The 115343-nt window shown below is 42.8% G+C and carries 99 protein-coding genes, 11 tRNA genes and 1 rRNA gene (1 of these 111 running past the window's edge); 43 read left to right on the top strand and 68 right to left on the bottom strand.

What is annotated here, in order from left to right:
- The 5 genes from WC445_03670 to WC445_03650 form a co-directional block, all read right to left on the bottom strand.
- Nucleotides 1–368, bottom strand: the 5' portion of a protein-coding gene (locus WC445_03670) for an ABC transporter ATP-binding protein (protein MFA5129033.1). 313 nt of this gene lie to the left of the window's left edge; only the first 368 of its 681 coding nucleotides appear in the window; it begins with the start codon at nucleotides 366–368; its stop codon lies beyond the left edge, outside the window.
- Between the two features lie 19 nt (nucleotides 369–387).
- On the bottom strand, nucleotides 388–2328 hold the full coding sequence (locus tag WC445_03665) for an efflux RND transporter periplasmic adaptor subunit (protein ID MFA5129032.1): 1941 nt from the start codon (nucleotides 2326–2328) through the stop codon (nucleotides 388–390).
- A gap of 9 nt (nucleotides 2329–2337) precedes the next feature.
- Nucleotides 2338–2823, bottom strand: a complete 486-nt coding sequence (locus WC445_03660; protein ID MFA5129031.1) for a hypothetical protein — start codon at nucleotides 2821–2823, stop codon at nucleotides 2338–2340.
- 4 nt (nucleotides 2824–2827) lie between these two features.
- On the bottom strand, nucleotides 2828–3244 hold the full coding sequence (locus WC445_03655) for a hypothetical protein (GenBank protein ID MFA5129030.1): 417 nt from the start codon (nucleotides 3242–3244) through the stop codon (nucleotides 2828–2830).
- A 71-nt stretch (nucleotides 3245–3315) separates the two neighbouring features.
- Nucleotides 3316–3882 (bottom strand): sigma-70 family RNA polymerase sigma factor, encoded by a 567-nt coding sequence (locus WC445_03650; GenBank protein ID MFA5129029.1) that lies wholly within the window; start codon nucleotides 3880–3882, stop codon nucleotides 3316–3318.
- A gap of 102 nt (nucleotides 3883–3984) precedes the next feature.
- Here WC445_03650 and ftsH point away from each other — a divergent pair, with 102 nt between their 5' ends.
- The 3 genes from ftsH to WC445_03635 are packed head-to-tail and all read left to right on the top strand — an operon-like array spanning nucleotide 3985 to nucleotide 8577.
- A complete protein-coding gene (gene ftsH / locus WC445_03645; protein ID MFA5129028.1) occupies nucleotides 3985–5796 on the top strand; it encodes an ATP-dependent zinc metalloprotease FtsH in 1812 nt (603 codons plus the stop codon).
- Between the two features lie 33 nt (nucleotides 5797–5829).
- Nucleotides 5830–6834 (top strand): hypothetical protein, encoded by a 1005-nt coding sequence (locus WC445_03640; GenBank protein MFA5129027.1) that lies wholly within the window; start codon nucleotides 5830–5832, stop codon nucleotides 6832–6834.
- 15 nt (nucleotides 6835–6849) lie between these two features.
- Complete coding sequence (locus tag WC445_03635; GenBank protein MFA5129026.1) at nucleotides 6850–8577, top strand: GspE/PulE family protein; 1728 nt, start codon at nucleotides 6850–6852, stop codon at nucleotides 8575–8577.
- 150 nt (nucleotides 8578–8727) lie between these two features.
- On the opposite strand, the gene tsaE is transcribed toward WC445_03635, so the two are convergent.
- Both tsaE and tsaD read right to left on the bottom strand, forming a co-directional pair.
- Nucleotides 8728–9177: a tRNA (adenosine(37)-N6)-threonylcarbamoyltransferase complex ATPase subunit type 1 TsaE gene (tsaE, locus tag WC445_03630; protein MFA5129025.1), complete on the bottom strand. Its 450-nt coding sequence runs from the start codon at nucleotides 9175–9177 to the stop codon at nucleotides 8728–8730.
- Entirely contained in the window at nucleotides 9174–10202 is a 1029-nt protein-coding gene (gene tsaD / locus WC445_03625) for a tRNA (adenosine(37)-N6)-threonylcarbamoyltransferase complex transferase subunit TsaD (GenBank protein ID MFA5129024.1), read from the bottom strand. Before tsaD ends, tsaE begins: the two co-directional genes overlap by 4 nt.
- Before the next feature lie 109 nt (nucleotides 10203–10311).
- Here tsaD and WC445_03620 point away from each other — a divergent pair, with 109 nt between their 5' ends.
- Nucleotides 10312–10752: a hypothetical protein gene (locus WC445_03620; protein MFA5129023.1), complete on the top strand. Its 441-nt coding sequence runs from the start codon at nucleotides 10312–10314 to the stop codon at nucleotides 10750–10752.
- A gap of 78 nt (nucleotides 10753–10830) precedes the next feature.
- Here WC445_03620 and WC445_03615 read toward each other — a convergent pair whose 3' ends face one another.
- Both WC445_03615 and WC445_03610 read right to left on the bottom strand, forming a co-directional pair.
- Nucleotides 10831–11442: a hypothetical protein gene (locus WC445_03615; GenBank protein ID MFA5129022.1), complete on the bottom strand. Its 612-nt coding sequence runs from the start codon at nucleotides 11440–11442 to the stop codon at nucleotides 10831–10833.
- 60 nt (nucleotides 11443–11502) lie between these two features.
- A tRNA-Glu gene (locus tag WC445_03610) sits at nucleotides 11503–11580 on the bottom strand.
- A gap of 84 nt (nucleotides 11581–11664) precedes the next feature.
- Here WC445_03610 and WC445_03605 point away from each other — a divergent pair.
- From WC445_03605 to WC445_03595, 3 genes are read left to right on the top strand one after another with little or no spacing between them, the layout of a single operon-like run.
- The gene (locus WC445_03605; GenBank protein ID MFA5129021.1) at nucleotides 11665–12102 is read left to right on the top strand and encodes an Hsp20/alpha crystallin family protein; all 438 of its coding nucleotides are present in this window, start codon (nucleotides 11665–11667) and stop codon (nucleotides 12100–12102) included.
- Between the two features lie 4 nt (nucleotides 12103–12106).
- A complete protein-coding gene (locus WC445_03600; GenBank protein ID MFA5129020.1) occupies nucleotides 12107–12346 on the top strand; it encodes a DUF3006 domain-containing protein in 240 nt (79 codons plus the stop codon).
- On the top strand, nucleotides 12327–14312 hold the full coding sequence (locus WC445_03595) for a VanW family protein (protein MFA5129019.1): 1986 nt from the start codon (nucleotides 12327–12329) through the stop codon (nucleotides 14310–14312). The genes WC445_03600 and WC445_03595 overlap by 20 nt, the downstream gene beginning before the upstream one ends.
- Before the next feature lie 302 nt (nucleotides 14313–14614).
- Here WC445_03595 and WC445_03590 read toward each other — a convergent pair whose 3' ends face one another.
- Entirely contained in the window at nucleotides 14615–16636 is a 2022-nt protein-coding gene (locus WC445_03590; GenBank protein ID MFA5129018.1) for a sodium-translocating pyrophosphatase, read from the bottom strand.
- A gap of 374 nt (nucleotides 16637–17010) precedes the next feature.
- The gene (locus WC445_03585) at nucleotides 17011–17658 is read right to left on the bottom strand and encodes a hypothetical protein (protein MFA5129017.1); all 648 of its coding nucleotides are present in this window, start codon (nucleotides 17656–17658) and stop codon (nucleotides 17011–17013) included.
- A gap of 312 nt (nucleotides 17659–17970) precedes the next feature.
- Here WC445_03585 and WC445_03580 point away from each other — a divergent pair, with 312 nt between their 5' ends.
- Nucleotides 17971–19359 (top strand): M23 family metallopeptidase, encoded by a 1389-nt coding sequence (locus tag WC445_03580; protein ID MFA5129016.1) that lies wholly within the window; start codon nucleotides 17971–17973, stop codon nucleotides 19357–19359.
- Between the two features lie 49 nt (nucleotides 19360–19408).
- On the opposite strand, the gene WC445_03575 is transcribed toward WC445_03580, so the two are convergent.
- The 7 genes from WC445_03575 to rpsO all read right to left on the bottom strand — a co-directional run bounded on the left by WC445_03575 (nucleotide 19409) and on the right by rpsO (nucleotide 26688).
- Nucleotides 19409–21007 carry a YifB family Mg chelatase-like AAA ATPase gene (locus WC445_03575; GenBank protein ID MFA5129015.1) on the bottom strand — a complete coding sequence of 533 codons (1599 nt, stop codon included), beginning with the start codon at nucleotides 21005–21007 and terminating at the stop codon, nucleotides 19409–19411.
- An 11-nt stretch (nucleotides 21008–21018) separates the two neighbouring features.
- The gene (locus WC445_03570; GenBank protein ID MFA5129014.1) at nucleotides 21019–21489 is read right to left on the bottom strand and encodes a signal peptidase II; all 471 of its coding nucleotides are present in this window, start codon (nucleotides 21487–21489) and stop codon (nucleotides 21019–21021) included.
- Nucleotides 21490–21500: 11 nt separating this feature from the next.
- Entirely contained in the window at nucleotides 21501–21884 is a 384-nt protein-coding gene (locus WC445_03565; protein ID MFA5129013.1) for a TraR/DksA C4-type zinc finger protein, read from the bottom strand.
- 547 nt (nucleotides 21885–22431) lie between these two features.
- Complete coding sequence (locus tag WC445_03560) at nucleotides 22432–23538, bottom strand: hypothetical protein (protein ID MFA5129012.1); 1107 nt, start codon at nucleotides 23536–23538, stop codon at nucleotides 22432–22434.
- A 26-nt stretch (nucleotides 23539–23564) separates the two neighbouring features.
- On the bottom strand, nucleotides 23565–25742 hold the full coding sequence (gene pnp / locus WC445_03555; GenBank protein MFA5129011.1) for a polyribonucleotide nucleotidyltransferase: 2178 nt from the start codon (nucleotides 25740–25742) through the stop codon (nucleotides 23565–23567).
- A gap of 106 nt (nucleotides 25743–25848) precedes the next feature.
- The gene (locus WC445_03550) at nucleotides 25849–26370 is read right to left on the bottom strand and encodes an NYN domain-containing protein (GenBank protein ID MFA5129010.1); all 522 of its coding nucleotides are present in this window, start codon (nucleotides 26368–26370) and stop codon (nucleotides 25849–25851) included.
- Nucleotides 26371–26427: 57 nt separating this feature from the next.
- Complete coding sequence (gene rpsO, locus WC445_03545; protein ID MFA5129009.1) at nucleotides 26428–26688, bottom strand: 30S ribosomal protein S15; 261 nt, start codon at nucleotides 26686–26688, stop codon at nucleotides 26428–26430.
- Nucleotides 26689–26825: 137 nt separating this feature from the next.
- Between rpsO and xerA the strand changes: the two genes are divergently transcribed.
- The 5 genes from xerA (at nucleotide 26826) to WC445_03520 (ending at nucleotide 29366) form a co-directional block, all read left to right on the top strand.
- Nucleotides 26826–27743, top strand: a complete 918-nt coding sequence (gene xerA / locus WC445_03540; GenBank protein MFA5129008.1) for a site-specific tyrosine recombinase/integron integrase — start codon at nucleotides 26826–26828, stop codon at nucleotides 27741–27743.
- A gap of 165 nt (nucleotides 27744–27908) precedes the next feature.
- A tRNA-Arg gene (locus WC445_03535) sits at nucleotides 27909–27980 on the top strand.
- 5 nt (nucleotides 27981–27985) lie between these two features.
- Nucleotides 27986–28056 (top strand) — tRNA-His (locus WC445_03530).
- 98 nt (nucleotides 28057–28154) lie between these two features.
- Entirely contained in the window at nucleotides 28155–28394 is a 240-nt protein-coding gene (locus tag WC445_03525) for a thioredoxin family protein (GenBank protein ID MFA5129007.1), read from the top strand.
- 6 nt (nucleotides 28395–28400) lie between these two features.
- Nucleotides 28401–29366, top strand: a complete 966-nt coding sequence (locus WC445_03520) for a permease (protein MFA5129006.1) — start codon at nucleotides 28401–28403, stop codon at nucleotides 29364–29366.
- A gap of 123 nt (nucleotides 29367–29489) precedes the next feature.
- Here the strand turns inward: WC445_03520 and WC445_03515 are convergent, their stop codons facing one another.
- The 3 genes from WC445_03515 to WC445_03505 all read right to left on the bottom strand — a co-directional run bounded on the left by WC445_03515 (nucleotide 29490) and on the right by WC445_03505 (nucleotide 30433).
- Nucleotides 29490–29768: a DUF134 domain-containing protein gene (locus tag WC445_03515; GenBank protein MFA5129005.1), complete on the bottom strand. Its 279-nt coding sequence runs from the start codon at nucleotides 29766–29768 to the stop codon at nucleotides 29490–29492.
- A 5-nt stretch (nucleotides 29769–29773) separates the two neighbouring features.
- Nucleotides 29774–30073 (bottom strand): cupin domain-containing protein, encoded by a 300-nt coding sequence (locus WC445_03510; GenBank protein ID MFA5129004.1) that lies wholly within the window; start codon nucleotides 30071–30073, stop codon nucleotides 29774–29776.
- A gap of 120 nt (nucleotides 30074–30193) precedes the next feature.
- A complete protein-coding gene (locus WC445_03505) occupies nucleotides 30194–30433 on the bottom strand; it encodes a DUF5320 domain-containing protein (protein ID MFA5129003.1) in 240 nt (79 codons plus the stop codon).
- A 158-nt stretch (nucleotides 30434–30591) separates the two neighbouring features.
- Here WC445_03505 and WC445_03500 point away from each other — a divergent pair, with 158 nt between their 5' ends.
- Nucleotides 30592–31758 carry a YibE/F family protein gene (locus WC445_03500; GenBank protein MFA5129002.1) on the top strand — a complete coding sequence of 389 codons (1167 nt, stop codon included), beginning with the start codon at nucleotides 30592–30594 and terminating at the stop codon, nucleotides 31756–31758.
- On the opposite strand, the gene WC445_03495 is transcribed toward WC445_03500, so the two are convergent.
- Nucleotides 31755–31904: a hypothetical protein gene (locus WC445_03495; GenBank protein ID MFA5129001.1), complete on the bottom strand. Its 150-nt coding sequence runs from the start codon at nucleotides 31902–31904 to the stop codon at nucleotides 31755–31757. The genes WC445_03500 and WC445_03495 overlap by 4 nt on opposite strands.
- 234 nt (nucleotides 31905–32138) lie before the next feature.
- On the opposite strand from WC445_03495, the gene WC445_03490 reads away from it, so the two are divergent.
- Nucleotides 32139–32357, top strand: coding sequence for a hypothetical protein (locus WC445_03490; protein MFA5129000.1), 219 nt, complete (start codon nucleotides 32139–32141; stop codon nucleotides 32355–32357).
- Nucleotides 32358–32472: 115 nt separating this feature from the next.
- Entirely contained in the window at nucleotides 32473–32889 is a 417-nt protein-coding gene (locus WC445_03485) for a bacteriohemerythrin (protein MFA5128999.1), read from the top strand.
- Between the two features lie 308 nt (nucleotides 32890–33197).
- Here the strand turns inward: WC445_03485 and WC445_03480 are convergent, their stop codons facing one another.
- Complete coding sequence (locus tag WC445_03480) at nucleotides 33198–33968, bottom strand: slipin family protein (protein ID MFA5128998.1); 771 nt, start codon at nucleotides 33966–33968, stop codon at nucleotides 33198–33200.
- A 734-nt stretch (nucleotides 33969–34702) separates the two neighbouring features.
- On the opposite strand from WC445_03480, the gene WC445_03475 reads away from it, so the two are divergent.
- Entirely contained in the window at nucleotides 34703–35509 is an 807-nt protein-coding gene (locus WC445_03475) for a hypothetical protein (GenBank protein MFA5128997.1), read from the top strand.
- A 132-nt stretch (nucleotides 35510–35641) separates the two neighbouring features.
- On the opposite strand, the gene WC445_03470 is transcribed toward WC445_03475, so the two are convergent.
- Complete coding sequence (locus WC445_03470) at nucleotides 35642–36421, bottom strand: cyclic nucleotide-binding domain-containing protein (protein MFA5128996.1); 780 nt, start codon at nucleotides 36419–36421, stop codon at nucleotides 35642–35644.
- Nucleotides 36422–36631: 210 nt separating this feature from the next.
- Between WC445_03470 and uvrB the strand changes: the two genes are divergently transcribed.
- The gene (gene uvrB / locus WC445_03465; protein MFA5128995.1) at nucleotides 36632–38674 is read left to right on the top strand and encodes an excinuclease ABC subunit UvrB; all 2043 of its coding nucleotides are present in this window, start codon (nucleotides 36632–36634) and stop codon (nucleotides 38672–38674) included.
- 117 nt (nucleotides 38675–38791) lie between these two features.
- Here uvrB and WC445_03460 read toward each other — a convergent pair whose 3' ends face one another.
- Nucleotides 38792–38932: a hypothetical protein gene (locus WC445_03460; protein ID MFA5128994.1), complete on the bottom strand. Its 141-nt coding sequence runs from the start codon at nucleotides 38930–38932 to the stop codon at nucleotides 38792–38794.
- 49 nt (nucleotides 38933–38981) lie between these two features.
- Here WC445_03460 and uvrA point away from each other — a divergent pair, with 49 nt between their 5' ends.
- Complete coding sequence (gene uvrA / locus WC445_03455) at nucleotides 38982–41570, top strand: excinuclease ABC subunit UvrA (GenBank protein MFA5128993.1); 2589 nt, start codon at nucleotides 38982–38984, stop codon at nucleotides 41568–41570.
- Between the two features lie 65 nt (nucleotides 41571–41635).
- Here uvrA and WC445_03450 read toward each other — a convergent pair whose 3' ends face one another.
- Nucleotides 41636–41905, bottom strand: coding sequence for a hypothetical protein (locus tag WC445_03450; GenBank protein MFA5128992.1), 270 nt, complete (start codon nucleotides 41903–41905; stop codon nucleotides 41636–41638).
- A 51-nt stretch (nucleotides 41906–41956) separates the two neighbouring features.
- Here WC445_03450 and WC445_03445 point away from each other — a divergent pair, with 51 nt between their 5' ends.
- From WC445_03445 to recA, 8 genes are all read left to right on the top strand, one after another.
- On the top strand, nucleotides 41957–43276 hold the full coding sequence (locus WC445_03445) for an excinuclease ABC subunit UvrC (protein ID MFA5128991.1): 1320 nt from the start codon (nucleotides 41957–41959) through the stop codon (nucleotides 43274–43276).
- A gap of 91 nt (nucleotides 43277–43367) precedes the next feature.
- Nucleotides 43368–44393, top strand: coding sequence for an SIS domain-containing protein (locus WC445_03440; GenBank protein MFA5128990.1), 1026 nt, complete (start codon nucleotides 43368–43370; stop codon nucleotides 44391–44393).
- Nucleotides 44394–44423: 30 nt separating this feature from the next.
- Complete coding sequence (locus WC445_03435; protein ID MFA5128989.1) at nucleotides 44424–46019, top strand: hypothetical protein; 1596 nt, start codon at nucleotides 44424–44426, stop codon at nucleotides 46017–46019.
- Between the two features lie 48 nt (nucleotides 46020–46067).
- Nucleotides 46068–46787, top strand: a complete 720-nt coding sequence (locus tag WC445_03430) for a glycosyltransferase (GenBank protein MFA5128988.1) — start codon at nucleotides 46068–46070, stop codon at nucleotides 46785–46787.
- The gene (locus tag WC445_03425; protein ID MFA5128987.1) at nucleotides 46774–48387 is read left to right on the top strand and encodes a hypothetical protein; all 1614 of its coding nucleotides are present in this window, start codon (nucleotides 46774–46776) and stop codon (nucleotides 48385–48387) included. The genes WC445_03430 and WC445_03425 overlap by 14 nt, the downstream gene beginning before the upstream one ends.
- Before the next feature lie 451 nt (nucleotides 48388–48838).
- Nucleotides 48839–51055 (top strand): DNA translocase FtsK 4TM domain-containing protein, encoded by a 2217-nt coding sequence (locus WC445_03420; protein MFA5128986.1) that lies wholly within the window; start codon nucleotides 48839–48841, stop codon nucleotides 51053–51055.
- Nucleotides 51048–51707, top strand: a complete 660-nt coding sequence (locus tag WC445_03415) for a helix-turn-helix domain-containing protein (GenBank protein MFA5128985.1) — start codon at nucleotides 51048–51050, stop codon at nucleotides 51705–51707. Before WC445_03420 ends, WC445_03415 begins: the two co-directional genes overlap by 8 nt.
- Nucleotides 51708–51724: 17 nt before the next feature.
- Nucleotides 51725–52768, top strand: a complete 1044-nt coding sequence (gene recA / locus WC445_03410) for a recombinase RecA (GenBank protein MFA5128984.1) — start codon at nucleotides 51725–51727, stop codon at nucleotides 52766–52768.
- A gap of 55 nt (nucleotides 52769–52823) precedes the next feature.
- Here the strand turns inward: recA and efp are convergent, their stop codons facing one another.
- From efp to rpsF, 5 genes are all read right to left on the bottom strand, one after another.
- Nucleotides 52824–53390, bottom strand: a complete 567-nt coding sequence (gene efp / locus WC445_03405) for an elongation factor P (protein MFA5128983.1) — start codon at nucleotides 53388–53390, stop codon at nucleotides 52824–52826.
- Nucleotides 53391–53415: 25 nt separating this feature from the next.
- On the bottom strand, nucleotides 53416–54477 hold the full coding sequence (gene epmA, locus WC445_03400) for an EF-P lysine aminoacylase EpmA (protein MFA5128982.1): 1062 nt from the start codon (nucleotides 54475–54477) through the stop codon (nucleotides 53416–53418).
- Nucleotides 54478–54550: 73 nt separating this feature from the next.
- Entirely contained in the window at nucleotides 54551–54790 is a 240-nt protein-coding gene (gene rpsR / locus WC445_03395; GenBank protein ID MFA5128981.1) for a 30S ribosomal protein S18, read from the bottom strand.
- Nucleotides 54791–54809: 19 nt separating this feature from the next.
- Nucleotides 54810–55250 (bottom strand): single-stranded DNA-binding protein, encoded by a 441-nt coding sequence (locus tag WC445_03390; GenBank protein ID MFA5128980.1) that lies wholly within the window; start codon nucleotides 55248–55250, stop codon nucleotides 54810–54812.
- Between the two features lie 23 nt (nucleotides 55251–55273).
- Nucleotides 55274–55714, bottom strand: coding sequence for a 30S ribosomal protein S6 (gene rpsF / locus WC445_03385; GenBank protein MFA5128979.1), 441 nt, complete (start codon nucleotides 55712–55714; stop codon nucleotides 55274–55276).
- Nucleotides 55715–56006: 292 nt separating this feature from the next.
- On the opposite strand from rpsF, the gene WC445_03380 reads away from it, so the two are divergent.
- Nucleotides 56007–57233, top strand: coding sequence for a methyltransferase domain-containing protein (locus tag WC445_03380; GenBank protein ID MFA5128978.1), 1227 nt, complete (start codon nucleotides 56007–56009; stop codon nucleotides 57231–57233).
- A 43-nt stretch (nucleotides 57234–57276) separates the two neighbouring features.
- On the opposite strand, the gene ychF is transcribed toward WC445_03380, so the two are convergent.
- From ychF to WC445_03320, 12 genes are all read right to left on the bottom strand, one after another.
- Nucleotides 57277–58371: a redox-regulated ATPase YchF gene (gene ychF / locus WC445_03375; protein ID MFA5128977.1), complete on the bottom strand. Its 1095-nt coding sequence runs from the start codon at nucleotides 58369–58371 to the stop codon at nucleotides 57277–57279.
- A gap of 55 nt (nucleotides 58372–58426) precedes the next feature.
- A tRNA-Ala gene (locus WC445_03370) sits at nucleotides 58427–58500 on the bottom strand.
- Between the two features lie 173 nt (nucleotides 58501–58673).
- A complete protein-coding gene (locus WC445_03365) occupies nucleotides 58674–61025 on the bottom strand; it encodes a tetratricopeptide repeat protein (GenBank protein MFA5128976.1) in 2352 nt (783 codons plus the stop codon).
- A 1981-nt stretch (nucleotides 61026–63006) separates the two neighbouring features.
- Complete coding sequence (locus WC445_03360; GenBank protein MFA5128975.1) at nucleotides 63007–63669, bottom strand: matrixin family metalloprotease; 663 nt, start codon at nucleotides 63667–63669, stop codon at nucleotides 63007–63009.
- Between the two features lie 256 nt (nucleotides 63670–63925).
- Nucleotides 63926–64528, bottom strand: coding sequence for a hypothetical protein (locus tag WC445_03355; GenBank protein MFA5128974.1), 603 nt, complete (start codon nucleotides 64526–64528; stop codon nucleotides 63926–63928).
- A 206-nt stretch (nucleotides 64529–64734) separates the two neighbouring features.
- Complete coding sequence (locus WC445_03350; protein ID MFA5128973.1) at nucleotides 64735–67206, bottom strand: hypothetical protein; 2472 nt, start codon at nucleotides 67204–67206, stop codon at nucleotides 64735–64737.
- A gap of 224 nt (nucleotides 67207–67430) precedes the next feature.
- Nucleotides 67431–76886, bottom strand: a complete 9456-nt coding sequence (locus WC445_03345; GenBank protein ID MFA5128972.1) for a hypothetical protein — start codon at nucleotides 76884–76886, stop codon at nucleotides 67431–67433.
- A gap of 62 nt (nucleotides 76887–76948) precedes the next feature.
- A complete protein-coding gene (locus tag WC445_03340) occupies nucleotides 76949–79576 on the bottom strand; it encodes an Ig-like domain-containing protein (protein MFA5128971.1) in 2628 nt (875 codons plus the stop codon).
- A gap of 19 nt (nucleotides 79577–79595) precedes the next feature.
- Nucleotides 79596–81860, bottom strand: a complete 2265-nt coding sequence (locus WC445_03335; GenBank protein ID MFA5128970.1) for a fibronectin type III domain-containing protein — start codon at nucleotides 81858–81860, stop codon at nucleotides 79596–79598.
- A 165-nt stretch (nucleotides 81861–82025) separates the two neighbouring features.
- Nucleotides 82026–83030 (bottom strand): hypothetical protein, encoded by a 1005-nt coding sequence (locus WC445_03330; protein ID MFA5128969.1) that lies wholly within the window; start codon nucleotides 83028–83030, stop codon nucleotides 82026–82028.
- 69 nt (nucleotides 83031–83099) lie between these two features.
- Nucleotides 83100–84185 (bottom strand): hypothetical protein, encoded by a 1086-nt coding sequence (locus WC445_03325; GenBank protein MFA5128968.1) that lies wholly within the window; start codon nucleotides 84183–84185, stop codon nucleotides 83100–83102.
- Between the two features lie 56 nt (nucleotides 84186–84241).
- Entirely contained in the window at nucleotides 84242–84919 is a 678-nt protein-coding gene (locus WC445_03320) for a hypothetical protein (GenBank protein ID MFA5128967.1), read from the bottom strand.
- A 526-nt stretch (nucleotides 84920–85445) separates the two neighbouring features.
- Here WC445_03320 and WC445_03315 point away from each other — a divergent pair.
- Nucleotides 85446–85622 carry a hypothetical protein gene (locus WC445_03315; protein MFA5128966.1) on the top strand — a complete coding sequence of 59 codons (177 nt, stop codon included), beginning with the start codon at nucleotides 85446–85448 and terminating at the stop codon, nucleotides 85620–85622.
- A gap of 233 nt (nucleotides 85623–85855) precedes the next feature.
- On the opposite strand, the gene WC445_03310 is transcribed toward WC445_03315, so the two are convergent.
- The 3 genes from WC445_03310 to WC445_03300 form a co-directional block, all read right to left on the bottom strand.
- On the bottom strand, nucleotides 85856–86029 hold the full coding sequence (locus WC445_03310; GenBank protein ID MFA5128965.1) for a hypothetical protein: 174 nt from the start codon (nucleotides 86027–86029) through the stop codon (nucleotides 85856–85858).
- A gap of 132 nt (nucleotides 86030–86161) precedes the next feature.
- Nucleotides 86162–86232 (bottom strand) — tRNA-Ala (locus WC445_03305).
- Nucleotides 86233–86394: 162 nt separating this feature from the next.
- Nucleotides 86395–86466, bottom strand: a tRNA-Arg gene (locus tag WC445_03300).
- A gap of 217 nt (nucleotides 86467–86683) precedes the next feature.
- On the opposite strand from WC445_03300, the gene WC445_03295 reads away from it, so the two are divergent.
- The gene (locus WC445_03295; GenBank protein ID MFA5128964.1) at nucleotides 86684–87730 is read left to right on the top strand and encodes a DNA recombination protein RmuC; all 1047 of its coding nucleotides are present in this window, start codon (nucleotides 86684–86686) and stop codon (nucleotides 87728–87730) included.
- A gap of 466 nt (nucleotides 87731–88196) precedes the next feature.
- Here the strand turns inward: WC445_03295 and WC445_03290 are convergent, their stop codons facing one another.
- The 19 genes from WC445_03290 to WC445_03200 all read right to left on the bottom strand — a co-directional run bounded on the left by WC445_03290 (nucleotide 88197) and on the right by WC445_03200 (nucleotide 102862).
- Nucleotides 88197–88538, bottom strand: coding sequence for an EamA family transporter (locus WC445_03290; GenBank protein ID MFA5128963.1), 342 nt, complete (start codon nucleotides 88536–88538; stop codon nucleotides 88197–88199).
- 52 nt (nucleotides 88539–88590) lie between these two features.
- The gene (holA, locus tag WC445_03285) at nucleotides 88591–89583 is read right to left on the bottom strand and encodes a DNA polymerase III subunit delta (GenBank protein ID MFA5128962.1); all 993 of its coding nucleotides are present in this window, start codon (nucleotides 89581–89583) and stop codon (nucleotides 88591–88593) included.
- A gap of 3 nt (nucleotides 89584–89586) precedes the next feature.
- Complete coding sequence (gene polA / locus WC445_03280) at nucleotides 89587–91371, bottom strand: DNA polymerase I (protein MFA5128961.1); 1785 nt, start codon at nucleotides 91369–91371, stop codon at nucleotides 89587–89589.
- 28 nt (nucleotides 91372–91399) lie between these two features.
- Nucleotides 91400–92314, bottom strand: a complete 915-nt coding sequence (locus tag WC445_03275) for a 5'-3' exonuclease H3TH domain-containing protein (protein MFA5128960.1) — start codon at nucleotides 92312–92314, stop codon at nucleotides 91400–91402.
- 29 nt (nucleotides 92315–92343) lie between these two features.
- Nucleotides 92344–92418: transfer RNA gene (locus tag WC445_03270), tRNA-Cys, on the bottom strand.
- 117 nt (nucleotides 92419–92535) lie between these two features.
- Nucleotides 92536–93024 (bottom strand): hypothetical protein, encoded by a 489-nt coding sequence (locus WC445_03265; GenBank protein MFA5128959.1) that lies wholly within the window; start codon nucleotides 93022–93024, stop codon nucleotides 92536–92538.
- Between the two features lie 130 nt (nucleotides 93025–93154).
- The gene (locus WC445_03260) at nucleotides 93155–93604 is read right to left on the bottom strand and encodes a CBS domain-containing protein (protein ID MFA5128958.1); all 450 of its coding nucleotides are present in this window, start codon (nucleotides 93602–93604) and stop codon (nucleotides 93155–93157) included.
- Nucleotides 93605–93607: 3 nt separating this feature from the next.
- Entirely contained in the window at nucleotides 93608–94351 is a 744-nt protein-coding gene (locus tag WC445_03255; GenBank protein MFA5128957.1) for a ZIP family metal transporter, read from the bottom strand.
- A gap of 25 nt (nucleotides 94352–94376) precedes the next feature.
- A tRNA-Gly gene (locus tag WC445_03250) sits at nucleotides 94377–94447 on the bottom strand.
- A gap of 5 nt (nucleotides 94448–94452) precedes the next feature.
- The gene (locus tag WC445_03245) at nucleotides 94453–95031 is read right to left on the bottom strand and encodes a hypothetical protein (GenBank protein MFA5128956.1); all 579 of its coding nucleotides are present in this window, start codon (nucleotides 95029–95031) and stop codon (nucleotides 94453–94455) included.
- A 12-nt stretch (nucleotides 95032–95043) separates the two neighbouring features.
- Nucleotides 95044–95114: transfer RNA gene (locus WC445_03240), tRNA-Pro, on the bottom strand.
- Nucleotides 95115–95130: 16 nt separating this feature from the next.
- A tRNA-Phe gene (locus WC445_03235) sits at nucleotides 95131–95202 on the bottom strand.
- Nucleotides 95203–95255: 53 nt separating this feature from the next.
- Nucleotides 95256–95332, bottom strand: a tRNA-Ile gene (locus WC445_03230).
- A 209-nt stretch (nucleotides 95333–95541) separates the two neighbouring features.
- Nucleotides 95542–97131: ribosomal RNA gene (locus WC445_03225) — 16S ribosomal RNA — on the bottom strand.
- A 581-nt stretch (nucleotides 97132–97712) separates the two neighbouring features.
- On the bottom strand, nucleotides 97713–98513 hold the full coding sequence (locus WC445_03220) for a hypothetical protein (GenBank protein ID MFA5128955.1): 801 nt from the start codon (nucleotides 98511–98513) through the stop codon (nucleotides 97713–97715).
- A 187-nt stretch (nucleotides 98514–98700) separates the two neighbouring features.
- Nucleotides 98701–99363, bottom strand: coding sequence for a tRNA (guanosine(37)-N1)-methyltransferase TrmD (trmD, locus tag WC445_03215; protein MFA5128954.1), 663 nt, complete (start codon nucleotides 99361–99363; stop codon nucleotides 98701–98703).
- A gap of 171 nt (nucleotides 99364–99534) precedes the next feature.
- Nucleotides 99535–99909 carry a KH domain-containing protein gene (locus WC445_03210; protein MFA5128953.1) on the bottom strand — a complete coding sequence of 125 codons (375 nt, stop codon included), beginning with the start codon at nucleotides 99907–99909 and terminating at the stop codon, nucleotides 99535–99537.
- A 57-nt stretch (nucleotides 99910–99966) separates the two neighbouring features.
- Entirely contained in the window at nucleotides 99967–100515 is a 549-nt protein-coding gene (gene rpsP / locus WC445_03205) for a 30S ribosomal protein S16 (GenBank protein MFA5128952.1), read from the bottom strand.
- A 115-nt stretch (nucleotides 100516–100630) separates the two neighbouring features.
- Nucleotides 100631–102862, bottom strand: coding sequence for an AAA family ATPase (locus WC445_03200; protein ID MFA5128951.1), 2232 nt, complete (start codon nucleotides 102860–102862; stop codon nucleotides 100631–100633).
- An 81-nt stretch (nucleotides 102863–102943) separates the two neighbouring features.
- Between WC445_03200 and WC445_03195 the strand changes: the two genes are divergently transcribed.
- The 13 genes from WC445_03195 (at nucleotide 102944) to dnaN (ending at nucleotide 112040) form a co-directional block, all read left to right on the top strand.
- A complete protein-coding gene (locus WC445_03195) occupies nucleotides 102944–103288 on the top strand; it encodes a ribosome-binding factor A (GenBank protein ID MFA5128950.1) in 345 nt (114 codons plus the stop codon).
- A gap of 83 nt (nucleotides 103289–103371) precedes the next feature.
- Nucleotides 103372–104337 (top strand): bifunctional oligoribonuclease/PAP phosphatase NrnA, encoded by a 966-nt coding sequence (locus tag WC445_03190; protein ID MFA5128949.1) that lies wholly within the window; start codon nucleotides 103372–103374, stop codon nucleotides 104335–104337.
- Nucleotides 104338–104353: 16 nt separating this feature from the next.
- Entirely contained in the window at nucleotides 104354–104644 is a 291-nt protein-coding gene (locus WC445_03185; GenBank protein ID MFA5128948.1) for a hypothetical protein, read from the top strand.
- Nucleotides 104645–104667: 23 nt separating this feature from the next.
- A complete protein-coding gene (gene clpP / locus WC445_03180) occupies nucleotides 104668–105276 on the top strand; it encodes an ATP-dependent Clp endopeptidase proteolytic subunit ClpP (GenBank protein ID MFA5128947.1) in 609 nt (202 codons plus the stop codon).
- Between the two features lie 203 nt (nucleotides 105277–105479).
- Nucleotides 105480–105914, top strand: coding sequence for a hypothetical protein (locus tag WC445_03175; GenBank protein ID MFA5128946.1), 435 nt, complete (start codon nucleotides 105480–105482; stop codon nucleotides 105912–105914).
- 271 nt (nucleotides 105915–106185) lie between these two features.
- Nucleotides 106186–106407 (top strand): hypothetical protein, encoded by a 222-nt coding sequence (locus WC445_03170; GenBank protein ID MFA5128945.1) that lies wholly within the window; start codon nucleotides 106186–106188, stop codon nucleotides 106405–106407.
- Nucleotides 106408–106564: 157 nt separating this feature from the next.
- Complete coding sequence (tig, locus tag WC445_03165; GenBank protein MFA5128944.1) at nucleotides 106565–107845, top strand: trigger factor; 1281 nt, start codon at nucleotides 106565–106567, stop codon at nucleotides 107843–107845.
- Nucleotides 107845–108345 carry a metallophosphoesterase family protein gene (locus WC445_03160; protein MFA5128943.1) on the top strand — a complete coding sequence of 167 codons (501 nt, stop codon included), beginning with the start codon at nucleotides 107845–107847 and terminating at the stop codon, nucleotides 108343–108345. The genes tig and WC445_03160 overlap by 1 nt, the downstream gene beginning before the upstream one ends.
- Nucleotides 108346–108369: 24 nt before the next feature.
- Nucleotides 108370–108510 (top strand): 50S ribosomal protein L34, encoded by a 141-nt coding sequence (rpmH, locus tag WC445_03155; protein ID MFA5128942.1) that lies wholly within the window; start codon nucleotides 108370–108372, stop codon nucleotides 108508–108510.
- A 14-nt stretch (nucleotides 108511–108524) separates the two neighbouring features.
- Nucleotides 108525–108869, top strand: a complete 345-nt coding sequence (gene rnpA / locus WC445_03150; protein MFA5128941.1) for a ribonuclease P protein component — start codon at nucleotides 108525–108527, stop codon at nucleotides 108867–108869.
- The gene (yidD, locus tag WC445_03145; GenBank protein MFA5128940.1) at nucleotides 108866–109120 is read left to right on the top strand and encodes a membrane protein insertion efficiency factor YidD; all 255 of its coding nucleotides are present in this window, start codon (nucleotides 108866–108868) and stop codon (nucleotides 109118–109120) included. The genes rnpA and yidD overlap by 4 nt, the downstream gene beginning before the upstream one ends.
- Before the next feature lie 159 nt (nucleotides 109121–109279).
- Entirely contained in the window at nucleotides 109280–110641 is a 1362-nt protein-coding gene (dnaA, locus tag WC445_03140; protein MFA5128939.1) for a chromosomal replication initiator protein DnaA, read from the top strand.
- 250 nt (nucleotides 110642–110891) lie between these two features.
- Nucleotides 110892–112040 (top strand): DNA polymerase III subunit beta, encoded by a 1149-nt coding sequence (gene dnaN / locus WC445_03135; protein MFA5128938.1) that lies wholly within the window; start codon nucleotides 110892–110894, stop codon nucleotides 112038–112040.
- 78 nt (nucleotides 112041–112118) lie between these two features.
- Here the strand turns inward: dnaN and WC445_03130 are convergent, their stop codons facing one another.
- The 3 genes from WC445_03130 to WC445_03120 form a co-directional block, all read right to left on the bottom strand.
- Nucleotides 112119–112598, bottom strand: a complete 480-nt coding sequence (locus tag WC445_03130; protein MFA5128937.1) for a VIT1/CCC1 transporter family protein — start codon at nucleotides 112596–112598, stop codon at nucleotides 112119–112121.
- An 83-nt stretch (nucleotides 112599–112681) separates the two neighbouring features.
- A complete protein-coding gene (locus WC445_03125; protein MFA5128936.1) occupies nucleotides 112682–113524 on the bottom strand; it encodes a haloacid dehalogenase-like hydrolase in 843 nt (280 codons plus the stop codon).
- Between the two features lie 707 nt (nucleotides 113525–114231).
- Nucleotides 114232–115260: a C45 family peptidase gene (locus WC445_03120; protein MFA5128935.1), complete on the bottom strand. Its 1029-nt coding sequence runs from the start codon at nucleotides 115258–115260 to the stop codon at nucleotides 114232–114234.
- Nucleotides 115261–115343 lie beyond the last annotated feature (83 nt).

The following is a 115343-nucleotide window of genomic DNA, read 5'->3' as shown; positions in this document are numbered from 1 at the left end:
CTTGCCCGCGATTCCCTTTCTTCTTTTGGAACGCCGGCATAAACAAGCGGCAACATTACATTTCTTAAAACAGTGGAGCGCGGAAGAAGATTGAATGATTGAAAAACAAAACCAATTTTATTTTTTCTGATGTCGGCCAACTCGTCGTCAGACAACGCCGCGACACTTTTTTTATCTAAAAAATATTCGCCGGAAGTCGGAATATCTAACGCCCCCAAAATGTTCATCAGGGTTGATTTTCCTGAACCAGACGGACCCATAATCGCGACAAATTCTCCGTCAGCGATAGCGAACGATAAATCTTTCAGGACAGTGACTGCTCCCGTGCCGGTTAAATATGTTTTTGTTATTTTTTTGCATTCAATCATAACGCGTGTCAGTACCCGATTACCTTCCTCCCATCGCCGGCGCCCCTCCTCCCATATCAAGAAAGGTGCTGCCTCCTGTTTTAATTTGAGTTCCGGACGAACCAGACGACGTACTTGATGTTGACGAGGTGACCGTTCTCAAAATAATTTGGTCTCCTGCGCTAAGTCCACTTATAATTTCTGTGTATGCGTCGTTAGCTAGACCAACTTCAACTACTTGTCGACGTGGAGAATTTTTAAGAATAATGCCGCCAACGCTGCTGTAAATTTCATCTACGATAATTTCATCTGGCATTTCCACATAAGATATTCCCCCCGAAGACTTAACAGCTGCATTTGGAACTAATATGGCGTCTTGTCGAAGATCAGTGACAATTGAAGCGGAAACGCTCATTCCCGGTTTTACTCTTTCATCTTGCGTGTCAAAAATAATTTTTATATTGTAACTAACAACTCCCTGCGTAACGGTTCCGAGCGCGTCCATTTCCGCAACTTCACCGGTTAAAGTTAAATCGCTTACGGCATCAAAAGTTAAGGTCACTTTCTGGCCAATCTTAACTTTCGCGGCATCCACTTCGTTTAGGGAAATTTCCGCTATACGCTGTTTGGTAATAAGCGTCGCGATTGCGGTTCCTGAAGAAACCGAATCGCCGATTTCAACATTGACCTCAGCAACAACACCACTAAACGGAGCCTTTACTACGTAATCAGCTAATTGAGCGCGAGCTTCAGCGAGCGCTTCTCTGCGTTGCCGCACCGAGAGTTCTGCTGAGCGCAAATCTAATGCATCTGGTCCGGTCTTTAAATTTTTTAGGGATGCCTCTCTTTCTTTAATAGTCGCTTCTGCCGCGGCAATATCCAAGGGATTAGTTTTCCCCATTTCCTCAATTTCACGGATCGCGTCTTCCACTGCTTCAAAATTATTATCAATCGTTCTTTGAATTGAAGTTAAACTAGAGGTGTTTCCGTTAGTTTGACTAAGGTAGCCGGAAATATTTTTTTGGTAAGACTCCACTTCTGGAAATATTTCCCACTTCATTTCTGTCCTAAAATCAACCCAACTCGCGAGATAGCTAATTTCACTTTTTATCGCTTCGGCAACGGCCTTGGTAGTATCCAAAGTTTTACGGAACAATTCTTCTATCGCTTCCCGTTCTGAGTCTTGGTCAATATTTTTATAAATTTCATAACTTTCCTCGTATTTTTCGCGAGCTTTTTTATAATTACTCTCGGCCTTATTTTTAAAAACCCAAAGACTATCTCTCGCGTCTACGTTTGTCGTGGAAAAAAGCGCGCTGGTGTTGTCTTGCCTGCCCCCCACTGTCGCCTGGTGGTCACTAATTTCATAACCATAAAGCGCGGCATTAAGGCCAGCGATTACGTTTGGTAAATCCAAAAAAACGTCTGAAATTATATCAAGAGCATCTTCGTAACCTTCATCAATATTTTTTTCTGCGTCAGCTTTCTCTTCTTCAGCTTTTTTATATTCCGCTTCTTGCGATAATTTTAATTTCTCCAAATTATTTTTTGCTGAAGCAAGCGCATTTTCAGCCTGTAAAATAGAGTAATCGCTTTCCGGTTCTTTTAATCTTTCAAGGGAAAGCTCCGCGCTTTCCAAGCTGTCCTGAGCATCGCGGATATCTCGATAAGCATCTTGAGCGTTAAGCTTAACAATGATTTCTCCAGATTTTACTTCTTGGCCCTTTTTTATTGACACAGAAATAACCTCCCCCGAAGTTTTTGGTTTGATATCAACTTGATTAGACGCGGAAATCTGCCCCGTGCCAGAAACAGAGGAAATAAGGGTTCCTTTTTCCGCAGCGGCCAAAACATATTTGGTTTCTGCCGTATCATCCTTCAGGGTCTGGGCTCCGAAATATCCGCCAGTTGCCAAAACAATGGCGACTAAACTATAAACGCCTTTTCTTTTTAAAACATGCTCGGAAATTTTTTTAATCATATTTTTTATTTAAAATTTTCTCGGAGCCAACCCCGGAAGAGGCATTGGTGGTGAAGGCATTACTCTAATTAACTTAGCTTCTATTTGACCAGTTTCGTTTGATTCGCCAATCGTAATAATATTCTCGTCAAGTTTTAAGTCTGAAACTTTAATTGTGTCCTGCAAACGCTTGATAATCGTATCATTATTTGTGACAATAATTTTTTCTACATCTCCTCGCCCCCGGACGACCAATGTTTCTCCTTCAATTTTAATTATTTGTCCGACCGTTCCGTTGGATTCTAAAAAATCTTTATCGTTAAACCCTCCCCAAAAACCTCCCCGCGGTCCGCCAAAATTTTGATGATAATTGTCACTCCATCGGCAAGAAAAATCTGCCTTTTTAATTCCTACGGCCATACCCACTTTAAACACAAAAAGCAATACAACAAGCGCCGCTAGACCTAGAATTATTCCCTGAAAAATTTTTGACTGAAAAATTTTATTGATATCCATATTTTTAAGCCTTTCTTAATTTTGAATTATAAAAAATTTTTAAATCGCGAACCAGTATCTTTAACGATTCCAAAAATACCGCTACAACCGCCAAAAATGAAACAAGTCCCATCACAGGAAGCGTTTCGAGCAGAGACTGGGCAAAATTTTGCCAATATACCAAAACGATTTTCGTATCGGAAAAAATCAGAGAAAAAAATGCAAAAAATCCCGATTCAATAAAACCCGATCGCACATAAGCAAAAACCGGAATAAAAGCAATGGCCGATCCGATAAGGCTGATAGAAAAAATTATAATTCTTCTCCGAAGATTCAAAAGTTTATTTTCCTTTTCTATCCGACACATTATTCTATCAAAAAGCCCGGCCGGCGGTTCGACCAAATTAAATTTTTCTGAAATTTTTCCTAAATTTTTATCCATATTTATCCCTATTATTGTTATACGAAAAAAGGATGCATTTTGGTGCATCCCTTCCTATTAAAATAATATTTTTACAAAATTTCGGTAAGAGCGTCGCGAAGAGCGGCCAGCGCCCGGCGATGACGGCTTTTGGCGGTATGAAGCGGAACGCCGGTTAATTCAGAAATTTTTTTGAAAGTCAGACAACTATAATATTTTAAATAAAGAACTGTCTGATGATTTTCCGACAAATTTTTCATTGCGGCTCGGAGCAGATGAGCCGTATCGGCCTGCTCAGTTGTCTCGCTAGGAAGCGGTGCTGGATCAGTAAGTGTCTCGGCAATCATGTTTCCGCCGTCATCATTATCAAACGCCGAAAACGGCACGGCTTTTTTCTTCCTTAAATAATCCACTGCAGCGTTTTTTGCAATGCTAAAAATCCAGGTTTTAAAATTCTTTTTTATATCAAATTTTTTTAAATTTTTCCATGCCCTAACAAAAACTTCCTGAGTAATATCTTCGGCGCTAATATCATCGCCCACCAAATAACGAACAAAACTATAAACTGGTTTTAAATATTTTTTAACCAAAATTTCGAGCGACTCTTTATCACCTTTTAAATATTGTCTTATTAATTTTTCGTCAGAATTATTTTCCATATTCTCTAATAAGAGTAACTCAAAAATACCCTTATGTCAAGGCGACTCTTAGATCAATTGTTAATTATCAATTCTTATGTTATAATCATTATAAATAAATATATGAAAAACCTTGCCAAAAATTTTATCATCGCCGTCATTGTATTCCTTGTCATCACGGGAATTTTTAGCACTCTGACTTTGTCCGCGAAAAAAGTGGAAAATATTGACCTGCAAAAATTTGTGGAACAAATTAACGCCGGCGATATCCAAAAAATTTCTATCGAAGGAGACAAATTAAACATTACCCTAACCAGCGGTAATCTTGAAACTCTGCGCAAAGAAACAAATGAAACCTTGGGCGAAGTTTTTAAAAATTACAACGCTGATCCGGAAAAAATAAAAAGTATCAGCATTGAAGTTAAAGAAGAATCGGGCTGGAGTTATTGGCTGAACGCCCTTCTCCCCTTTCTCCTCCCACTGATTGTCGTCATAGCTTTAATTTATTATATGATGCGCCAAGTTCAGGGGGCGAACACCAAAGCCATGAGCTTTGGCCAATCCGGCGCGAGAGAAGCTCCAAAAAATTCCAAAAATCGCGTGACTTTTAAAGATGTGGCTGGTGTCAAAGAAGCCAAGGAAGAACTTTGGGAAGTAGTTGAATTTTTAAAAAATTCAAAAAAATTCATGCAGCTTGGAGCGAAAATTCCCAAAGGAGTTTTATTGATGGGTTCGCCAGGCACGGGAAAAACTTTACTCGCCAAGGCCGTGGCTGGAGAAGCCAATGTTCCGTTTTTTAGCATCTCCGGTTCTGAATTTGTGGAAATGTTTGTCGGCGTGGGCGCGGCGAGAGTTCGCGATCTTTTCCAAAAAGCGAAAAAAAGCGCGCCATGCATAATTTTTATTGACGAACTCGACGCCGTCGGCCGACAACGCGGCACGGGATTGGGCGGAAGCCACGACGAACGCGAACAAACTCTAAACCAAATACTGGTAGAGATGGACGGCTTTGAAGCAAACTCCGGAGTCATTATTTTAGCCGCCACAAATCGTCCCGATGTTTTGGATCCAGCGCTTTTGCGCCCTGGCAGATTTGACCGACGGGTAATTTTAGATGAACCAGATATCAACGACCGTGAAGCAATTTTGAAAATTCATACTAAAGGAAAACCCATCGCCACGGATGTTAATTTAAGAAAAATTGCCGAGCGGACGCCTGGTTTTTCCGGCGCCGACCTCGCAAACCTCTTAAACGAAGCAGCGATTCTTTCCGCCCGACGGAACAAAACTCAAATTGGCATGGATGAAATCAGAGAAAGCGTAGAAAAAGTTATGCTTGGACCAGAAAGAAAAAGCCATCTTTTATCAGATAAAGAAAGAAATATTACTGCCTACCATGAAGCAGGCCACGCCCTCGTGGCCCACGAATTACCACATGCCGATCCGGTCCATAAAGTGTCTATCATTTCTCGCGGCCGCGCCGCTGGCTATACTTTAAAACTTCCGACAGAAGATAAACACTTGCACAGCCGCTCTGAGTTTATTGATGACCTTGCCGTAATGCTCGCTGGCCACACCGTGGAAAAAGAAATTTTTGGTGAAGTCACGACCGGTGCTTCGTCCGACTTGCGCCAAGCTACGCGGCTCGCCCGCCGTCTCATTACCGAATTTGGCATGAGTGAAAAACTTGGAGCCAGAACTTTTGGTGAAAAGGAAGAAATGATTTTCCTTGGTCGGGAAATCCACGAACAGCGCGATTATAGTGAAAAGGTTGCCGAAACGATTGATCAAGAAATCAACCATTTAATTTCCGAAGCCGCAAAAACAGCTCTGGAAATAATCAGAAAAAAGAAAAATAAACTTGAAGAAATTGTGAAAATTTTGCTTGAAAAGGAAACTATTGAAAAAGAAGCGTTTGAAGCAATATTTAAATAACGAACACAAGACAATTGTGTTCAAGGGGGAAATATGTTTAAAAAACCAACGCAAGTTTACCGGCCTATCTTCAAAAAGGCCTGGGAAATTACAAAACAAAATCGGTTCCTGTGGATTTTCGGACTTTTTGCGGCATTAGCCGGGAACGGTGGAATTTACGAAATTTTAATCAAGGGTTTCGGGCGTATTGTCTCAGAAGGCGAAGCAACTCTCATGACGTCAAAATGGCTTTGGCTCACCGAATTTTTATCCTTCCCCCGCCTTGAAGACATTTATGTCCGTTCGCCTCTTTTCGTGAGTTTGCTCTGGGTTCTCTTCTTTGTAATCTTGGCTGCTTTGGCGTTTTTAATCTGGGTTATCGTAACTTCGCGCGGCGCGCTCATCTCTTCGGTGAGAAAAATCGCGAGCCGCAAAAAAACCGGTTTACGCGAAGGTTGGGCAGAAGGAAAAAAATATTTCTGGCCCGTTCTTGGTCTTAACCTTCTCTCCAAGGCCATCACCTTTGGCCTGCTTGTTCTGATCACTATTCCTGCCATGTTATTCCTTACCGGCCAGGGCGGAAATGTTGGATTAAACTTATTTCTTTATATTTTAGCTTTTGTTGTTTTCACCTCTCTGGCGCTCTTCATCTCTTTTATGGCTGTTTACGCGACCTGCTTTGTAATTATGGAAAATAAACCGTTTGTTGAATCAATCAGATTAAGTTGGAAAATGTTTGTAAGGAACTGGCTAATCTCCATTGAAATGGCTATTTTACTTTTCTTAATCACGATCGCCGCGGGAATCGGTTTAATACTCTTCACTCTCCTATACATGATTCCTGTCGCTCTGTTGCTTTTTGCTTTTTCTTATTTGGAACTCTCAATCGGCTTTTGGTTGATTGGTTTTCTTGCCACCTTGGGTTGGTTCGTCGCCTTGTTCTTTGCCGGAGCCATTCTTTCTACTTTCCAGTTTTCATCCTGGACATTGCTTTTTATGGAAATAAACAAGAAAAAAATCTGGAGCAAATTACTAAGATTTGTAGGCATCAGAAAATAAAAATATAATTTTACCATGGCAAACCCATCAATTGATGACCTTCTAAAGCAATACTCTGGCGCCGGTTCCCCCGCGCCCCAGGCTGCTTCGGAAGAAACACAGGAAAAATTTGAAGAGAAAATGACCGAAATCGCTCTGAAAGAAAAAGAAAAAATCGCCCAAGCCAAGGCGGCTGAATTAAATTTTCCCTACATCAATTTGAAGGGTTTTCCTATTAGTCCGGAAACCCTTACTTCTGTCCCTAAGGAAATAGCGGAAAAACTAAAAATTATTTGTTTTTTAAATACGGGCACGGAAATCCGAATCGGCGCAGTTGATCCGAACCAAGAACAAATTAAAGAAATTTTACTTTCGCTTGAAGATAAATTCCATAGTCACGGCGAAATCTATCTGATTTCGAAACATAGTTTTAATTTAGCTTTTAAACTTTACACGGCTTTGCCCACAATTAAAAAAATTGTGAGCGGAGTGGAAATTTCCGAAGCGGATTTACAAAAATTTTCCGCGGAAATAAAAAATTTCAAAGACCTTCACGAAAAAATCCAGAAAGCCAATATAACAGACATTGTCACCATGGTCATTGCCGCTTCAATCACGGCTCGTTCTTCTGATATCCATATTGAAGCTGAAGAAAAAGATATAAAAATTCGTTTTCGCGTTGACGGCGTTTTGGCAGATGCCGCCGCCCTGCCCAAAGAGCAGTGGTCAAAAGTCATTTCTCGCATCAAACTTCTTTCCGGATTAAAGATTAATGTCACGGACATTCCCCAAGACGGCCGCTTCACGATTTTTGTTAAAGACGGAAAAATTGATGTCCGCGTTTCCTGCCTCCCGACATCCTACGGCGAATCAGTTGTCATGCGCTTGCTAATGCCCTCCGCTGCCGGACTTGGTTTTGACGGCCTTGGCCTTTGGGAACCGGCCTTTTCACAACTTAAAGCCCAGACCGAACGGCCGAATGGCATGATTATCACAACCGGTCCGACTGGCTCTGGTAAAACCACTACTCTTTACGCTATTTTAAATAAACTAAACGAGCCGGGCGTAAAAATTATTACCTTGGAAGATCCAGTAGAATATAAATTGGCCGGCATTAATCAAAGCCAAGTTGATTATTCCCGCGACTATACTTTTGCCAAAGGTTTAAAATCAATTTTGCGCCAAGACCCGGACGTAGTCATGGTCGGTGAAATCCGTGATATTGAAACTGCGGACATTGCTATTCAGGCGGCGCTCACCGGGCACTTGGTAATTTCCACCATTCATACAAATAGCGCCTCAGGGGCGATTCCAAGATTTATGTCCATGGGCGTTAAACCATTTTTGCTTGCCCCGGCTCTAAACGCCGTGATTGGCCAGCGCTTGGTTAGAAAGATTTGCGAAAATTGCAAAGTGGAAGATAAATTAGACGCGGAAACTTTGGGGCGCGTAAAAAAAATTCTTGAAGCCCTGCCAACGGAAGTTAAGGAAAAATATAAAGTTGATTTGGAAAATTTAAAATTCTCGCGCGGCGTCGGCTGTCCGGAATGCAATAACCTCGGCTACAAAGGCCGCATCGGAATTTACGAAATTATGATTATGAGCGCGGAAATTGAAAAAATAATTTTATCCGGAGAAATTTCCGAATACCAAATGCAAGATATCGCGACCAAAGCCGGCATGGTGACCATGGTTCAAGATGGTTTATTAAAAGCCCTAGCCGGAGTCACCTCCGTTTCCGAAATTTTCGAAGCAGCGGAGTAAATAAAACGTCATAAAACAACAAAGACAGCCAAGATGGCTGTTCTTTTTATATTCTTCGAGCAAGCAAAGTGTGCCGAGAAATTCAGGACTTCGCCCCAACGATAATTTTTTAAAATAAAAAACCCGCGAGAGGTTCTCAATCACTAATCACTAATTACTAATTACTTCAACTTTTCTCTTCTCCTCCCCCCCTCCCAACTTCATTTTTATTTTTATCACTTTTCTCCCACGGATCAACGCCGCAACTTTGTCCGCCCACTCAATCACGGCCACGGTATCCGCCCGGCCGAGCCAATCTAAAATTCCAATGTCCACTAATTCAACGGCGTCACTCAACCGATACGCGTCCACATGACACAAGTGTTTAATTTTATGCCCTAAGCCTGTCGAAGGGCGAACATTATAAATCTTCATCAACAAAAACGTCGGACTCTGCACTCGCTCTTTTATTCCGAGCCCACTCGCCATGCCTTTCGCAAAAACAGTTTTCCCTGCGCCAAGCTCACCAATTAACGCAACCACTTCTCCTCCGCGCAATTTTTGGGCAAACCGTTCCGCGAAGGCCAAGGTTTCTTTTTCATTTTTAAAAACTTTTTTCATAATTCCCAATTTGGATCAACTTTTAATTTCTGCCACGGCGTAAAATCTTTTTTCGCGGCATGAAAATACCCGGCTGCCGCGACCATAGCCGCGTTGTCAGTACAATATTCAAAGTCTGGAATATTCCAATCTACGCTCGGCATTTCTTTTTCTATCTCGGACACAAATCGCTCACGCAATCTCTTATTCGCCGAAACGCCCCCAGCGAGCATTACTGTTTTTACTTCATATTTTTTTGCCGCCCGAATTAGTTTTGCCACAAGTACATCAACAATCGCTTCCTGAACTTCATGCGCCATCGCCGGAACAATTCCCTCCAGCTCATCTTTATTTTTAAAATCTCGCGCAGCATAAAGCACGGCCGTTTTCAAGCCGGAAAAAGAAAAATCAAAATCTTTTGTGTCTATCATCGGCCTGGGAAATTTCACTTTTAACTTTTCACTTTTAACTTTTAACTTTTTCGCCTCTGCGGCAATCGCCGGTCCACCCGGATACCCCAACCCCAAAATTTTTGCCGTCTTATCAAAACATTCTCCTGCCGCGTCATCACGCGTCTCACCAATCATAACGTATTTTCCGTGTCCACGCATCAAAATCAATTCTGTGTGTCCCCCACTCACCACAAGACATAACGCCGGAAATTTTATTTTTTTATTGGTAAGCCAGTTCGCGTAAATATGTGCTTCCACGTGATTTAGAGCCACAAGCGGTTTTTCCCAAAACCAGGATAAAATTTTTGCTGTTTCATTTCCCACCAAAAGCGACGTAATCAATCCCGGACCAGCCGCCACGGCAATCGCGTCAATTTTTCCCGCCCCATCCGGGCCCAACGCCTCTTTCACCACCGGCAAAATCGCTTCCACATGGATTCTCGCCGCCACCTCTGGCACCACTCCGCCGTATTTGGCGTGAATTTTTATCTGCGAAGAAACAACATTACTTTTAACTTCAAAATTTCGGCCGTCGCTTTCCACGACCGCCGCGCTTGTCTCGTCACATGATGTTTCTATTCCTAATATCTTCATATACTTCTATTTAACGGAAAATCTTGACAAAAAGCAAGTTCTATATTAAATTTATTAGTTGGCTCCCAACCACCGACGCTAACGCAAAAGCGCCAAGGAGGAAAAGCTCATGACCGAACCCGTACAAGCCCCCAGTCTCAAGGATCTGGCCATCACCGTCGTTCGTCAAATTCTGAAGGTCTACGATCTCTTGGACCAAGACGAAGTCGAGGAGGGCGTAGACTACGACTATCGCCTCAATGTAATTGAGGATGATCAGATGCTGACGCTGAACATCGATGCCGACGACCAGCTCGGTCGTATCCTGGCCGGACGAGGAAAGATGACTCTCCGGGCCATACAGAAGTTCCTCATCAGTGCCCTGCATTTCCGACTCGACCACGGCAAAGACCAGAAGCTCGAACGCTTCGTCCGCCTCTCTGTCAACGGCCAATTTCCGAAACCCGAGAACGGCGACGAAGAACGACCTGTCGAGAAGAAGGTCATCACGATCATCGCCCCGCCGGAAGTGAAAGTTCGCACCCTGAATCCCGACGGTACCAGCCGGTAGCTTTCGCCGTCCACTAGCTTGGGAGCCCAACACCCTCGACCCTGCGTCATCCAAACGCGCGGCCGAGGTCTTTTTTTATTATCTAAAATTAATATTTTCCAATATTTCTAAAAAGAGTCCGTTATTATTTTTATATATCGCTTCAGAGTAAGGAGTAAAACTATTTGTGTAGGCTAAACTAATTTCAATAATACCTTCCCTTATAATAGTTAACGCGTGCCATACGGCAGCATCTTCCGTAACTTTATATATAAAATATTTGTTACCATTGATATCTACAACATGTCCATTTTCTTTAGCATATTCTTTCTCAAACTCCGAGAGACCGGAATCTGTTTTATAAAATGAGACAAGTTCTTCTATGTCTTCAAATTTTTTATCATTCTTTAATAATTTAATCTCTGCCACCATATAAGCGCTCTGGGCGTTCCTATCAAATTCTGCGGTGGACTCGATGTGTACCCCGGCTATTAAATTTTCACTGGTCGCTATATTAGTTATATCAATTCCTAGATTATAGAATCCATCTTTCGGATACTTAAACTTAATATTTGTATTTTGAAGTTGAGCTTCTGTGTCAAAGTTTGTTTTTGGTAGTTCAACTTCTTTGTTTTTGTAAATTATAATAAAAAATCCCGCTAAGCTTATTGCGAGGATAGATATTGCTATGCAAATACGTTTATACTTCATATATTGGTATTTTACTCTAAAAAAATAAACCCGCCAAACGGGTTCTACGTGATGTTGTCATGGTAGCCCCACCGGGATTCGAACCCGGGTTACCACATTGAAAGCGTGGTGTCCTAGACCAGACTAGACGATAGGGCCAAGTTATTTACCATAATAACAAAGAATAAAAATTTTGACAACTATTTCAAAATCTTATATAATAAGATAACTTATTTTAAGCTTATGCTCAAAGACCTCTTTCCACTAAAAAACCAAAAACCCGAAGAGGAAAATTTTTTCCCCGTTCAGAAAGAATCGGGCGAGGAACATCATACTTGGCTCTCAAAAGACTATGAAGGCCAGCTTTCGGTTGATGTTTATCATAATGATAAAGAAATTGTTGTTCGTTCAACCGTGGCCGGCGTCAAGCCGGATGATCTGAACATTATGGTTGACAATGACCTTTTAACTATTCGCGGAAAACGGGAGGCCGAAGCCAGTATTAACCCTTCCGATTATTTGTATCGCGAATGCTACTGGGGAGGATTTTCCAGAACCATTGTTTTACCCGAAGATGTTAAGGCGGACAAAATAAAAGCGACTTTGAAAAATGGCCTTTTGACGATCGTTTTACCCAAAGCAGTTTCCGATGCTCAAATTAAAGTTAAAGAGGAGTTTTAATTTTATGAAATTTATAAAAGCGGCGATTGACAGGTTTGAAGGAGATTCAGCTGTAATAAAAACTGAAGACGGCCAGGAACTTCTTTGGCCAAAACTTGATTTACCAGAAGACGCGAAAGAAGGAGCGGCCCTCCGCCTCTCAATTTCCACAAACCAATCTGATGAAGAAGAAAGAACTAAGTTGGCAAAAACTCTCTTGAATGAAATTTTGCAAAATAAAAAAGATGGACAAAAAGAAAACTAAACTTTCACTAGATATCGTTTCGTCAAAACCGGCCGAAGAATCTCCGAAAAAATTTGTCGTTAAAAAATGGCTTAAAATTTTTATCGCCATTTTTTTGTTGGTAATTGTTTTACCAACCGGAACCGTGTTTGCTTACGAAAAAATTTTTTCTAACAAAATTTACCCTGGCATAATGGTTGGCAATGTAAATTTAGGGGGAAAAACCAAGGATGAAGCAAAAATCGTTCTTGCGGAGGCGACAAAAAAATTTAATGAAGAAGGGGTTATTTTTATTTATCAAAATAAAAAAGCCTCTCTCGTTCCCATCGTAACGGCAGCTAACGACCCCGATCTTTCCCGAACAATTTTTTCTTTAAAAAATAATGAAACTATTGATGAGGCTTTTGACCTCGGCCGTGGCGGAAATTTTTGGAAGAACTTAGGAAGCCAATTTAAAATTTTATTGCTTGGCCAAAAAATTCCTCTAAAATACCAAGCTGATGAAAAAGAAATTGTAGAAGTTCTGCGGGAAAGTTTTGGTTATTTAGAAAAACAACCAAAAGACGCAAAAATACAATTTGTCCCAAACGGCAATGAAATACGAGTTGAAGTCAGTGACGAAGAAGATGGCTGGACTTTTGATTATCTGCCAGCCATCAACGCTGCCTTCTCTAAAGTTTCCCAACTTAATGATACTTCAACAACCCTGAGACTAACCGCGGAAAAAGCGAAAATTAAAAAAAGCGAAACCGCGTCTGCTGCTGAACGAGCCAAAAAATTGGCGATGCTTTGTTTTTTGGCCTTAGGCGAAACGGAAAAAACCTGGATTATCAAACAAGATGAAATCAGAGATTATCTTGAATTTCAAATCATTCAAAATAATGTAACGGCCGGACTGAATAGAGAAAAAATGGAAGAGTATTTAAAAAAAATAGCGGAAGAAATTGATACTGCCCCGCAGAATGCAAAATTTACCATAGAAAACGGCGTGGTTAAAGAATTCCAACTCCATCAAGGCGGAAAAAAATTAAATATTGAGGCCAGTTACAATCTTATAAATAATTACTTAATAAATTTTGATGAAACTAAAATCCCGACTGCTTGTTCAAAAAATCCCGCACCGGATAAAAAAGAAATTATTCAAATGATTGTAACAATTACTGCGCCGCAAATTCCGATCGGCACTATTAACAATTTGGGGATTCAAGAATTAGTTGGAACAGGCACGTCTGATTTCTCAGGTAGTCCGGTAAATCGCCGCCACAATATTAAAATTGGCGCGGCAAAACTAAACGGTGTTTTAATCGCCCCGGGCGAAGAGTTTTCTTTAAACAAAGCTTTGGGAAGCATTGATGGCTCGACCGGCTATCTTCCTGAACTTGTTATTAAGGGAAATAAAACTATTCCTGAATACGGTGGTGGTCTTTGCCAGATTGGAACAACCGCTTTTCGCGTAGCGCTTGACGCTGGCGTACCTATCACCGAACGCCGTCCGCATTCTTACCGCGTTACCTATTATGAACCGGCGGGAATGGATGCAACAATTTACAGCCCAAGCCCTGATTTAAAATTTATTAATGATACACCCGCCTATCTTCTGCTCCAAACAAAAATCGATGGCAACGATTTGACTTTTGAACTTTGGGGGACGCCTGACGGCCGAAAAGTGGAAATAACAAAACCCAAAATCTATAACTTCGTAAGCCCTGGTCCTACTAAAATAGTTGAAACTACAGACCTTGCTCCAGGGGTAAAAAAATGCACTGAGCGGGCGCATACTGGAGCGGACGCGGAATTCGACCGCACTATTACTTTTAAAGATGGCGAAATAAAAACTGAAACATGGACAAGCCATTACGTTCCTTGGAGCGCGGTATGCCTTGTGGGAAAAGCCCCAACTCCAAATGCCATCCCGGAAATACCAACAACAGTCCCAACTAGCCCAGACGGAATCCCTGATCCCGCCTTGAATCCTCTTACTTTTTAAACAAAAAACCACTGGGAATCTGCAGACAAGAGAGTTATTTCCGCGCTTTGCTGAGCCAGAGCCAAGCGAACGCAGAATTAACCCCCGTGCTTGTCGTGTCTGCAGGTTTCCGGTGGTTTTTATTCCGAACAAGTTATCATAACATATACAAAAATCTTGTCAAGGGGATAAATAAAATTATTGCATATTTTTTCTAAATAAAAACCGCCCGCAAAAAAGTGCGGAGATTTTGAGAAAAATAAACATTAACCAAAGAAAACTCCGCTCGCCTAAATGGCGAGCGGAGCCTTTGTTTCTAGCTCTTAAATTAACAATCCAATAATTAAAAGAGCAACAATGTTCAAAACTTTAATCATCGGGTTAATCGCCGGACCGGCCGTATCTTTGTAGGGATCACCAACAGTATCGCCTGTCACCGCCGCCTGATGGGCAAAAGATCCTTTACCACCATAATTTCCTTCTTCAATAAACTTCTTTGAATTATCCCAAGCCGCGCCACCTGAAGTCATAGAAATTCCAACAAACAAACCTGTAACAATGCTGCCCACCAATAATCCGCCAAGCGCTTTTGGTCCAAGAAGCAGTCCCACCGCAATCGGCGCGACAACCGGCAAGAGCGCAGGGACAATCATCTGGCGGATCGCGGACTTGGTAACAATGTCCACACAAGCCGCGTAATCAGCCTTGGCTGTGCCTTCCATCAAACCGGGGATTTCTTTCCATTGTCGGCGAACCTCGTCAACCACTTTTCCACCGGCTTTGCCAACAGCGCGCATGGCCATTGAACCAAATAAATATGGGAGCAAGCCGCCAATAAACAAACCTGCAATGATTTTTGGATCTGATAAATCAAAAATATTATCCTTAAATCCAAGCGCCGTGATTTCATGGACATAAGATGCAAAAAGCACAAGCGCCGCGAGTCCGGCCGAGGCAATAGCGTAAGCTTTTGTCACGGCCTTGGTTGTGTTGCCGACCGCGTCTAGTGGATCAGTCACGTCGCGAACTTCTTTTGGAAGTCCAGCCATTTCCGCAATGCCGCCAGCATTATCTGTAATTGGACCAAACGCGTCAATCGCCACAATAATTCCGGTCATAGATAACATTGTCATAACCGCAATCGCCACGCCGTAAATTCCCGCAAGCCAGAAAGAAACCAAAATTCCCGCGACAATCAAAAGCACTGGCATAGCCGTTGATTCCATAGACATCGCTAGACCGGTGATAATGTTTGTCCCATGTCCGGTAGTTGAGGCCTTGGCGATTTCCCGCACCGGCCGATATTTTTTTGAAGTGTAATATTCGGTAATCGCCATCATGCCAAAAGTTATGACAATTCCGACGAGCGCCACAACATATAATTTCCAAACTTCAAAAGATCCGTTGCCTTTCATGAGCCAGGTGGTAATCGGATAAAACGCCGCGGCCGCGAGCACCGCGCTCGCCACTAATCCTTTGTAAAGCGCGGCCATTATCCCCTGTTTTTTTCCGAGACGGACAAAAAATGTTCCGATAATTGAACAAATAATAGAAACTCCACCGAGGAGCAACGGATAAATCAAAGCGTTAGAAAAATTCGGCAAAAGAAGCACGCCGAGTAACATCGCGGCGATCGCCGAAACCGCATAAGTCTCAAACAAGTCTGCCGCCATGCCCGCGCAATCGCCAACATTGTCACCGACATTGTCGGCAATTACCGCCGGATTTCTTGGATCATCTTCCGGAATCCCGGCCTCAACTTTTCCAACAAGGTCCGCGCCGACATCAGCGCCCTTGGTATAAATTCCTCCGCCCAAACGAGCGAAGACAGAAATCAACGAACCACCAAAACCTAAACCAACCAAAGCTTTAGTCGCGGAAACTGGATCTTGTTTAAAAACAAAAACCAAAAGCATAAAAAATCCGGTCACGGATAAAAGTGCTAAACCAACAACCATTAAACCCGTCACTGTGCCTCCGCGGAAAGCGACATTCAAGGCATTTTTCAAACCGCTCTTTGCCGCTTCGGTTGTCCGGACATTGGCCCGCACGGAAATGTACATGCCAATATAGCCGGCTAAAGCCGAAGCTGCCGCGCCAACCAAAAACCCGAGCGAAGCGTAAATTCCCAAGAAGAGGAGCAGAATAAATAAGACGACCGCGACAACCGCCACGGTTTTGTACTGCCGGTTCAAATACGCCTTGGCCCCCTCTTGAATGGCCTTGGCAATTGATTGCATTTTTTCGTCTCCGGCCGGAAGTTTTAAAATCCATCGCATGAGCAGAAACCCAAAAACGATGGCCAAAATTGCCGCGCCCAAAGAGAAAAGCAGAAAATACAACATAGTTTGATTTTCATGAGAAACTAAAATTTTATTCCCCGAGCGAAATCGAAGGGTTAAAATTTTAGTTTTACCCAGTTATGCCTTCGACAAGCTCAGGCAATAACTGCTCACAAGTTAATTATTATTTGTTAAATTTACATTAAAATCATTAAATTGTAAAGAGATCCCGTGTCTCCTTTTATTCCCTTCCTTTCCAAGGAGGGGCTGGGGTGGTTCCGACAAAATTTCACCACCCCTGACCCCTCCTCAAAGAGGAGGGGGAAATTTTTATATAAAAAAGACCCCCACAAAGTTGTTACACCTTGTAGGAGTCCAGCAGTCCGTTCCACCCAACTTTCTCGGCCGAGGCCGAAAGGGTCAGGATGAAGAACAAACTACGCGGCGTCCTTGCGGACGGCGAGGAACGTCCAGCCACACCAATCGTTCGCGTCGCTGCGCACTCTGAGAGTAAGCTCCTCGCCACACCTGTCATGGCAGACGAAACAGCGACGATCCGTCCAACCCACGAACGAGGGGCCGAGGGCCACGATGGAGAACCACGTCCAGGGCCAGGAGAGACTAGCGCTGAAAGCCAGAAGTTCCTCAATCTTCGCGGGACGGAGGCCGCGGCGGTCGAGTTCAACAAGAGCGTCGTCCGTAGAGACCACATTGCGCAAGGGGACGAGGACGAGCTCGCGCTCTACTTTGCCCTCGCCCGAAACCGGGAAGGTCAGCTCGTTGATGTCGTCGCCGGAATTATTGTAGCGACCGGCGGCGATCATCTGCTCGAGGGTGAGGCCGTAGTCCACCGTTACCTTGAAGATCCCGAGGGTCTCGTCCTTCCCTTCGAGAAGCGCCTGCAGCTGCTCGGCCGTCATGAGCTCGGCCTTGGCGGCCTTGGTCAGAGCCAAGTACATGTCAAGCGGCGTTTCCGTTTCCTTCTCGGAAAGTCCGAAAACGGCCCGCGCCTTCCATACCGGAATCTGGCCGCGCTTGATCTGCTCTCCCAGTTCGTGCAGTTGAGCCAACGTCACCTTCGCCATCGTCTCTTTCCTCCCTCACCCGCCGGTAGTTCGAACAAAGCACGGACACCATTGCCCGCACCAAGTCCGATTCGCCGGAAGGCAAGACCAGCCGGGGAATTCCCAGCCTTGTTTTGATTCTTTACTGTTCGAGCGAGGATTTTAGTCCGAGTCGAGAACCGCTTCTCGACTCCGCTTCGCTCCGCTCGAAGAATAATAGTGCCAAAATAAGGCAAGGAATAACTTTTTTTACTAACGATTTATAATAACACGCTTTAACCTATTTGTCAACCACCTCTGGCCAAGGGATTGACAGTTCCTCCCCTTTCTGGTATGATTACAATTGAATTACATATGGCACAAAATGCTTTATTCTTGCTGAAAAAAGCCGGCATCAAGCTCTTGGTTGGCCTGTTGAACGGATTAGTACATCTTAAAAATCTCATTGTTCTCATCTTAACCTGGACAGTCATAAAACCAATCTCATGGTTTAGCAAAACTGTCCTTTTTTCATTTGCGGTAAAAATCTATAAAATTGCTTTTTTTATAAAAATCCGCGGGTGGGATAAAATTTATGCGCCAATCAAGGTAAAAATTATTTATCCCCTTACCCGCCGTTACGTCACCCATACGGTCATCGCCCTGATTGCGCTTCTTTCTGCGGTATCGAGCTTAAGCGCCAAAGCGGCCTCGCTTGAAAATGTTGAACAAATCGGTAAAAAAAGTATTCTCTATACCTTATCCTACAGCGGGGATTCTGAATTTAATGATTTTGTCCAAGAAACAGCTGACGTGGGCGGCATTAAAACAACAAGTTATCTTGAAGATGTCAGCATTTCCCTCCCTACTGCAACTTTAAACAGCGAAGATTTTTCCGGCGATTTACCAATCATTGCCAGAGAAAATGATAGCGCGCTTTTAAATCCCAACATTTCTTCAATCGCCGATTCCGGCAGCCGGACAAAAATTATTGACTATCAGGTTTTGGGCGGCGACACCATCGGCAGCATCGCCGAAAAGTTTAGCATCAGCGTAAATACTATTCTTTGGGCAAATAGCCTCACTGAAAGAAGCACAATTCGCCCGGGCGATAAGCTTGTTATTTTGCCGACGAGTGGCGTATTACATAAAGTAAAAAGTGGCGATACAGTGGATAAAATTGCCAAATACTACAGCGCTGACGCAGAAAAAATATTAGAATCAAACGCCCTACCAGACACAAGTGATATTAAAATTGGAGAATACATCATGGTGCCAGATGGGAAAGTTCCGACTCCGGCACCGGCGCCAGCTCCGCGTACTACTGTAGCCAGCAGAAATACCGTAACTATTCCTTCTCAAACTACACCAGTCCCAACAAGCGGAAAAATGCTCTGGCCGATCGGCTGTAGCCGTATCTCTCAGTATTTTGGATGGAGACATACTGGTGTGGATATTGCTTGTCCGGCTGGCACTCCAATTCTCGCCGCCGACGATGGCGTGGTTTCTCGCGTCCAATACATAAATACCGGCTATGGGCATAATGTTATGATTGATCACGGAGATGGTGTTGTAACCTTGTATGGACACATGACTACAATCTATGTTAAGAATGGCGAAACCGTTAAAAGAGGCCAAGAGATTGGTTTGGAAGGCTCAACCGGCCGCTCCACTGGCCCTCATCTCCATTTCGAAGTCAGAATCAATGGTAAAATTTATAATCCTTTGAACTATATAAAATAATAAATAAAACCATCGGCATTCCCGCCGATGTTTTTTATTTATCTAATATTTATTCCGCCGATTTAGCGCGATATTGCAATGCTTCAGCCACGTGTGGCAGCAAAATTTTTTCTTCGCCGGACAAGTCGGCGATCGTCCGAGAAATTTTTAACAAACGATAATAGGCGCGAGCGGACAAACGCATCTGTGTCACGGCATTTTTTAAAAACTCCTGGCTTGGTTCATCAATTTGGCAAAAATCTTTTATTAACTTCGAGGATAATTCCGCATTCGTCAAAATTTTACAACCCTTGTATCTTTTCCGCTGCAAATCCCGCGCCCGTTCCGCGCGTTTTTTAATCTCCGCAGAACTTTCCGCTACTCTTTCTTCAGCCAATTTTTCAAACTTTACCCGAGGCACTTCAATATGCAAATCAATTCTGTCTAACAGTGGCCCGGAAATTTTTTTCTGATAACGTAAAATTGTCGACGGTGAACAAACGCATAATTTCTCTGGATCGGTATTGTAACCGCAGGGGCAAGGATTTCGCGCGGCAACCAAAATAAATTTTGCGGGAAATTGTAAGCTTCCCGCGGCGCGGGAAATCGTGACAACGCCGTCTTCAAGTGGCTGGCGCAAGCTTTCAAGAACAGCGCGGTTAAATTCAGGAAGTTCATCCAAAAATAAAACACCCCGATGAGATAAACTTACTTCTCCTGGCCGCGGCCAAGCCCCGCCGCCTACGAGCGATACATTAGAGGCTGTATGGTGCGGGCTTCGAAACGGCCGGCGAGTTATAAGCGGCAAATCCGGTGGCAAAACTCCGGCCACGGAATAAATTCTTGTAACTTCAAGCGCTTCATCCATAGTAAGCGCGGGCAAAATTGATGGCAATGTTTTTGAAAGTAAAGTTTTTCCTGATCCCGGGGGACCTGACATTAGGAGGTTGTGGCCGCCGGCGGCAACAATTTCTAAAGCGCGTTTCGCATATTCTTGCCCGCGGACATAAGCCATGTCAAAATTTTCTTCATCGCTTATAGTAGCATCTTTAAAATCAAAAGATTCTTCGCGGGAAAACGGCGTAATTAAATTTTTTCCCGCTAAGTGGCCGACCAACTGAAAAATATTTTTTACTGGAATAATTTCTAAATTTTCAATCAAACTTGCTTCCCGGGCGTTGGCTTCGGGGACATATAAAATTTTTATCCCGCGAGCCCTGGCAGCGGAAGCAATGGCTAAAATTCCATTCACCGGCCGCAAAATTCCATCAAGCGCCAGCTCGCCGACAAAAAGAGCGTCAGGACAAAAAAGGTTCGTTGAAATCTTTCTTTCCGGAAAAATTTCCAAATTTTTTATTTTATCTTCTTCTTTTTTCGGTAATACTAAAAATTTTGAAGCTAAAAGAACGGCGATAGCAACGGGTAAATCATAAGCTGGCCCTTCTTTTTTTAAATCGGCTGGGGCGAGATTTACCGTGACTCGCGTCCGAGGAAAGGGCAATTCGCTATTTTTAATGGCAGCGCGCACTCGTTCGCGCGATTCCTGAACCGCCGCATCTGGCAAACCCACAATCGTAAAATGGCTGAGCCCCGGAGAAATATCGGCTTCAACCTCCACAAGCTCTGCGTCCAGTCCGACTATCGCCGCGGAAAAAATTTTTGAAGACATAAATAAATTTTTCAACCATTAAACGCCTTTTCTCTTTTTAAGATAAACTCTGAAATAAAAATTAGACCAACACCGCTAATAATATAAACATCTGATAAATTAAAAAATGAGTAATCAAAAAAATTTATAAAATCCACCACAAAACCAAAATACAAGCGATCAAACAAATTACTCATTGCGCCGGCAATAATTAGACTTAAGGAAAAAATTAAAAAAATATTTTTCAAAATATAGTTTTTAACCAAAAGAAAAATAAGTACCGCTAAAATTATACTGATCAGGCCATACATCGCCCACTCTGGCAGAGTAATATTAAAAATCAAATTAAAATTTTTATAAAGATGTAAGCCGACGAATTTTTTTGACCACAAAAAAATCCCTCCTTCGGAAATTTTAAAGGCCAGCCACTTTGTCAGTCTATCAACCAAAAACAAAATACTTATCAAAAAATTGATAAGCATTGTTTTGCGAAAATATGACATTCTGAAAAAACTTATTTACTAAATTTTGATTTACATTCCATGCAGGCAGAAGATGCCGGACGGGCTTCCAAACGTTTTGGATCTATTGCTTTGCCACAATAACGGCAAATTCCGTAAGTTCCATCTTCAATGCGCTTTAAGGCGCCATTTACATCACGCAAAGCCGACTCCAGTGTTCTTTCCAAAGTTAAGTTATCGCTGTAAACGGCAACTTCGGCGGCGTTTTCATCTTCCGCGTCGCCAATCGTTGGAAAATTGGCATCATAGTCGGATGTATTGTGTGGATTTTTTTTGGTAAACTGAGATAGCTCCTTTTCCAGACGAATTTTTTCCGTCAAAAGTTGCTCTTCAATTTTCTTTAAAAAATCTTTATCAAGGTTGTTTTTTACTGCCATAAATTTAGAGATTATTGATACTGATTTTTAAATAATATCTCCTTTTGATTAAGTATATATGAAATAATATTTTTTTCAAGGTTTACCTCTCCAAGCAAATTTAACTTTAAAAGGGCGCAACTGCGCCCTTAATAATATAATTAATAATTGGCCGTTGCGCCCTTGTGCCCCCTTGACACACCCTTTATCCGCCGATGGCGGCAAAAGAGATTCCGGTCTTGGGGGAAGGAACGCTTTTTGCTGACTTCAAAGCGAGAAGCTCCTCTACCATTCTTGTGGTAAATTCCGGAGGGGAACTCACCAAAAAAGTAATTTTTGTTTTTGTTTTATAGTCAGGCTCTGCCAGCTGAGAACCTATGACGAAGAGTAGAGAAGAGAGAAACGTGGCCGACTTTCAGCCAGATGTCTCTGGTTTCAATGTTCTATAAATATTATACCACGAAATTATCACTTTTGTCAATCCTCAAACTTTGGCTTATTTAAAAGGAAAACACTTTTTCTTCTCAAAACAAACCTTTACTTATCCCCAGAAGATTGACCATCTTGTTCACAAGTTATCCACATTTACCCCTAAAATTACTCCTCCAAAATCCGCCGTTAACCATTTTAACCAATCTGAAATCAACTCTATTAAATTTTTACCATAATAATCCGGCTGACTACCTAAAATGGTCAAAAAATCTTCCATCATTTTGTCTGAATTACTAAAAATCATTTTCTGGCGTTCCACCCCCACTAAAAATTCCTGACTTAAATCAGGGACAGAAAGATAACGTGCCGAAAAACTGCCAATTTGCTTATTCTGGAACGAAAAAATATCGGGGTTGGCCAATAATTCTTTAACTTTTGTACCGTCGGATAAAATCCTCTCCTTAATTTCCGGAAAAAGTACTGCCAAATCATCTTTTATAATCCCTTCCATATTTTTTTTCAAATACTCATTATCCAAAACGGCCAAAAAATTAAAATCTGCCAAATTTCGTGGCGGCTCTGTCCCAAGCTTAGGGGTCACTATCAATTTATTACTTACCCAAATGTCGGAAGACCACGGCAAAACCTTAAAATTATTAACTTTAAAATTTCCCCCAAAATAAATCTGAGCCGCAGAATGCCGACGCGCGCTGTTTAAGGCAATCAATTTCATCTTGTTGTCAGCCAGAGATTTTTTTTCTTGGCTTAGGGTTGACATTGCTTCTTCAAGACCAAATCTTGAATTGGAAATAATTACTCTTCCGCCATTTTCAAAAATATAATGATAATTTAACTCTTCCAGCTTAATTCTAACCGCGTTAAAATCTGATTCATTAATTTTGCCGAAGAAAATAAAATCCACGAAGTCGGGCAGAATTGCAAAACCGACCTTACTCGCCTTTGGCCCGATCGATTCTTCTAAAAATTTCGTCTGGCTCGCTGCTTCATCGGAAAGCATGGATCTCGTAATTGCCCAAAGCCAAGCATCGTCTTCTCCCCTGTTAAAATCACTCTGCCAATATGCGACCGCCTCCGCTGGTACAATCTCCAAAAACGACTCATCACTTTTTAAAAAGTTAAAATAAAGCCAAAACGATAAACCAACAAAACCCGCGATAATCAAAAACCCTGCCACAATGAGCAAGGTTTTTGTTTTCAGATTTTTGAAGAATTCGAAAAACATTATATTATCTCCTACTATCTATTAGATTATCTTCTCGGCCGATCACTCCGCGGCCGTCCAGCATCTCTGTCGGGCCCGCCGCCTCTTTCACCATTTTCCTGTAACCTCTTAATGGAAAGATCAACGCGACCCTGTTCATCAACTTTTATAACTTTAACGCGAACAACGTCGCCGATTTTTACAATGTCGGTTACCTTGTCTACGCGATACGGTGCAAGTTCCGAAATATGGACTAGCCCGTCTTTATGTGGAAAAATCTCCACGAAAGCACCGAAATCCAAAATGCGCGTAACCGGACCTTGATAAATTTCCCCAACCTCAGCTTCCTGGGTTAAACTCTTAACCCAAGCGACGGCTTTATCAAGGGACGGCGGTTGGGATGAACAGATTACCACTGTTCCGTCGTTCGCAATATCAATAGACACGCCAGTCGCGTCAATAATTTCATTAATAATCTTCCCGCCTGGGCCGATAACATCGCGAATTCTATCTGGATTAATCTTGAAAGAAATAATTCTTGGGGCGTAAGGTGAAAGTTCCGTGCGCGGCGCGGCAATCGCGCCTTCCATCACGTCCAAAATTTCCATTCTCGCCTCGCGACCTTGCGTCAAAGTTTTTTCTACCATTTCCATTGTTAACCCCAAAGTTTTCGTATCCATCTGAATCGCCGTAATCCCAGTCCTTGTTCCCGCGATTTTGAAGTCCATGCCACCTTTGCTATCTTCTAAATCTTGAAGATCTGTCAAAACTTTATAATTTCCTTTTTCGTCGGAAGCCAAGCCCATAGCAATGCCCGCCACAGGAGATTTAATCGGGACGCCCGCATCCATCAAGGCCAATGTTGAAGCGCAAGTTGAAGCCATTGATGAAGAACCGTTTGAACTCAAAACTTCAGAAACAACGCGAATAGTATATGGAAAAACTTCGGTCTTCGGCAAAACCGGAAGAAGAGCGCGTTCTGCGAGAGCACCATGACCAATTTCCCTCCGGCCCGGTCCACGCATTGGCGAAGCCTCACCAACTGAAAATGGCGGAAAATTATAATGATGCATAAATCTTTTTTTACCGGAAACTTCCATGCCGTCCAAGGTCTGCTCTTCAGCCGGCGAACCCAAAGTTACCGCGGATAAAACATGCGTATCACCGCGCGTAAAATATCCTGAGCCATGCGTGCGCGGTAAAAGCGCTACTTCCGCTCCGAGCGGCCGGATATCAAGCAATGACCGGCAATCAACTCTTGTTTCCTTATCCAAAATCACCCGGCTAATTTCTTCTTCTACAATTCCATAGAAAAATCCCATCGCGTCTTTCCGGCGGTCCTTACCAATCCCCTCTGCTTTCAAGAATTCTTCAAGATCTTTTTCCAGCTTATCCAGAACTTCCTGTCGTGAAGACTTACTCTCCTTTTTACTATTAAAAAGACAAATCTCTAATTTCTCCTTCAAAAATTCTTTAACCTTATTCTTCAATCCTTCTTTTTCCGAAGCCGCTTCCGGATCTTCCTCAACAATAGACATTTTTGTCTTGCCAATTTCCTCGCGGATATTTTCAATTAATTCAATAATTTTTTTCAAATGTTTCTGCCCAAATTTTATTCCTTCCAAAACATCAGCTTCCAAAACCTCATCAGCTCCAGCCTCAAGCATACAAACTTTTTCCTCTGTGCCCGCCACCACAATATCCATCGTGCTTTTGCTTCGCGCTTCATAGGTCGGGTTTAAAACCCATTCGCCGTTAACCTGGCCGACACGAACGGCGGCGATCGGTCCGTTCCACGGGATATCCGAAATAGAAAGAGCAACCGAAGCGCCGACTAACGCCGGAATATCCGGATCATTTTCCTGGTCCCAAGACAAAGTTGAAGCCACAACTTGAATATCATTTCTCATTCGGTCATCAAAAAACGGCCTGATCGCACGATCAATCAGCCGCGCTGTTAAAATAGCTTCATCGGTCGGTCGGCCTTCGCGTTTTATAAAACGAGACCCTTTTATTTTTCCGGCCGCGTAAAGTTTTTCTTCATATTCTACCATCAAAGGAAAAAAACTTATTCCTTCCCTTTGGGTTTCCGAAATTACGGCTGTAGCTAAAACTAATGTATCACCATAACGCACCGTACAAGAACCGTTGGCTTGTCCGGCGAATTTTCCGGTTTCAATGATTAAATTTTTCCCTCCCCATTCTAACTCAAATTTTTTCACCATACTTTTTGTCTGACCGCCAAACTTTAGACTTCTGGTTAACCCAGAAGAAGCCTACTTGTCTGGCGATCAAAAAATTAATTTTAAATTGTTATTTATTACTTATATCTTATAATACTGTTCTTTTTGTCCGACCACTAATTAAGTAGCGCCTTTTATCATGACTTAAATCGTGAAAATTGTCAACCGTTTCTATGAGTTTTGTGGAAGTTGTTTCCCGGAAAGCGATTGATTCCACTCGGCATCCTTTATTCATCTTTAAATATTGCACTAGCGGAATAAAATCTCCGTCACCAGAAACCAAAACAATCACATCAAGCCTCTCAGCCAAAGCAATGGAATCGATACAAATTCCCACGTCCCAGTCGGCCTTTTTCGCGCCGTCATAAACCATCAATTCTTTTTCGCGAGTTTCAAGCCCAAGTTTTTCCAGCGCTTCAAAGAAAACTTTTTCCTCGCCAGTTTTAGTTTTAACAACATAAGCGATGGCGCGAATCAACTTTCTGTTGCCCACCGCTGTTTCCAAAATATTACCAAAATTTACTTTTGCGTTGTAAAGATTTTTCGCCGAATAATACATATTCTGCACGTCGATAAAAACTCCGACGCGTTGTTCTTTATAAGTTACCATAATTTTCCTCCTTATTTTTAAGCCAAAAACCCCTCGCAAGGGAGGGGCTTTAAAATTTTATAATTTTAATTTTTCCATTAACTCGGCATGACCCTTTTTATCCTCTCTTTCCAAATATTTTAATAGTCTGCGCCGTTCACCGACTTTTTTCAGCAAACCGCGGCGAGAAGAGAAGTCTTTTTTGTGTTCCTTCAAGTGCTCCACCAATTCTTTGATCTCTGATGTCAAAATGGCGACCTGCACTTGCGGCGAACCAGTGTCAGTTTCGTGAATCCGAAATTTCTCAATAATTTTGTCTTTTGCTTTTTTGTCTAACATTTTTGTCACGGGTTGCCGAGTCCACCCTCCCTGGCCCAGCGAACCGTCATTAATAATTTACTTAATCATATTACCACAGCCTTTTTAATTTGGCAAGGCTGCGCTATAATAAAATTGTACGACACTAAAAACTCCTTATGGCCAACCTCGACACTCTAATCACCCAATTTCTAGAATATCTGGAAATAGAGAAAAACCGTTCAAACAAAACTGTACGGAATTATGATTTTTATTTAAAAAGATTTAATGAATGGATTGGTAACGCTTCCCCGGCTGGCATCACTCAAGAAAAAATCCGCCAATATCGCCTTTGGCTTAATCGTTTTGCCGACGAGCACGGCCGCACTCTGAAAAAAAATACTCAAAACTATCATCTGATCGCCCTTCGCGCCTTTCTAAAATACCTGGCCAAGCGCGACATCAAAACACTATCCGCGGAAAAAATTGAATTAGGAAAAATGCCCGAACGGGTGGTGGATTTTTTGGAAGGAAGTGATTTGGAACGAATTCTTGAAGCGCCGACGCTCGGTGAGGCACCGGAAATTATTAAAAAAAGAGACAAGGCAATTTTGGAAATGCTTTTCTCTACCGGACTTCGCGTTTCCGAATTGGCAAATTTAAAAAAAGAACAAGTTAATTTAAAAAAAGAAGAATTTACTGTCCGTGGTAAAGGCGATAAACCGCGCGTGGTCTTTATATCTAACCAAGCAAAATTCTGGGTCAAACAATATCTAGACGCGCGCCAGGACGTTTCTCCATTTTTATTTGTTTCGCACGACCGGGCGCATGAAAGCGAAGGCGCGCTCACTCCCCGGAGTGTGGAACGGCTTGTAAAAAAATATTCTAAAATTGCGGGCATCACCAAAAAAGTTACGCCGCACACCATGCGCCATTCTTATGCTACAGATTTGCTAATGAATGGCGCCGATATTCGCTCGGTCCAGGCCATGCTCGGCCATTCTTCAATTACTACCACCCAGATTTACACCCATATCACCAATCAGCAGCTCCGTGACGTACATAAAAGTTTCCATGGCCGCCGCCGCGGTAAATAAATCAATTTCATTCCCTGAGCGAAGCGTAGCGAAGTTGAAGGGCCTTCGACAGGCTCAGGCCATGACATACGGCCGACAATTGACAATCTGAAAATTGTTTGTTATATTAAAAAATAATTTACTCAAAAACTTTTAACTTTTCACTTTAAACTTTTGACTTATTACGCGCCCGTAGTTCAATGGATAGAACACCAGCCTTCTAAGCTGGATATCTAGGTTCGATTCCTAGCGGGCGCAATTTGGTGGCTATAGTTTAACGGTAGAACAGCGGGTTGTGGTCCCGCTAGCCTGGGTTCAACTCCCAGTAGCCACCCTGCTAAAGCATCTCCTCAACCGGAGGTGTTTTGGTTTAACTAAAAAATTAAAAGTGATACAATATTAATTAATGCTTAAAAAAATAATTTTAACAATATGACTATTCAAGTTTTGGGCTCGGGTTGCCCGACCTGTAAAAAATTATATGATCTGACCAAACAAGCCGCAGCCGAAGTCGGCTTCAAGGGCGATGTAAAATACACAACCGACATCCAAAAAATGCTCGAGATGGGCATAATGCAAAGCCCGGCTGTAGCCATTGATGGCAAACCTGTTCTTTCCGGTCGCGTGCCGAGTCTAGATGAACTCAAAAAAATTATTAAAGAAAAAATCTAATCTTCTATGGATATTTTCAGTCCAGTCCAAAAATTGGCTGACTGGTTAAGCTACTCTGTTTTTCGATTGCAACCAGACACTATTTTGGGCGGAGCGGTCAGTTATTTTATTTACGATAGTATCAAAATAGGTCTCTTACTGTTTTTTATTATCTTTTTTGTTTCTTTCATCCGTTCCTACTTGCCGCCGGAAAAAATAAAAAAAATTCTCACCAATAAGTTTGAATTTTTAGGAAATATCCTGGCAGCCTTGATCGGCATCGTCACGCCCTTCTGTTCTTGCTCGGCCGTTCCCCTCTTCATTGGCTTTGTGGAAAGCGGAGTGCCGCTCGGCGTGACATTTTCCTATCTTGTTTCCGCACCAATGGTGAACGAAGTGGCGGCCGTTTTACTTTTAGGAATGTTCGGCTGGAAAATAGCCGCCATTTATATTATTTCCGGGGTCACAATAGCCGTTTTGACTGGCTTTGTGATGGGGAAAATGAATTTGCATCACTTAGTTGAAGATTATGTCTGGAAAATCAAAGTCGGCGATACGGCCGAAAAAAATAAAAAGGATTTCAAAAAAAGATTAGCCGAATCATACACCTACACAATGAATTTAATTAAGGGCGTTTATCCCTACGTTTTAATTGGCGTAGGCCTTGGGGCGTTTATCCACGGCTACGCCCCGGAAAATCTTTTGAGCCGTATTGTCGGGAAGGGAAACTTGTTCGCCGTGCCTTTAGCTGTTTTAATCGGCGTGCCGCTTTATTCCAATGCCGCCGGAGTTATCCCGATTGTCAGATCATTAATTGAAAAAGGTCTGCCGCTCGGAACCGCCCTGGCTTTTATGATGTCCGTGACGGCGCTCTCATTGCCAGAAATGATTATTCTGAAAAAAGTTTTAAAACCAAAACTTTTGGCTATTTATATAATTATTTTAACTGTAGGAATTATTTTCACTGGTTTTCTATTCAATTGGATAATGTAATTTCTGGGATATAGACATTCTCGCCCAATCCCAAAAAAATTCCAACAGCCTCCACTACGTGACCCCATAAAAACATCTCGTCATCTTGACGAGGTGTTTTTTTATAAATATTTATAAAAAATATCAACTTTTTATAATTTTTATCGCCTTGCCATTTATTAAAGCATCGGCGATTTTTTTATAAGCCGAATATAATATCCGCTGATATGTGCTCTGAGAAGTGCGCATTTTTTTCGCGGCTTCCAGTTGATCCATATCGTTAATGTGTCTCAGCCGATAAGCCTCCATCTCTTCGGCAGTCAATTCCACAATTTCAAGTTCCTTCATCGGCACGCCTCGAGGTTTGAAGTAGTCAACCCGTGGGTTGAATGAAATTTTTCGGCAAAGCCTTGGTCTGGACATATTTTTTATTTATTTAGCAAAGAAACAACGTAAATATATTTTAAGATTTTATTAGATTTATTTTTTAGATTGTGTTTCTTATCTTTAGGAATAAAAATAAGATTATTTTCTTTAACCATCCGTTTTTGATTTTCTAAAATTACTAATGCTTCGCCCTGAAGAATAATAATTACCTCTTCGCGATTATCTGTTATGTGTTCACCGACCTCTTCACCTTTCTTTAAGATAACTAATCCTGATTTTATTTTTTCTGATCTTGGAGGTTTTATCAACGATCCCCCTTGTGTTAACGATTTAACCATCATATTTTAAATTTTAATTTTTTAAATTAATATTGATTATTTCTATCTTTTATGATAATTTTTTATTTGAAGAAGGCTACCCGAGCCCTTCCGTCGAAGAAGAGCTCGGCTCCCAGCCTTCTTTTATTTTTGGGATTTTATGGCTTCCTTTTCAGACTTAATAATTTCTAATTCCTCCAGGAGCATCTTTTCTTCCTCTTCTAGGGCGGCCAATTCATTTTTAGGAGAAATAAATCTCCTGCGACCCATACCATATCCGCCACGACAACCCCAACCCATTCTTGTACCGGCTCCGCAAGGGCCCATTCCCCTGCCAGTGCCAGCTCCTTGGCCCGTAGGACCAGTTCCGTTCATTTTTGGCATATATGTTTTTATTAAAAATTTTATTAGTGGCGATTCGACCTTTTTTATATCGCCTATTATGAATATACACCCAAAACTATAACTTGTCAAGTCTTGTAAAAACCCCATCGCGTGTTATAATTATTACTGATATTAACTATGAAAATTTTAATTTTAAGATGGCCAAAATAACAAAAATTATTATTTTGATAATGGTGGCTACTTTTATCGCGACCCCCAATTTTGTTTTTGCCCAAGAAGATTCTGAGCAAAATAATTACCAGGAAGAAATATTTGAAGCCAAAGTTTTAGAAATTTTAGAACAAAAAGAAACCATAAGGGAAGACGGATCAAAATCCATTTTACAAAAACTAAAGCTCAAAGGCCTGGAAGGAAAATGGAAAGATCAAGAAATTATTTTTGACGGTACCGAGGTAGATGTCATTGCCAAAAATTTATATAAGAAGGGAAATAAAGTTTTGGTTTCTCATAGCCAAGATGGCGACGGCAATGATTATTATTATGTTACCGACTTTGTCCGAAGAGAAAATCTTTATTTTCTCGCTGTAATTTTTGTTTTAATTATTTTAATCACTGGAAAGTGGCGCGGCTTCAGGGCTCTCCTTGGACTTATTTTCAGTTTTTTTATTATTTTAAAAATTATTATTCCCCAAATTTTAAATGGGCATAACGCTTTATTCATCAGCCTGACCTCTGCGCTATTAATAATTTTTGTTTCCACTTATTTGGTTTACGGATTAAATAAAAAATCAACCATAGCTATTTTAGGCACCTTTGCGGGCATCGCCATTGTCGGATTTTTTTCAATACTTTTTACTAATCTGACTAAACTTGCTGGTTTTGCCGAGGAAGAGACGATTTATTTAGTTGGTCTGACGGGCGGAAATATAAACCTGCAAGGATTGCTGCTCGCCGGTTTTATCGTCGGCGCATTGGGCGTTCTGGATGACATAACCGTAAGCCAAGTTTCCACGGTTCAGGAAATCCATGGTACTGATCCAAGTTTAACAAGGTTGGCAATTTACAAAAAAGCAATGCGGGTTGGAGTTGATCACATTGCTTCCATGGTTAATACTTTATTTTTGGCCTACGCGGGTGCCGCCCTCCCTCTCCTTTTACTTTTCTCATTCAAACAGCCGCCATTTTTAACTTTTAGCCAAATAATCAACCACGAAATTATCGCCACGGAAATTGTAAGAACATTGGTCGGGAGCATCGGTCTGGCCTTGGCTGTGCCCATCACTACTTTTTTAGCCGCTTATTTTTATAAAAATAAAAATCTTAACGGGACGGGCATGGAGAATATAAAATCTGAGCAAATCTAAAACCACTGGCTACCGCGAGATAAACTTGGAATAAAAATACTTTCCTCAAAATTTCCAATAATAGTTTCAACCGCCTCCGCTACGCGGTATCCCAAAAACATCTCGTCAAAATGACGGGGTGTTTTTATTTTTTGAAATATTGCCAAAAATTTTTAAAATGATAAACTTTAATCAGCAAGAAAACCCGCCAAGGGCGGACAAGAAGGAGGACTTGCCATGGCCGCCAAGAAATACAAAGTGACAAAAGAACAACTGCTCCGACCGTTGCGCGACCACTTCACTGAAGCCGACCGACGTCCGATCAGACGGCGAGACCGGGAAGATGGCCGGCGCTTCCGCGAGCACCTCAAAAATCTCGGAAAGAAGGAGAAAACGTCGCCATGAGCACGCATCGCAAGAAGCCCAAGAAGCGCACTGCGCGAACACCTCTGGCCGGCGACCTCTTACACCCCGAAACCCTAAAGGATCTCCTGGCGCAGCAAGCTGAAGAGCGACGTCTCGCCGAAGAAGCGGAAGACACATACTACGATGCCTTCAGTGCGGAAGTCGAAGCCCACCCCATCGGCCACCCCGGCCACACTCCGCACGGCTGCACCTGATGTACCGATCCACCCACACCACTCCCCCGGACTTCGGTTCGCGCGGGAGTTTTTTTATCTTGACCGAAAATATTTTTTATTATAATATAAATATACTTAAAATTATTTTTCAAATATGCCATTTACCTGGAACGAAAATTACAGCGTTGGCGTAAAAATTTTTGACGACCAACATCGGCGCTACATAGATATCGCAAACCAGATTGACGCTCTATCCATGCAAGACGGGGTCAACCAAGAAAAAATATTAATGAGCCTAATTGAGTTTAGCAACTACGCCGCTCTTCACTTTTCTTCCGAAGAAACTTATTTTGAAGAATACAAATTTCCAGGAAGCGAACTTCACGTCGCCGAACACAACCGCTACCGCGAAAAGATAAAAGAATTTTTAGCCAGAGCGCAAAGTCCGAACGCGGATGTGAAAAAAATCGCCCATGAACTTGCTGACTTTGCCGTAGATTGGCTCTTGCGGCACGTTATTTCCATGGATAAACACTACACTGATTTCTTCAACGCCCGGGGAATAAAATAATTTTCCCAAAAACAAAAACGCCCCGAATTTTCCAGGACGTTTTTTTGATAAAAAAGTGACGGGGGGCAGGTTGTCTAGAACTGCACACCCCGTCGTGGAAGGCTCACGGAACCGCCGTCCTTCCCTCGTGGATTTAGCCGCTCGCCGGCTTAGGTCCGCAACCGCCCTGGTCTTACGTATTAAGCCAAGGACACAATCGCTCCACCGCTTTAGTCTTAACATATTAAATTATTTTTGTCAAGAATTTATACTAAATTAAAAGGACAGCCCTTACCAAGAAGGACTGTCCTTTTTTATCTCCAAAAAATTTACGCCTGCTCTTTTTCTTTATCCTTTTTCCCTATTCTTTCAAACGCCCGCAAAATTTCGAGCGGAATGGCAAAAACAATTGTATTTGATTGATCAGAGCTCACGTCATTAATCGTGCTCAAAGTGCGAAGATGTAACGCACCGTCGGAGGAAGCCAAAGTATTCGCCGCCTTGGCTAAATTTTCCGCGGCAATCACTTCACCTTCGGCTTTAATAATTACTGATCTTTTTTCTCTTTCCGCTTCGGCCTGTTTGCCAATCACCCGTTTCATTTCTTCCGGCAAAGTCACATCTTTTAATTCCACTGAATGAACCTCAATTCCCCAGGCATCAGTTGCCTTGTCAACAATTTCTCTGATTTTTTCCGCAATGGCTTCACGACCTGAAAGCAATTCATCAAGATTTACTTCGCCAACAACATTTCTCATCGTCGTCTGGGCAAGTTGCGAAGTGGCATAACCAAAATCTTCCACTTCAATAATCACTTGATTCGCGTCGCGGACTTTGTAATAAATCACGGCGTTGACGCGCACGGAAATGTTATCTTTAGTAATCGCCTCCTGGTCCGGAACATCGACCGCCTTAATTCTCATATCAACTTTTCTGGCAGTCTGAAAAACAGGAACTACCAAACGCCAACCCGGCGCCATAATTCCGGTGTATCTGCCCATCGTAAATTTTACGCCTCGCTGGTATTGGTTCACCTGCCTGATTGAAGCTAATATAATCGCTGCCACGATTATACCGATCGTAATTAAAACATTGTCCATAGTTTAAATTTATTAATTAATGTGTATTTAATTATACAAAATTTATCATTAAAAATCAAGGAGTTTGACTACTTTGAATAATTATATTAAAGTAAAGTCATCTATATAATTAATTAGAAAAATCATATGGGACAAAATAGCGCGGCGAAAGCCAGAACTAAACACGCTCTCAAAAATACCAAAAAGGGCAAACAATTGCGCAAACACACAAAAAGACTAAAGGGCTGTTCTTGCTGCCGTTAAATAAATTTTGAGATATTTAAAAAGAGGCCTAACAGCCTTTTTTGTTTTGAAACCATTGACAAAAAAATAAAGGAGTGATATTCTCGGAGGTTCTTATAAAAATACTTCTTTCCGTGAAGCAAAGCAAATAAATTGTTTTTCTTCATGGAAGGAGGTGGTGGCACGGAAATGAATATACAAAGCGCCAAAGGTAGACTGGCGCGCCAAACATAAATTCGTCTACCCAGGGGCGGGATTCGTTTGCGATTTTTGATCGAATGCCCGCAAAACGGTGTGATCGGAGTTGTCGATCCAATTGAAAGGCTAAACTGGCAACTCCACCTCTCCAGCCAAAAGAAAGCGAGGTGGCGGATGTACGTCTGGCAGAGTCGGGCGTTCCAGCTCAAGGATGATTCAGCGCCTCGCAGGCGGCGCGGATAAATAGCCTGTACAATTCTGAGGGGCTTCTAACAGGGGCCCCTCTTTTTTATTTTTATAAAACCACTTTTAATATGTTTGAAATTTATTTTTATTCTGTTAAGATAAAATCAACAAGGAGGGTACAAATGAAGACGAAGATGATGCTCGCGGTTCTTTCCACGGTTCTCTTCGGCTGCCGGGAAAATTTCATCGAACTATGCGCCGGTGAGTACAATCTCGTTTCGGCGGTCGTGATTGAAAGCAGTTGTTTCGATGACGACGGCGCGTCGCTGGTGCCGGTCGGCGACGATACGAATCTGGACGCCTACAAACTCCGCGTCCACGTCGTGAATGAGCGCGGCATGAACTTGCTCCGAAACGTGGAATGGCGCGTTTCCGATCCGACGCTCGTGAATCTCTCTGTTGTCGAAGCAGATCCAGACTTCCACCGAGAAACTTCAGCGCTCATCGAAACCCTGGCAGACATTCTTGATCGCGACGGTGAGCACGAGCCGGAAGCGACAGTCGTTGTCTGCGCCACGAATGATTGTGCGGACTATCTCGGCGGCGATGGATGCGCTCCATGCGTTCCCGAGGTTTGTTCTGCACCGCACACAGTCCGGGCCATCATAAACGCCGAAGGCGACTGGAGATTGAGCGGGGCAACTTTTCCTTTCCCGGTGCCAATTCGGGTGAGACAAACCGGGCGAAAGCTTGAAGCTGCCTTCTACGAGCCGGAAATCAATGGTCGGCAAATCAATTTCTCGTCGGGCAACACAAGCTACGTCGGCCACTTCGAAGATGAGACGCATGTCACGGGCGAAGCGATTGTCTCCCCGAGCGGTGACAACCTCGGAACCTGGACCGCAGTGAAGTGCCCGCCGACCGGCTGCGATTAACCAGGCACGAGCAGCTTCCTCTGTCATCTTCAACATTCTGCCAAAGCTTCCAAGCCGCGGCAGATTTTTTTATAAAAATTTTTATTTATAAAATAAAAAGCCGGCTGCGCTGACGCACAACCGGCTAACCCCCTACTTGCGTAGAAACGTGAGAGGACGAACCCGATTCCAACATCGGGTGATGATGGCGTTGAGTTGGCCGAAATCTCCGTTGTTCCGCAGCGTCCTCTGCGTTTCCTCCGGCAACCCCGCCAGCATCGCGCCGACGCGCCGATCGGCTTCTTCCAGATCCGGGCGAAGAAGCCTCAAAAGACGCTCTGTTACGCTCGCCTTTTTATCTCGGGGCGCATCATCGGCTTCCTTTTCGTATTCCCCCACCGCCCGCTGAAGAATCGCGTTATCGCGGCGCGCCGCCTCAAGTTGAGCGCGGTACCTCATTACCTCATCACCGACTCGCTGAACCTCCTGCTCGTACTGCTTGATGGCCACATCTACGAACTCGGGATGAGAAAGAAGCTTCTGGTAGAACTCGCCGCCAATTTTGATCAGGACGCTGGGCTCAAGAGCCTGCGCCGAAGTGGTGTGTGGAACCTGGAGATGGAAAGCCCTCATACCAAGGAATCGCCGCTTACCCAATTCGTTGATGCGAGCATCTCCCCGATATTGGCTAACCCTCCCTACACCGATGAGCCAACACTCTTCCGGCACCTCTCCGGCGTGAAAAACCCACTCGCCGGCAAGAAAAGTCTTGGCCCAGCCGCGCTCCTCCGCCATGTGCAGCAACTTGTCAAGAAATTCGTCATAATTCCCTGGGAACTCGAATCGGCCGGTGGCCCCGGTCAGGGTGTCTTCACCCATCGGCTGATTGTCCGAACAACCCTCTGCCGTGTTGCCCACGCTTTCTTCGCTCACGACAACTCCTCCTTTCCCTCCCTTTCTTATCTTATTCGTGATTGTCTATTTTAGTTTAAAAATATCAACTTGTCAAGTGACCGTTGACAGCAAGTCTAGCCTGTGCTATTATACCTTTACAATAAGAACGAAAAAGCTTTCGCTTCTTTACAGAAATACCCCCCGCTCCTCCCCTAGTGAGGAGGACTTTCGGGGAATTTTTTTGCGTATATGGACAAATTTAAATTAAAATCTAAATTCAAACCGACTGGCGATCAGCCAAAAGCAATCGACGAGCTGGTTTCTGGTTTGAAAAAAACTTATAAACATCAAACACTCCTCGGCGTCACCGGGTCAGGCAAAACTTTTACCGTAGCTAATGTAATCGCAAAAATTAATAAACCCACTCTCGTTATCGCCCACAATAAAACTCTGGCCGCCCAACTCTGTAATGAGTTTCGCGAATTTTTTCCGGACAATGCCGTGGAATATTTTGTTTCTTATTACGATTACTATCAGCCAGAAGCGTATCTTCCGCGCACTGATACTTACATTGAAAAAGAGGCAATGATTAATGATGAAATTGATCGCCTCCGCCACGCCGCGACCCAGGCGCTTTTAACCCGCCGCGACGTAATCATCGTCGCTTCGGTTTCTTGTATTTATGGTTTGGGCGCCCCTGAAACCTATGAAAAAATTGTTTTGCATTTGGCTAAAGATCAAACTATCACTCGCGCTGATTTATTGAACCAGTTAATCACCATGCAATTTACCCGGACTAACTCCGATTTAAAACGCGGAGAATTTCGTTTGCGCGGCGAGACTCTGGAAGTGATGCCCGTGAACCAAGAAATTATTTATCGTATGGAATCAAACGCGCAAAAAATCGTGAAAATTTTTGCGATTGACCCGGTGACAAGAAAAATAAAAGATGAGCCATCCGACGTTTGGATTTTTCCGGCAAAACATTTTGTCACTCTTGGCCCAGAACGAAAACGGGCGTTTAAAACTATAAAAGAAGAATTAAAAGGCCGCTTGGATTATTTCAATAAAAATGGAAAACTGCTTGAAGCCGAACGCCTGGAGCGCCGGACAAATTACGATTTGGAGATGATAAAAGAAGTAGGCTACTGCCATGGCATTGAAAATTATTCAAGACATTTATCTGGCCGCGCCGCGGGTGAACCGCCGGAAACTCTGCTTGATTATTTTGGAAAAAATAAAGATTGGCTAATGGTAATTGATGAATCGCATGTCACCGTGCCGCAAATTTCCGGAATGTATGAAGGCGATGCTTCGCGAAAAAGAGCGTTAATTGATTTTGGTTTTCGCCTACCTTCTGCCGCCGATAATCGGCCGCTGAAATTTTCTGAATTTGAAGCGCGGATGCCACAGACAATCTATACTTCGGCCACGCCGGCTGATTACGAATTAACTCGGAGCGGACAAATCGTTGAACAAATTATCAGACCAACCGGTCTTATTGACCCTGAAATTATTGTTAAACCCATTACGCCAAAAAATTCTAGTGAAAAATCTCAGGTTGATGATTTAATGGAACGAATCGCCGACCGCGTAAAACGAAACGAACGCGTTCTTGTCACAACTCTTACTAAAAAAATGGCGGAAGATTTAAGCGAATATCTGGCGGAGAAAAAATTTAAAGTTAACTACATCCACAGCGAAGTGGAAACATTGGACCGGATAAAAATCCTAACTGAATTTCGCCGGGGAAAATTTGATATTTTAGTTGGTGTCAATTTATTGCGCGAAGGATTGGATTTGCCGGAAGTGACGCTCGTCGCGATTTTGGACGCGGACAAAGAAGGATTTTTGCGAAGCGAAACTTCACTTATTCAAACAATCGGCCGGGCGGCGAGAAATGTCCGCGGCCAAGTTTTACTTTATGCCGACCAGATGACCGGCTCCATGGAACGGGCGATCAAAGAAACCGAACGCCGGCGCAAAACGCAAATGGAATATAACAAAAAACACGGCATCACGCCGAAGACTATTCAAAAGGTTATTAAAGATATTATCGGCCAGGCGACAAAAAAACAAGATGCTAAAGAACGAAGAATTTTGGAATTGGATTTACTTGGAGAAAAGGGAAAAAATATTGAGGAGATAATTAAAGAAAAAGAAAAACAAATGAAAGAAGCGGCTAAAGATTTACAGTTTGAATTAGCGGCAATTTTACGCGATGAAATCCGGGAATTAAAAAAATCCCCGAAACATGCCGAAGCACATCCCGGGGACCAAACGAAGGAATGATTCTCTTAAGGGCTGCCGGAATTTTCGCCGGTTCACATTTCTGTAGCGACGCTTTGCCGCTAAACCGACGATCTCCGTCCCGTGTCAGGGGCACCCCGACGTTCACCTCCAGCGGGATCACCGCGTCACGCCGTCTTCTTGACCTGCGCCGTCACCTCGCCCGCCATCTGCGAGCCGAACCGCGAGAACCCCTTGCCCATCTCCGTCTTTCCACCTCCTTCTTTCCTCGGACGGTGGTTCGCCGAAACAGCAAACCAAAACCGTACAATAAAATTATTCCAAATAAATTAAAAAATGTCAACGATATATGCAAGATAAAATAATTATAAAAGGAGCTAGGGAACATAATTTAAAAAATGTTTCTCTGGAAATCCCAAGAAATAAATTAACGGTTTTTACCGGACTTTCTGGTTCGGGAAAATCTAGTCTGGCTTTTGATACCATTTTTGCCGAAGGCCAACGCCGTTATGTTGAGTCCCTCTCGGCTTACGCTCGACAATTTTTAGGACAAATGGATAAACCCGATGTTGATGAAATTGAAGGATTATCCCCGGCTATTTCCATTGACCAAAAAGCCCATAGCGCTAATCCCCGTTCCACGGTTGCCACCATCACGGAAATTTACGATTATCTTCGCGTGCTCTTTGCCCGCGTCGGCAAACCATATTGTCCGGTCTGCGGGAAAGAAATTAAAAAAATGACCGTTGAAGAAATGGTTGATTTGATTTTGAAAAAAACTTCAGAAATTCACAGGGAAAATAAACCTTCTGCGGCAAAATCAAGTGATTGCATTGCCATTCTCGCGCCAGTCGTCCGTGGAAGAAAGGGTGAATATTACCAATTACTATATAACTTATACAACGACGGATTTTCCGAAGTCCGCGTCAACGGAAAATTTAGAGAACTTAGAAACAAAATCGTCCTTGCCCGATACAAACAACATAATATTGATTTGCTCGTGGATAAAATTACTCTCGGTTGGCCATTAGAAAATAATAAAGGCCTACGCGCGCGCTTGGCCGAAGCTATGGAAACAGCTTTAAAACACGGCGAAGGCGTCGCGACGGTAATTTTGGATAATGGTGAAGAAGTAGTAATGTCATCAAAGTATTCTTGCCCGGACGATGGTTTTTCTTTTCCGGAAATTGAACCTCGTCTCTTCTCGTTTAATAGCCCTTATGGCGCTTGCCCCATTTGCCACGGCCTTGGCACTGAATCTTTGTTTTCTGAAAAACCTTGCCCCGATTGCGGCGGAGACAGGCTTAGAAAAGAAAGTTTGCATGTTTTTGTTGGCAAAAAAAATATTGTGGAAGTGACAACAATGTCTATTGAAGAGGCGCGTAGTTTTTTTACTGCTCTAACCGGTAAAGAAAAAACAAAATTATTTGTACAAAAATTAAATGACACTGAACTTGAAATCGCGGAAACCGTTTTAAAAGAAATTACGAACCGGCTGGAATTTATGTTAAATGTTGGTTTGGGATATTTAACGCTTGGCCGCACGGCCGGCACACTTTCCGGCGGTGAAGCCCAGCGTATCCGACTTGCCTCGCAAGTTGGTTCACGCTTAGTTGGCGCGCTTTATATTTTGGATGAACCAACAATTGGTTTACACCCAAAAGATAATGAAAAATTATTGGCGACGCTCGCGAACTTACGAGATATCGGCAATACGGTTATTGTCGTGGAACACGATCCGGAAACAATTTGGATGGCTGATTATTTGGTTGATCTCGGGCCCGGCGCCGGCGTGCACGGCGGAGAAATTGTCGCGGCCGGTCCCATGCCCGACGTCTTGCAAGATAAAAAATCTTTGACCGCGGCGTATTTACGCGGAGATAAAGTTATTAAAATTCCGGAGAAACGCCGCCATGTTGATGAAAAAAATAAATATTTTTCTTCAGGGCAGATAAAAATTGTCGGCGCCACGGAAAATAATTTAAAAAATATTGATGTCAGAATCCCGCTCAAGCGTTTTGTCTGTGTCACCGGCGTTTCCGGCTCGGGTAAAAGCACTTTGGTAAATGACATTCTTTACAAAGGACTTTCCAATAAACTTAATCACACCAACTGGCAGATTGGAAAACACGCTCGAATTGAAGGATTGGATTATTTGGATAAAGTTATCGTGATTGATCAATCTCCTATTGGCCGCACGCCGCGTTCTAACCCAGTAACTTATACTGGTGCATGGACGCACATTCGCGAACTTTTTGCCGCCATGCCAGAATCTCGCGCCCGTGGCTACCAGCCAGGGCGATTCAGTTTTAACGTGCCGGGGGGACGTTGCGAAAATTGCGAAGGCGCCGGATTGATTAAAATTGAAATGCATTTCCTGCCGGCGGTTTATGTCACTTGCCCAGTTTGCAAAGGAACTCGTTTTGACCGGGAAACATTAGCCATAAAATATAAAGAAAAAAATATTCATGACATCTTGCAAATGACCATAGAAGAAGCGGAAGGATTTTTTCGAAATATTCCTCCGGTTTATGATCGTCTGAAAATCTTACGCGAAGTTGGCTTACAATATCTGACCCTCGGACAAGCCGCAACGACTTTATCAGGCGGCGAAGCGCAAAGAATAAAACTTGGCGCGGAATTAGCTCGCCGTTCCACCGGCCGGACGATTTATATTCTGGATGAGCCGACTGTCGGTTTACACTACGCTGATGTGGAAAAATTATTGGAAGTTCTACATCGCTTGGTTAGTTTGGGAAATACCGTGATTGTCATTGAACATAATTTAGATTTTATTAAAACAGCTGACTGGATTATTGATCTTGGACCAGATGGGGGAGACGCGGGCGGACAATTGATCGCATCCGGCACGCCGGAAGAATTGGCAAAAAATCCAAAGTCATACACCGGACAATATTTGAAAAAAGTTTTGAAATAAAAAAAGACCACACTAGTGTGGTCTTGTGCGCGGACACGTTCTACGAACATTCTACGACAGGATCGCTACGAAGGAAAGTGATACACCTTCCATCCCGAGCTGATCACAATGCCGAACCTTTCGCACTGGTCCTTCAACTCCCTAGTGATACCGGCGACCGGCGCGATTCTCTGAAACTGGTCGATCGCCGACTTCAGCAGGCGAGCTTCTTTCGTCTCGTCTCCGACAATCACCAATGTATCCTGGGCAGTAGAAACGGAAATACCTCTCCCAACCTCGACGAGGGAAAGAACATACCCCCACGGCTTTCTCTCCTTTATGTATACAACTTTCATTTGTCTCCTCCTCTAAAATCAATCTTGAAACAAAAAAATAAAAATGTCAATATGTCAGAATTAAAAAACAAAATAAAAAAATTCCCCAAAACCCCAGGCGCGTATTTAATGAAAAATGCCGCGGGGAAAATTATTTATGTCGGCAAGGCCACTTCTCTCCGCGATCGCGTCAAAAGTTATTTTGATCGGCCGCACGATGTTAGAATTGAAAAATTGGTTCAAGAAATAGCGGATATTGATTATAAAAAAACTCCCACTGTAATTGAAGCATTGATTTTGGAAGCCAATCTTATTAAAAAATATTTGCCAAAATATAATGTAAAGGAAAAAGACGACAGATCGTTTTTATACGTAGCTTTTACCAAAGAAAAATTTCCGAGAATATTTTTATTGCGCGGTTTGGAATTGGAGAGAATGACGCCCAAAGAAAAAAAACAAATCTCTAAACTTTTTGGTCCGTACACCAGCGCCTCTTCTCTTCGCGCCGCGTTAGATATCTTACGCCGCCGCATTTTCCCTTTCCGCGATTGCGTCGTTATGCCAAAACTGTCCTGTTTGCATTACCATTTAAAACAATGCCCGGCACCCTGCGCTGATCTTATTTCATCTAAAGATTATCGCCGCCTTATCCGCAATTTGATTTTATTTTTTGAAGGAAAAAAAGAAAAAATCATTAAAAATTTAAAAAAAGAAATGGCCGCCGCGAGCCGGCATGAAGGCTTTGAAATAGCTGCGCGACTTCGCAATCAAGTTTTTTCTTTGGAGCATATTCAGGACGTGGCCGTCATCAAAGAAGAATCAAAATTTAAAAACCGAGAATCTGGCATTAATGTTTTCGGCCGAGTTGAAGGTTATGATATTTCCAACATCAGCGGTACTGCGGCGACGGGAAGTATGGTTGTTTTTGAAGATGGCAAGCCAAACAAAAATGCATACCGCAGGTTCAAGATTAAGACGGTTAGTGGAGCAAATGATGTAGCGATGATAAGAGAAGTTTTGTCGCGCAGATTACGGAGAATCAAGAATTATGAATCAAAAATTAAGGAACCCAAAAACCATAATTCATACTTCATACTTCATAATTCAAAAATTTGGCCTTTGCCAAATTTAATTCTGGTTGACGGCGGCTGGGGACAAATTAATGCCGTCCGGGAAATTCTTGATGAACATAAATTAAAAATTCCTGTTCTTGGCATTGCCAAAGGTTTTGACCGAAAGCAAGACCGGCTGATTGCCAATAAAGACAACCCCGAGCTTGTCCGCGTCGCCGAACTGCACAAAGATATTTTGCTCCGAGTCCGCGACGAAGCCCACCGTTTTGCTATTGGCTATCACAGACTTCTGCGCCGAAAAAAAATGTTCAATAAATAAATTAAGCGCGTTTTAGCCCGGCTTATGTCCGGGCTTTTTTATTTATATTAAAAATGTTAGAATAAAGAAATAAAATAATGACCTTATAAACATGATTATTCCTCAACAAATCAAAAAATTAGACAAATCAAATTTGCTCGGGTCAATCGAACTTTTAGGCAAGCAATGTGAGGCGGCTTGGCGAGAGGTTAAAAAAATGAAAATTCCAGTCGCCTATCGTGGCGTGGAAAATATTGTCATCTCGGGCATGGGCGGTTCAGCGCTTGGCGGTCACTTGATTCAATCTCTTTTCGCCGACAAATTGAAAAAGCCGCTGGAAATCGTCCGCGGCTACAAACTCCCGGCCTACGTTGGTCCAACAACTTTGGTCATCCTTTCAAGTTACTCCGGAAATACTGAAGAAACATTATCTTGCGCCGCTGAAGCAAAAAAAAGGAAAGCGAAAATTGTAGGTATTGCCGCCGGCGGAAAACTAGCTACTTTTTTACGCGCTAATAAATATCCTGCTTATATTTTTGAAACGACTTACAACCCCTCAAACCAACCTCGTATGGGCTTGGGATATTCAATCTTCGGACAGATTGGACTTCTTAAAAAATGTGGCGTTTTAAACGTTGATAATAAAGAGATCGAAAAAACTTTAAACGTTCTCCAAAATAAAGAAAACTCGACCGCAACTTTCGCGGCAAAATTGAAAAACAAAGCTCCGATTCTTGTCGCTTCAGAATTTCTCTCTGGCAATGCCCATATAATGGCAAATCAAATAAATGAAAATGCAAAATGTTTTGCCGCCTATTTCGAACTTCCTGAATTAAATCATCATTTAATGGAAGGATTAAAAAATCCGGCGACTAACCAGAAAAATCTTGTTTTTCTTCTTATAAATTCAAATCTTTATCTGCCGCGCGACCAAAAAAGATACAAAATATTAAAAACCGTACTCGCAAAAAATAAAATTAATTTTATTGAATACGCTCCAAAATCAAAAACTAAAATACTGCAATCTTTTGAAGCCTTGGTTTTTGGAAGTTATCTTAGTTTTCATCTCGCAATAAATTATAATTTAGATCCCTCCCCTGTTCCCTGGGTTGATTTCTTTAAAAAACAACTTGGCTAATCAAAACTTCTAAAGGAGGAAACCTATCCGATGAAAAAAATAGAATTATTAAAATATTTTTTACTTTTCATCGTCGCGTTTTCTCTTTTTTCATACTTTCAAATTTCCCCGACCTTTCCCGACCCAGATTCTTTTTACCACGCCAAGATGGCTGTCTTAACCCGCGACCAAGGAATTGTTAGAGACTTCCCATGGTTGCAATTTACTGTTTTAAAAAATAATTTCGCCGACCACCATTTTTTATATCATGTCGCTCTCATTCCTTTTGTCACCTTTCTCGACCCGCTGGTCGGAATAAAGCTTTTTACCGCGCTTTCCGCCGCGCTTTTGATTTTAGTTTTCTATTGGTTTCTGAAAAAATTTCAAATCAAAGGCGCGTTTTTGTATTCTTTAGTTCTCCTAGTTTCAAGCCCTCTTGTTTTTAGAATAAATCTAGCCAAAGCCGCGTCCTTTTCACTTATAATCTTACTTCTTGGTCTTTATTTTATTTTCCGCCGAAAACTTTGGCCGCTTTTTCTTTTATCATTTATATATGTGTGGACTTACGGCGGATGGCCGCTCATTTTAGTTTTAACTTTATTCTATATCTTTGCCGAAGCTGTCATAAACGCCACTGATAATTTCACGGGAATAAAATTATTTATAAAAAATTTCTTTAAAAATATTTTTTCCAAAGAAAATGTTAAACTTTTTTTAGCATGTTTTGGTGGCCTTGCGGCTGGAATTGTCATCAATCCGTTTTTCCCTAAAAATTTATTTTTTTACTGGCAACAAATAATTAAAATCGCTGTCATAAATTATCAGGATAAAATCGGCGTGGGGGCAGAATGGTATCCTTATGGCTTGGGCGACTTAATTGCCAACTCTTCTTTTGTTTTTATTTTACTAATTCTTTCTTTCACTGTAATTTTTATAAATTTTCTTAAAAAATTTTCCACTAAAGAAAGACTTGCCGCCCAAGATCCAAAAACAAAAACTCAAATTTTTTCCTTAACTCTTCTTGCACTCTTTTTTTTGGCCTTAACTTTGCGCTCTCGTCGCAATGTTGAATATTTCATCCCCTTTGCTGCGCTTGCTTCCGCTTTTGTTTTAAACGAGCCTCTGTCTTTAATAAAAAAATATCTGCCCGCGATTAATGTTTGGCGGCAAAAAAGAAAAATTTTTTTTAGCCTCATCCTTGTTTACGTCTTAATTATGATCCCGTTTACTTCCGTACGAAATATCTGGTCCATAAAACAACTCTATCTTTCCGGTGGCTCTATCTATAAATACCGCGGCGTGGCCGAATGGTTAAAAAATAATACGTCGGAAAGGGCCATTATTTTTCATAATGATTGGGATGATTTTCCCGCCCTTTTTTATTATAATACTCATAACTACTATATTGCAGGACTTGATCCAACTTTTATGTATGATTATAATAAAGACCTGCATAAGGTTTGGGTTGATATTACAACCGGCCGGAGGGCAAATATTTCTGAAATTGTTAAAAATGATTTTCACTCTGAATATGTTTTTGTGGATAAAGACCATATTGCTTTAGAAAATAATTTGAAAAGTGATGGACATTTTCAAATGGTTTATAAGGATGATGAAGGGAAAATTTATAAGTTAATAAACGACTGACAACATACAACCAGACAAATTGTAAATTATTTGTCGTAAGTTAAATTTATGAAAATATTGGTAGCGCTCCCGGTTTATAATGAGGAATCAATTTTAAAGGAGAATGCTCTTAAGCTTTATGATTTTTTGAAAAAAAATATCACAGACAATTGGCAAATTGTCATCGCCGATAATAATTCCAGTGATCGCACCGGAGAGATTGGTAAAAATTTGGAAAAAAATTTTGTAGAAATAAAATATTTGCATCTCCCGCAAAAAGGAAAGGGATGGGCCATTCGCACGGCCTGGGAAAGGGAGAAGGCTGATGTTTATGCTTTTATGGATGCAGATTTGGCAACTAATCTTTCCGCCCTCCCCGCCCTCATCGCCGCGGTCAGCCGGGAAAATTATGACCTCGCTGCCGGTGCGCGTTTTCTCCCAGAATCTAAAGTAAAACGCTCCTTAATTAGAAAAATTGTTTCTAGAATTTATCGAATTATTTTATACCTTACACTAAAACTTAAAACAAAAGATGCTCCCTGCGGTTTTAAGGCCGTAAATCATATAGTTATTAAAAATATTCTTCCACAAATAAAAAATAATGAATGGTTTTTTGATACTGAAATGATTGTCCTTGCGGAAAAACAAAATTATCGCGTAAAAGAAATCCCCGTCATCTGGACCGAACACAAAAAAATCGGACGCAAGAGCCGAGTGAATTTTATAAAAGTTTCCCTTGGATATTTAAAAGAAATTTGGCGATTAAAAAAATCCCATGCCGGAAATTAATTCAAAGGAATGGAAATTTATCGGGCTTGTGAGCTTACTGCTCGTAATCGTCACTTCTCTTCCGATCTTATTCGGATTTTTTTCTACTCCAGAAGATAGTCTTTTTCTCGGCTTTCAACTTATTGATCATGCTGACACGCCAGTTTATTATTCTTGGATTGAACAAGTAAAAAGTGGTCACATTATTTTTAAAAATTTATTTACTTCCGAGTCGGAAGGACGTTTTATCTTTGATCCTTTCTGGCTCGGTGTCGGGCTTTTCGCTAAAATATTTTCTCTCTCAAGTTTCGCTGTTTATCAACTCTCTAGAATTTTTTTAATCCCTGTTTTTTTAGCCGTCGCCTACATTTTTATTTCCCATTTTTTTAAGGAAGAAAAAAAAAGAAAACCCTGTTTTCTTTTTTTAATTTTTGCTTCGGGATTAGGCTGGCTTGTCTGGTTAATTTCCAAAATTTTTTCCATAACCCCGTCGGCCTGGCCCATGGATCTTTGGGTTCCCGAGGCCTTCACTTTTTCAACACTCTACAACTCTCCTCATTTTATCGCCTCACTCACTCTCTTTATCGCGGTTTTGTTTTTAACTCTTCTTGCAATTGAAAAAAATAAAAAAAATTACAGCCTCTTAGCTGGCCTCACAGCTCTTTTCCTTTTCCAATTTCATCCTTACAACGCGCCTGCTCTCGCTGGCATTTTGGGAGTATATTTTATATTTTTATGTTTGAAAAATAAAAAAATTAAATGGGATGTTTTGAAACATTATTTTATTTTACTAACAATTTCTCTCCCTGCGATTATTTATCATATCTGGACTTTAAAAAATTTCTGGACCCGCCAACAATTTGCTCTCCAAAACATTTGCCTTATTCCCAATCTCAGCGTAACATTTTTAAGCTATGGCTTTCTTTTTCTTTCGGCTTGTTTCGGAACCTTTATTTTATTAAAAAAAGAAAAAAATGATAAATCTTTTTTCCTTCTCGCCTGGTTTTTCGCTCAAATAATCTTAATTTACGCGCCGGTTAATTTCGCGCGTCGCATGACCACCGGTTTACAAATAGTGATGGCTCTCCTGGCTATGAATGGATTTTTTTACCTTTTTGACACAAATACCATCTTTAAAAAATTGTTTGATAGAAAAAAAATTTTGTTATGGTTTATTTTTATTGTTTTTAGTCTTTCTAATTATTTCTTAATCATTGACGACTTAGTCTACTATTCAGCTCCTCCTCAGATCTATGCACCTTACTTATCAAAGAATAAAAATGAAGCGATGATCTGGCTTAAAAATAATACTGCCGAAGAAAGTGTTATCCTAACTTCCCCGCCAAACGGCAATCTCATTCCTGCTATTTCCTTGCGCTCGGTTTATGTTGGCCAGTGGGGTTTAACTGCCGCGCAAACAATAAAGACTGAGTGGCTAAAATATTATTTTTCCCGCTTTAATAGCCAAACAAGGGCCACTTTCTTAAAAATAAATAAAATCGATTACCTCTTTTTCGGCCCCGAAGAAAAAAACGCAGCTAATTTTAATCCCGACGAAGATAAATATCTAGAAAATGTTTATCAAAACAATGAAGTGATAATTTATAAAGTAAAAAATTGATAATCTTTATAAAACCTGAAATAAACTAAAAAACCGCCTTTAATGGCGGTTTTGTCAATAACTCTTGACAAAATTCTAATTTTATGATATACTTCAATGTTAGTGCTAAAAAAGCCCTAACCTTAAACAAAAATAGCCAAGAAAGAAATGGGGGTCGGGAAGGATTGGAATAGTAAAAATCGGGTGCACACTCAATTTTTCACTTTAACCAATCCCGGGTCCGGCGTCCTGTCGAATGACGGGACCAAGCCGAGCTCACTGCCTCCAGTTCTTTCTCTGCTATTCTGCCCCGTGCTTTCACTCTAAAGCGCGGGGTTTTTGTCATTCTAAGAAAAAAACCCCTCTTTGTCAAGAGGATTTACTCTCATACCAATAGTTGCTGGTGTGGGGATTTACTTTTCCTCTAAATAATACTATAATTTAAGAATAAATTATCATTTATTTGGGAGGTATGCCTAAAATAAAATATACAAAAGAGGAAAAAAATGAGGGGCGGAAAAACGGCAGAAGAAATAATGGAAAAATTAATCCGGATACTAAAAAGGGTATCGTAATTATCTTTCTTTTTGCCTTGGCTGGCATCAGTATTCTTAGTCTTTTTAATTTAGCCGGCGCGGCGGGAATACGGATAGAAAGCGCCCTTTCTTCATTTTTCGGTTTAGGCCGCTTTGTTATCCCGATTATTCTTCTGGGGTTGGGCTATATTATTTTGAATGGAGAAAAATATGAACTCGGCATTTCAAATTATGTCGGTCTTTTCTTTTTGGTTCTCTCTATAGAAAGTCTTCTCCATCTTGGATTTTCTTATGATGATCCATTTTCTTTCGCCGGCCTCCGAAGCGGCGGCGGATATTTAGGGCTAATTCTTTCTTACCCCCTTTTAATTTCCTTGGGTCAGGTGGCAACCATTCTGATTATTTTTGCCGTTTTTATTTCTTCTATTCTCTTAACTTTCAATACCTCGCTCCACACAATCGCGGAAAAAGGAAATTTTTGGAGAAAAATTTATCAAAAAATCAAACTCTTGTTTTTGGGCATGAAGTTTAGCGGAAAACCGCAAGAAGAAACTGCGGAAAATATTGAACCAGGACAAGAACCGGCTGAGGCTTCAGTCACAGCCGCCCCTTCTTTTGAAACAAAAAATTTGCCCGCCGGAGCGGAGACACAACCTACTCCTGAAATGATTCCTCTTGTCGTTAAGACTGAACGGAAAAAAATCGACTTGCCCATTGATCTTTTAGATGACCAATCTGAAAAGCCGACAAGCGGTGATATTAAAACCCAGATGAACATTATCCAAAAAACTTTAGAAAATTTTGGTATTATTGTGGAAATGGGAGACATTTCGGTTGGACCGACGGTAACACAATATACTTTAAAACCGGCTGACGGCGTGAAGCTCACAAAAATCACAAGTCTTCATAATGATCTCTCCTTGGCTCTGGCCGCTCACCCTATTAGAATTGAGGCCCCAATTCCGGGGAAATCCCTTGTCGGAATTGAAGTCCCAAACCAAAAAGTTGCCGCCGTAAATTTAAAAGAAATTTTGCGGGCACCGGAATTTAAACAAAGAAAAACAAATCTCACGGTCGCGCTTGGAAAAGATGTTTCCGGAAAAGTGTGGGTTTCAGATTTGGGGAAAATGCCCCACTTACTAGTGGCCGGCTCAACCGGTTCGGGCAAAAGCGTCTGTTTAAACACTGTGATTGTGAGCTTACTTTATCAAAATAGCCCAGACGATTTGCGTTTAATTATGGTTGACCCAAAACGCGTTGAATTTACGGTTTACAACGGCATCCCCCATCTTTTAACGCCGGTTATTACAGATACAGTCAAAACCGTGAACGCCTTAAAATGGGTGATTGGAGAAATGGATCGCCGGTTTGAATTATTATCTAAACATGGGAAGCGCGACATCGGCGCTTTCAACCGTGAAAGCGGAGAAAAAATGCCATACCTTGTTTTGATTATTGATGAGTTGGCAGATTTGATGGCGGTGGCTGCGGCAGAAGTAGAAGCGGCGATTATCCGCTTGGCACAAATGGCCCGCGCCGTTGGCATTCATTTAATTTTGGCGACACAGCGACCATCAGTTAATATTATTACTGGTTTAATCAAAGCCAATATCACAACCCGCATCGCTTTTGCCGTGGCCTCAAACACTGATTCGCGAACAATTTTGGATACTTCTGGCGCGGAAAAACTTTTAGGCCGCGGCGATATGCTTTACACTTGTCCGGATCTCGGAAAGCCAAAACGGCTGCAGGGCGCGCTTGTTCGAGATCACGAAATTAAAAAAGTTATTGATTATCTAAAAAATCAGGATGAACCAGAATATCTTGAAGAAGTTACCCAAAAACCCGCTTTTGGCATTTCTGTTCCTGGTCTTGATTTGGGAAATGATTCTGATGATGAATTACTTTCTGATGCGAAAGAAGTTATTGTTCAGGCTGGAAAAGCTTCGGCCTCTCTTCTTCAACGACGACTGAAAGTTGGTTATGCCCGAGCCGCACGTCTGCTTGATCTTATGGAAGAACAAGGAATAATTGGGCCAGCAGATGGCGCTAAACCGCGCGATATCTTGATTGCCGGCGCAGTAGCCGCTCCCAAAGAAATTGAAAATGACAATCTTATAGAGGAGGAAGAAAACTCTGAAGAAAATGTATAAATTTTCCGTTACTCAAATAAAAAATAAAACTGTTGGCGAAATTCTTTCTGAAGCCCGCCGGGAACAAAATCTTTCTCTCGAGGAGGTGGCAGATGTTACCCGCTTAAGACTAACCCACCTTACCGCCCTCGAGGCTGGAGATTATGAAAATCTGCCCGGCGGAGTTTATTCTGAAAAAATTTTGGAAAATTACGCCAATTTTTTGAATTTGGATCTTACCGGGCTAAAAAAAATTTTTGAAAAAGAAAATTTAACTAGTAAGCGAATAAAAAAAGCCGCTTTTCTTCAAAAAATTTCTTCAAAAAATTTTATTGTCACCCCTCGTTTAATTGAAATTTCCGTCGCCGCTGTTTTTGTCATTTTGCTTCTTACCTACCTTGGTTTTGAAATAAACAATATTTTTTCTCCACCAAATCTTTCTTTGCTTAGTCCGGAAAATAACTTAACCACCGAAGCTCCCACTATTACGGTATCGGGCTATACGGAAAAAGAAGTAAATGTTAAAATAAATGACCAGGCCATCCAAACCGACGCCGCGGGCAATTTCAACGAAACAATTAGTCTTAAAACTGGTTTAAATATTATTAAGGTTTCCGCGGCCAAAAAACGCAGTCGAGAAAATATAATTTATAGACAAGTTATTTTAAAATAATTTAAATCATAAAAAATATGACTAAAGAGAATAAAGAAAAAGTCTCAGAAAAATTTAAAGCGGCCCAGGAGGCAATCGACCAAATTAAAGAACGATTCGGCGATGGCTCAATTATGAAACTGGGAGAGGCGAAGAGAATGGAAGTTGAGTCTGTCCCCTCTGGCTGTTTATCTTTAGATTTGGCGTTGGGTATTGGCGGGATGCCGCGCGGAAGAATTATTGAAATTTTCGGTCCAGAGGCGAGTGGAAAAACGACCCTAGCTCAACATGTCGTGGCGGAAATTCAAAAAGCCGGAGGTATTGCTGCTTTTGTCGACGCCGAGCACGCTCTTGATCCAGAGTACGCTTCAAAAATCGGCGTCAATATTGAAGAACTCTTAATTTCCCAGCCTGACACAGGCGAGCAGGCTTTAGAAATTGTGGAAACCCTAGTCCGTTCTGGCGGTGTTGATGTAATCGTTGTAGATTCGGTCGCCGCGCTCGTGCCAAAAGCGGAAATTGAAGGCGAGATGGGCGATCAACATATGGGGCTTCAGGCGAGATTAATGTCGCAGGCCTTACGTAAACTGACCGGCGTTATTTCTAAAACTAAGACCGCCCTTATCTTCATTAACCAAATCAGACATAAAATCGGCATTGTTTTTGGAAACCCCGAAACCACAACCGGCGGAATGGCCCTTAAATTTTATTCTTCGGTCCGCATTGAAGTGCGCCGCGCCGCGCAAATAAAACAAGGCGATCAAATTATCGGCAACCGAGTCAAAGCAAAAATTGTAAAAAACAAGGTCGCGCCTCCCTTTAGATTTTGCGAGTTTGATATTATGTATAATGAAGGAATTTCTCTTTCCGGAGATTTACTCGATACCTCCGTGGTTTATAAAGTAATAAATAAAAGCGGGAATTCCTACAACTATGGCGAAACAAAACTCGGCGTCGGCCGAGAAACGGCGAAAAGATTTCTAAAAGAAAATCCAAAATTAATGGCCGAAATACGAAAAAAGGTTATAAGTGCGTCAGAAGCCGCCGCGGAAAACGACGAAAATGGCCCCGTCGCTGAATAAAACATAAAAAATAAAACCCGCCTCATCGGCGGGTTTTTTAATTACGCTAAAATTTTTACTCCGTCGCTCTCTCGGCGTACTCACCAGTTTCTGTGTTGATAATAACCGTGTCGCCCTCTTTAATAAAAAGAGGCACACGAATTTTTAAACCAGTTTCAAGGGACACTTCTTTTGTCACCCTGCCGGAAGCCGTATCGCCTTTTACGCCCGGCTCAGCCTCGGTAACTTTATAAGAAACTTTTTTTGGAAACTCCACGGTAATGGGTGTCCCATCGGAGAAAAGTAAAACAACTTCTAATCCTTCTTTCAAATATTTTTCAAAACCAGCCAAAACCTCAACTCCCAATTCAAACTGCTCGTAAGTGTTGTTATCCATAAAGGCGAATTTTTCGCCGCTCGCATAAAGATACTGAACTTTTCTTTTTTCCAAATCAACCAAATCAATTTTTTCTCCCACCTTAAAAGTGTTTTCCAAAACTTTTCCTGTTTTTAAGTTTTTTAATTTTGTGCGCACAAATGCGGAGCCCTTGCCCGGCATAATGTGTTGAAATTCAGTCACAAGATGTGGATCATTTTTCCATGAAATTACCACACCTCTTTTAATGTCTTGTGTTGAAGCCATAAATTTAGGATTATAATCTTAAATTTTATAAATTTTGTTTGGCTGGAAAAAAAATAACTTCATCAAGACTTTTAGCGTCCGCGAAGAGCATCGCAATCCTGTCTACCCCCATGGCAATACCCCCAGACGGCGGAATTTCACGAAGGGCTTTCAAAAAATCCTCATCAATATCATAAATTTCTTTTCCCAGCGCCTTTCTCAAATTTCTTTCCCCGACAAGCCGCCTTCTTTGTTCGTCCGGATCAACTAATTCTGAAAAGGCGTTTCCTAGCTCCAAACCACCAATATAAACTTCAAACCTTTCAGCATAGCGTGGATCGATTTTTTTCTGACGCGAAAGCGCCGCCATCTGGGCTGGCCAATCATAAAGGATTGTTGGTTTTCCTTGGCCCAGATAAGGCTCAATCTCGTTTAAAAATATTTTAAAGAAAATATCGTCAAAACTATCGTTTTTTGAAATAACATAACCCTTCTTTACGGCCGCGCGCTCTATTTGATCTCTTTCTAGCACTTTATCTAAATCAATCTCGGCATATTTAGAAAATACTTCCCTGACAGTCAGTCTCGGCCACGGCGGCGTTAAATCAATTATTTTCCCCTGGTATTTTATTTTTAAACTTTTATTTTTTTTGGGGATAGTTACGCGTTTTTTATTTTTCAGATTAGCGCCAACAAACATTATCATTTTCTCTACATCGTCCATAATATCCTTATAGTCTGCGTGCGTCCTGTACCATTCCAAGATAGTGAACTCGGGATTATGTAAATCGTCCATGGCCTCTCCCCCGCGAAAACTTTTACAGATCTGAAAAATTTTCGGAAATCCGGCCGCTAAAATTTTCTTCATCGCGTACTCAGGAGAAGTTATAAGATATGTCTCGCGCCTTCCGCCTAAAATCGAAAGGGTTACCTTAACGGGGTCAAGAGATGGTTCCATCCCCGGAAGTTTTACAAGACTTGGCGTTTCTACTTCTAAAAAATTTTCCCTAGAAAAAAAATCCCTAATCAATAAAATAATTTTTGCCCTCAAAAAAAACTTTTTTTGTCTCTCTTTCTCTTTTTTTAAAATCGTCCAATTAGGCGTCATAAATTGATACTTCCTCTTATCATTACAAAATCCACTCTGGTTTCAAAGAGTGGATTTTATCACTTCGCCATATTTACTTGTTCGTGAAAGGTAAAATCCCCAGGATTCTTGCCCGTTTTATCGCCAACGCCAACTTGCGTTGATGCTTGGAACAAACGCCGCTTTTTCGACGCGGAACAATTTTACCGTAAGACGATATAAACTTTCTAAGAGTTGGCTCGTCTTTAAAATCAATCTCCTTAACATTATTAGCGCAGAAATGGCAGGTCTTTCGTCCGGCGATTGTTGTGCTTGCACTTTGTTGTCTCATCATAGTTTAATTAAAGATCTGTTTAAAAAGGAATATTTTCAACTTTAATTTCTTCTTCTTGCGGCTCTTCGGCTGGACCCTGTTCTTCCATGGACTGACTTACTGCTGGCGCTGATCCCTGGCCACCAGACGAGCCGCCACGGTCTAGCATAATCATGTTCTCCGCGACAATTTCTGTTTTATATCTTTTTACTCCGTCTTGCCCTTGCCAATCTCTTGTCTGAAGCCGCCCTTCAATATAAATTTTTTTACCTTTATTCAAATACTGGCCGCAAATTTCTGCCAATTTTCCCCAAGCGACGATATTGTGGTATTCCACCGCTTCTTGTTTTTGTCCTTGAGCATTTGTCCAAACACGGTTCGTCGCCACGGAAAAAGACGCCACATTTTGTCCCGAGGGAGTTGTTTTTACTTCCGGATCGCGGGTCAGATTTCCAATGATCATTGCTTTATTTAAATTCATACTTTTTCTAATTATGTATTATTTTAGATAATGTCGCCTTCAAGAATTTCCCCAAGTTTTTTATCTAATTCCTCAAGACTAACTTTTGGCGCAGGCTCTGCCTTTACTTCTTCCGCCTTCTGCTTTTGAACCATTTTTTCTTTTCTGATTTTTTCCGCCTCTATATCTTCTTGGGTTTTAAGTTTTTTCAAAGTGATGCTAAACCTTAAAACTTCTTGGGTTAACTTTAATTCACCCTCAAGCTCCTTGATTTTTTCTGCTTCGCTGTTAAACTCAATCACAAGATAGTTCCCAACCTGGACATCGGCAATCGGGTAGGCCAATTTTTTGGAACCCAAATTATCGGTTGAGGTTATTTCCCCTCCGTATTTTTTAACTGTTTCATTGATTTTTCCGCTGATAGCTTCCATCTCTTCCTCGGTATATTTTCCAGGAATGATGAACAATAATTCGTAATGTTTCATAAAACTGTTTAAATAAGGTATTTACCTGCGCTCGTCGTCCCGCAGTACTGCGGGATCGCACTCGCTGGATAATAAAGTTTCTAAAAGTTTAGCACAGGGCTAAAATTTACGCAAGCCCCGTTAAAAATTTATTTTTATTTTAAAATGCCTATTTTAAGAAAATATTTTATGGCTTGTTTCGTGGACACATTGAAACAAAAATTTTATAAAAAATTTTGCCAAGAATTTCTAATGAGGCAAGATGTGATATAATAAACCAAAATCCAGCCGATACTCGTAAAACTTAAAAAATATGAAATACTTCTTTATTTTAGGCAGAAATCCAACTTTGTCAAGCGCGGAGCTAGCCGCCGTTTTGGACGAACAAGCTATTTTTAACCACCTTTCAAACGAAGCCATTGTAGCCGATATTGAAGGTGAACTTTCTGCTAATGAAATCATGCCGCGCCTCGGGGGTACGGTTAAATTTGGGGAAATCCTTGAAATGCCGGACGAATTCGCGGCCGAAGACATCGCTGAAATTTTGAAAAATTCTTCGGCTAAAAAAATTTATTTTGGCTTTAGTTTTTATAAATTAGATGAAGATGTTTCTGTCGCGCGCTTAAACAAGGGAACTCAAAAAATAAAAAATCTAGCCATGGAAATAAAAAACCTGCTCAAGGAGGCGAAAATCCAGGCTAGGTGGGTAACTTCAAAAGAAAAAAATTTAAGTTCAGTCGTAGTAAAGAAAAATAAATTGCTGACCGAGGCCGGCGCCGAATTAGTTTTTTTGATTGGCAAAGAAAAAAATTATCTCGGTAAAACTTTGGCAGTCCAAGAATTTGAAGATCTGAGTTTCCGCGATTATGGCAGACCCGCCCGAAGCATGCGAGTCGGATTAATGCCGCCGAAACTTGCTAAAATTATGCTTAATTTAGCGCGAATAGACAAACACTCTGCTCTTTTAGATCCGTTCTGCGGCTTTGCCACAATTTTGGAAGAAGCGCTGCTTTGGGGCTACGAAAATTTAATTGGCACGGATATTAACCCCGAAACTTTATCCGGAGCAAAAGAAAACTTAGAATGGTTGAAAAAAAATTATAACCTGGAAACAAAAAATTATAAATTATTAGAAGCTGACGCCAAGGAAATTTCAAAAAAATTTCCCTCGCAATCAATCGATGCGATTATCACTGAACCATACCTTGGTCCACCTCTCCATGGCGACGAACCTCAAGAAAAAATCCAACAAATTATCAGAGAACTTTCCGACCTTTATCTTGCCGCTTTCCGAGAATTTAAAAAAATTATAAAATCCGACGGCCGAATTGCAATTCTCTTCCCTGTTTTTCATACAGAAAAACAAGATTTATTTTTACCGATTCTGGACGAAATAAAAAAAATCGGCTTTTCTGCGACCGACCTTCTACCAAAAGATTTTAAAAAATATCCATTTTTAGAAATTACGCCGCGTAATTCTATTCTCTACTCCCGGCCCGACCAATTCGTCTGGCGGGAAATTTTTATTTTTTCTCTTTAAATAAAAATTTAAAAATCCTCGCAAAATGGCAAGGATTTTTTTATTACACATTAAATCTAAATTCTACCGTATCGCCGTCTTGCATCACGTATTCTTTTCCTTCCAGCCGAATTAATCCCTTCTCTTTCGCCCCAACGTCTCCGCCGGAATCTAACAAATCTTTCCAATTTATAACTTCAGCCGCGATAAACCCGCGTTCAAAATCAGTATGAATTTTACCGGCAGCCTGTGGCGCCAGAGTTCCTCGGGCTATTGTCCAGGCATGTGCTTCTTTTGGTCCGGCCGTAAAAAAGGTGATCAAATTGAGTTCATAATAACTCGCCCTGATCAATTTGTCCAAACCGGATTCTTCCAGACCCAACTCTTTCAAATAATTTTTTGCCTCTTCTGGCGGAAGTTCTGCTAATTCCGACTCAATTTTTGCCGAAACTAAAATTACTTTTTCCGGATCAAGTGGCAAATTAAACTTTTTCAAAATTTCTTTTTTATCGGCTTTTATATCAGCTTCTGCCACGTTTAAGGCGTAAAACGTCGGCTTTAAAGATAATAAATTCAATTCTTTAACCAAAAATTTTTCCTCCTCGTCAAGGCCAAGTGCTGCAGCCATTATTCCCTTTTCCAAAGCATCGCTAATTTTTAAAAGTGTTTCATTGGTCTTAAGAAGTATTTTTTCTTTGCCACCCTTAAGTTCGCCAGCCAAACTCGTGAGTCTTTTTTTAACTGTATCTTGATCGGCAAAAATTAATTCCAAATTTATAACTTCTAAATCAGAAATGGGATTAATTTTTCCATCTACATGAATGACATTAGGATCTTCAAAAGCCCGAATCACCTGGCAGATAGCGTCTACTTCCCTAATATGCGACAAAAATTTATTGCCCAAACCCTGACCTTCGTGGGCGCCTTTCACAAGACCGGCAATGTCTACAAATTCAATCACGGTCGGAACAATTTTCGCCGAATTATAAAAATCATTTAATTTTTGTAAACGGAAATCGGGCACGGCAACCGTCCCCACATTTGGTTCAATAGTGCAAAAAGGATAATTGGCGATGTCTACTTGTTTTCGAGTCAACGCTTTAAAAAGGGTTGACTTCCCCACGTTTGGCAGACCAACAATTCCCACTTTAAAAGACATACTCTTTATTTTTTATTTAAAATAAAAATCAACTAAAATCTCCCGCCGGAATTTTTGGTGGACCTAGAGGGAATCGCACCCTCGACTCCTCCATGCCATGGAGGCGTTTTACTACTATACTATAGGCCCAAAACCATAAATCCAGGCGGGAGATTTTTTAAGGTTACAACAATTTATAATTTTGTCAACTACGATACAAAGTTTAGGTTTCTTTGCGCCCGGCAGAGCAAAAACTATATTTACCTTCATTGTTTACTGAACACATATTGATTCACCTTTACTTTGTACGTGGTCAACCAATTTTACTGCGCTGGAACCGTTTCAGGAATTGGGGTCGGTAAAACCGCTGGCTCTCCAGTGGACGGGTTTTTTAAAGAATCAATTTTCTGTTTAACAATTTCATTGTCAGGGTTGGTCTTTAAAATTTCTTCCAGTTCGCCAAGCGCTAAATCTTTTTTACCTTGCTCTTCGTAAATCGCCGCGAGATACCAACGGGCGTTAGCAAAGCTCGGCGCGAGCCCAACTACTCGTTCCAATTCGGCAACAGCCTTGTCTAATTCTTTATTTTGCGCGTAAAGCAAACCGAGCTGGAAGGCCACCCCAATATCATTTGGCAAATCGGCCTTAATTTCTTCTAATTTACTAATCGCCTCATTGACTTTTCCTTGTCGGCTATAAACTAACGCCAATTCAAAATGAGCTGGCGCATAATCTGCTTTAGTCGTGATAGCTTTGTTAAGTTGTTCCTCGGCTTTGTCTAAATTTTCTTTAACTTTTGTTTCTGCCTCAGCTTTTACTTTATCATCTTTTGACTGAAGATTTGGAGCAAGCAAATCAGCCATTGCCGCGTAGGTTTTTCCTAATTCTGTATAAAGATACGGATTTGCCGGCTCAAATTCAATCGCTTTCTGCCAAGAACTTACAGCCCATTCGTCAGCTCCCGGAATTATCGACATAATTGTCTGGTAAATTGACGCCAGTGTTGCCCAGTTAGTTGAATTTTTCGGAGAAATTTCTGTCGCGCGCTTTGCCACATTAATGTCCGCCGCGATAAGTTCTTGGATTTTTTTAGCGCCCTCTTCGGTCGGCGTAGCCGCTAGCTCTTGATTAATTTGCGCCTGCAAACTTTGCGCCAAATTTCTAAGATAAATGTCGTTGCGTTGGTTTAAAGACACAGCTTGATCCAAAAGCCCTGTTGCCTTGCTCAAATCCTCTCCTTTATTAAAGGAGTCCAAAGCCTGCATAAATTTCGCATCAGCTGCGTAACGCTCGCCCACGAGATAAAAAGACGAAACAGTCAAAATCAAACCTATTGCCAGAAGAAAAGACAAAATCAGGGAAACGCGCGGGGCGCTGCCCAAAGAAATCTCCCAAAATTTATGTGAAGTTATAACTACCAAAATTGCCGTTAAAATCCAAAAGGAAAATTCCAAAGTTAAATTGGAAGAATAAAGAAATTTACCGAGAAGTAAGGCAAGCCAAGCCGCGCCAACTGCCAACTGATTCAGCCATAGTGCTCCAGATTTTTCTTTGATTAAATTTGAAACAAGTAAAACGGCCAAAAACACCGCCACAAATAACCACGAAATAATTCCAAAAAGCCCAGTAGTTGTAAGCATGGTTAAAACCCTTGAAGCAGAGCGATCAAACTTAACATCCCAAAGTTGTGTCTCATTTACGCCGGCTGGCTTATATTTCGCATAATCAAAAACAAACGTACTTGGCCCAGAACCCAAAAGTGGCGCTTCTTGCAAAGATTGCCTGGCAATCCCGCTTGACGCGGAAAAAGACGGCATAATTTCCGCCGGCAATCGCGAAACAATTGGCGTATTAATAAAAAATAATAAGACTGCAACGACAAAAGCTGCCATGGGCAGAGCCAACCACCCTAAATTTTTAATTTCATGAGCCCTAATTATTGCGAAAGCCAAAACAAAAGCAATAGCCGGAACAAAAATCGCCCAAACTATCCAATTATCAATCGTCGCCAGAAGAAAAAGCATAAGCGCGGCGACAACAGCCATCACAATTCTCATAACTAAATTCTTTTTACTGGCCTTACCCTTTTCTGCCCCATCCCCTAAAAATAATGGGCAAAGCAAAACGAACGCGGCTCCCAAAAAAATTCCCAAACCGTTCAAGGTTCCAACTGAATTTAGAGCTTGGCTGGGGACGAGCGTGGCAGGTAATACTCCTAAAAAAACAAACGCTGTCCAGACGGTCACAACCCCCGCGCCCAAAAGGTACGAGTAAAGTAAATTCTTTACTGCCTTCATGTCGCGAAAATTGTTGATGATGACAAAATATAAAATAACAAAACAAAGAACCGTTACGAGCCCTTCTTTTTCCAATCCCGAAGCTCCGACAAAACTCCTGATTTTATCCAAGGAAAAAATCGTCGCGAGGGTGTAAATCGCCACGTACAATAAAACAAGAACATTCAAAAAACTGCGGCGCAAAATAACTTGCCTTGAAGCAACCATTTTTCCAAGCCAGGCAAGCCCTGCCAAAAGCGTCACAATAACCAGTAAATTTTGTTTGTTAAAATCCAGAGCTTCAAAAGTCCACGGCAGAAAAAAAACCGGTAAAACAAAAACCAAAAGGGACAGACAAATTTTAACCAATTTGTCACAAATGTTAGCAATTGTGTTCATAGTTAGATTTTACTTTTCCCAAAAGACTCACTTTCGAGAATAAGCGTTTAAATTAATTAGTTAATTATAGCACAAAAACTGATTATAAAAAAATTTCATCCACAGTAAGATAAAAAAATTAAATAAAAAGACCGGCATCTGGCAGAGAATCGTTCTTCACGATTTCTGCCAGATGCCGGTTCAACGATGCGTGTCTGCGTCACGGACAAGCGCGGAAATTAACGCTGCGGTGTTCTTGTGCGCGCGAGGCACTATTCGAACTGAGCCGCAACTATGGGCACGTCCATGTCACAGTAATCGTCGGGTCATCAACTGTACCGCCACCGCCGGGAGCAATGTACTCGACGACCCCGATGTCGCCGGTGCCTATCCCCAACGCCAAGGTCGGATTGACAACAGCAGCTGAACGCACGTACTCAATGAATCCCACAATAGGCACCGAAACCCACGACCCAGATGACTGGTTGGCAAGCCACGTAGCATATGCAGGTAGAGAAAACGACGGCATGCTGCGGTATGTGGTCGCCGCACACGAATAGGAAGACGTAACTTGATAGACACCAAGCGTTGGCGCTGCTCCTAGACGATCCCGGACGCGCAACCGTAAATTCGCGCTCGTGATGGTCGCGACCGCGCCTGACGGAATTGCGTCAAGATCACTCGTATTGAGTGCAAAGAACGAGTAGTAATACCGGAAGTCCGTTGGATTCACGCCGACCCATAGGACAGCTGAGTGGCAGTTGTTCACTGTCGGGTACGCCTGGTAAACCCAAGTTGCGTCTGTGACCCGGACCGTGGCGCTGCCAGAAGAAACAACGCAAGTTCCCCACCGGCAACTGGAGTCGCAGATACGCGTGCCTGCTCCACACGAGTTAGAACACGGCCCTGAAGAACCAGGGAGACATCCGTCGCCAGCGCCGCAGTCGGCCGGACACGTAGCGCACGTTTCGCCCGAATCGCAACGCCCGTTTCCGCAGGACACCGTGGATTCACACCTTCCTGAAGAATTGCACGTCTCGGATCCCGAGCACGAACCGCAAGAACCTCCGCAGCCATCCGAGCCGCATTCACGGCCGGAGCAGTTGGGGGTGCAACAGTCGCCTGGGGTCCAACGCCAGTCACCGCAGGTTCCGCTTGTTGGTCCGGAACTAATACCCGAAACGCAAACTCCCGTCGACTGGCACCAGCCGCATCCACCTCGCGGCGTACACGCCGAACATGAGGAGCTCGATGAACACGGATCCGTGCCTGGGACACACGTACCCGACGCATTGCACGTCTCGGATCCCGAGCACGAACCGCAAGAACCTCCGCAGCCATCCGAGCCGCATTCACGGCCGGAGCAGTTGGGGGTGCAATCGCATCTACCCGACGCATTGCACGTCTCGGATCCCGAGCACGTGCCGCAGGAAGTACCGCAGACCGGATCAGGTCCGCACTCACGGCCGGTGCAATCGCGATCTGCCGGACAGTTCGGCGCAGTCGTATCGCAGACCCCGCCAGGAGTACATATCTCGGAACCCGAACACGATCCGCACGAGCCACCGCAACCATCCGAGCCACATTCGCGGCCGGTGCAGTTGGGGACGCAGTCACACTCGCAGGTGCCCCAGGCGAGACCGGTGTAATCGCAAATCTGGTAACCGGTCCGTCCGCCGCCGCAGGAGCAATCCTGCGTCGAGCCGGGGTCGCAGATCCTGGCCGTCTCGTCATCATCACCGCACGCGGCGTAGGCGAACATCGTGGCCGCCACGAAGACGGTCAAAAAGAATCCCATGAACTTTCCGATTTTCTCCTTCATCTTCTTTCTCCTCCTCGGCTCGGCTTTCCTTTAGCCGACCAGTTCTGCCGTTATCATATATATATATTATGTCTTAAAAGTCAAGTGGATCTTTGTAAATTTTAAATTAAAACAAAATAAAAAGACCGGCACCTGGCAGAGAATCGTTCTTCACGATTTCTGCCAGATGCCGGTTCGAGCTCATGGTCGCGTTGGACAATCCGCCGGACAGTCGTACAGTCGACAGAGGTTGTCGATGTCCGCCGCCGTTGGTTCTACCGAATAGAACTCGGGCGGAGATGCATCTGTACCCATCACAGAAGGAGCGGAGTCGTTGTGATCCAGACCGAGCGCGTGCCCGAATTCATGGATGGCGGTTCTCTTGACCAACTCTAGATTGAACTGGAAGACAAAGTCCTCCCTTGCCTCCTCTTCGGACAAGCAACGAGAAGGATCGCCCTCTCTGCTGTAAAAACAAATCTGATCGTCCACGGAGCGCAGATACGCCCCCCGCATGATCAGGATGTCGCCGCAGAAGTAACCGGCAAACCCGCCTGTCATCTCAAGGTAGTCTTCGATGTCGGGTGTGGTATCGATCTGGGAAAACGGATAGACCACATCCTTGTGATCGTTCAACTTCGGTCGAGTCCAACCCCCGTCGTGCGGTTCGTAGCCCTGGTCATTGAAGAGGTCCAGGCAGGTCATCCTTTCCCAAATCTCAGCCGCCTCGCGGAGCACCTCGTCTTCCGGGTTGCTCCAGTCAGTCGAAAGACTGAACTCAAACGGCTCGGGATTGCCGAGCTCCATGCCAAGGCAGCCCGTGAGCGCCACGCTCATTGCGCACATTGCGATCGTCGCCTTCATTGTTAACCCCTCCCTTGCCCGCAGTCTTGCGGGACGGCTATTCACAAAAAGTGAAAATTACCTGAAAAAGTTTTAGCAGTAAGGCTTTTTCACCTAATCTCCACCTTTAATTTTACAATTTATAATAACACATTTTTACCCTTTTGTCAATCTCGTTTAAACCAAGAAAAATTTCGCCCTTAATAAAAAGACCGGCACCTGACAGAGAATCGTTCTTCACGATTTCTGCCAGATGCCGGTTCGAGCGCAGTCGACGCTACGGTCGCGACTCGGCGAGCCACTCTCCGTCGCCGCCCGCGGCGGAAGTCCAGGTGCCGACGATCCGAGAGACGCCGCCAATTCTCGGCGGAGTCCACTGCCCCGAAAGACTCAGCCGAACCGAATCGTCCGAGAGGAGATAAACCTCTCCATCGAACGAAACAGTGCCGGTGAATTCCTGGAAGCTGTGTCCCGGGTCGTCGGCGTACCAGTCGTAGCCGACGAGATTTCCTTCCTCGTCCTGGTCGAGGTGCAGCAGGAGACGATCGTAGAGCGTGTTATGCAGCACAAGATCGTAGTCTCCATTCAGGTCGGGGAAAAGCTGAAGCGCAACCGGGGCGCACGCCTCGTCCACCCCCACCACTACGCTCGCCGGAAAATAACCGGGAGCCGTAGCGGCGAAGGTGTGCTCGCCCATCGCGAGTTCCGCCACGCTGCCGACCGCGACGCCGTCCACCGTGACGGAAGCGTTCGTCGCGTTCGTCGTCACTCGCACTTCGCAGGTCTCGAGCGCCACATCGTCCGTACCGTAGTTCTGGTAGCTCCCGTAGCACCCAACCACGAACAGGGAAACGAACACCGCGATCATCGTTGTCTTCATTTGTCAAACTCCTTGTCTCGGCGCTGCCGAGACGGTTCTTCGAAAAGTGAAGATCACCCGAAATTGGCTTGTTTTAAAACAAATCTCGCCTAATCTCCACCTCTAATTTTACAATTTATAATAGCATAATTTTACCTCTTTGTCAACTGTGCCGCCAAATAAAAACCCCGCCTTGGGGCGGGATTTTATTTAAATCACTAAAATTTTTATATCCCACCGTACCAACTCACATTTAGAAAAACCCAAATAACACACTGACCCTCGTTGCATTCACCCAAAGCTTTACCAACAATCGGACCTGGCGCAGTCGCTTTCATGGCGTGGCCAGGGATCAAAGAGGTTGTCAGCAAATCTCCACGATGAATCATACCATTGATATTTGTTACTTTTGTCGGCACGCGGCCAGCGACGGCCAAAAGTTTTCCCTCTCTAATGTCGCCTGTGATAATTAAACTTGGCTTGGTAGAGATAATCCCAAGAACACTTTGATCATAAGGTTTGGTTGCAAGTTTTGCCGAATTATCATTTTGATCATCAATGACAATAACATCACCAGCCTCGCCCTCGCCGCTGTAAGCAACCATTTCCGCTAAGTCAGTATGACCGCCATCAAGCCAGGCCTCTCCGTCAACTTCCAAGCTACCATTGATAAAAAGATCGTTCTGATCTGTAATTTCTCCTCCGCCGGTATGGCCTGCGAGTGCTGGACCAATTGTGTTATAATCAACCGCCGTAATTCCGTCGTTGATTGAAAAACGATAAGCATAAATTCCTCGGCCTCCATTAAAAAATCCTGCCCAACCAGTCACAGAAAGGGTTGAGGCAAAAATACCATAATTGTTTCCGGATCCACTAGCAAGGGCATAAACGCCGTAGGAATCAGCTGCGTTGCCGTCTGCTTTAAAAAATCCTCCCATATTACTTGCTCCAGCTATGGCCGTAGCCGCACCATAAACCGCTATGGCTGTATCGCCAGCCGCGGTGAAATATCCACCAAAATTTTGTACCGCGCCAGTAGCCGGGGCCTCGCCTCTAACACCGTAAACGCTAGCTGCTCCCGAGGCTAAACCGTAAACACCGCTTGTGCCCGCGCCTGTGCCAGCCGCGGTAAAATATCCACCATAGTTTGTAACCGCAGTACTATCGGAAGCAAGCCCATAGACGCCGTAAACAGATGCTGCCCCGCTTGCCTCGGCATAGACTCCTGATGTTCCAGCCCCTGAACCGCGCGCAGTAAAATAACCACCGTAATTTATTTCGGCTCCGGTATTTGTAGCATCACCAAAAACAGCTTGGGCTGTGCCGCCTTGGGCGGAAAAATAACCGCCGTAGTTTGTAACTCCTGCAGTAAGATCTGGGGCATATCCCCTCACACCTATAACGGTTCCAGAACCAGATGCCTCACCATAGACACCGCTTGATAAAGCACCTGTGCCAGCCGCGGTGAAATATCCACCGTAATTAGCCGTGGCAGTCGTATCTGATGCTATACCATAAACTCCATATCCGCCTTGGCCGCTAGCCCGGAAATACCCTCCGTAATTCGCCGCGGCGCTGGTATCATTCGCCCAGCTATAAACTCCATATCCGCCGGGCCCGTATGATATAAAATAGCCACCATAATTTACCCCGGCTGTCCCGGAAGCTACACCTCTAACTCCGTAACCAGTGTCTCCCGCCGCAGTAAAAGATCCCCCCGTATTACTTGTCCCCAAACCGCTCGCAGAAGCTTCTCCATAAACGCCCAACCCCCAATCTCCCGCCGAGGTAAAATAACCGCCATAATTTGCAATCATTGGATTTCCTGACTCTGAAGCCTCACCAAAAACGCCTCGACCTCCGCCACCTGCCGCAGTAAAATATCCACCGTATCTAGTATTGTTAGTTGCATCAGTTGACTGACCATAAACTGCTACAGTGTTCTTTGCCGCCGAACTTGTCACGGAATAAACTCCGTATTTTTTAGCAGTCGTTAAATCTACGGTCCGATCAGTATCCGGGGCGGCCGTACCAATTCCAATATTGTCATTTGTGGAATCAAGAAAAAAAGTATTTGTATCAAAAGTAACATTGCCAGTTAAAACAAAATTCCCGCTTGAATCTGTTACCGGAACAAAAGCAGTTGCGCCTCCAATTTCAGAAGAATCCAGACCATCCATTAAATCCGCGTTAAAAGCATACCCAGCTGCCCCGATTCTTTTTCTCGGCGTCATTTCCGAATCCGCGCCAACAGTTATGCCAAGATAATATGAATCATCATTAAAATCTAAATTTATTGGACAATCACCCGACTCGCCAAGTTGAGTGGAAAAAATACCAAGCGAAGTTGTGACTGATTTTGCCGAAGGATTAAAAGGAGCGCCGCAAGCGTCTGATTCACGCGCGGTCCAAAGGACAACATTGCCCGCGGGGGCATTATAAATCGTAAATTTTATATTATACGCTCCATCAGCCACGGTAATGCCGCCAGAGTCCTCCAGCTTTCCTTGGTAATTTAAAACTTTATAAATTCCCGGCGCGGCAGAAACTGGAGGACTCCATTTTTGCAACAAAGCAAAACCAATAACGCCAAGGCTCGCAATAGCAAAAAATCCCAAGATTAAAACTAACGGGCGCAAAGAATTTTTATTCCTGCCATTTTGTTTATGAGGGTGACTGTTTTGAATTGAATCAAACATACAATTATAAATATTAGGAGATAGATATTCAAAGTTAGGGATCTGCTTCTTTCCCCAACCTCTTCCTTTTTAATTATACCACAAAAATTAAATAATTTTAATCAGTTGATTTATAAAAAATCAATAAATACAACAACTCCTCACCTTGCGGTGGGGAGCTGCTATTATATACGAGTTATGGCCCGTACCCGAAGGCACAACTCGTTTACAATTTTTAATAACCACTACGGCGCTGGCGCTGGCTCACTTGGCGCCGGTTCAGACGGTGCCGGTTCACTTGGGGCAGATTCTACTGGAGGAACTTCTGGAGTTGGCTCAGTTGGCACAGGCTCTGACGGAGCTGGTTCAGAAGGAGGAGTTTCTGGCGCTGGTTCGCTTGGTGGGGGTTCGCTTGGAGCAGACGGCGCTGGTTCGCTTGGCGCGGGTGTTGTTGGCGGATCTTCGTAGCCCTTTCGTCTCGCAATCACAATCCAATCAAAGGCCGCGTCAGAAGTTCCGGCATTCAATTCCGCTACTCGGAAACTATAAGCAGTTTTTTCCGCGACATAGACGCCGTTAGCCGGTTCGGTTAATGTCACAATTATTTTTAGAGCAGTCTCCGCGGAAATATGTTTGATAAACTCTGGGTCAAGTAAACTTAGATCAATCATCTTTGTTCCGTTCTCCAACCGCGAAGATCCGGACAAAGTTAATTCTACTTTATCTGAAGTTACTCCAAACATCTCTTTCTCGCCCGCGTCCTCAGCAATTAATTTTACTTTCAAGATACCATTTTCATCAATGCTCCATTTTTCATCCAACCCAACAATCTTCCCGACATTTAAAATATAATTGCCATTCATATTTAAATCACCAGTAAGTGTGAGCTGTGCCAATTCTCCGACTGGCGTCGTCTCCCCCATAACGTTATACCAAGAGAGATTAACGAAAACTTTCACTAAACCAACACCAGGGCCATCAAAACTTTCAAGCGCTGTTCCAATAATCAAACCCGACTCAGTCGCTTTCATGGCCACGCCAGGCGTCGCGGAAGTTGTTAAAAAGTCGCCAGGCCGAATCGGACCGTTTTCCGCAGAAACTTTTGTCGGCACGCGGCCAGCCAGGGCGATCGGATAACCTTGATCGGCCGAAGGGTCGTCAAAATCAACATTGGCTCCGGCTAAAAATCCCGGCTCAGTAGAAACAATGCCGAGCGCCATATTATTATAAGTAGTGGTTGATTTTTTTACATACTCATTTGTCGCCTCGTCTAACACAACCACGTCTCCAGCCTCAAGCAATTCGTGCGATAAGAACATTTCGGCAAAATCAAACGAGCCTGTCGCCCATCCAGCGGCGTTCGTTCTTATGCGATTGTTACGATAGAAAATGTAAGCATCGGTTTGCGCGCCTGTTGGCGAGGCCGGATAAAATTTCCCGGAAAGACCAAACGCGCCGGCCTGATCAAGATAAGCAACTTCCTGCCCTGCATTATTTAAAACTGCTAATTTGTAATTTGACGCGCTCGCGACAACATTATTAATTTTCATTTCCACATTTTGCGCCGTAGCGCCATCCCAACCAGAACCGCGAAAAGTTAAACCTTTGGAGTTATAACCCTGAATAATTTCTGTCGCTGTTTCTGTTTTATTGAAAGTAAAATCATCATTGAAAAAAGAAATCGTGCCATCAGTAGTAATCGTTCCGCCTGAATGCCATTTTTGATTAACATAAACTTCAATCGTTCCTTGCCCCGGGCCGCTCCATGACGCTAATGCCCGACCAATCACCGAACCGGGTTTTGTGGCTTTCATTGCTACGCCAGGCATTGATGAAGACGTTAACAAATCTCCCGGATTAATTGTGCCATTTTCATCATTAACTTTTGTCAAAGACATTCTACCAATTAAAGTAATAACTCTTTGATCCGGGCCGAGGTCACCATCTGAATCTCCGCCGATAAAAGCTGCCATTGTCGCATCAGTCACGATCCCAACTAATCCTTCTTCATAAGCAGCGGATGATTTTTTAAGTTTACCAGTAACATTGTCAACCACCACCAAATCTCCCAAAGATAAAGATAAATCACTCACATCAAAAACTTCGGCTAAGTCAGCGCCAGCCGATGAATAAGCGCCATCAGCATAAGTCGCACCAGCCATTGACACCCTGAATTCTGCGTCCGGAGTGCCATTAACATCAGAGTTAAAGGCAATAAAATTTCCGCTTGAGGCTGAAGTAACATTCGCGTCAACCTGGATTAAACCAACGCGTCTGGTCGCGGCATCACCCGTAGTGGTAAAACCGGTGTCAGTTGTGGAAACGATTTTTAAAGGGCCGCCGTCGGTGGTTGTGAGATAACTGTCAGCCCAAGTAACTTTTAAAGCAATATTATTTGCGGAGACGGAGGTTGCAGCAACCGTTAAAGTCGGGCCAGAAGCGGCACCGGTCATTTGACTAGCTGAACCGCTGACATACAAACCATAGCCCCCGGTAAAATACCCTGCCCAGCCAGCGGCTGAAGTCACCGCGCCGTAGACTCCATAGTTTGTACCAGAAGCGCCCGTCGCGGACCCGTAAATACCCACTCCGCCACCTGTTCCAGCTGCGGAAAAATATCCGCCATAATTTGCTACCGCGCCCGTGTCAGAAGCCTCACCCCTAACTCCATAACCGGTGTCTCCGGCGGCTTTCCCATAAACGCCGTAATTTGTCACAGCTCCTGTATTCGTAGCTTCAAAATAGCCGCCATAAACAGTACTTGCGGCAGAAGCTACACCATAAACGCCAATGCCCGCCCCGCCCGCGGCGGAGAAATAACCGCCATAATTTTGAACTGCGGCAGTATCAGTAGCCTCACCATAAACACCACGACCGTAATCACTAGCAGATGTAAAATAACCGCCATAAGCTGTTGTTGCTCCAGTAGTTGAGGCTGAGCCGTAAACTGCGCGGCCTGTCGTGCCAGCAGATGTGAAATACCCTCCGTAACTTGTGCCCGCTCCTGCATCTGAAGCAACCCCGTAAACACCATAAACAGTGCTTTTCGCAGTTGCTTCCGCATAAACACCATAACCAGAAGTGCCGGACGAACTAAAATATCCACCATAAGTTGTTGTACCGCTCGCGTTGTAAGCAGAACCCCAAACTGCTCGTCCCGTTTCACCAGACAAAAATCCTGACGTACCATAACCGGTTGTTGCATTACCGCGAACGCCATAACCAGTCGTTGCTTCGCCGTGCACCCCCTCGCCATCAGCACCGGTTCCGTAAATTCCATAACTCGCGCCACCAATATAGCCTGAATGCGTGGCGTCATAATAACCATAAACACCATAACTTCCCGTACCCAATTGTCCATATCTAGTCCCGTCTGTTCCATAAACACCTGCCGAAGCATACCCCAATTGTCCATATCTAGTCCCGTCTGTTCCATAAACACCAATTGTACCGCGGCCATAAACGCCGTAGGTGGAATCCCCTAAATAACCATACTGCGTTGCGCTAACATAACCATAAACACCTACTGAACCTTTCCCATAAACACCATAATTTGTACCCGAAAGGCCAGTTGCTTCGCCATATACCCCATATGCTCCTCCCGTACCCCCTGCTAAAAATTTCCCACCATAATTCGCTGTTGCGCTACTTGCAGAAGCCCAACCAGAAACAGCAATACCTAAATCTCCATCAGCCCGAAAATTCCCGCCGTAGTTTGTGACTGCGCCAGTGGCAGATGCTAATCCATAGACAGCGCTGCCGGAATTACCACTTGCCTGAAAATATCCACCGTAGTTTGTAACCGCGCCTGAGGCTACTGCCGTTCCATAAACACCCCTACCCGAATTACCCGCAGCATAAAAATATCCGCCGTAGTTTTCATAAGCGCCGGCACTTGTTGCTGCGCCTTGGACGCCAATAACATCTGCTGCAGCAGAAGCCAAGCCATAGACACCAACTGCGCCAGAAGCTTGGCCAGAGGTTGAACCATAGACGCCGTAAACAGCGGCATTAGCATTTGCAATACCGCGCACGCCGGCTGTGCCCGCGCCTGCACCATTTGCTTCAAAATAACCGCCGTAGTTTACTGTGGCGCCGATGTACTCAGCGTAACCGTAAACACCGCGACCGGTATATCCTTCTGTTGTAAAATATCCACCATAACTTGTAGCATTATCAACAGCCGACGCTCGCCCCTGAACGCCATAGACTATACCAACAGCCGTGGCTAAGCCATAAACACCACTTGCACCAGTACCCGACCCAAATGCAGCAAAATATCCGCCGTAATTTGCTACTGCGCCAGAACTGGATGCTGCGCCCTGAACGCCAATAACCTCGCTGGCCGCGCCAGAAGCCTCGCCATAGACACCGCTTGCACCAGTATTCGCACTTATAGTAGAACCATAGACGCCATACACTGCGGCCCCTCCGTTTGCAATGCCACGAACACCAGCTGTTCCTGCGCCTGCACCATCTGCTATAAAATAACCACCATAGTTTACAGTGGCAGCAGAATTTGAAGCCTGGCCATAAACGCCCCGGCCAGTTTCACCGTTGGCCGTAAATGCTCCGCCAGTATTTGTGACCGCGCCGCTGTTTGAAGCATAACCAATAACGCCGAAAACCGAGCCGGCGCCAGAAGCTTCGCCATAAGCACCAGCTGCAAAAGTGCCATCTCCGTGCGTCACAAAATAACCTCCATAATTCACTGCGCTAGTAGTGGCCTGGGCCGTTCCATAAACAGCCCTGCCAGTATCGCCAACAGCCATGCCATAAACGCCGTAGTTTGTGTAAGCGCCGGTGGCCGTGGCTTCGCCATAAACGCCGCGTCCCGTATTGCCGGCACCGGTAAACACACCGCCGTAGTTTGTGACTGCGCCAGTGGCTGAAGCAACTCCATGAACACCCAATGCTAAATTTGTTGCGCCACTTGCTTCGCCATAAACCCCGGTTGCTCCAGTTACTGTTCCTGCTGCGGTAAAATATCCGCCATAGTTTGCTACTGCACCAGTATCAGTTGCAGCTCCTTGAACACCATAAACCGAGCCGGCGCCAGAAGCTTCGCCATAGATGCCAGCCGCGGCAGAACCCGTACCTTCCGCCAAAAAATACCCACCGTAGTTCGCTACCGCGCCAGTATTTGTCGCCTGTCCGTAAACGCCAGCTGTGTTGGCAGCTGTGCCGCCGCCGACAAAGTACCCTCCATAATTTGTAGCTGCGGCATTGGAAACCGCCTCGCCATAAACACCACGACCATTTTCACCATTGGCAAAAAACGCGCCGCCGTAATTTATGTAAGCGCCAGTGTTGGTGGCTTTCCCGTAAACTCCGGCAATATTGTCCGCTGTGGCAGTAACTTCACCATACACTCCGGCAGTCAAAGTGCCTGTCCCAGCCGCGGTAAAATATCCGCCGTAATTTGCTACTGCTGTTGCGTCTGTGGCAGTGCCGTAAATACCATATCCACCAGCTGCCGAACTTGTCCCGGTAATCGCGATCGCGCCGGTACCCGAAACTGAAACAACATCGTTGGCCGTTGCCGGAGATAAAGTTGTTCCGCTCCGAGACCAATATCCGATCGCGCCGGAAGTCGGAGCGGTGGAAGTTAAATTTTTTGAAGCGTCAGTGTAGACGGCGGAGGAGGCAGAGAGAGAATCTATTCTCGCCGCGGAAGCGTACAAACCAAGCCCGCCGTCAAAATATCCCGCCCAACCGCTTGAAGAAATGACTTCGCCATAAACACCATAAGTTGTACCCGTACCAGAGTTAGCCCGGCCATAAACTCCATAGCCGCCCGGACCATTTGACCAAAAATAACCGCCGTAATTTATCCCCTCAGTCCCGCTGGCTAAACCCCTAACACCAACGCCCGTATCTCCATCAGCCTGACCGTAAACGCCATAATTTGTAGCAAAGGCTGTGGCCGTAGCCACGCCCTGGACACCGACTCCAAGATTACCAGCCGCGGTAAAATAACCACCATAAAATGGACTAAAACCGCCTGTCGCTGTAGATTCGCCGTAAACACCTGCTGTGCCGCTCCCCGTTCCTGCGGCTATAAAATATCCGCCGTAATTTGCTACTGCTGTTGCGTCTGTGGCAGTGCCGTAAATACCATATCCACCAGCTGCCGAACTTGTCCCGGTAATCGCGATCGCGCCGGTACCCGAAACTGAAACAACATCGTTGGCCGTTGCCGGAGATAAAGTTGTTCCGCTCCGAGACCAATATCCGATCGCGCCGGAAGTCGGAGCGGTGGAAGTTAAATTTTTTGAAGCGTCAGTGTAGACGGCGGAAGAAGCCGTGAGGCCAGTAAACTGAATTGTGCCGCTGGAAATAATGCCCGTTGCCGCGGCGATAGCGCCGGAAGAATTAACCTGAAAAAGGTCGCCACTACCAACAGTAAAAAGCGCAGCGGGAGAAATATCACTGATGCCGACATAACCCCCGTTTGGATTTAATATCAATGGCCGAGTTGTATAACTCGTTCCGGGGTCTAGGGATTGAATGTAACCAATATCATTAGTCGCATCCGTTCCTATAATAAGACCTGTGTCAGTCAAAGTTGAGTCTGTTATTTTAATAGCTCCCGTATTTTCACTGTTATAAGTTGAATCTTTTACTAAATGTAACAAACTAACCGGAGCCGCCGTACCAATGCCAACATCTCCGTCCGCCTGAATAACAAATGGCGTAGTGTCGCCGTCGTTTGTGTCGGCGACCAAGAACGAATCTCCCGAACCGTCATTGACAACCTCTAAAGATGCGTCCGCGGAAGTATCATTAATGCCGACTGGTCCGACAAAGTACGCGGCCCCGGCATTTGAAATTGTCGCGGTCGTGCTCCAATCAGTCGTCTTTTTCATATTCAAATTCGTCCAAGAAACATCCATGTTCTGATTATAATATTTTGGGATAACGGCCAACTGATTCGCCGAACTTTCACGAGTTGGGAACCATTCTAGCTCAGCAATTCTTATGCCCAAACCCGGGTCACCACCACCGGAAAAAGTAAATTTGATCTTTTTAATATAAGTAATTGTCGGTGATGTATTAACAATTAACGGATTTTTATTATTGCTTGCCGTGGTATAAATTGTAGTCCACTCATCCACGAGCGAGACGGAATTATAATGATACATTTCCACCGTAATATTAGTCGGAAAATAAGTGTAATAAAAACTCATCACGAGCATACCATTCTCGTAGGTAAAACTCGGACTTGCCGTATTATCTGTCCATCCCATTTGGGGATTAAAGTCAACTTCCACCGTACCGGTTCCCCCATAAGGAATTATTGCCGCGGAATCATAAAAACTGTCGTATAAAACACTAGTTCCGCCGGAAAAACCAGTAGTTGTGACTGTGTGGCGGCCGGTATTGGAACCAAGCAAACGATTCATTGGAAGACCTATGCCATTTGCGGAACCAATAGAATTTTGATACCAGGGGTTAATGGCGACGTAAGCATTGGTGATTGGACCAAAATTAACGTTCAACCCCGCCACTGTAGCAGTATCGCCAGAAGTTGTTGGGCTTAAAACCGTGCCTGTGCGAGACCAATATCCAAGCGCGCCGGAAGTCGGAGCTGTTGAAGTTAAATTTTTTGAGGCATCAGTGTAAACTGCAGAGGAGGCGGTAAGAGAATTGATGCGAGCTGCAGAGGCATACAAACCAAGCCCGCCGGAAAAATAACCACCCCAGCCGGTAGCGGAAGATGTGGTACCATACACACCGTAATTTACACCTCCACTACCCGTTGCCGAGCCCTGCACGCCAATGCCTGTGTCGCCAGCAGAGGAAAAAGCACCGCCTATGTTTGTAACCGCGCCAGTGGCCGTGGCGACTGCTGAAATACCTCGACCGCTATTTCCCGCGGAAGAAAAATATCCGCCGTAGTTTGTGACTGCGCCGGTGGTTGGGGCTGTGCCTGTTACGCCAACGCCACTACCTCCGTCAGCCCTAAAATAACCTCCTGTATTACCTACTGCGCCGGTAGCCGTAGCGTGACCATAAACACCATACCCGGTATTTCCTGCTGCGTAAAAAAGACCGCCGTAGTTTGTGACTGCGCCGGTAGCAGAAGCAGTACCATAAACGCCGCGGCCACTATTTCCCGCGGAAGAAAAATATCCGCCGTAGTTTGTGACTGCGCCAGTGGCTGAAGCAGTACCATAAACGCCGCGGCCACTATCACCAGCCGTCGCGCCGTAAACACCATAGTTTGTGACTGCGCCGGTGGCGGAAGCTGTTCCGTAAATTGCATAACCGCTATTGTTTGATGTGATAGCATTAACTGCTCTCGTACCCGATGAGGAAACATCAAGAGTGTAAGCCGGCGAAGTTATACCAACACCAACATTTCCTGCGGCGAAAATCGCGGCGTAATTATTTGTCACCGCACCAGAGGCCGTGACATAGAGGCCCACATTTGTTGTCCCCGCGCCGGTGTTTGAAATGTATGCGCCGTAGTCTGTGCCAGTTGTCGCGCCAGAGGCGGCAATGTTTAAAGCCTTGTTGTCCGCACCCGTGGCAGTTGAAGTTAAAGTTAAGAGATCTCCGGAATTACCAGTAACTGCGACAACATCATTCGCCGTCGCCGGAGACAAAGTTGTGCTCGTGCGAGACCAGTATCCGATTGAGCCGGAAGTCGGAGCAGTTGAAGTTAAATTTTTTGAAGCGTCAGTATAGACCGCGGATGAAGCAGAGAGGCCGGAAAAATTTCCACCAGAAAAATACCCCACGCCGTCTTTATCAATATATGCTTTTTCGGTAGTGTTATTTACAAAACTAACAAGTTTCGCCCCGGCAGTGGAAAGAGTATTGTTGGAACCAATTGTTGCACCAACCGCAGTTCCACCGTCGGCAACAGTACCTTTTAAAGTTAATGTTGTTGCGGTTAAAGTTTTGACCGTGTCTACGGCTAATCCTGAAGCACTTACGTTTGCCACCGCTGCTCCGCCAACACCAACATTTATTTGTGTTGCTGAATAGTAAAGCCCCGTATCAAGGTCGCTTGTAAATGTATAGCTCGGAGCGCCGACAGCGCCGTCACTCGCCTTCATCACTCCACCCAAAGTTAAATTTTGCGTCAAAGTTAAATGTCCGCTTCCGTCTGTCACCGGCACAAAAGCGAACGAACCGCCGGCGGCGGAAGTGTTAAGTCCATCCAATAAATCGGCGTTGAAAGCGTAGCCCGAAGCGCCAACTCTTTTTCTTGGTTCCATTTCCGCATCCGATTCCACGGTTAGACCAAGATAATAACTATCACTATTAAAATCTAAATTGATGGCGTTTGAATCGGTTCCACCCGGACAAGAATCGGAATTTGTATCGCCAAGCATTACGGAAAAAACCCCGTTCGCGACCGCGACTGTACGGGCAGTCGGCGTACCGGTCGTCCCACATTCTGTCCAAAGCCGCGACCCACCGGAAGCCGCATCATAAATAGAAAACTTCATTAAGTAATTACCATCCGCCACCGTAATCCCTCCGCTATTTTGTAATTTACCTTGATAGTTTAATTGCTTATTAATCGCCGTAAAAGCTGTTGGCCGGAGTTGTTTCACAACAGAAAGCGTCATTATCCCAATACTTGTTAATGACAAAATACCCAAGACAAACACCAACAGAGTCAAGTTGGTTCCGCCTTGGGATGGTATTCTAATATTCGGTTTTTCTTCTCCTGAACTAAACATATTGGGTACTTTTTGTTTTTGCTTTCTGTTTTAACTTTTTTGTTTTTTGTTTTTCCTATTTCCTATACTTTATCCAACCCCACATCCAACCCTACGGCCGCGCCTTCTTTTCTCCCGCGAAGATCAATCGTCTCAGTCCGTTTCGGCGCAAAGCCAGGCTTGCTGAATGTCACATAATAAGCATTATTGCCAACCAAGAACGAATATCGCCCGCGACCGTCCGTAACTTGAGTTTCCAAAAGCTTATTGTATTCCGTTTCAAAAATTCTTGCCACTGTGAGCCCCACCGGCGCCTTTGTTTGATTTTCGTAAACAATGCCCCAGCTCTTTGGTTTTTTGCTTCTGGCCAAACGTCTAAAAAGTGCGTACAGAAGGCAGTGGCCAGCCAGAACCGCGACCATCCAAAGTTGCGGCGAAATTAAAACCGAAATAGCAGCAGCAAGAATGCCGAGCGGCGCGATGATGTTTTGTGCCTTTCTTCCAAAATGCGCGAGAACAATTTTTTTATCAGGTTTAGCTGTGCCCTCTACCGGATCAATCGGAATGTTCGGCGTCACGAGCGTATTTTTTTCCGTCACCGTAATTTCTTCGCCGTGATAAATATCTAAATATTTAACATCTTCTTTTATATCTTTTACAAAATTGGACGGGAAAGCAAAATTTGGTTTAACAACCTTGATAAAATATTGACCCGGCTGGACAAAGAAAGCAAAACGGCCTTCCTTATCCGTGACGCGAGTTTGGACCAGGCGGTTTGTCACTTTTTCATACAAACGAACTATTGCCAGATCAACCGGCATTTTTGATAAAGAATGATAAACAATGCCCCAACCTTTTCTTCGTTTTGGGAAAAGAAGGAGAAGCGGCTGGGTAAAAATCAATTGTAAAAATGGTAAAAGCGAGCCAAGAGAAATTGCTGTTCCATAACTTACGATCGCGACCGCGGCTACGGTCGGCACGGCAATACTTTCATTATTTTTTTCTACTTCAGGATTGTCCAAAACATCTTTGCGGACAATCTCAGAGGCGTAAATTGTTTTTTCTCCTAAATTTTTCGCAACATTCTGGATATTTTCAGTAATCGGCCCTTCGGGGTTCCAAACTTCGGAAAGCGACGGCGGTTTTATAAGAATTTCTACACTTTGATTAACAACGTTGTTTGCTATTTCAAAAACCGATGTGGTTTGATCACGGTAGTCGTCCTTTTGGACAAGTAAATAATATCGCCCCGGCGGAACCAGGAAAGCGAACTGACCAGAAGCGTCCGTTATTTGTGGATTGATTTGATGATAAGGAGTGGCATCCCAAACTCTGGAACCCGCCGTGCTCTCATAAAGCGTCACCTTGGCGCCGGACAATTTATTTGCTGCTGTTCCCTGCCAAATAAAACCGCGCGACAAAAGCGAAAGCGTTCCAAGAATTCTGTCATGAGAGCCATCTTTATAATCAACTAAAATCACGCTTGATAATTTTCCCGCAGTAGAGGGCGTTTGGATTGTCGTTTGCCGTGCGTCGGAAATTTCATTATAACCCAAAAGGTAAGAAAAACTATTTAAGGTTAAAACTATTCTTTCCACCTCTCGAGGAAATTTATTTTCTGAAATAGAAATTATAAGTGGTGAATTTTGTAAAGTCGTAAGCTCATCATTTCTATTTGGATAAATTTGAAGGGTTCCGTCGGCAATATAAAATGAAAAATCTCCAAGATTTAACCTCTGTGACTCCGGAACGGTCGGCTCTTCAGTAATTTCTTCTGGCAAAACAGGCTCGGCCGTGCAAGTGGCTGGTGAAATACACCCAAGCGCTTCGCAAGACGGCGGCTCGGGCGGTGGGGCAGCTGGCTGATTAAAAATATAGCGATAAGGCGTCATCCTATTTCCGGATAAATCTGCCGCGTTTATTTCCACAAGTACTGGCACACCCGGAGTAAAATCTGTGTCCGGATTTATCGCCACGGCGTATGACTCCGGAGTCCCGACAAAAGAAAATCTATTTATTCCTCCTCGCGTGTAAATTATACCATCCACGTTTACCGTTAAACTATCCAAATCAACTCCTGACTGACTGTCACGAATATCAAAAATAACATTTGTATCAAGGGGTACGTCGCGTTCGTCCGGCGTTGGATCGGGGTTTAACACGCTCGGTGGCGTAACATCAGCCACGCAAGAACCGCCGCTAAAGGTGTAAGAACCATTTGTCACGCCGGTCAAAAGATCGTCACTTGTCAAATATTCGGCAATGTTACTATCAATCGTGCTGCCGGCAACATATTCTACGGTCAACGCAGTGCCAACCGCACCTGCTCTCGGACGAAAAATAATTGTGCCAAAAGTGGCTCTGCCCGTGAGTTGTTCTAAAAAAGAAAATCCCGTCAGGCGGATCAACCCTTCCCCCGGCAAAACAATATTATCAGCATAGGCTTCGTAAGCGTTGCCATTTCTTATTTGGATTCCGCTTGCTGATGGATTAGCGTCGCGGATTTCAATTTGCGCGGGATTATAACGAATTAAAATATTAGCGGCGTCAGAGGTTTCTCCTGCGGTATCTATTTCAATATTCACCGCCGAATCACAACCAATAATAAACCCCGTGGAAGCCGGAGACAATTCAAAACGAGCGGCGAGCGCAAAATGGCCGAGAAGAAAACTAAATCCGATTGCGGCGATTGTACAAATTATCCTCCTCATACAATATATAGATACTTAATTAATTGTCCCCTACTCTCATCAGGTTCGCCAACAAAATATTAATGTCCAAAGAGTTGACGCCAGTATCACGATTTAAATCAGTAACTTCGTTTCCCGTGGATAGCGCACCTAAAAGGGTGGAAATATCCAGGGCGTTTACCATATTATCAGATGAACGATGAACATCTCCGGCTAAAAGATAAAAAATATTTCCTAAGGTAAAGTCCACTGAATTTACGCCGTTAGAAAGCGGTATGTCGCGCAAAATTTTTCGTAAATGAGATAGACCTTTAAAACCTATGTCATAATTTCCGCCGGAAATTGAAGTAAACTGAACCGCGCCCTGCCCAAGAGAAGAAGTTGTAACCGATCCTTCATCTGCGATAGTTCCGGTTATTGGTTCCCTTAAATCAACCAAACCTATTGTTGACCAATTCCCGCTCCGCGGCCATCTTTTTTCCGGCCAAGCTTTAATGTCCAAAGTAATCTCAACTGAAATTGTTGCTTCTGCCATTGCTCCTGAAGCAAAATTTCCGGCCGCGTCATAAGCAAAAGCTGTATAATAAATTGGCTGATTATAATTTGCGGAAGTAATACCAGTATCTTCAAATGAAGTAGCCACCCCATCAAAGACTATTTCGCCCTCAGCCGGATTTGTTGGATAAGTTGTAAAACTTCGTTTTATCAAAACTCCGCCAAAGTCTGGGTCAGTTGGATTAACCCAGTTCAAAAGAATTGTTAAATCCGCGGTTGGGACCGCCGTGAAATCCGTAACATTAGCTGGAGGGACGGCGTCCGGCAAAGTGGTAAAAATCTGATCACCCGAAGTTGCCGTGTTTCCGGACCCGTCAGATGAAGAAACTTCAAAATGATAAAGCGTGCTGCGAGTCAGAGAAATTAAATTGATGCTGTGTGTTGTTACTAAATCGGCAGAAAAAATATTTCCCGTGGTATACGCTCCGGTTAGCCCATATCTCACGCGAGAAGTAGACCGTTCATTCGTTTCCCAGGTCACAGTTGCCGACGTTTCAGTAATATTGATAACTCTGATATTTGAAATAATGGGAGGATCCGAGTCGGGTGGGGCTAAAGTCGTAAAAGTATCATCGCCGGAAACCGCCGCGTTGCCGGAGGAATCGGCCGAAGTCACGCGAAAATGATAAGTGGTATTCCCTAAAAGCCCGGAAATAACCAAACTATGAGAAGTAGCAAAATCGGTGGAGCTTACTTCGCCTAATTCATATGAGTCGGTTAAACCATATTCTACCTTTGAATTTGCCGGTTCGTCTGTTGTCCAAATTATAGTCGCTCCAGTCTCTGTGATATTTATAACTTGAATGTCAGAAATTATGGGAGCAGTTATGTCTGAACCTGAAAGAGTTTGGAAAATGTCATCGGCCGTGGTAGTCGTGGCGCCTTCCGCGTCGGCCGTCACTATTTGGAAATGATAAATTGAATCTGCGGTTAATCCTGATAAATCAACTCTATGGCTCGTTACCAACCCGCCGCCATCGCCGGTTTCCGTAGATCCATAACTGTCAGACAAGCCATAATTCACTCTTGAAGTAGCGGGCTCGTTAGTATCCCAAAGAACAGAGGCTGAAGTTTGTAAAATATTTACAACTCTAATATTTGAAACAATCGGCGGCGTAGCGCCAGTACCCGGCGCGCCTCCTCCGGTCGGCGCGTTAACATTCGCGCCAATGCCGATCTGGTCATTTGTAACAATGGCCACGGCAATATTGCTTGAATCCCCAAAAGTTCCGCCAATATGAACTACGTGACTTCCAATACTCGCTGGATTTGTAATTTGGCTAACACCTCCTGTCGCGTTTGTACCAATCAAAATTTGGACGCAAGATGCAGCAACAATTTCTCCAGCTGCGGCATCAGTTGGCGCAGTTAAAGTAACTATCTGGCCTGCAGCCACTGCCCCCCAAATTGGACTTAGCCCCGGAGCGGCCGCTAAAGTTTTTGAAATTTCATAAACACCGTCGCAAGCCGCGTCAACATTCAAATCCATGTCGCCGAAAGCAATCGTCCCAAGATTAAAACCTGCCGGAAAAGTAATCGTGACTGTGTCTGTTGGGGCGTCAACGCCGGTCGGAGTCGCGAATCTAATATCATGATTCGCGGCTGTGCTAATTTTTAACCGGCTCAACGTATCGCTCACTGAAGAAAGCTGGCTGGCGACCGATTGATTATTAAATATGGTAAAAAGGCTAGTTAAAACAAAAACCGCGATTAAAATTACGACGCCTTTTCTTTTGATTATTTTTTTCATGCGCCTCCTTCTAGATTCAAAACTCAAAAGACAAACGTCAAAAAATTAAAAGTGAAACTTTAAAATTCAAATTTTGACTTTTGATTTTTGTTTTTTGTTTTTTGAAAATTCAACGAACTCGTTTTGTCCTCCGAAAAATCAGAGGACATCAATGAAATAATTGAATTACTCTTCAATTTTTTGATCTTCAATTTTCTGATTATCTTCTGGTTTATTTTGCTGGCTATATTTTTTGATAAGCCACTTATTATAACTTTTGATGCCTAAAACAACGAGAAGAATAATGATCAGAGCTATGGCCAGATAGAAAAGTGTTACGCGCCATGGAAAAACCCAAAAGACAAGCGATGCCGTGGTTTCTTGTCCGTCTATCCCGTAATCCAAAATGAGAGTTGCTGTATATTTACCCCAAGCAAAATTTTCTCTTTCTTTTTGCCACTCGGACGCGCCGCGAGGAACTTCTGTTTTCTGCCAAGTCGCGTCAAATTTTCTAATTGACTCTGGAAGGACATTTGATAAATCTCCGTTCACCGGAAGAGATGTAACTTTTCTCCCCAATAAATTACTAATTTCAATCGCGCCGACTGGTTTTAAGTGAACATTGCCCAAATTTTCAAAACGAAAAGAAAAATTCGCGGGCAAATAATTATAAGAGGATCTGTCTGCCGTGAAACTGACTAATCTGCCCGTCTCAGTAATGTCCCCCGCGACTCTGACTAAAATTAATGTTCCGGTTTTAATGGTAACGCCAACGCCGCTTCCTTGAAGCGTGGTCGAGCCGCCCGGTGTCCAAAGAATTCCGGCGTAGTGGCCACCAGGTTCCGCATTGAGGGGAACGGCGATGCTAAATAAAATATCTTTTCTTTCATCGGCCGCCAAGGAAACCGTAGATTCATCAAGCTTTAGCCAAGTCGCCAAATCAGTCGATTCTTCAGGAGGAAGAAAGGCTGGCGCTCCAGTTTCATTCAACGCCTTAAAACTTTGTACTGCGCCAGTCAAAGTCTGCGCTTCCCTTGTTTCGTTATACAATTTAATGGTGTCAACAATCGTGTCTCCTGGCCGCGCGTCAAATTCAATGATTGGCGGGGAAACCGTTATGGCAGATACGGAAATCGGCGCTAACGCAAAAATTAAAGCGGCAAGCGAACTCACGAAAAAAATTTTTTTCATATCTTCCCCCTAACAGGTCGAGAATAAAATTATCGCGACTTGTTTGTTATTTTAAAAAATAATTTAAAGTTAAAAGGTTCCGGTGGAAATAAATGTCGTTGTGGCCGTATAAGAACCGGCAACGGTTGTTGCCGCGATAGACGCGGCAAAACATGCTGTTGTCGCGTCAGAGGAAACCGGACCAGAAGCCGTTGCCATCGAAGCTGGCGTATTGTCTCCGATTGTATCAATTGATTCCGCGTCTGCCACGATAGTGCCGTCAGCTCCAGCACAATCTGATTCAGTAACTATGTCAACACCCGTATCACTCGTGCCAATTCCAAATTCTTCTGAACCAGCGTTAACCTCTATGCCGGTGGCATTATCAATATTATCTGTTAAATTAGAGTGAATCAATTCAGCGCCCGTAGCTGTTCCTACTACTGTGGTGGTGTAGCCGCCAACAGCATTAGTGCTTGTAGTCAAAGTTACGCTGCAAGTCTGGACATTTGCGGTTGAAAGAGTCCCCAGGGCGCAAGAGTTGGAAGAAATTTCAAAAGTAAAAGTCGCGTTAACTGTGGCTGTTACTGTTACTTGATCATCTGAAATTATTGAGAGAGCCAAAGAGCCTGCATCAATCTCTGCGTCGGCTGCCGTAGTTGTGGCTAAAGTCATTAGCTTATCGTTCCCGGCCGTGGAGTTTGTCACTTGTTGATCGCCGGCTTCTCCTGCCGTCGCGTTGGTTCCCACTTCAATCAAAACGCATCTATCGGCAGTAATTGTATCCGAGTCAGAAACAAAAGTGAGAACTTGCCCGCCAACAGTCGCGCCCCAAGTTGCCCCCGAAGCTGCCGCTGCTAAAGTTTTGTCCGTAAAGGATGCCGTGGAGCAATTGTTACTGTCACCCACAGCCAAATCCACATCCGTGTAATCTACTGAACCCATGGCAAACCCCGTGGGAAAAGTGACTTTTATTTTTTGTCCAGCCCCTACGCCAGTAAGTTGAACAAACTTAATAGTATGATTTGCAGCCGTACTGGCTTTTAGACGAGTCAGTGTGTCCGTGATACTCGTCATAGCCGCGGCATGCACTGACAAAAGCGGAAAAGCGGCGAACAAAATCATACTCACCGCGGTGATTTGAACAATTTTTTTATGGACACTTCTGTTCTTCATATTTTTAGGATCTGCTGAACAGATCGTTAATAAATAACTTTTTTATAAATAATTTTTTAAAATCTTCCTGTGGAAATCAATGTGACTGAATGGGCATAGGCTCCGGCCGCTGTCATCGAGGAAATTGCTGCTTTAAAAGTAACTGTCACTGTGCTTCCATTTACCCAACTGCTATATAATGCGACTGCTTGTGGAGAAATTGTAATAGCCGTGTCTGCTCCGTTCATCTGTCCCGCCGCGCCAGACGTTCTAACCCCATATTCTTCTGCGCCGGGAGAAACTGTTCCGTCTGCCACATCATCAATATCCGCCCCGCCTACAGTTTTTAAATTTTCTTCCTCATGAATTGTTGTGACATATCCATTCACAGCATTAGTTGTAGTTGTGATAGTGATGCTATCTGAAGAAACGGCGTTTGTGGTCAACGTACCAAAATCAATTGAAGTTTTAGAAATATCAAAAGTCATTTTGGGGTCTGCTTCTGCCTGACGAAACCCTATTAAGCCAGCGTAGCTAGTACTTGTTATTTTTCCTGTGCCAATTTCCCCCAAGGTATCTTGAATTTTATAACTTGCCGAAAAGGAAGTTTCTTCTCCGCCAAAATTTAGAGAATCCATCCAGTTAATGTAACTTTCAGAATTCATTAATGCCAAGCTAAGAGGCGCTCTCCAAAAAGCAACAAGAGAAATAAAAACAAGAGTGATTATAATGACTTTTATGAAAATTTTTTTCATAAACAACGTCGATCACCTATTTCAAGGTAAAGCCTAAGACTAAAATTTCTGTTCCAAGGGTACAAGTACCTTCTGAGGGCACAAAGTACACCTCCCACACAAATTGGCGTGGGGCAAGGGTACTTAGGTACTAATTGGGAAAGAAACCTTAATCTCTACTTCCCTTAATATTAAATTGTTTAGATAATTATATAGATAAAAGAACCGGGTTGCTTTTCTAAATTAATTATCTTATTTACATTATTATTATACCATTATTTTTTAAAAAAGTCAATTACAAATGTGAACAAATTTTAGTTCAAGGGATATGTGTAAATTAATATATACACAATGTTAAGATTATTATTTACTTTTTAATCATACTAACTACTGCGTCCCTCGGGGATCACCCCATCCTTACAACACCAATACTCGTCTATTTCCTCCTACACCAATAAATTTCTCAGCAGTTATCCACAAAAATTAATTTCCGTCACTCATTTTATGATAAAATTAAAAAACATAATAAATTAATTTTTAATGAATTATGCTTTCACTCGATTTTATTGCTGGTCTAATTGTTGGAGAGGGTTCTTTTATGTGGGTAAAACAAAATAATCAAGAAGTTCCCGTTTTCCAATTAAAAATGCACGCCTCGGATAAAGATCTGGTTAAAATGGTTCGTGATGGATTAAATTTAAAGGAAAACAATACATATCTATAATCATCAAAATCGTCATTATGCCCTACTTTTGGTTAGAAAAAGAAAAACGATAAATGAAAAAATTATCCCATTGCTTGAAGGCCGTCTTTTTGGCATGAAAAAAATTCAATTTGAAGATTGGAAGAAAAAATTTGAACAGCGAGAAGAAAACTGGTTATATGGGTTTCTCTAAAAGTGTTTCACCGGGCAACAAAATGTTTAGCGTGAAACATTTTTAAAAAACGCCCTTTATTTTAGGGCGTTTTTTCGTTTTTTTGATAATATTTTTTTGCTTTTGGCCAGATCCATAAATCTATTGAAGCTTGCCCTGAACTAAATTTTCTTTTCCAAATCTTTATATCTACTTGTTCGTTTCTACCATCAGGAAATTCCATTTCATCTCTCCAAAAAACATTTTCTTCTTCCAAGCTAATCCCCTTCTTCTGCTTTTGTTAAGATTTCAGAAATCTTTGGCTATTTTCCCTAAATCGCTCCAAGGAGATTTACCCCAGGGAGAATCGAACTCCCGCCTCCGCAATAGCCAGTATCAATAATTTAGGTGGACCCAGGGAGAATCGAACTCCCGCCTCCGCAATGCGAATGCGGCGTAATACCACTTTACTATGAGCCCAGGTCCACCCAAATCATTGATTTTTTAAAAAAACGTTAAATATTTAAAATAAATGCCTATTTTTTATAAATTTAATTTTAGATAAGCTGCCGTGCAGCCGTAATACCGCTTTACTATAGGTGCACAAAAATTAAAAAACACTTGCCTTAAAGACGTTTTACATGCCCCCGGAGGGAATTGAACCCCCATCTCACCCTTAGGACGGGTTTGCTCTATCCGTTGAGCTACGGGGACAGGGGATAGTATTTTTATAGATATAGAAATATTTTCTTATTTTTCCCTAAAATAAAAAGAAATCAAGTGTCGTAAAATATAAATGCTCGCTTTTTCCTCTTTTTCACCTTAATCTTATAATAATTACTACAAATATTTTCTTATTCTTAAAATAAGCTCTTTACGACTATGCTTATTTTCTGATATAATCTTAATAAAGAATTAACGAAAAGTCAAAATGGAGATTTATTTATTTATCGCTGCCGCCATAATTATTGCCGCCCTGGCAACTATTTTTTATTTCCTTAATCGAAAAATTAAAGAATTAAAAGAAGGGAGTCGCAATGACCAATCTCTCATCCTTCTCCAAAATCAAATCAGTGAACTAACCAAGGCAGTAGACGCTAAACTTACTGAAAGTCACCGGGCCGTTCAAACCCAATTTGGCGAGAGCAGTAAAATTATTAAAGATGTCACGGAAAAATTAACTAAACTTGATGAGACTGGAAAGCAAATCGTGAATTTTGCCGGACAACTTCAGAGCCTTGAGGATATTTTAAAAAATCCAAAACAGCGAGGAATTCTCGGCGAATATTATTTAGAAACAGTTTTAAAAAATGTTCTTCCACCAACCGCGTATCAAATGCAGCATAAATTTAAAGACGGAGAAATAGTTGATGCTGTCATTTTTTTAGGCGAACAGATTATCCCAATTGATTCAAAATTCAGCTTGGAAAACTATAATAGAATTGTTGAAGAACGCGATCCAAATGAGCGAGAAAAATTAGAAAAACTTTTCAAGCAAGATCTCAAAAACCGAATTGACGAAACCGCTAAATACGTACGGACAGAAGAAGGGACTGTTGAATACGCGTTTATGTTTATCCCTGCGGAAGCAATTTATTATGATCTTCTAGTAAATCAAATTGGCGCGGTAAAAATTAACACTCGCGATCTCGTTGAATATGCTAATCGCGAAAAGCACGTGATTATTGTTTCGCCAACCACCTTTCATGTTTACCTCCAACTCTTCGCCGAAGGTCTGCGTCGAATGAAAATCAGCGAATCGGTAAAAGATATTATCAAAAGAGTAGGGGATTTAGGAAAACATTTAAATGCCTACGATGAATATTTTATAAAACTCGGCAATCATCTTGGCACTACAGTTGGCGCTTATAATACCGCTTCTACGGAATTAAAAAAAATTGATAAAGATGTTATTAAAATTGCTGGTGGCGAAAGTCAGATAGAGCCGCTTCTAATTGAAAAACCTAAAATTGAGTAGTCAGTAAAGCATTGACAAAAAATAGCCATTTGGTAAAATAACACTACTAATTATTTGATAAATCAATATTCTCTCAGACATTTTACATTTTGCACTTTGCATTTTAAATTTGACTGAGTGAAACAAAGGAACATGCCGATTAAGAAAGCAAGTTTTAAAGACTTAAGACAAAGCAAAAAAAGGATGGCTCGCAATTTAAAAATAAAAAACATCCTAAAAAAAACTACTAAAGAGGGGCGCAGATTGATTGAGGCAAAAAAAGCGGAGGAAGCCCAAAAAATAATTAAACAATCAATCAAGGAGATAGATCGAGCAATCTCGAAAGGTATTATCAAAAAAAACACCGGAGCCAGAAAAAAATCTAGGCTCATGAAAAAACTTAATACGCTCTTAAAAAAGTAAAAAATATTAAATAAAAAACCGCCCCAATGACTCGGGGCGGTTTTAAATTATTTACGACTAACTTCTATTTTTTCATAACTAAAAACATCCCAAAACAAATAGCGAAAATCCCCGCTATTCTAATTGCCGTGATTTGCTCTTTGAAAAAATACCAACCAAAAAATACCGTGGCAATGTACATCAAGCTAGTAGTGAAGGGAACAACAAAAGTGAGTTCACCTTGATTTAGAGCCTTGACCCACAGAAAAAATCCGACCACATAAAGCAACCCTCCTAACCATAAATTTTTGTTAAAAAGAGTGGACCACTCCAACCAACTGATAATGCTTGCCTTTTTAATAAAAATTTGCGCCGAAGCGTTTAGAAGAGCAATGAAGGCTAACTCCAAAAAGAAAAAAACTGTCATACGGCTATTAAAATTTACTAATAAATAAAAGTTTTATTCTATATTTATTTTATTACGTTAAACAAACTTCGGCAATAAATAACTCCAAGAACGCCCGGGGATTGAAATTTCCTCTTTTCATTTTCCTGTCAATGGCCAGCAACTTACCATATATTTTTTTTAATTCCGGCAGAGAAAAATTTTTTATTTGGTAAAGAGTTTTTTGAACAACGTATGGGTGGAGTCCTAGTTCCAGAGAAATTTTTTGTTTTACGCCAGGATCTCCCGCGGAAAGAAAAGGGAAGTCAAGGGCAACTAATTCTTTTATTTGTAATAAAATTCTGAACTGTCTCACAAGCATCGCAAAAATATATCCCTCTCCGAGGCCGGCTTCTATTTGTTCGTTTAAAATTTTGAAAACTAATCTTTTATTTTTAGTACCAAGAGCGTCAGTTAAAGAAAAAATATTTTCATCAAACTTTCCTTTGACAAAAAGCTCGACATCTGCGACAGTGATTAGACCATTTTTTTCTTTCCTTTGCCCAACATAAGCAGCCAATTTATCAAGTTCGCTGCTCATTTGCCAGAGGTCAGAACCGACCAAACCAATAAGCGCCTCCGCGGCTCGTGCATCAATTTTTAAATTTTTTTCCGCCACCGCCTCGGCAATCCATTTCCGCAATTTTGGCGCGTCGAGCAAATCAAACCTCTCCGCCTGTTTCGGCTTGGCCAAAAATTTAAAAATCGCCGTTCTTTCGTCGGGTTTTTTATCCTCCCAAAAAATGACAACCGTTCCGTCAGAAATTCTTTTTTCTTTTAAGAAAGCAACTACCTCATCAAATTTTTGGCCGCGTTTTTTTAAAAAATTTTCAACGACTACTAATTTTTTATCATATAAAAAAGGTGCTGCTAAAATTTCTTTTTCTATATTCTTCCACAAATTTTTCTCTCCATCTATTCTAATAAAATTAACGCGGCTCTTGTCGGCTTTTTTAAATTTTTCTTCAATCTGCTTCAATTTTTTGCGCGAACGATAATTGTCTTCACCGTAAAGAAAAAAAATCATACTTTATATTTTATATTTTTTCATCTCACCCCAATTTTCTCCGACTTCAATTTGAGAAGTAAGCGGCACTTTAAGTTTTACCGCCTCCGCCATAGTTTCTTTAACAAAATTCGCGACCTTTTTTATATCAGAAGAGGCAACTTCAAAAACTAATTCATCATGAACTTGTAAAATCATTTTTGAGGTAGGGCTAATTTTCGGCAGTCCCGCGGCGATTTTAATCATTGCCAATTTCATAATATCCGCAGCCGTGCCTTGGACAGGCATATTAATAGCCATCCGTTCGGCTTCGGCGGCAATCTGGGGAACAGGGGAATAAATTTCCGGCAAATATCGGCGGCGGCCGAAAAGTGTTTCCACATATCCTAAGTCGCGAGCCTTTTGGCGCGTCTCTTCCAAAAAATTTCTGACGCCTTCATAAACAGTAAAATATTTGCCAATAAACTGTTTTGCTTCATCAATCGTTATTCCGGCGCCAGAAGCGAGCGCTCGGGCGCCCATACCATAAGTTACGCCAAAATTAATGGTTTTCGCCGCCTGCCGTAATTGGGGCGTCACTTTTTCCGGAGAAACATTCCAAATCTGCGAAGCGGTCTCCTGATGAATGTCGGCTCCGGCCCGAAAAGATTTAATCATATTTTTGTCATCAGCAAGCGAGGCAATTACCCGCAAATCAATATGGGAATAATCTGCGGCTAGAATTTTAAAACCGCGAGGCGCGACAAAAGCCTTTCTGACCGCTTCCGCCAACTCACCCTTGGCGGGAATATTTTGTAAATTTGGGTTTGAGGAAGAAAGGCGACCGGTCGCGGTAATTGTTTGATTAAAGCTAGTATGAATTCTACCGGTCTTGGGATTTATAAGTTTTGGTAGCGCTTGCAGATATGTGGAATTTAATTTTGCCAATTCGCGATATTCCAAAATTAAATCAATGACGGGATGCGCTCCCTTTAACTTTTGCAGTTCACTAGCGGCTGTGGAAATTCCGGTTTTTCCGCGGGAAAGTCCAGCCGTCTGAATTTTTAATTTTTGGAAAAGAACTTCCCGAAGCTGGATAGGGGAGTCAAGGTTAAATTTTATCTTGGTTAACTTAAAAATTTTTTCCGAAATTCTTGATAACTCCTTCTCTGCTTTTTTAGAATATTTCTTTAGAATTGCCGCATCAATTTTTACTCCGTCAGTTTCCATTTGGGCCAAAACCGGAAGCAAAGGCATTTCCAGATTTTCAAAAAGTTTTAAAAGATTATTTTCTCTTAACTCTTCTTTAAAAATTTTGACCAAACGCCAAATCGCTTCTGTCCGTTCACCAGAGTAGGCAGCTATTTTTTCCCGACCCACTTCTTCGAGATTTTTCCCCCCTTTTCCCTTACCGATTGATTCTTCAATTGTTGTTATTTTTTCTCCAACTTTCGCCGAAGTTAGATCGGAAAGTTCATAGGTTTTAGCGCCGGGATTTAAAAGATAAGCGGCGATCATTGTGTCAAAACTCGCGGCCGCGAGTTGAATTTCCTTTTCATATAAGACCTCTATGCCGCGTTTCAAATCATGGCCGTATTTAAAAATCTTTGAATTTTCAAAAATAGATTTAAAATTTAAAATTTCTGATTTAGAGCAAGGGATGTAAAAAGATTTTCCTTCTTCAAAACAAAAACTTACACCAAAAATTTTCGAAATGGAAGGGGACTGCCCCTCTGTTTCAATATTAAAAACAAAAGCTCTTTGTTGAGCGAGCTTTTTTGCGAAATCTTCTATTTTTTTCTGGCTATCAATTATTTCTACCTTGATCATATTAACCGCAGTGAAGACGATTTAATTTTCATAATAAATTACTCTGCGCGCCACCGGCTAATTCATCAACTTTTTTAAGAAGTGACATAAAACCCAAATCTTTAAAAATTTTCGCCACTGAGCCCGGATCAATTTTTATTTTGCAGTCTCCAAGATAAAAATCTACCGGCGCATCTGAAACTAGTGTCACCAACTTTTTACCTAAAAAAACATTATCTTTTTCTTTTTTCAAAATTTCTATTAATCGCGGTTTGAACTTTTCCAAGCGAGTATCATTTTTTTCTATAGCTTCATACATTTTCTCAATTGACCCAAATTCTTTGATGAGCGCGGCCGCGCCGACATCGCCAATACCCTTCGCGCCGGGAATATTATCCGACGGGTCACCGCGCATCGCCTTAAAATCATTTAATTGATCTGGTCTAAGCTCATATTTTTTCAAAACCGCACCTTCATCATAAATAACCGTATCCGTGATACCTTTGCGCAAAGCGTAAACTTTTGTATTGTCATCTACCAACTGCAATGTGTCCATATCGCCCGTAACGACAATTGACTCCACGTCAGGTTTGTTAACTTCTTTATTTTTACAAATCGTGGCAATCACGTCATCGGCCTCAAAACGTTCTTTCTCATAAATCGGCATCCCAAACGCCGTGACAATTTTTTTAATAATTGGAATTTGAGCATAAAGTTCATCTGGTTGCTTCACGCGGGTAGCTTTATATTCAGTATACATTTCGTGGCGGAAGGTTTTTTCTTTCCTGTCAAAAGTTACGGCCGCATATTTTGGTTGGATATCTTTCAACGCCTTCATCAAAATCAAAGTGAAGCCATACGCGGCATTTACCATTTCGCCAGTTGGCGTTGTGAGCGGCGGCAAGGCATGCCAGGCGCGATGAAGAATCGCATTGCCGTCAATAATAATAAATTTATTTGCCATGAATCAAAACTAAAAATTCCAATAAAACCTGGAGGCCACGGCCGGAATTGAACCGGCGCATAGGAGTTTTGCAGACTCCTGCCTTACCACTTGGCTACGTGGCCAGGGATCCCTCGATATTGCTCGGGATGAAAGTGCCGGATAAATTACCCGGCACTTTCAATTTAACAAAAAAGGCTGCCTTTGGCAACCCTTTTTATATTTCTTCTTTATTTTTCGTCTTAGTAAATTTCCATTTTAAGAGTTCTAACGCCGAATTGCTTGGCTGCTTCACGAGTTTCCATCCAGATGTCAGCGCGGTAAGTATAGCGTTGATTCATCCGATCTTCAACTACATAAACCTTATCCCCTGAGTAATCCGGAAAACGAACTTTTGTGCCAAAGCGTAAAAAGTTCGCAGCTAAAGTTCCGTCATGAACCCAGGTACCATTAGCCGTGATAAATGGGGAGTCGTCAGTCTGATCAGGAGTACTGGAGTAAGCAGTCACAGTAACATAAATTACCTTTACAGGCTCCTTATCCTCGGCACGCACGAGATGACCCGGTTCGTCTTTTGAAGCCATTTCTTCCAAAAAAGACTCACCGGCCATGGCGGTAAAAGAAGGAACCAAGCTATCGGCCGCTGTGGCCTTAGGAAACATCAAATCGGCAAAAATGGCTAAAATAACAGCAAAATGCACTACATTTGGCTTTTGCTTCTTTGATTTCATAATTTTGGATAATTTTTTCATTTTTGTTTTAGTTTTAAAAAATCCCTCATTTTGGGGACTTTTTAATATACCATATTTTGGCTATTCTGTCAACCCCTTCACCCTCACTCCCTCATACTGGCAAATCATCTCAGATTTGGAGATCTGCCTTTAATAAATTTCTAAAAATATCAGGGCGGCTAACAATACCAATTAATTTTTTATTTTTTACAACGGGCAGGCGATGAATTTTAGTAGTGAGCATTATTGATCCCGCTTCCAAAATTTCTGCGTCGGGATCAATGGAAATAATTTTTTTAATCATTAATTTTTCTACCATTATTCCTCGCTTGGCCTCTACGCGATGTTTAATTTTTTCTTTGCCAAGCCAAAGGCGGACGTCTTTTAAAATATCCCTTACGTCTGGATACAATGCTCTGAATAAATCTTTTTCTGAAAGCATACCTACTAATTTTCCTCGCCCATCAACGACTGGCGCGCCGCTAATATTATTTTTAACGAAAATTTGAGCCGCTTCAATTAAAGTCTGCTCCCTTTTAACTGTGATAACTTTTTTAACCATTACATTTTTTATTTTCATATTTTATTCAATATCTAAAAATCTCATTAAATAGACTATGACCACCCCCAAAATGAACATCGCTAACGTACCAATTGATTCTTTAATCTTGGTAGTTTTTCTAATTTCAGGAAGAAGATCAGAAGCACCTATATAAATAAAGCCACCAGCCGCGAAGGGAATCAACACATTGACAAAACTTTCCGAGGCATTGGCCAAAAAATAACCAATAATTCCGCCTGCCACTGCCGTGACGGCACTCAAAAAATTCATAAGAAGAGCTTTTTTCTTTTGAAAACCGGAATAAAGAAGCGTACCAAAATCGCCGATTTCTTGAGGGACTTCATGTAAAATAACTACAGCCGTCACAACAAGCCCTAAACTCGTACCCTCCACAAAAGCCGCGGCAATGATTAAACCATCAATAAAATTGTGAGCCCCGTCGCCCAAAAGCGTCATATAACCAAAAGTGTGAACTTCGCACTTCTCCTTATGGCAATGTCTCCATTGTAAAACTTTTTCTATAATAAAAAATGCCACAAAAGCAACGAGCACCCAAATAAAAATCGGCTTACCATCTGCTTTTTCTATCGCCTCAGGAAGAAGGTGGATAAAGGCGCCGCCCATCAGAGCACCCGAAGCCAACGCCACGAGCGTAAGCAATATTTTCTCCAAATATTTCTCCCGCAAAGCCAAAGTAAAAACACCGATCAATGAGATCAAACTGACAATAATTGTACTTCCAATAATCCAAAGCAGGGGATTCATATTTTATTTCTTTATTTTTCAAAAAAGCGGGATACCAGAATCGAACTGGCGCCTACTCCTTGGAAGAGAGTCGTACTGCCACTATACTAATCCCGCACTATTTAAAGTTCCGAATTTTTCGATGTCCCGCGTTGGAGGATCTTCTCCAAAATTTCACACTCATCTTTTGGTAATCGAGTCACAGCTATTTTTATATTTTTACAATCAATTTTTCTGCCTTCTTTTTTGACTAAAGCTATTGCCGTCGCCCGATGATGACCTTCGAGGCAAACTAATTTTCCATTATCTTCTCTAACTAACCCGATAAATTCCGTGGGGCAAGGAAAATTTCTTGCCAAGGCCGCAACTGCATCATGATTTCTAAAAAAATCGTAATTCTTGGGGATACTTAGCAATTCTTCAAAGGAATTTTTGTTCTTTTCTGGCAATCTTCCTTGCCATCCGCCGTATGGACCAACAAGCATCGCTGAAATATCATTTATAGGATCCGTAAATTCATAAATTTTCCAAACCCGTTTTTCTGCGTCAATTTGTGCGGCTGAAAATCTTCTCCATGATTCCCAATCCGGCCAACCTTTAATTTCCGTGGCAGTCCTAATCCATCCGGGGTTATTAGCCTCGCGATTTCTCCATTTTTCAAAAACCTCTTCCCAGGTTGTATCGCTAATAAATTTAAGCATAATTTATCCAAATCGGGGTGCCGGGAATTGAACCCGGGTCTCATGCTCCCAAAGCATGCATACTACCGTTGTACTACACCCCGGTTTTAAAACGCGAAATGCCGGGGGTGAGAATCGGACTCACGACGCAAGGATTTTCAGTCCTTCGCTCTACCACTGAGCTACCCCGGCATACTAAAATATAATATAAAAATTTCCTTGCTTAATTCTTTGGTGTAATTCTTTGGTGGGCGCGGGAGGAATCGAACCTCCGACCTCGTCATTATCAGTGACGCGCTCTAACCGACTGAGCTACGCGCCCATAAACCCACCAAAAGTGTTTCTAAAATGATAACAAAAATGATTGGTTCTTGCAAGAGTTTACCAATCATTTTTATTTTTGACGACTTGAAGTAATAGAAGTACGGCTTTCTGTCTTTTTTTCACACCTAATAACTGTTGAAAGTTTCAAATAAATGAAACTTCGACCAATCTTGTCCCGTGAGGGGGACAATATTATTTTCTCCCTAGAAAGGAGGTGATCCACCGACAGCTTCCGCTACCGGTGCCTTGTTACGACTTCGCCCCTATCATCGAGTTTACCCTCGTTGCCCTTGCGGGCCGCTTCAGGTACCCCCGACTCTCTTGGCGTGACGGGCGGTGTGTACAAAACCCGAGAACGTATTCAACGCGCCGTGGCTGATGCGCGTTTACTAGCGATTCCGGCTTCATGAGGTCGAGTTTCAGACCTCAATCCGAACTGGGATCGGTTTTATGGGATTAGCTCCACCTTACGGTTTGGCAACCCATTGTAGCCGACCATTGTAGCACGTGTGTCGCCCAGGACGTAAGAGCCATGCTGATTTGACGTCATCCTCACCTTCCTCCCCCCACTTAATTTTCCAAAATCGCCAAATAAAATTGACGACTCATAATTTTTACGAACAATGAAATAAATTTCACTGCTCTGAAAAACTAAGTGGGGGGCAGTTCGGCCAGATATAGTAACTGGCCGTGAGGGTTGCGCTCGTTTCCCGACTTAACGGAACATCTCACGACACGAGCTGACGACAACCATGCAGCACCTGTGCTGGAATCCGATTTAACGGTCCTCTCCCGTTTCCGGGTGAATACTTCCAGCATGTCAAGCCCTGGTAAGGTTCCACGCTTATTGTCGAATTGAACCACATGCTCCACCGCTTGTGCGGGTTCCCGTCAATTCCTTTGAGTTTTAGCCTTGCGGCCGTACTCCCCAGGCGGGGTACTTAACGCGTTAGCTTTAGTATACGGCACTGAGAGGGTCGATACTCCCAATGCCCAGTACCCATCGTTTAGGGCGTGGACTACACGGGTATCTAATCCGTATCGCTACCCACGCTTTCGTCCCTGAGTGTCAGAACTGTTCTAGCAAGCTGCCTTCGCATTTGGTGTTCTTGCCGATATTAACGCATTTTACTACTACACCGGCAATTCCGCTTGCCTCTCCCAGTCTCTAGTCTTATAGTTTCCTCGGCGGTTCTCGAGTTGAGCTCAAGAATTTAACCGAAGACTTACAAAACCACCTGCGGACCCTTTACGCCCAGTAAATCCGGATAACGCTCGAGGTCTCTGTATTACCGCTGCTGCTGGCACAGAGTTAGCAACCTCTTATTCCTCTGGTACGGTCAGTGTTCATCCCAGAGAAAAGCAGTTTACAACCCGAAGGCCTTCATCCTGCACGCGGCGTCGCTCCCTCAGACTTTCGTCCATTGGGGAATATTCTCGACTGCAGCCTCCCGTAGGAGTGTGGACAGTGTCTCAGTTCCACTGAGGCGGGTCGCGCTCTCACGCCCGCTACTCGTCATAGCCTTGGTGCGCCATTACCGCACCAACTAGCTGATAAGCCATAGGCCCCTCCCAAAGCGACTCTTGCGAGCCTTTCTTTTTCTGACATATGTCAGAAAACCACATGTGGTATTAGCCCTCCTTTCGGAGGGTTGTTCCACACTTTGGGGTAGGTTACCAATGTGTTACTCACCCGTTTGCCACTAGTACAATCCTTGCGGACCGCACTCGTTCGACTTGCATGCCTTAGACACGCCGCCAGCGTTCATCCTGAGCCAGGATCAAACTCTCAAAAAGAGTATTTGTTGTTCAAGATGAAACTAAATACTTTATAAGGTCCCGCATTTCTGCGGGATGTTCTAGTTTGAGAACTAGAACAAATTGGCGTACTTCTATTACTTTAAGTTGTCAAAGAAATGGATACTAAATGTCGCTATTTCTAGCGACAAAAGTATATTACAATGTTCTTTCTAAATTGTCAATTTTCAAATATGTGTTTGGCTGTTTTTTGCTTAATTATAAATCAAAAAACGCAACAACTTTCAAGAACAAGTGTATTTTAACTCCTTTGATTTTTTGTGTCAAGACCCTTTTCCACACTTTTTCCACAATTAAAATATTCAAATAAAAATTCTTCTTGTTTGTCATTCCCGTACCGCATCAAGTGCGGGGTAAACTCCAGCGGGAATCCAAAAAAAATAATTTACTGGATCCCCGAATTAAATCCGAGGATGACATCTTAAATAATATTATTTTATAAAAAATTTGAAAATAAAAAAAGAGGGCAGATCGTAGAAACCTGCCCTCGCGGAATGTGGTCCAAAACGCCAAGGCCTCAAGTTCCAAAGAACCAAAGACTCAAGGCGTCAAGAGACACACTACTGAAGGGAACCCGAACCGAAGTTCCGAAGCGAATTGTCGACGTCGTCGGCGTTGAGGTGAACCTTGCCGTAGTCGCGGTCGAAGTTGAGGCACGGAGCGTAGCCGAACTCGCCCTCGCCGTCCGGCGCAACTTCCAGGTCGAGCGCGTCCACGAACGGAATCGTCTTGCCGTTCATGGAGGTGGCCCAGCGCGGATGCAGAGCCGCGATCAAGGGCAGTTCCTGCCCCATGCCCATGAGTTCCGTGGAACCCTGAACGACGCGCGCGTCACGCACCGCGATATCCTGGTAGGCGCGACCGAGTTCGGCCACGGCCCAGCGGAGACCCGCGGGGCGCGGCTTGGCCTTCTCACGGGGCCGCACGCCCTTGGGCGTCATGACGAGGCCGTCCCACTTCCAGGTTCGCTCCTCGCCGTGAATCGCGACGCAGGCCTCCCAGTTCCGCTGGAAAGTTGTGAGCGCGTCGCCCGTCTCGTAGAGCAGGACGACCGCGTAAAGGACGTTCTTGCCCGAATCCGGCGCGGTGGGCGGGGCCCCCAGAGCGGCGATCGCTTCGGCCGTGATGGCCGGATCGCACCAGAGGAGACCGTTGAGCCGAAGAAGGATCTTCACCTGCTCCTCGGGCGGCGTGAAAAGACGGTACTTCTGGATGGCCGCCACGATGTCGGCCCGCATCGCCTCGTTCGCGGCGATTGCGGCGTAGTCGTCCGGCGTCACGCCATCCTGCTGCAGTTTCAAGAGCACCTGGGTTTCGTCTCCCCGCCGCAAATCGGCGGTCAGCGTCGGGCTCGCCTTCATGGCTCGCCCTCCTTTCTTTTGGCTCGTCCCGCAGTACTGCGGGACTGGCCGTTTTCTGTCGGCGAAATGCCAGACAGATTGCCTCACCCTTGAGGACAACGCTTTATATTAACATGAATTTTTAAAAAGTCAAGGGCAACCAAAAGGACAGTCCTTATTGTACAAGGACTATCCTTTATATAAAAATTTATTTTTTTATTTGTTTCAACCGCCACTCTTCAATTTTTTTATGATCTCCGGACAATAAAACTTTCGGCACCTGATATTTTTTATTAAGAAATTTAAAAATTTCCGGACGGGTGTAGACCGGTACGCCGATGCCTAAACGTTTTTCTTCAAGCGATTCAGTCTTTCCTAAAACTCCGGGGATTTGCCGCGCCACAGCATCCACCAAAACCATGGCCGGCAGTTCGCCACCAGTCAAAACGTACGGACCAATAGAAATTTCCGAAAATTCAAAACCTAACTCTTTAATAATTTTTTTCACGCGCTCGTCCACGCCTTCGTAGTGGCCACAAATTAAAATTAGACGATCATATTTTTTTGCGAACTCGGCCGCCACCGTATTATCAAACTGTTTTCCTCCGGCGGAAAACAAAATCACTCTTGTTTTTTTATTTTTCTTCATCGCGCGGAGTGCCTTGGCGAACGGCTCAACTTTTAAAACCATCCCCGGCCCGCCGCCGTACGGCTTGTCGTCAACCGTTTTGCGCTTATCAGAAGTCCACTTCCGTAAATCATGGATATTTATTTTTATCAATTTCTTTTTTTGTCCGCGCGAAATTATGCTCTCGGAGAAATAAGAGGAAAAAATTTTTGGAAAAATTGTGATGATATCAAATTGAAGCATATTTAAATTGTATTATCTCTTGGCCCGTCTGTCGAGTTTTCAGAATAAAGGGCATGCGCCCTGTGTTGGCTGCGCTCGCTCGGAAATGAAAAAAATTTTTCATTTCTCTCACTCACTTGCCAATAAAATAACACACCAACTTGTGGTGTGTTATTTTTATATATTGATGTTTTAGATTTTCAAGTCTTCAACATCTGCGTCAACATCGGAAGAAGGAGCCGGGCCTCTTCGATTCATCCGTGAACCTTCCGGTTCGTAGATTTTCAAATTGACTCTGGCTTTTTCCTTCGCGCCGACGATCTTCAATAGAGTTCTGATTGAGCGAGCGGTTTGACCCTGCTTGCCGATCACATAACCCATATCTTCCGGATGAATTTTGAGAGTGATTAAAACTCCCATTTCGTCGACCGTTCTTTCGGTCTTAACGTCTTCCGGATGATTGACGATCTGTTTCACGATGTATTCAACGAACTCTTGATCTTTTTCTGCCATACGTTTCTTTTCTTGTTTAATGTTCAGAAAATAGCTACTTTGCTGTTCGACCATGCACAGAAGAGCTATTTATATTATTACAATAACATTTTTTTCAAAAATTGTCAACCCTTACGCCTTTGCCTCTTCTGATTTCGTTTCCTCGGCCGGGGCTTCTAGTTTCTCTTCAACCTTGGTCGCTTCTTCTGTCTTCCCTTCCTCTGCAGAGGCTTCAATTTTCACCTCTTCAACTGGCGCCTCAGCCTTTGGCTCTTCTTTTTTTTCTTCGGCGACGGTTTCAGTTTTTGGCTCTTCGGGTTTTGCCGCTTCAGTCTGTGCTTCAGCTTTGGGAACCGCCGGAGCTGCTTCGCTGGCTTTTTTACTTTCCGCCGCCTTAGCCGCGCGCCGTTTGCTGATTTTCACCATTCGAACTTTCGGCGCGTTTATCACTCCCTGATTAACTAAAATATTGTTTACGGTTTCAGAAAGTTTAGCGCCCTTTCCTATCCAATATTTTAATCTTTCTTCTTTAAGATCAACTAGCTTGGCTTCCTTTTTTGGATAATAATGTCCGAGGATTTCTAAATATTTTCCCCAGGGATCTTTGCTTTTTTCCGAAACAATCACGCGATAGCTGGGCTGGGCGCTTTTGCCCGTGCGAGATAGTCTAATCATTAACATAATTTTATAAAAACAATTAATTACTTAATTACTCATTTACCTTTCTGCGGGCCGTAATTGGGTAATTAAGTAATTGGGTAATTTTGATTATACTGCCATCTTGCCTCATAGCCAATTACTTGTCAATATTTACCGTCCTCTCGGCCTGCTCCAAATTCAAACTCAGAAGCCTTGAAACGCCGTCCGCTTCCATGGTCACGCCATAGAGAATATTCGCTTTCTGCATCGTAGCGCGATTATGGGTGATTAAAATAAATTGGGTTTTATCCGTCAACTCGTCAAAAACATTGGCAAAGCGGATTGAATTTGATTCATCAAGCGCCGCGTCAACTTCATCTAAAACAACGAATGGCGCGGGGTTCTGGGAAATAATTGCCGAGAGAAGCGCGATGGAAGTCAGCGCTCGTTCGCCGCCGGAGAGCATTCCAATTCCTTTTAGCCGTTTTCCTGGCGGAGTGGCCTCCACTTCAATTCCAGCGATAAATTCTTCGCCTTTCTTTTTCTTTTCTTCAACCGGCGCTTCTTCTCCTTCGGCTACTGCTTCATCTTCATCAACTTTAATTTCTTTTTTTAAAATCAATTGCGCCTTGCCGCCGCCGAACAAAATTTTAAAATATTTTTCAAACTCATCATTAATTTTTCCAAAAGCCGTATCAAATTGTTTTTTAATAATTCCGTCCAATTCGCCGATTACTTTCATTAGAGAATCTATCGCCCCGCGCAAATCGGCAATCTGGGTTTTTAAAAATTCGTAACGCTCGCTTGATTCCTTATATTCTTTTTCCGTTTCGGGATCAATACCGCCAATTAATTCCAGCTGATGTTTAAATTTAAAAATTTTCTCGTGCCAATCCGGCTCAAACCCAGCTGGCTCGCCAAGTTCCGCCGGATCACCGACTTCCTGCCTAATTTCCCGTTCCAAATCTTCGCGCCGCGCCGCGGCTCCGGCAGTTTCCACTTGAATCGCGTTTATTTCCGAAGACAACATATAGAGCTCGTGCTGTTTTAACTGAAGATTTCTCTGCAATTCAAAAAAACTTCGCCGTTCGGCTTCCTGCTCACGGTTGAAATTTTCAATTTTTACCTGAACCTCGGTCAGGGCGCGATTTATATTTTCAATTTCTCCGACAATTTTTTCCAATTCCTTGGGAAGAGCCGGATCAATTTTCGCTGCTTCTTTTTTCGCCGGCTCGCGTTTCAGTTTAGCAAAAAAATCCGCAAATTCTTTTCGCAAACCTTCCGCTTCCTTTTTTAAATCAATTAGGGCGCTCGTGTCTTCCGCCTTAACTAATTTTTTAACAAAATTTTCATAATTTTTAAATAAATCTTCCACTGTCATTTCAATTTCATTGGCTGGCATAGCCATTGGCCGGACAAGTTCCGCATGCTCGGCAAGCGCCATCTTATTTTTTATCATCATATCCCGCTCGCGCAAACGATTTTTTTCTTCAAACAATTTTTCGTATTCGCTCTGAAGTCTCCGGAAAACGTCCGAAGTCGGCTGCTCTTTTTCCATTGTTTTTAATTTTCCTTCGGCCTCACCAACTTCTCCTTCCAATTTTTTCTTTTCCTCCAAAAGCGGCGCGACGCGCGTTTCCTCATTTTTCATTTTGCCGTTCAATTCTTTCCAAAGATGGCTATAGTATTTTTTCTGTAAATTTTTTAATTCAGCCTCAACCTGGCTTCGCTCAGCCAAACGCTTCATTTGCCGCGTCAAAGATTTCACCCGCGGTTCAATTTCCGCGAAAAGAATTTCCGCCTGGCGCAAATTTTCCTCGCTAGCTTTTAATTTATTCAAAGCCTGGTCCCGCTTCATCTGGTATTGTTCCACGCCAGTTGCTTCATCAAAAAATTCTTTGCGTTCAGCCGGCGTTGCCAAAAGCATAGCGTCGACCATTCCCTGGCCGATAATGGCGTAAGTCTTTTGACCAAAATTAGATTGCGCCAAAAGTAAAAGAACATCGGAAAGTCGGACCTTGCTTTTATTTATCAAGTATTCACTCTCGCCGCTCCGATAAACTCGGCGGGTCAAAACCACTTCGCGAAAATCAATCGGCGCGGAACCGTCTTCATTATTTAAATACAATGAAACTTCCGCGAATCCCATGCGCGGCTTTTTGGGCGATCCGGAAAAAATCACGTCTTCCGATTTTTTCCCGCGGAGCAATTTCAAACTCTGCTCGCCCAAGACCCAGCGGACGGCGTCGGCAACGTTTGATTTTCCAGAACCGTTGGGACCCACAATCGCGGCAATGCTTTTCCCGCCCTTGTCTTTCGGGGTAAACTCCAAAACTGTCTTATTGGCAAAAGACTTAAATCCTTGAATTTCTAGTTTCTGTAGATACATATTGATATATTCTACAATTTAAGTATATCTTTGACAAGATTTCGTGATAGTATTAAGATAGGTTATTCATAAATTTCTATTATGTCACAACGTACCGAACAATTTGAAGAATTGATTATCCGCGATCTTGGCGAGTTTTTCTTGCGAGAAGTGGAATTTCCGCTTGAATGCCTAGTTACAATTACCCGGGCCAAAGTCTCGGACGATCTAAAATACGCCACGGTCTGGCTTTCGGTTTTGCCGGAAAAATTCACGGGAACCTGCCTTGCGATTGCCGGCCGAGCCGCCCGCGAATTTCAAAAAAAATTATTTAGAAAAATGAATACAAAATTCGTCCCAAAAATAAATTTTAAAATCGACATCACGGAAAAAAAGGCCGAAGTGGTGGAAAATTTGATTAACCAAGTCAAAGATGAACTTTCATAAATATTGCCTGAGCATGTCGAAGGCCGACCCTTTGATTTCGCCGTGCTTCGTTCAGGGCGTAAACTTACTACTTCTAAACTCAAATGAACCAGATATTAATTAATAAATTAGAGCAGCTGATTTTAGCCGCCCAAAAAATCTTAGTCATGGTCCATCAAAAACCGGACGGAGACGCGCTTGGCTCTGGTTTGGCTTTTTCCGAATTTTTAGATACACTCGGAAAAACCAATGATTTTTTTGCCTTGGGGCCAATCTCAAGTTCCGCCGACTTTCTTCCCAGCCGGAAAAAAATTAAAAGTAATTATAACGAAATTACTCTCTCTGATTATGGTTTGATTATAATTTTGGACTGCGGCGACTTAAAACAGACAGGAATTGAAACGGAAATTCGCGCTCTTTCTCCCGCCTTGCCAATCATTAATATTGACCACCACAGAACAAACGAAACTTTCGGAGTGCTTAATATTTTGGATCCGGAATCTTCTTCCACGGCAGAGATTGTTTTTTCCCTTTTTGAACAATTAAATTTCTCATTTAGCAAAGACGCGGCCACCCTGCTTTTGACTGGCTTAATTACCGACACGGCCAACTTCAGCAATCCTGCCACAACTTTTTCCTCTCTTGAAGCCGCCGGAAAACTTTTGGCTCGGGGAGCAAGGCTTGGGGAAATTTCTTCCAATGTTTTGCAAAATAAATCCTTGGATGTTTTAAAATTTTGGGGAGTAATTTTATCCCGCCTCACGGAAAATAAAGAATTGGGCATTGTTACGACCGTGATTACCCAAGAAGACTTGGAGTTGGCCAATCTGGACGAGGAAGCGCTTGAAGGCGTGACAAATTTTTTAAATAATTTAAAAGGCGCAAAAATGGTTTTGGTTTTGAAAGCCCTGGAAGATGGAAAAATTAAGGGAAGTTTTCGAACAACTGTCCCGGGAATTGATGTTTCTCGGCTCGCCAAAACTTTTGGTGGGGGAGGACATGCAAAAGCGGCTGGATTTACCATTCCAGGAAAATTGGTTAAAATAGAGGGAGGATGGAGGATAGAATAACAATTAACTATTTACTATGAGCCGAGAATTTTTTAGACCAATCATTTCTGAAGAGGAGAACAAGGGATTGAAAACCCTATACGACGAAGCAGTAACTAAATATGAGGCGGCGCTCGGCGTTCCGCCGCCAGAAGACTGGACGACCGAACAAATTGCTGAAGCCACGGATAAAAAAACCGCGCATCAAGATAAGATTCTCGCCGAAATACATAAACCAAGCGGCCTAAAAAGCAGGAGACTTGGTCGCCCGAACAGGCGCGGCCATCGCCGAGGGCTCAAACCGGTAAAACATCGCGAAGCAGCTTAAATTTTAAAACTTAAAATAAAAACATGACGACAAAAAATAACGACCTAAATTATCAACATCTCATCCCGACCGTAATTGAAAAATCAACATACGGCGAGCGGGCTTATGATATTTATTCAAGACTTTTGAAAGACCGTATTGTTTTTTTGGGCGACACGGTTGATGACGGAGTGGCAAACACAATCATTGCCCAGCTTTTATTTTTAGAAAGCCAGGACAAAGAAAAAGATATTAAGCTGTATATCAATAGCCCAGGCGGATCAGTGACCGCGGGACTTGCGATTTATGACACAATTCAATACATCAAGCCTGATGTTTCCACAATTTGTGTTGGCTTGGCCGCGAGCATGGCCGCGACGCTTCTGGCCTCCGGCACAAAAGGAAAAAGATTTGTTCTGCCAAACTCGGAAATTTTAATTCACCAAGTAATGGGCGGGGCGGAAGGACAGGCGATTGATATTAAAATTCGGGCAGAAAGAATTTTGCGAATTAAAGATCGCTTGAATGATATTTTAGCCAAACACACCAGCCAACCGCTCGCGAAGATTGAGAAGGATACAGACCGCGATTATTTTATGACCGCGGACGAGGCATTAAAATACGGGATAGTAGATAAAATAATCAAAAAATAAATATAAGAGAGCAAAAAACGGCCCCTTACGGCCGTTTTTGTTATTACATAAAAACATCTCTTTTTTCTTTAAAATAAACTCTTTTTAACTATTTTGTCAACAGCTCTTGACAAAATATTTCTTTTATTCTATAATAAAAAGCTGCATAATCAGACGATTGTGCGGTAAAACAGAAAACAACCCTAAACAAGGAGGAAAGAGAAATGAGCGCGAAGCTCCATGCTTGGCTGAAGGGGATCTCCCCAGAAGCCCGCACCGACCCCTTCGAGATGGCAGTCGTTCAGGGCATGGCCGCTCAGGAAGCAGTCTCCTCGGCTCTGAGGGACTTCGTCACTGCCGAGCCCGAGACCCCTTCCTGGCTCGTCCAGTGGGCGACCAAGCTCACCGACGACGAGACCAGAAGGATCACGGCGAAGCGAGACGAGGAGCAGAGGATCCTCCGCTCTTACGCGGAGAGGGTCCTCGACGACGACCCGGCCAGGTGGTCCGACATCGAAAGGAAACGAGCGGAGACACTCGGACGGCGACTCGCGGCCGCGAACCTGGTCTTGAGGGCGCGGGACGAGGCGGTGGGGGGGCAGACCGTGGCCACCTTTCTCCCCACCGAGACCAAGAAGGCCGCCTCGACGGCAGCCTGACAGCTCTGGCGGGTGACGCAAAGTTTCTTCGGAAACTGAAACGTCACCCGCCTCTTTTTTTATTTTGCCTTTCCGCGAAGGCGGAAAAACGAAAAGTTGTTGAACGAGCGATAGCGAGCGAACTCCGCTCAAAAGAGGATTCCAAAGGAGGATGTTCCTTTGGTCGGAGAGCGGAATATTTGTTCCCGCCCGACGAGACTTCTTTTATTTAAATCTTGACAAAGGCTAATAATTTTAGTATTTTAAATTGTATGCCGTGAAAGGAGGAAACATGGCAATAAGGACACTTGGCGTCCCTTGCCCGGGCGGCATCGCCGCAGCCATGGCTTGGGTTCTTGGCAAAGCCTGCGAGAACGAACACGATGTCCCCAAACGAGTAAGCGAGCTTCTGCGCTTCCCAAAGCAAAGCCGAGCAACTTGCCCCTGCGGCTGCCACGACTACACTGGAGAAGCAAGCCGCTGTCCAAACTGCGAAGAACCTCTTTTTCGCTGAACAGCCCCTACGCCTTGCGACTACATATCGCGGGCGTTTTTATTTAAAAAATCACCCCCTGTGGATATTTTGTGGATTTCCTGCTTTCCTGTTGACAACAAAACTAATTTTGTTTAAACTTACGAAAGAAAACTAGATTAATTTTTTATAACTTACCATGCAACTCAACTCAAAAACTCTGCAAAAAAACACTATTGAGCTGGAAATCGAAGTTCCAGTTGAAGAATTAAAAACTTTTTTAGATAAGGCGGCAACAATCCTTGCTCTTGAAGTAAAAATTGACGGCTTCCGGCCGGAAAAAGTTCCTTTTGATGTTCTAGTAAAACATGTCGGAGAAATGACAATTTATGAAAAAGCTGCGGAACTGGCCGTGAAAAAAACTTACGCCAAAATTGTAAAAGACGAAAATTTGGAAACGCTTGGCTCCCCGGAAATTTCTGTTGTAAAACTCGCGCCGGGCAATTCCTTGATTTACAAAGCCAAGGTTTCCCTTCTCCCCCATATTAAACTTGGTGATTATCATAAAATAAAAATTTCCCGCAAAAAAAGCGAAGTTCCGGAAGAAAAAGTTGACGCGGCACTCCACGATTTGCAAAAAATGCAGACTAAAGAAGTCCTGGTCAGTCATCCAATTAGGAAAGGCGACAAGGTTGTTTTAGATATGGAGATGTTTCTTGATAAAGTGCCTCTTGAGGCCGGCCAAACAAAAGATCACGCTGTTTATATGGCCGAATCATACTATGTCCCGGGCTTGACTGATCAACTGCTCGGCCTTTCCGCCGGTGATTGCAAAGAATTTTCTCTGCCTTTTCCCAAAGAACATTACCAAAAAAATATTGCCGGGAAAAATGTCGATTTTAAAGTAAAAATCATTTCCGTTTTTGAACTCCAACCGCCAGCTCTGGATGACGCTTTCGCCAAAACTCTGGGGCAGGGGTCATTTGATGATTTAAAAAACATAATTCGCAAAAATTTGCTCGCAGAAATGGAAAACCAGGAAGAGGCGCACCTCGAAGAAGAAATTTTAAAGCAGGTTGTGGCCGAAGCGCGTATTGAAGACATCCCTGAACTACTCATTAATTCCGAGGCCCACAAAATGGTCCATGAATTGGAAGATTCTTTGGCTGAACGAGGAGTTAATTTTGAAGATTATTTAAAAAATATCAAAAAAACTGAAAATCAATTAATGTTGGAGCTTGCGCCGCGGGCCGTGGAACGGATAAAAACCGCGCTCGCGATTAAAGAAATTGCCGCCGCGGAAAAAATAGAAGCGACAACCGCGGAAATTGATGAAGAAGTAGCTAAGCTGCGCGAAGCTTACAAAAATGAACCTGATCTTTTGGACAGAGTCCAGTCAGATGAGTCAAAACAATATCTTGGAAACATCATTAAAAATCGCAAAGCCGTAAAATTACTCAAAGATTTAGCCACAAGATAATGCGCCTCGCAATAATTTCTGACAGCCACGACAACATCCCAAACATGGAAAAAGCGCTTACATGGATAAACCAAAATAATGTCGAATTAATTATCCACTGCGGAGATTTGGCCGCGCCATCGATGTTAGCTGAAATTATTGCGCCAAAATTTTCCGGAGAGTTCCATTTTGTCCACGGAAACGTTGGCGATCCGGAACTTTTAGAAAAAATTGCCAAAGATTTTTCCAATGTTACGGCCCACGGCGAGGTCGGCCAAATTGAGTTAGATAACAGAAAAATTTCTTTTACTCATTTCCCGGAAAAAGCGCTTGAGTTAGCCAAAAAAGACGAGCTTGACCTTGTTTTTTACGGCCACACTCATAAACCCTGGGAAGAAAAAATCGGCAGAACACGGCTTGTAAACCCGGGAACTTTGGCTGGGATGTTTTATCGGGCGACCTTCGCAGTTTACGACACGAAATCTGACAAACTAGAACTAAAAATTTTAGAAAGAATTTAAAAAATATCTTTAATTTAAAAAATTATGTCCACAAAAAGAACCTATCAACCAAAAAAACGCCACCGAAAAAAGGTGCACGGGTTTTTAAAAAGAATGTCCTCGCCCGGCGGCCGAAAAGTCTTAAAAAGAAGAAAGGCCAGAGGAAGAAAAAAATTGACTGTTTAAAAATTTTCAAAACCATGTTACCCAAACCCCACCGCTTATTATCTGAAAAGGATTTTCAAAAAATCTGGAAAAGGGGACGGTCTTTTTATACTAAAATGCTCGGTTTTAAACTTTTAGAAAATAGCCTGACCGTTTCCCGTTTCGGAATTGTGATCGGAACAAAAATTTCCAAACTTGCCACAGTTCGAAACCGGACAAAAAGGCAGATCCGGGAAATAATCCGGGAAAAAATTAAAAAAATCGCTCCAGGATACGACCTTGTTATTACAGTTCTGCCCGCAACACTCGGAAAAACCTACGATGAGCTAAAAAAAGATGTAATTTCCGGCCTCAACCACTTTAACCTTATAAACAAATGACTTTTGTCGCCTTCGCAGCCAGAAAAACCGTCTTGAAAGTCATAAAGGTTTACCAAAAAACGCTTTCTTTTGACCATGGATTCTTTTCATTTCTATTTCCTAATGGTTTTTGTCGTTTTCACCCGACTTGTTCTGAATATGGCTACGCGGCAATAGAAAAATACGGCATTTTCCGAGGAGGAACCAAGGCTTTTTGGAGGGTATTACGCTGTAACCCGTTTTCCAAAGGAGGTTTTGACCCCTTGAAGTAACAAATGATTATCTTAATTTTTTCGTAAGAAATTTTCAAAACAGTTTTCCCCAAGTAATCAACACCTTATTCACTTTTCGCCTCTTTTCACCCTATTTTAGCACTTCTATATCTATGATATATTAGAAAAGGTGATTGCCAGACCATAATTCTTCTCCTTATGACTAACCAACAACTTTGGCAGGCGGTTCTAGGTGAGCTGGAACTAAACCTCACAAAAGCCAATTTTACCACTTGGTTTAAAAATACCGCGATCTCTTTTATTGATGGAGAAAAGATTACGGTCGGCGTACCCAACACTTTTACCAAAGCGTGGTTGGAAAATAAATATCATCAATCAATTTTAAAAACTTTACAAAAAATTGTCGGCGGACACGTCAAAGAAATAATTTATCGCGTGGAAGCAGTCAAGCCCCAGACACAAAAAATGGATGTCCCCGTGGCAATAGGACAGGCCCTAACGGAAAAACCAAAAACCGCGACCGAAGCTCCGAGCAACCACTTTGGTTTAAACCCCAAATACACTTTTCCTAATTTCGTTGTTGGAAAAAACAATGAGCTCGCTCACGCCGCGGCTCAAGCTGTCTCAAAAAATCCGGGCAAGAGCACGTACAACCCGCTTTTTATTTATGGCGGCGTGGGGCTCGGCAAAACTCATCTTCTTCAGGGAATCGGCCATTCCCTTTTGGAAGCCGATTCAAATAAAAAAGTTCTTTACACCACCAGCGAAAAGTTTACCAACGATTATATTCAGGCCATAAGATCCAGGACCACAGAAAAATTTAAACAAACTTATCGCACACCAGACCTGCTCTTAATTGATGACGTGCAATTTATGGCGGCTAAAGACGGAACGCAGCAAGAATTTTTTCATACCTTCAACGACCTGCACCAAGCCGACAAACAAATCGTGATGACTTCCGATCGCCCGCCCAAAGCAATCCCCGCGCTGGAACAACGATTAATCTCCCGTTTCGAATGGGGGATGATCGCGGATATTTCGCAACCGGATTATGAAACGCGCATCGCCATTTTAAAAGCAAAATGCTCAGAGAAAGGCCTCGTTCTAGATCAAAAAATTATTGATCACATTGCTCTTATCATCCAAAACAATATCAGGGAATTGGAAGGCGCTTTAAATAAAATTATTGCCTACGAGCAATTTCAGCATGCTCCCTTAACACTTGACCTGGTAAAAAGAATCCTTGTCTCTCACGTAATTTCCGGGAAAAAATCCGCTACGCCAAAACAATTAATAAACATCGTGGCGGAATTTTACGACCTAAAGCTTGATGAACTTTTGGGGCAATCCCGCGAAAAGCGTTTGGCTTTTCCCCGCCAGATTGTAATGTATTTGATGCGCAAAGAACTTGAAAGCTCTTATCCCGCGATCGGCCAGGAGCTCGGCGGCCGCGACCACACAACCGCGATGCACGCTTTTGAAAAAATCACTCGCGAGGTGGAAACAAGCGACAGACTAAAACAAGAAATCGAACAAATAAAACAAAGATTATACAACTAAAAAATAAAAATGTTATCCTCTTTTCCTGTGGAAAAGCCTGTGCCAAAAAATTGATAAGCTGGGAACAAAAAGTTCAAAAAAATTTGATCAAAAAAATTCCGCGCCAAGAGTCCACAACAACAAAAAATTTCTCCACACCCCAAAAAGCGAAAAAAATCTTTCAACAAAAAGGTTTTAGAAAAATTATCCACAAAAATCAAAACGCTTGTTATTATTATATATAAATATTTAAAACAAAATTGATATTGATATGAAACTTTCTTGCACTCAAGAAAATTTAAATCGTGGTCTTCTAATTTCAAGCCACATCGCGAGTAAAAACGTTAATCTGCCCATTTTAAACAATGTTTTATTTCGCGCCGAGGGTGGAGTAATCACACTTATCGCGACAAATCTTGAGATAGGTATTAGGTGTGAGGTGAGGGGCAAGATTGAATCCGAGGGGGCGATTACTCTTCCGGCAAAACTCTTTGCTGACTATGTGAGTTCTTTGCCCAAGGATAAAATTGATCTTGATCTACAAGATCAAACATTGGAAATTAAATGTAAAAATTATGAAACCCGCCTCCGCGGCGCGGCCACGAGCGAGTTTCCTCTAATTCCCGAGGTGGCGAAAGAGGCGCCCTACAGCCTAGATGTGGGGAAATTTCATGAAGCGGTAAATCAGGTGGTTTTTGCCACTTCCACAAACGAAATCAGGCCGGAAATCAGCGGTATTTTAATGCATTTTGATGGAGCGGGAATGAAAGTCGTGGTAGCGGCAACAGATAGTTACAGGTTGGCGGAAAAAATTTTGGCTTTGGCGGGAAAGGAAAATGAAAATTCCCGCGATGTAATTGTTCCTGCCCGGACTATGCAAGAAGTCTTGCGGATTTTATCCGTTTTCCGGGACAGCGAAGATCCAGAAGCGCCGAACGTCGTGAAAATTTATCTCGCAGAAAATCAAATAATGTTTTCTTTAAACGGCGTGGATTTAGTTTCCCGCGTGATTGATGGACAATATCCGGACTATAAGCAAATTATTCCGGCGAGTTATGAAACAAGGGCGACCTTTAACCGCAACGAATTGATGAGGGTGGTAAAAACGGCCAGTCTCTTTGCCAAGCCTGGAATTTTTGATGTCACGTTTTCTCTTAAGCCGGGAAAAGAAAAAACTGGAGAATTAGTTTTGTCTTCAGCTAATTCACAATTCGGCGAAAACACGGTAAAGCTTGAAGCGGAAGTGGAAGGGAAGGAAAATGAAATTACTTTGAATTATAGATATCTTTTGGACGGGCTTGGAGCAATGGAGACAGAAGAAGTGGCCTTGGAATTAACTTCCGGCGAAAATCCGTGTCTCTTGCGGCCAAAGGTGGAAACAGTAGATTATCTTTATATCGTCATGCCGATTAAAAAATAGTTGAGTAACCGGTAATTAGTAATTAAAAAACAAAAAACATCCGGCGAAGTGCCGGGTGTTTTTGAATCTCAAAATAAGTTAACTGAGAAAAGTAGAAATTAAATTACCGACAAAATAGGAAGCGATAACGACCACAGCGGCGATCAGGAGATGTTCGCTGATTACTTTCCATGGCGCGATTTTTCCCGAACGGGCAATAAAGAAATTTGCAATGGTTAAAATTATAAAACCCCAAATTACGGAAATTATCGTCGCGGTTTTTAAATCGAAGATAAATACAGGAATGGCAAAAGTCATGGCAAAGAAAAATTTGGCAAAAAATGTGGCAAAAGTTGATTGCCAAACTTCGCTGTGGGTATGATTGTTTTCCGCCTCTTCGGAAACATGGATTCCTAGGGCGTCGGAAAAAGCGTCAGCTATAGCAATTGTTAGAATTCCCCCAAGCACGGCCAGGCGCGAGGAAGTTCCGGCAGCAAGACCGACTAAAAGGCCAAGAGTGGTGATAATTCCCGAGGTCAGGCCAAAGCTCAAACCGGTTTTTAGAGAAGAGTTGAGCATAATGTTTCAATTACCCAATTACTACTAGTTACCTAATTACTGGTTCATAAAGCGTAACTCGTGGTAATTAAGTAATTGGGTAATTATGAAAATATTTCTTTTAAGAGTGTATTTATATATTCCATTCCCGGATCGCCGGTTAAAACCACATCAAAAGTTTTTTTGAAATTTTCCAGGTTGGCGTCGACTTCTTCATTTAAAAATCCAATTTTCAAAAGGTTTTTATAGTCAAACCCTTCCACCATTCCGACGTCGTCTAAGCTGTCTCCCAGAAGAAGCACATTGTGCCGATTTTTTATTTCTCCAAATACTGGAAAATCTTTTAAAGTGACTTCGTATTTATTAAGAGAATGAATTAATGGTTCTTTGATGCCAATCATTTTGCCGTCGGCGTCGAAGTCAAAGAACGTGGCAATGATATGAACATTATTATAAAGCCGGCCAACTTGGTCTAGATACATCGCGACCATATCGCCCGGCGCGGCAGACATTATGATGAGCGGAATACTTCGTTCGTGCAAAAAATCAATAAACTCCATCGCTCCCTCGCGAAACTTTAAAGTTTTTTGCCCCACAATTTCTTTTAAGACTTGTTTTGTAAGCCCGCACTCGGCGAGCAATTTAAAATGTTCGCTCCACCATTCGTGCATCGCGGCCGATTTTTCCTCGCGGGAAATTTTTGGATCAAGTTCAATTGGATGATATCTATCAAAAAGGGCATGGGCTCTCGGGGCGTAATCCGGCGTCAAATATTTTCCGTTTCGGATTTGGGCAATCACGCTCGGCGACTTTTGTCCGTCCACAAACGCTTTGACTAAAGTTCTGTCAAAGTCAGAAAGGGCATGAAGATTCTCCGGCCCATCTTCTCGAATGGCGGACTTTAGTCTTTCTAAATTTTCTGGGCTAGAGGTTATATTATTTTGCATAAGCCGTGTTTTCTGTCCCGAGCCGAAGGCGAGAGCGCAGCATGGCGAGGAGCGGAATGAAATGAGCACCGCAGAGTTAATTTGCAATTTGCACCACTTAAATAAAACGAGTTTGTCGCCTAAATTGAAAAAACCAGAAACCGATAGTAGTAAAATTCACAAAATATTAAATAGACTGGTCCACACCTAAATTAATCTATATGAGTAAGTTTATGTACTACAAATATTGAAAGAAGAATCCCGACTATCGATAAGATGATATGGGCATAGGTTTCATTAAGTAATTGGATACGGTCCATTATTGTCCAAAGACTTCTGAAAACTAACACTGTTGAAAAAATCAAAATAACTTCTAAAATAATGTGTTTACTTTTTTTCATAAAGATAATTAAATATTGATTACCTATTTCAATTTTTTTTATTTAAAAAATTCATGAGAAAGAAGAATTAAGTAACTCCTTTACAAAAACTACGGCGACAAACTCTTAATACTAAAACTGAATAACCAACTCTTTAGCAAATTCCAAATTAATTTCACATAATGTCGCGATTAAGAGAAGTTTGCGAAGCAAATTTGGGAAAAATCTGCAAGATTTTTCCTCTTAATCGCTGTTATGTGTTTTTTCTGCAAGAAAAAATCGCGGAGTGAAACGGAGCGACAGTATGACGCAGGGCGGACACACTATATTTTAAAAATTGTGAGAGAATTATATCTTCAAAACTTTTTCTTTTCTTTTTCCAAATAAATCCCAAAATAGTTTATACTTTTGATTCTTCATATCCAACGCAAGAGTCCAAATAGTTTTTATTCCTGGGAAATTTTGACAAGTGTACGAATTTGGAGTTCCAAGAACTGTGATTATATCTGAAAACAGGAATTTACTTTTCTTGAAATTTATTTTTTGAAGCGTTTCATAATATCTAATAAATGTGTTGTGATAGGGAACTTTTTTCAACACAAAATCTTCATTTGCTAATTCAGTATCAACATAATGGTTTGTTTGGATTAAAACATCCTCTTTAGGATAAATTATTTTAAATTTTTTGGATGTGTGCTCAACTACCACCATATTTCCATTTTTATCTGCAATAAAAAAGTTTTTAGGACCACATAAAGGGACTTTTTCAAAAACTTTTATTGCTTCTTCAGTTGTTGAGCAGGTTTCAGCAATGAGTTTAGTCATGTGAATACAATTTAATCCATAAGACCAGTCATCACTATACGCAAATGTTAATCCAATAAACAAACCATTATCATTTATGGCATCATCTACGTTATAAAATAAGTTCTCTTTTTTAGTTCCTGCTTCAGCTCCATATGCCATGTCTGTTACTGCAATAAATGAATTTCTTTTAGGATTGTTAAACTTATACGCTTCAAAAAATTTCTCAGTCCCTGGAATCCAATCGTAATTTCTTCCAATAAAAATTCCATTTTTGTTATTAACCCCAAAAATAGTACAAGCTTTATCCAAATTAAGCTTATTAGTTATCAATAAAATTTCGTTGCAGATAAATTGATAAATTAATTTGTCTTTGTCAAAATTTCCTGCTTCGGCCATTGCTTCTAATTCCTGAAGTATCTCTGGATAATATTTTTTATAGACTCTAAGTTGGTTTTCATAAATTTTGGGATTTATTTTTACATTCTTAAAAGACATTCTATTCTTGGAATATATTTTTCCCTGTTGTTTCCCTAGTTCTGAAAAATCGCCTGAAAAAGTTTTGATATCCATAATAATATGATTAGACTTTAAGAAGTATATAAATATTTTTCTCGCAAATCAATCTGTGTCCGCCCGAGTAATATTGCACATAA

This window comes from Patescibacteria group bacterium (assembly GCA_041650995.1).
In the GTDB taxonomy this organism is placed as follows: Bacteria; Patescibacteriota; Patescibacteriia; order XYB2-FULL-38-15; family XYB2-FULL-38-15; genus JAHIRI01.
This window is presented reverse-complemented; position numbering and strand designations above follow the sequence as displayed.

Excerpts from the sequence above, each read along its gene's own strand:
- WC445_03665 (MFA5129032.1), bottom strand. The coding sequence starts at position 2,328 with ATGATTAAAAAAATTTCCGAGCATGTTTTAAAAAGAAAAGGCGTTTAT.
- WC445_03660 (MFA5129031.1), bottom strand. The coding sequence starts at position 2,823 with ATGGATATCAATAAAATTTTTCAGTCAAAAATTTTTCAGGGAATAATT.
- WC445_03655 (MFA5129030.1), bottom strand. The coding sequence starts at position 3,244 with ATGGATAAAAATTTAGGAAAAATTTCAGAAAAATTTAATTTGGTCGAA.
- WC445_03650 (MFA5129029.1), bottom strand. The coding sequence starts at position 3,882 with ATGGAAAATAATTCTGACGAAAAATTAATAAGACAATATTTAAAAGGT.
- ftsH (MFA5129028.1), top strand. The coding sequence starts at position 3,985 with ATGAAAAACCTTGCCAAAAATTTTATCATCGCCGTCATTGTATTCCTT.
- WC445_03640 (MFA5129027.1), top strand. The coding sequence starts at position 5,830 with ATGTTTAAAAAACCAACGCAAGTTTACCGGCCTATCTTCAAAAAGGCC.
- WC445_03635 (MFA5129026.1), top strand. The coding sequence starts at position 6,850 with ATGGCAAACCCATCAATTGATGACCTTCTAAAGCAATACTCTGGCGCC.
- tsaE (MFA5129025.1), bottom strand. The coding sequence starts at position 9,177 with ATGAAAAAAGTTTTTAAAAATGAAAAAGAAACCTTGGCCTTCGCGGAA.
- tsaD (MFA5129024.1), bottom strand. The coding sequence starts at position 10,202 with ATGAAGATATTAGGAATAGAAACATCATGTGACGAGACAAGCGCGGCG.
- WC445_03620 (MFA5129023.1), top strand. The coding sequence starts at position 10,312 with ATGACCGAACCCGTACAAGCCCCCAGTCTCAAGGATCTGGCCATCACC.
- WC445_03615 (MFA5129022.1), bottom strand. The coding sequence starts at position 11,442 with ATGAAGTATAAACGTATTTGCATAGCAATATCTATCCTCGCAATAAGC.
- WC445_03605 (MFA5129021.1), top strand. The coding sequence starts at position 11,665 with ATGCTCAAAGACCTCTTTCCACTAAAAAACCAAAAACCCGAAGAGGAA.
- WC445_03600 (MFA5129020.1), top strand. The coding sequence starts at position 12,107 with ATGAAATTTATAAAAGCGGCGATTGACAGGTTTGAAGGAGATTCAGCT.
- WC445_03595 (MFA5129019.1), top strand. The coding sequence starts at position 12,327 with ATGGACAAAAAGAAAACTAAACTTTCACTAGATATCGTTTCGTCAAAA.
- WC445_03590 (MFA5129018.1), bottom strand. The coding sequence starts at position 16,636 with ATGTTGTATTTTCTGCTTTTCTCTTTGGGCGCGGCAATTTTGGCCATC.
- WC445_03585 (MFA5129017.1), bottom strand. The coding sequence starts at position 17,658 with ATGGCGAAGGTGACGTTGGCTCAACTGCACGAACTGGGAGAGCAGATC.
- WC445_03580 (MFA5129016.1), top strand. The coding sequence starts at position 17,971 with ATGATTACAATTGAATTACATATGGCACAAAATGCTTTATTCTTGCTG.
- WC445_03575 (MFA5129015.1), bottom strand. The coding sequence starts at position 21,007 with ATGTCTTCAAAAATTTTTTCCGCGGCGATAGTCGGACTGGACGCAGAG.
- WC445_03570 (MFA5129014.1), bottom strand. The coding sequence starts at position 21,489 with ATGTCATATTTTCGCAAAACAATGCTTATCAATTTTTTGATAAGTATT.
- WC445_03565 (MFA5129013.1), bottom strand. The coding sequence starts at position 21,884 with ATGGCAGTAAAAAACAACCTTGATAAAGATTTTTTAAAGAAAATTGAA.
- WC445_03560 (MFA5129012.1), bottom strand. The coding sequence starts at position 23,538 with ATGTTTTTCGAATTCTTCAAAAATCTGAAAACAAAAACCTTGCTCATT.
- pnp (MFA5129011.1), bottom strand. The coding sequence starts at position 25,742 with ATGGTGAAAAAATTTGAGTTAGAATGGGGAGGGAAAAATTTAATCATT.
- WC445_03550 (MFA5129010.1), bottom strand. The coding sequence starts at position 26,370 with ATGGTAACTTATAAAGAACAACGCGTCGGAGTTTTTATCGACGTGCAG.
- rpsO (MFA5129009.1), bottom strand. The coding sequence starts at position 26,688 with ATGTTAGACAAAAAAGCAAAAGACAAAATTATTGAGAAATTTCGGATT.
- xerA (MFA5129008.1), top strand. The coding sequence starts at position 26,826 with ATGGCCAACCTCGACACTCTAATCACCCAATTTCTAGAATATCTGGAA.
- WC445_03525 (MFA5129007.1), top strand. The coding sequence starts at position 28,155 with ATGACTATTCAAGTTTTGGGCTCGGGTTGCCCGACCTGTAAAAAATTA.
- WC445_03520 (MFA5129006.1), top strand. The coding sequence starts at position 28,401 with ATGGATATTTTCAGTCCAGTCCAAAAATTGGCTGACTGGTTAAGCTAC.
- WC445_03515 (MFA5129005.1), bottom strand. The coding sequence starts at position 29,768 with ATGTCCAGACCAAGGCTTTGCCGAAAAATTTCATTCAACCCACGGGTT.
- WC445_03510 (MFA5129004.1), bottom strand. The coding sequence starts at position 30,073 with ATGATGGTTAAATCGTTAACACAAGGGGGATCGTTGATAAAACCTCCA.
- WC445_03505 (MFA5129003.1), bottom strand. The coding sequence starts at position 30,433 with ATGCCAAAAATGAACGGAACTGGTCCTACGGGCCAAGGAGCTGGCACT.
- WC445_03500 (MFA5129002.1), top strand. The coding sequence starts at position 30,592 with ATGGCCAAAATAACAAAAATTATTATTTTGATAATGGTGGCTACTTTT.
- WC445_03490 (MFA5129000.1), top strand. The coding sequence starts at position 32,139 with ATGAGCACGCATCGCAAGAAGCCCAAGAAGCGCACTGCGCGAACACCT.
- WC445_03485 (MFA5128999.1), top strand. The coding sequence starts at position 32,473 with ATGCCATTTACCTGGAACGAAAATTACAGCGTTGGCGTAAAAATTTTT.
- WC445_03480 (MFA5128998.1), bottom strand. The coding sequence starts at position 33,968 with ATGGACAATGTTTTAATTACGATCGGTATAATCGTGGCAGCGATTATA.
- WC445_03475 (MFA5128997.1), top strand. The coding sequence starts at position 34,703 with ATGTTTGAAATTTATTTTTATTCTGTTAAGATAAAATCAACAAGGAGG.
- uvrB (MFA5128995.1), top strand. The coding sequence starts at position 36,632 with ATGGACAAATTTAAATTAAAATCTAAATTCAAACCGACTGGCGATCAG.
- uvrA (MFA5128993.1), top strand. The coding sequence starts at position 38,982 with ATGCAAGATAAAATAATTATAAAAGGAGCTAGGGAACATAATTTAAAA.
- WC445_03450 (MFA5128992.1), bottom strand. The coding sequence starts at position 41,905 with ATGAAAGTTGTATACATAAAGGAGAGAAAGCCGTGGGGGTATGTTCTT.
- WC445_03445 (MFA5128991.1), top strand. The coding sequence starts at position 41,957 with ATGTCAGAATTAAAAAACAAAATAAAAAAATTCCCCAAAACCCCAGGC.
- WC445_03440 (MFA5128990.1), top strand. The coding sequence starts at position 43,368 with ATGATTATTCCTCAACAAATCAAAAAATTAGACAAATCAAATTTGCTC.
- WC445_03435 (MFA5128989.1), top strand. The coding sequence starts at position 44,424 with ATGAAAAAAATAGAATTATTAAAATATTTTTTACTTTTCATCGTCGCG.
- WC445_03430 (MFA5128988.1), top strand. The coding sequence starts at position 46,068 with ATGAAAATATTGGTAGCGCTCCCGGTTTATAATGAGGAATCAATTTTA.
- WC445_03425 (MFA5128987.1), top strand. The coding sequence starts at position 46,774 with ATGCCGGAAATTAATTCAAAGGAATGGAAATTTATCGGGCTTGTGAGC.
- WC445_03420 (MFA5128986.1), top strand. The coding sequence starts at position 48,839 with ATGCCTAAAATAAAATATACAAAAGAGGAAAAAAATGAGGGGCGGAAA.
- WC445_03415 (MFA5128985.1), top strand. The coding sequence starts at position 51,048 with ATGTATAAATTTTCCGTTACTCAAATAAAAAATAAAACTGTTGGCGAA.
- recA (MFA5128984.1), top strand. The coding sequence starts at position 51,725 with ATGACTAAAGAGAATAAAGAAAAAGTCTCAGAAAAATTTAAAGCGGCC.
- efp (MFA5128983.1), bottom strand. The coding sequence starts at position 53,390 with ATGGCTTCAACACAAGACATTAAAAGAGGTGTGGTAATTTCATGGAAA.
- epmA (MFA5128982.1), bottom strand. The coding sequence starts at position 54,477 with ATGACGCCTAATTGGACGATTTTAAAAAAAGAGAAAGAGAGACAAAAA.
- rpsR (MFA5128981.1), bottom strand. The coding sequence starts at position 54,790 with ATGATGAGACAACAAAGTGCAAGCACAACAATCGCCGGACGAAAGACC.
- WC445_03390 (MFA5128980.1), bottom strand. The coding sequence starts at position 55,250 with ATGAATTTAAATAAAGCAATGATCATTGGAAATCTGACCCGCGATCCG.
- rpsF (MFA5128979.1), bottom strand. The coding sequence starts at position 55,714 with ATGAAACATTACGAATTATTGTTCATCATTCCTGGAAAATATACCGAG.
- WC445_03380 (MFA5128978.1), top strand. The coding sequence starts at position 56,007 with ATGAAATACTTCTTTATTTTAGGCAGAAATCCAACTTTGTCAAGCGCG.
- ychF (MFA5128977.1), bottom strand. The coding sequence starts at position 58,371 with ATGTCTTTTAAAGTGGGAATTGTTGGTCTGCCAAACGTGGGGAAGTCA.
- WC445_03365 (MFA5128976.1), bottom strand. The coding sequence starts at position 61,025 with ATGAACACAATTGCTAACATTTGTGACAAATTGGTTAAAATTTGTCTG.
- WC445_03360 (MFA5128975.1), bottom strand. The coding sequence starts at position 63,669 with ATGAAGGCGACGATCGCAATGTGCGCAATGAGCGTGGCGCTCACGGGC.
- WC445_03355 (MFA5128974.1), bottom strand. The coding sequence starts at position 64,528 with ATGAAGACAACGATGATCGCGGTGTTCGTTTCCCTGTTCGTGGTTGGG.
- WC445_03350 (MFA5128973.1), bottom strand. The coding sequence starts at position 67,206 with ATGTTTGATTCAATTCAAAACAGTCACCCTCATAAACAAAATGGCAGG.
- WC445_03345 (MFA5128972.1), bottom strand. The coding sequence starts at position 76,886 with ATGTTTAGTTCAGGAGAAGAAAAACCGAATATTAGAATACCATCCCAA.
- WC445_03340 (MFA5128971.1), bottom strand. The coding sequence starts at position 79,576 with ATGAGGAGGATAATTTGTACAATCGCCGCAATCGGATTTAGTTTTCTT.
- WC445_03335 (MFA5128970.1), bottom strand. The coding sequence starts at position 81,860 with ATGAAAAAAATAATCAAAAGAAAAGGCGTCGTAATTTTAATCGCGGTT.
- WC445_03330 (MFA5128969.1), bottom strand. The coding sequence starts at position 83,030 with ATGAAAAAAATTTTTTTCGTGAGTTCGCTTGCCGCTTTAATTTTTGCG.
- WC445_03325 (MFA5128968.1), bottom strand. The coding sequence starts at position 84,185 with ATGAAGAACAGAAGTGTCCATAAAAAAATTGTTCAAATCACCGCGGTG.
- WC445_03320 (MFA5128967.1), bottom strand. The coding sequence starts at position 84,919 with ATGAAAAAAATTTTCATAAAAGTCATTATAATCACTCTTGTTTTTATT.
- WC445_03315 (MFA5128966.1), top strand. The coding sequence starts at position 85,446 with ATGCTTTCACTCGATTTTATTGCTGGTCTAATTGTTGGAGAGGGTTCT.
- WC445_03295 (MFA5128964.1), top strand. The coding sequence starts at position 86,684 with ATGGAGATTTATTTATTTATCGCTGCCGCCATAATTATTGCCGCCCTG.
- WC445_03290 (MFA5128963.1), bottom strand. The coding sequence starts at position 88,538 with ATGACAGTTTTTTTCTTTTTGGAGTTAGCCTTCATTGCTCTTCTAAAC.
- holA (MFA5128962.1), bottom strand. The coding sequence starts at position 89,583 with ATGATTTTTTTTCTTTACGGTGAAGACAATTATCGTTCGCGCAAAAAA.
- polA (MFA5128961.1), bottom strand. The coding sequence starts at position 91,371 with ATGATCAAGGTAGAAATAATTGATAGCCAGAAAAAAATAGAAGATTTC.
- WC445_03275 (MFA5128960.1), bottom strand. The coding sequence starts at position 92,314 with ATGGCAAATAAATTTATTATTATTGACGGCAATGCGATTCTTCATCGC.
- WC445_03265 (MFA5128959.1), bottom strand. The coding sequence starts at position 93,024 with ATGAAATCAAAGAAGCAAAAGCCAAATGTAGTGCATTTTGCTGTTATT.
- WC445_03260 (MFA5128958.1), bottom strand. The coding sequence starts at position 93,604 with ATGAAAATAAAAAATGTAATGGTTAAAAAAGTTATCACAGTTAAAAGG.
- WC445_03255 (MFA5128957.1), bottom strand. The coding sequence starts at position 94,351 with ATGAATCCCCTGCTTTGGATTATTGGAAGTACAATTATTGTCAGTTTG.
- WC445_03245 (MFA5128956.1), bottom strand. The coding sequence starts at position 95,031 with ATGCTTAAATTTATTAGCGATACAACCTGGGAAGAGGTTTTTGAAAAA.
- WC445_03220 (MFA5128955.1), bottom strand. The coding sequence starts at position 98,513 with ATGAAGGCGAGCCCGACGCTGACCGCCGATTTGCGGCGGGGAGACGAA.
- trmD (MFA5128954.1), bottom strand. The coding sequence starts at position 99,363 with ATGCTTCAATTTGATATCATCACAATTTTTCCAAAAATTTTTTCCTCT.
- WC445_03210 (MFA5128953.1), bottom strand. The coding sequence starts at position 99,909 with ATGGTCGAACAGCAAAGTAGCTATTTTCTGAACATTAAACAAGAAAAG.
- rpsP (MFA5128952.1), bottom strand. The coding sequence starts at position 100,515 with ATGTTAATGATTAGACTATCTCGCACGGGCAAAAGCGCCCAGCCCAGC.
- WC445_03200 (MFA5128951.1), bottom strand. The coding sequence starts at position 102,862 with ATGTATCTACAGAAACTAGAAATTCAAGGATTTAAGTCTTTTGCCAAT.
- WC445_03195 (MFA5128950.1), top strand. The coding sequence starts at position 102,944 with ATGTCACAACGTACCGAACAATTTGAAGAATTGATTATCCGCGATCTT.
- WC445_03190 (MFA5128949.1), top strand. The coding sequence starts at position 103,372 with ATGAACCAGATATTAATTAATAAATTAGAGCAGCTGATTTTAGCCGCC.
- WC445_03185 (MFA5128948.1), top strand. The coding sequence starts at position 104,354 with ATGAGCCGAGAATTTTTTAGACCAATCATTTCTGAAGAGGAGAACAAG.
- clpP (MFA5128947.1), top strand. The coding sequence starts at position 104,668 with ATGACGACAAAAAATAACGACCTAAATTATCAACATCTCATCCCGACC.
- WC445_03175 (MFA5128946.1), top strand. The coding sequence starts at position 105,480 with ATGAGCGCGAAGCTCCATGCTTGGCTGAAGGGGATCTCCCCAGAAGCC.
- WC445_03170 (MFA5128945.1), top strand. The coding sequence starts at position 106,186 with ATGGCAATAAGGACACTTGGCGTCCCTTGCCCGGGCGGCATCGCCGCA.
- tig (MFA5128944.1), top strand. The coding sequence starts at position 106,565 with ATGCAACTCAACTCAAAAACTCTGCAAAAAAACACTATTGAGCTGGAA.
- WC445_03160 (MFA5128943.1), top strand. The coding sequence starts at position 107,845 with ATGCGCCTCGCAATAATTTCTGACAGCCACGACAACATCCCAAACATG.
- rpmH (MFA5128942.1), top strand. The coding sequence starts at position 108,370 with ATGTCCACAAAAAGAACCTATCAACCAAAAAAACGCCACCGAAAAAAG.
- rnpA (MFA5128941.1), top strand. The coding sequence starts at position 108,525 with ATGTTACCCAAACCCCACCGCTTATTATCTGAAAAGGATTTTCAAAAA.
- yidD (MFA5128940.1), top strand. The coding sequence starts at position 108,866 with ATGACTTTTGTCGCCTTCGCAGCCAGAAAAACCGTCTTGAAAGTCATA.
- dnaA (MFA5128939.1), top strand. The coding sequence starts at position 109,280 with ATGACTAACCAACAACTTTGGCAGGCGGTTCTAGGTGAGCTGGAACTA.
- dnaN (MFA5128938.1), top strand. The coding sequence starts at position 110,892 with ATGAAACTTTCTTGCACTCAAGAAAATTTAAATCGTGGTCTTCTAATT.
- WC445_03130 (MFA5128937.1), bottom strand. The coding sequence starts at position 112,598 with ATGCTCAACTCTTCTCTAAAAACCGGTTTGAGCTTTGGCCTGACCTCG.
- WC445_03125 (MFA5128936.1), bottom strand. The coding sequence starts at position 113,524 with ATGCAAAATAATATAACCTCTAGCCCAGAAAATTTAGAAAGACTAAAG.
- WC445_03120 (MFA5128935.1), bottom strand. The coding sequence starts at position 115,260 with ATGGATATCAAAACTTTTTCAGGCGATTTTTCAGAACTAGGGAAACAA.